Below are 110943 nucleotides of genomic sequence, written 5' to 3'. Positions count from 1 at the left end.
GACACGCCCGGTGGTGGCCGTGTAGTTCAGCTCGCGGCCCTTGACGGTGATGCTGTGCTGGGTGGTGACCAGATCATCAGCAGGAGACTCGGGCTTCTCTTCGGTCTTCTCCTCGGACATGGGAGCAACACTACGGAACTCGACGAGCGGATAACGTCCTGCCGAGCGTGCCCGCGCCTGGTCGCGTGGCGCGAGTCGGTCGCCTCGGTGAAGCGCGCGGCGTTCCAGGACCAGGAGTACTGGGGCAGACCGGTGCCGGGCTTCGGACCTCTCGACGCCTCGCTGCTGATCGTGGGCCTCGCCCCCGCCGCGCACGGCGGCAACCGGACGGGCCGGATGTTCACCGGCGACCCGTCCGGCGACTTCCTGTACCGCGCCCTGTACGAGGTCGGCCTGGCCTCCCAGCCGTCCGCGTGGTCCCGCGACGACGGCATGGAGCTGTACGGAGTGCGGATGGCCTCACCGGTGCGGTGCGCGCCACCCGAGAACAAGCCCACGGCCGAGGAACGCGACCGGTGCTCGCCGTTCCTGCGCGAGGAGATCTCGCTGATGCCCCGGCTGCGGTCGGTGGTGGTGCTCGGCGGGTTCGGGTGGAAGGCGTTCCTGCCGCTGCTGGGGGTCGCCCGGCCGCCGAAGTTCGGGCACGGGGTGGAGGTCGAGGCGGGTGGGCTGCGGGTGTTCGGGTGCTACCACGTGTCGCCGCACAACACCTACACCGGGCGGTTGACGCAGGAGATGCTGCAGGACGTGCTGAGGAGGGCGAAGGGCTGACGCAGCCACGTTCAGCCCGACGTGTGAATTCGTTTGGCGTCTTGGAGGTGTTCCATGTAATAAGCTGTTCCATGTGTCACGGAACGTCGGGGAACGTGGAACGTCAGAAGGTGAGCTGATCGACTCGTTCGAGCGGTCGGTTCGTTCGCTGCTGCCGTCCACCTGGTCTGTGCGTGTTGCACAGCAGCCACTTCTCCGGGACGTCCCCCGTGGCAGGCGAGCCGATGCCCTGGTCGAGATCAGCGCTCCGGACGGGACGTGTGCACCTGTCCTGCTCGAGTGCAAGAAGTCGGTGGTTCCGCGGGACGTGGCGATGATCGTCCGGCAGCTCGAAGCCTTCGCCGAAGCCCTGTCCGGCAACGGTGGTCCTGTCATGGGCAAGCTGCTGGTGGCGCCGTTCGTGTCCCCGATGACCCGGGCCAAGCTGGAAGAGCACGGCGTCGGTTGGTTCGACTTGACCGGCAACGTGCGCCTGCGGCTCGACCGGCCTGCGGTCTTCCTCGACCGGGTCGGTGCTGAGCGCAGCGAGTTCCGGGATCCCGCCGAACGGCTCCTGAAGTCTCTTCGGGGGCCCGCTGCGGCCAGGGTGGTGCTCGAACTGGCCGACGCCGAACTGCCGCTGCGCGTCCGCGAGCTCGCTGAACGCGCCAAGGTGGGAGCTGCGACGAGCGCGAGGGTCCTCGAGCTGTTGCACCGGGAAGCGGTGGTCGAGCGGGCCGAGGACGGCGCTGTGACCGCTGTGCACAAGCGGTCGCTGGTGGAGCGCTGGGCACAGGACTACAAGGTGATGGCGTCGAATGAAGTGATCACGGCGCTCGACCCGCGAGGGCTGAGCCACGCTTTGAAGGTCTTGCCGGCTCTGGAAACGAAAGTGGCCGTGACCGGCTCGGCGGCGTTGCGCGCGTATCTCCCGGCCGGCATGACGCCTGTGTCGCCACTCGTCACGCTCAGCCTGTACACCGAGGACCCGGTCCGGTTGATGAAGGAACTCGGCCTGAAACGCGCTGACCGCGGTGCCAACGTGCTGGTGATGCGGCCTTATGACGATGTCGTCCAAGAAAAGGCACGGCTCGTGGGAGGTGTCGAGTACGCCCCGCCCGCTCAGGTCGTCGCGGACCTGGTCACAGGGCAGGGGCGCTCGACTGAAGAGGCCGAACAGCTCATGACGGCACTCGAGTCGAGCGGACCGGGTTGGGAACGATGATCGCGCCGGAGTACGTCAAGGCTCGAGCGGTTCTCCTCGATGCCCTGGACGGTCTGGGCCCTCACCGGGACGCCCTCGTTCTCGTCGGTGCGCAGGCGGTCTACCTGCACGCGGGCGACGCGGACTTCGCAACACCGCCGACCACGACGGACGCGGACCTCGCGCTGGTTCCCGGACGGCTGGCGGACGAGCCCACGATCGTCGACGCCATGCAGGCTGCTGGATTCGCTCCCGGCCGGCAGCCGGGGAGTTGGGTGGGGCCGGGTGACATCGCGGTCGACCTCATGACACCCGAGGCGTTGTGCGGTCGAGGAGGGCGGAGGTCCGCTCACCTCAGTCCACCGCACGATGCCACGGCGACCGCGCGCAGGACGCCGGGACTGGAACCGGCCGTGGTGGACCACGAGGTTCGCCGGATCGGTGCGCTCGATCCCCGTGATCAGCGGACGTTCGAGATCAAGGTGGCGGGACCCGCTGCCCTGCTGGTCTCCAAGATCGTCAAGATCGCCGAGCGACGCGAGCAGCCACACCGCCTGAAGCCCAAGGACGGATTGGACGTCCTTCGCCTGCTCCGTGCCATCGACACCGCACCGTTGGCGTCGAGCCTGGCGCGCGTCGCGGAGGACGAGCTGTCGAGCACGGTGGTGGCGGGCGCCGTCGAAGACCTCCGTGGACTCGCGGCAGGGCCTGAGGAGTTGCTTCCGCGGCTTGCCGCCGAGGCGGAGATGGGTTTCAGCGACCCGGATGAGATCAAGATGTCCGTGGTCGTGCTGATCGAGGACCTCTTGCAGGAGTTCGACGGCCTGCGGCGGAAGTGATCGAGCTGGACTCGGGATCCGCACGGTGGAGCCCTGGACCGGCGGCACGGTGGTGAGCGAGCGGCCCGCGTTCCCGACCACCGAGCTCGACCCGGCGCCGGACCTCCCCCGACGGCCTGGTGCCCGAGCCGGGTTCCGACTGACCGACCAAAGGATCATCCGAAGTCCCCGCGGGCGTGCGAGGCTGACCCGCATGAAGTGGTGGCGGGCCGGAGTGGCGGTGGCGGCGTTGCTGATCGTCGTCGCCGCGGCCTCCGGCACGTCCCCGGTCACCCTCGTCAACCGCCTGGACGACCGCCCGCCGCCGCAGGACCGCTCGCCGGACGCCGACCTCGCCGTGCCGGGCGACCTGCCGGTCGTGGTGGCCGCGCCGCTCACGGTGTACCTGCTGGTGCTCGCCGGGCTCGTCCTGGTCGGACTGGCCGGACTGGTCCTCGCGGTCGAGCTGCCCCGCCGGCGCCGCCGCCGTGGCGTGCGCGGCGTCGAGATCGAGGAGTTCGAGCTCGGGGAGCAGGTGCCGGTGGTCCGGCGCGTCGAGAAGGCGTTGCAGGAGTTCACCGGGCATCCCGGCCGGCCGCCGCGCGACGCCGTGATCGCCGCCTGGCTCGCGCTGGAGGCGGCGGAGCCGAGGGCGCCGCACCAGACGCCCACCGAGTTCACGGAGGAACTCGGCGTGGACGCGGCCGTGCTGAAGGACCTCTACCGGCGCGCGCGTTTCGGGCACGAGGACGTGACGGCCGCGCAAGCCGAGCAGGCGCGGCGAGAGTTGAGCCGGATCGTCCGGGAGCTCGCGTGAGGACCGTGCTGGCGTTGGTGGTCGGGGTGGCGATCGGCGTCGTCGTCTGGTGGCTCGGCGCCTCACCGCCGTGGGCGGCGGTGCTGGCGGTGCCGCCGACGGCGTTCGGGGTGCTGGTCACCCGGCTGCCGCGCGCCACGGACATCGTCTGGAGCCCTCCGCCGCCACCGCCGGGCTCGATCAGCTCCGCGCACGCCAGCACGCTCGCGAGCAGGCTGGCGGAGGCGGAGAAGGACCCGAGGCGCTACCGGGAGCGGTTCCGCGCCCGGCTCGCACGACTGGGGATCGAGGCGTCCGAGATGCCCGGTCCGGACGAACTCGCGGACAGGCTCAGGAGGGTCGAGTGACGATCAGCCAGGACTCGGTGGCGCACGACGCCAAGGCGGTCCTCGACGCGATCGGCGGCTTCGTCGTCGGGCGCACGCGGACGCTGCGGCTCGCGCTCGCGGCCGTGCTGGCGGGCGGGCACGTGCTGCTGGAGGACGTGCCGGGCCTCGGCAAGACGCTGATCGCGCGGTCGCTCGCGCAGGCGCTGGGCCTCGGCTTCCGCCGCCTGCAGTGCACGCCCGACCTGCTGCCCGCGGACGTCACCGGCTCGTTCCTCTACGACCCAGGCACCCGCGAGTTCGAGTTCCGCGAAGGCCCCGTCTTCACCGGGCTGCTGCTCGCCGACGAGATCAACCGGACGCCGCCCAAGACGCAGTCGGCGCTGCTGGAGGCCATGCAGGAGCGGCAGGTGACGGTCGAGGGGCGCACGTTCGCGCTGCCCAGGCCGTTCCACGTGCTCGCGACCTCGAACCCCGTCGAGTACGAGGGCACCTACCCGTTGCCCGAGGCGCAGCTCGACCGGTTCCTGGTGCGGCTCGACATCGGCTACCCGCCCGTCGAGGAGGAGGTCGAGGTCCTGCGCCGGCGGATCGCGCGGCAGCGGGAGGAGGCCGAGGTGCCGCGGGTACTCGCGGAGGGGCGGCTCGCCGGGCTGCAGGCCGCCATCGAGCGGTCGACCGTGGACGACGACCTCCTGCGCTACTGCGTCGACCTGGCCGTCGCGACGCGGCGCCACCCGTCCGTCGAGGTCGGCGCGTCGCCGCGAGGTGCGCAGGCGCTCGTGCTCGTCGCCCGCGCACTGGCCACCTTGGACGACCGCGGGTACGTGACGCCCGAGGACGTCAAGGAGTGCGCGGTCGCCGTCCTCGCGCACCGGCTCGTGATGAAGCCCGAGACGTGGACGTCCGGGGTCAGCGGCGTGCAGGTCGTCACCGAGCTGCTCGCCAAGGTTCCGGGCCCGCCCAGCTCATGAGCAGGGCGGACAAGCTCCGGGAGGCGTTCGCCCAGTCGCACGGCGCCCACTGGCACCCCACGGACGCGTACTCGCGCGCCGTCTGGCTCGGTGTCGGGCTCGTCGTGTGCGGGATGTTCCTGCACCAGGTCGAGCTGGTGCTGTTCGGTGTCCCGCTCGTCCTGTCCGTCCTGCTCACGAACAAACCCCGCGGCGTGCCGAAGGTGAGCGTGAAGCCCGTGCCGCGCGGTGCGGGTGCGGGCGTCGTGCACACCGTCGCGCACCTCGACGGCGCGGACGCGGAGATCGCGGTCGTGCGGCTGCCCGGTGGCATGCGGGCGGTTCCCGCGCACTCGCCCGACCTGCCGGTGCGGATCCGGCGCGACGCGTGGGGGCCGGGCGTCGACCTGCGCCTGGACCACCTGTTCGCCGGTCCGGACGGCATGCACGTCTACGGACCGGTCGTCGGCGCCGAGCACGTGCGCACGATCCTGCCGCCGGTCGAGCACCACCCGTCCGGACCGCTGCCGCCCCGTCCCGCGGGCCTGGTCGGCATCCACCGCTCGCCGCGCGCGGGCGACTCCACCGAACTGCGCGACATCAGGGCGTTCCAGCCGGGGGACAGGCTCCGCCGGATCGACTGGCGCGTCACCACCCGCACCGGCACCGTCCACGTGCGCGAGCGGCACGCCGAGGCCGACGCGGAGGTCGTGCTGGCGCTCGACACCCGCAGCGACGTCGGAGCGGACGTGGCGGAGTGGTCGTCACCGCACCACGGCGCCTCGACGCGGCCGGACGGCAGCCTGGACCGGGCGGTGCGGCGGGCGGCGTCGATGGCCGCCGGGTACCTGCGGCAGGGCGACCGGGTGGGACTGGTGGACCTGTCACGTCCCCAGCTCACCGTGCGTTCCGGGGTGGGGCGGCGGCACCTGATGCGCATCCGCACGCAGCTCGTCGTGTGCGTGCAGGCCGCCGGGTGGTCGTCGCGCGTGGCGTTGCGCAAGCTGCCGCACGGATGCGTGGTCGTGCTGCTGTCGCCGTTCCTCGACGACGAGATCGCGGAGCTGGCCGTGCAGACGCGCAAGAACGGGCACGTCGTGCTGGCGGTCAACACGCTGCCGCTGCCGTTGCGGCCCGACGTGGACACGCCGTGGGGCGAGGTCGCGGCCGAGATGATCGCCGCGGAGCACCGGCTGAGGCTGCGCAGGATGGCCGAGCACGGGGTGGCGGTGACCCGCGAATGCTGATGCGACTCGCGATCGTGCTCGCGGCGTTGCCCGTGACGCTGGTCCTGCACCTGGAGTCGGAGTCGATCGCACCGCTGCTGGTCGTCACGGTGCTGACGGTGGTGACGGTGCTGATGCCGGGCAGCGCGGGCGCGGCGTTGCTGATCGGCTACGCGGCCCTGGCGATGGCGTTCGGGGAGGGGCACCCGTTGCGGCTCGGCGTGCTGGTCCTGATTCCGGCACTGCACCTGGTTCACGTGACGTCGGCACTCGCGGCGGTCGTTCCGGTGAAAACGAAAATCGAGCCGGCGGCGTTGAAAGCACCGGCACGCCGGTTCGCCATTGTCCAGGCGATCACATTCGTTGTCGCGGCCTTCGCGGCCGTACTTCCTTCGGGGCCGAACACGGGCCTCGCGGAGGTGCTCGGACTGGGCGCTCTGACGGTCGTCATCGGGGTCGTCGCGCTGAGGATCTGAATCGGTACTCTCAGGGAGAACTCCTCAAAACCCGGTCAAGGCGCAGGTCAGCCGGGAGGGTGTCCGGCATCACCCGGCGACGGTAGTCACAACGGCCCCTCCGGACGCGCGAAAAAGGGGGTCGTGGTGCCACCATGTGTGTATGGCTGCTGTGAAGTCGCAACCCACACGAATCGTCATTGTCGGCGGTGGGTACGTCGGGATGTACACGGCTCTCGGTCTGCAGAAGAAACTGCGTTCCGGTGAGGCCTCCGTGACGGTGATCGACCCGCAGCCGCACATGACCTACCAGCCCTTCCTGCCCGAGGCGGCGGCCGGCTCGATCGAGCCGCGCCACGTCGTCGCTCCTTTGCGCAAGGTGCTCAAGCGCTGCCACGTCGTCACCGGCCGCGTCACCAAGATCGAGCACGCGCGCAAGATCGTGACCGCCGAACTGTCGGACGGCCACGTCGAGGAGATCGAGTACGACGTGCTCGTCTCCGCGCTGGGAGCGATCTCCCGCACGCTCCCGATCCCCGGCCTGGCCGAGGTCGGAATCGGCATGAAGACGATCGGCGAGGCGATCTACGTCCGCAACCACGTGCTCTCGCGCCTGGACCAGGCCGCCAGCACCAACAACGCGGACCTGCGCAAGAGGCTCCTGAGCTTCGTCGTGATCGGTGGTGGCTTCGCGGGCATCGAGACGCTCGCCGAGCTCGAGGACATGACGCGGTATGCGCTCAAGTACTACGAGGGCATCAAGCCCGAAGAGATGAACTGGGTACTGGTCGAGGCCGCCGGCCGGATCATGCCCGAGGTGTCCGCCAAGCTCGGCGCCTGGACCGTCGAGGCGCTCGAGAAGCGCGGCATCAAGATGTACCTCGACACCCGCGTGAAGTCGCTGGAGAACGGCCACGTCGTTCTCGACGACGGCACCGAGTTCGACTCCGACACGATCATCTGGACCGCCGGCATGAAGGCGAACCCGGTGCTGCGCAACACGGACCTCCCGCTCGACGAGCGCGGCCGCGTCCGGTGCACCGCCGCCATGCAGGTCCAGGGCCTCGACGGCGTGTGGGCCGCCGGTGACTGCTCCGCGGTGCCGGACCTCTCGCGCATCGAGGAGGACCCGACGGCGACGTGCGTGCCGAACGCGCAGCATGCCATCCGCCAGTCGAAGCTGCTCGCGAAGAACATCGTCGCGTCGCTGCGCGGCCAGAAGCCGAAGGACTACTTCCACAAGTACCTCGGCTCGGTCGCCGGCCTCGGCCTCTACAAGGGCGTCGCGGACGTGTTCGGCCTGCGCTTCAAGGGCGTGCCGGCGTGGTTCATGCACCGCAGCTACCACGTGATGTTCATGCCCACCGTGAACCGCAAGCTGCGCGTGCTCATGGACTGGACGCAGGCGCTGTTCTACGGCCGCGAGGTCGTGGCGCTCGGCCAGATCAACGACCCGAAGTCGGACTTCGACCGCGCGGTGCAGAGCTGACGAACACGCGCACGCGGGAGCCGTAACCCGCGCCGCCGTTACTCGTTGTGAGTATCGAAGTGCCCCGAACGTAACCTCGTTCGGGGCACTTCGAACATCTAGAGGCGGAACTTGAGCGCCCAATCGGAGTAAGCTCCCGAGGCCGCCTTGACATTGCGTTACGTGTTTCAGAAACTACGGCTGGTGCATCACCTGAATGCGTGATTCGCCATGTGGGGAGAGAGGTGATCCCGATGTCTCTCGAGGAGCTGGCCGCACAGCTTCGTCGTGGCGAGATCGAGGACCCCGCGTTGGCGCGGTACGCCGCAGAGTACGCGCAGGCGGGGCAGGTTTTCCGCAGCAAGAAGGACGATTGACCAGGTCGGCTGACGGGCGGGTGCCGGGTGCCCCGTCCGAAGCTGCCAGACCCCTGCTGCTGCAGGGGCAGGACTACCTCTTCCGCTCGCCGCCCAAGTGCCTCGACTTCCAGGAGCAGGTCCACCGCCTCGGCATGGTCGACGAGGGCGACGGCAACCCGCAACCCTGCGTGCTCGTCCTGGCCCGCGCCGCCGACATGGAGATGAACGAGCTCTCCATCGCCCTGGCCGAGCGCGGCATCCGAATGGCCCGCATCGACGCCGACCGCTGCGTCGACCTCCCGCTCTCCGTCTACACCGACCAGCCGCTGGTCGAGCTGGACCGCTGGCTCCTGCGCCCCCTGCTGGTCTGGCGCCGCCACTTCGAACTGTCCGCCGTCCCGGTCGAACCGGGAACCCTGGCAGGCGCCTACGCCGTCGACCAGTGGGCCTCAGTGGCCAACTGGCTGTCCTCGCGCTCCGACTGGGCCCACGTGAACCCGTCGCGCTTCTCGACGCACCTGGACCGCCTGACGCAGCTCTCCGACGCCGCCGCCTTCGGCCTGCGCGTCCCCCGCACGGCCGTCACGACCCGCCCGGGCCGCACCCGCCCCGGCGGAGGCCACTGCATCGTCAAAACGGCCGGCAGGCACCTGCTGGAGCCCCGACCGGGCGTGCAGCACGGCCTCTTCCCCCGTCCCCTGGAAACGTCCAGGGCCTCCGACACCCCGGAACCCGCCCCGGTGATCGTGCAGGAGTACGTCCCCTCCGACACCGAACTGCGCGTCTTCGTCGTCGGCGAACGCTGCCTGGCGTACCAGGTCGACAAGCTCGACCCGGCACAACTCTGGGTGGATCCCGACGCGGTCCGCGTCACGCCCACCGAGGTCCCGGCGTCCCTCTCGGACAAGCTGCTCGCCCTGGCCCGCCACTGGCGCATCCAGGTGGCGGCGTTCGACCTGCTGGTGACAGGCGGTGACCACGTGTTCCTGGAGATCAACGTCAACTGCGACTGGCGCTGGTTCGAGCACAGGGCCGGCGACAACAGCGTCTCCGCGGCCGTGCACGACTGGGTGGCGCTGCGCTTCAAGGAACTGCTCGGAGCCGGGAGGACCCGCTGATGTTCGGGTCCGTTCGACGCTTACCCGGATGCTCGCTCTAGTCCAATTCACTGGGCCGCTCGGGCGAGAAACGACCATCCGCTCACGCAAGCCGACGATCAAGGCCTAGGCTCACCGCGCCCCCGTAGCCCAATCGGTAGAGGCAGGTCCCTTAAAAGGATCACAGTACGGGTTCGAATCCCGTCGGGGGTACTTCGCTTCACCTCGTACGGTTCAACCCTGACCAGGTCAGACCCGGTCAGGGGGTGATCTTGTGACGCGCGGTGACGCATCGATCCGGGGTGACTCGCGGTGGCCATTGCGTCCGGAGCTCACCGCAAGCCCGACGTCGCCATCCATGTGGCTGTGATCACAGTGCTGTGAAACGTCAGTACGATCGAAACGCCCCGCATCCAGCTGCACCCCTTCAGGTAACGCACGGGTGGGTTGTTTGCGATCTTGTCGTCGCTGATCGTGTCGACGGTCGGCCTCGAACCGTCGTGAGGATGGTGGCTCGTCCCCGTGCGTGAGCTCCTTCGTGAAGTCTTGTCGCTGCAGCCCGCGTGGCACTCCAAGAACACGCCTGACATGGAGAAGCGCGGCCGATTGGTTCGGCATGACGTGGTGGGCTGGCTCAAGGGTCAGTTGCCCGCGATCGAACGGGCGGTGCCGGACGAGATCGACGACTGGGCCGCCGAAGGGAGTGACGGCGCGGGGCTCAAGTCCGAGATCCCGTGGGCTCGCGTGCACTCTGCCAGCCTCTCGCCGTCCGCGACCGTGGGTTGGTACGTCGTCTACCTCTTCGGGGCCAAGGGGGATCGGGTCTACCTGTCGTTGATGCAGGGGGCGACCAGGTGGCGAAACGGTGAGTTCCAGCCGCGACCCCGTCAGGACCTCTGGCAGCGCTCGGAGTGGGCACGGGCCGCGTTGGCGGCGAGTGTGGAGGTGCGCCCCGACTTGGTCGAGAAGATCGAACTCGGGGCGCGCAAGTCGAACCTGGGGCGGGCGTACGAGGACGGGAACGTCGTGGCGTTCGAGTACTCGGTGGAGGACCTGCCTTCCGACGACGTTCTCGCTGCCGATCTGCTCTTCCTCTGTTCCGTCCTCAGCGAGTTGTACGAGCTGGCGGTCGTGGACCTCCCGCCCGGCGAGACGGCTCCCGAGATCGCCGACGCGGAGGCCGAGGCCGAGAACACCGCGGGAAAGGCGCGACGGGGGCAGGGGCTTCGGCTCGACGCCGCTGAACGGATCGCCATCGAGCGGCGTGCGGTCGATCTCGCGGTGCAGCACTTGAAGGCGCAGGGCTACTCGGTCAAGGACGTCGGTGCGACCAAGTCCTACGACCTGGACGCCCGTCGGGGCGAGGAGAGGTTGTTCGTCGAGGTCAAGGGGACCACGACGAAGTGGACCGCCGCCTCCGAGATCATGCTGACGAGGAACGAGGTCGAACTGCACCAGCGCGTGCATCCGCACAACATGCTGGTGATCGTCAGTCGCATCGTGCTCGACCACTCGGTCTCGCCGCCGACCGCCTCGGGTGGCGAGTTGCGGGTGGTGCACCCGTGGGAGATCGCTGCGCCCAACCTGACCCCGGTGTCCTACCGGTATCTCGTTGGCGAGTGATGGCAGGTCGGGCAGCCTCAGCCCGCCGCGCCTCACCAGGTCGGGCGGGCCGTCACGCCCCCGTCCACCACCAGGTCGTGCCCGGTGATCCACCGCGCCAGGTCCGAAGCCAGGAACACGCAGGCGTCCCCGACGTCCGCAGGCGTCCCGAGCCGGCCCAGCGGTGCCGCGGCCTGCCACCGCGCCACGCCCTCCGGCCACTGCGACTCGATGCCCGGCCGTGCGATCAGCCCGGGCGACACCGTGTTCACGCGGATGCCGAGCCGCGGGCCGTACTCCAGTGCGGCGGCGCGGGCGTGCATGACCAGGCCCGCTTTCGAGGCCGCGTAGTGGGCGTGGCCGGGGGCGGGGTGCCTGCCTTCGATCGACGCGATGTGCGTGACCGAGCCGCCTGCCGGCAGGTGCGCCACGGCGGCCTGGGTGACGGCGAACGGTGCCGTCAGGTTCGTGTCCATCACGGACTGCCATTGCTCGGATGTCATGCCGGGCAACGGTTCCACGGGTTGGATGCCCGCGTTGTTGACCACGGCGTCCAGGCGGCCGTGGCGCGCGAAGGCGTCGTCGACGACGCGGCGGGCCGAGGTGCGCAGGTCGCCGTCGTCCGAGCCGTTGTGGCTCACGACGCGTGCGCCCGCGTCGGTGAAGCGGCGGACGATGCCGCCGCCGATGGTGCCGCCGGCTCCGGTGACCAGCACGACCTTGCCGCTGAGATCGATCACGAGACGATGCCTTCCACGCGTGGGGCCAACCAGTCGACGATCTCACCCCGGCCGGCGACGAAGGCGTTCGCGCTGATCTCGCGGAACTGGCCGCCGGCCGCGCGGACCAGTACGGCGCCGGCGGCCACGTCCCACGGGTGCGTGCCGATGTTGGCCGCGGCGTCCGCCCGGCCCGCGGCGACCCAGGCGAGCGACAGGGCCGTCGAGTACACGCGGCGCACGTCGGCGACGGTCAGGAGCGAGCTCAGGAGGTCCATCTCGCCGCTGTACGGGCTGCCGGGCAACGGGATGTCGGTCAGCACCAGCGGGCGCGGGCTGACCCCCGGCGTGATCACCAGGCCGGACGACCGCACGGCGAAAGGCACGTCCACGGCCGCGGTGAAGAGCTCGTCGCGGAACGGGTCCAGCACGCAGCCCGCGACCAGCGTGCCGTCGACCGCCGCGGCGACCGAGATGCACGACAGCGGGATGCCGCGCACGAAGTTCCGGGTGCCGTCGATCGGGTCGACGAACCAGGTGACGGGGGCCGACGAGCTGCCGAGCTCCTCGCCGACGACGGCCGAGCCGGGGGCGCCGTCGGTCAGCGAACGCCGCAGGAACGCCTCCACCTCCAGGTCGGCGTTGCTGACCTGGTCGAAGGCGCCCTTCACCGCCACGTCGACGGTCAGGCCGTGCAGGAGCTTGGCGGCGTCCACGCAGGACTGCACCGCCAGCGAGAGGAGAACGCCGGGAGTCACGGGTGCCATTGTGATCGGTCACGAACCCGGCCGGACGACTCCGGGCGACGTCCCACCCGCGCCGGTGACCTGTGCCACCACGATGAGCTCACGCACCCGAGTCGAGCGCGGCGGCGGATGTCGCCGGGCACGCGTTCCACCAGCGCCGCGACCACCTGCCGCACGAACGGCGGCATCTCCGCGACGAGCCGCGCGGCCAGCGGACGGCCCCCGATCACGTAGGACATCCGCCGATTCTCACCTAGAGCTCGATCACCGTGCCGTCCTCGGGCACTTCGATGCCGGCCTCGCGCACGGAAGCCGCTTCCGGGGACGACGGGTCGAGCACCGGGTTGGTGTTGTTGAGGTGCGTGTACATCCGCCGCACGGAGGGGAACCGCCGCAGCTCGGGCAGGCTCGCGGTGATCGGCAGGTGGCCCATCGCGGCCTGGCCGGACGAGCTGCCGGTCGCCGACCCCATCTCGGAGGCGGCGTAGAAGGTGCCGTCGAGCAGCACGCAGTCGGCCGAGGCCACCACCTCGTCGAAACCGCCGGGCCACGACGCGAGACAGGGCGCGTAGACCAGCACACCACCGGAAACGACGTCCTCGAAGCGGTACGCGACCACCCAGGGTCCGTCCACAGTGGAGGAACGCGCGTACTTCGGGCGCTTGTCGCTGATCGGGACGGCCGTCACGCGAAGGCCGTCCACCGCGAAGGAACCGGCCTCGTGCCACGACAGCGGTGAGTACCCGTCGATCATCGCGCGCAGGTCGAACTGGTCCTTCACCGCGTGCAGGACCGCGGAAGGTGCCCAGACCGTCAACCCCGCCCCGCCGCGCAAGGTGAGCAGGCCGAGCGTGTGGTCGAGTTCCGCGTCGGTGAACAACGCACCGCGCAACGGGGTCTCACGCGCACCGGGACCGGGCTCCAGCAACGCACACGACGTGATCTGCGTGCGGATGTCCGGAGAAGCGTTGACGAGCCACCAGTCGGTGCCGTTGCCGGTGATCGCCAGGCAGTCCTGCGACCGGGAGGGCAACGCGCCGGACCGGGCGCGCACGCACAACGAGCAGGCGCAGTTCCACTGCGGGAACCCGCCACCGGCCGCCGTGCCGAGCAGAACCGCCTTCACCGCATCTTCCTCATCGCCATCGCGGGAACGTCGGCCGGCGCCATCTCGGCCGCCAGGATCATGTCCACAATGGACCGCGACGGCGACAGTGAGCAGACGGGATCGGTCGCCGCGGCGTCACCGGTCAGCTGGAAGGCCTGGCAGCGGCACCCGCCGAAGTCGATCTCCTTGCGCGGGCACGACCGGCACGGGTCCCGCATCCAGTCGAAACCGTGGAACGCGGTGAACGACGGCGAGGAGTGCCAGATGTCGTGCAACGACGACTCGCGCACGTTCTCGATCCGCAGCGACGAGATCACCGTGGCGGCGGGGCAGGGGAGCACGTCGCCGTTGGGCGCCACCGTCAGCTGCCGCGCACCCCACCCGTACATGCAGGGCTTCGGGTGGGCCTCGTGGTAGTCCGCGATCACGTAGACGATCTCCATCCGCCCGCGCAGGCGTTCCTGCGCCGCGGCGACGACCGGGTCGGCGGCGGCGAGCTGGTCCCGGGTGGGCAGCAGTGCCGCGCGGTTGCGCAGCGCCCAGCCGTAGTACTGCGTGTTCGCGAGCTCCAGGCGCTCGGCGCCCATCTCCTCGGCCATCGCGATGATGCCGGCGACGTGGTCGAGGTTCTGCCGGTGCAGCACGGTGTTCACCGTCAGCGGCAAGCCCTCCTCGCGGACGAAGGCCGCGGCCTCCACCTTCCGGTCGAACGCCTTGACGCCCGCGATCCGGTCGTTGCCCGCACGGGTCGCGTCCTGCAACGACAGCTGCACGTGGTCGACGCCCAGGGAAGCCAGCGAGCGCAACCGGTCGCGCGAGAGACCGACCCCGGACGTGACGAGGTTGACGTAGCAGCCGAGGCTGCTCGCGTGCGAGACCAGCTCGGGGAGGTCCCGGCGCAGCAGCGGTTCCCCGCCGGACAGGTGGATCTGCAGGCAGCCCAGTGAGCGGGCCTGGTCGAAGACGCGCCGCCAGTCCTCGGTCGGCAGCTCGGCGTCGCGGCGCACCAGCTCCAGCGGGTTCGAGCAGTACCCGCACTGCAGCGGGCACCGGTGCGTCAGCTCGGCCAGCAGGCCGAAGGGCGCCTCAGCCATCGACGTCCACCACCCTCCGCTCGACGAGGCGGGCCACCAGCGAGGCCACGTCCTCGGGTTCCACGCCGGCGTACTCGTCGCCCAGTGCGAGGGCGATGTCGCCGACGGAACGAACGCCGTCGCACAGCGCCACGACGGAGGCGGCGGTCTCGTTGAGCACCAGCACCCCCTCGGGGAACAGCACGACGTGCGCGGACCGGATCTGGTCGTAGGTCCGCTTCACGCCGCGCCGGATCCGCGGCACGGCGTCCAGTGCGACCACGGACGTCACGGCTTGCCCTTGCCCGAGTAGTAGTCGACCGCGTCCAGCACGGCGCGCAGGACGTCGCACTTGAACGACAACGCGGCCACGGCGGCCAGTTGCTGCTCGCGGGTCAGCGAGTGCGCGACCACGATGTCCACGGTGGCCTTCCCCTCACCCGCCACCGCTTCGATGCGGTGGGTGAAGTAGGCGAAGCCCTCCTCGGCGATCCACGGGTACTGCTCCCGCAACGCCGCCAAGCGCTTGCGCATCAGGGCGCCCGAGAACATCTCGGTGAGCCCGGACGCGATGGCCTCGACCCACGGCTTCGTGCGCGCGAAGTTCACGTAGGCGTCCACGGCGAACCGCGTGCCGGGCAGGACGTGCCGCTCGTCGAGCACCTCCTCCCGCGTCAGGCCCACGGCCTCCGCGAGGCGGATCCAGTTCTCCGCGCCACCTTCACCCGGCTGCGTGCCGTCGTGCCAGACGATCCGCTCACGCCACTGACGGCGGATCTCGGGCACCGGGCAGTTGGACAGGATCGCGGCGTCCTTCTGCGCGATGCAGCGCTGGTAGTACCAGCGGTTCGCGGCCCACGACTGCAACTCGTGCTTGCTCAGCTGACCGGCGTGCATGCGCAGGTGGAACGGGTGGCTGTCCCAGTACCGGGGTGCGAGGGCGCGCAGTTCGGCGACGAACTGCTCGGGGGGAACGGCAGTCATGGGGACTCCTCGGTCGACCAGGGGCAGGACGCGCGGAGAGGCCGGGGCTCCACCGGGAACCCCGGCCCGTCACCTGACGTCAGCTGCGAGCCGCGTAGGCGGTGACCTCCATCGGCGTCTCGAAGTCGCGGAAGTCGGGCTTGACCCACTCGCGCCTGACCTCGGGGAGCTCGGTCCCGGTGGTGGTGACGGCTTCGTTCATGCGCAACTCCTCGGTCTCCTGCTCGCGGTCCCCGGAGGGCCTGCAAGCGCTTTCCGTGAGGGCGCGGCGGTGGTTCCCACGGTAGGTGGTCTACGCCGCCACGGTCTAGACCGTACAGAAGGTGCCCGGAAGTCATCGGATGGATGATGGCCAGTTTCCGTCGTCCGGAAGCGGGGAACACCGGGACCTCCGACGACTGTTGCGGGGGCATGCGATCTGTGATTGCGTAAGCACGCCCTGCAACACCGCCGCCGCAGCCAAAACTCCGAGCGGACCCGAAGGAGAGCACAGATGCGTGCTCGTCGAATCGCAGCGGCGGCAGCCTGCACTGCCCTGGCCGCGTCCCTGTGCGTGATCCCCGCTTCAGCGCAGGACGACCCCTCCGTCCTGGCCGAGCGCACGCTCGCCACCAGGCTCGACATCCCCTGGGACATCGAGTTCCTGCCGGACGGCAGCGGCATCTTCACCGAGCGGGACACCCGCAAGATCAAGAAGCTGTCTGGCACGACCGTGACCGAGCTGGACACGGTGGAACAGGCCCAGACGACGGGCGGTGAGGGCGGACTGCTCGGCCTCGCCGTCTCGAAGAGCTTCGCGACCGACAACTCCGTCTTCATCTACTACTCGACGGCGACCGACAACCGCGTCGCCAAGTTGCAGCTCGGCGGCACGCCCCAGCCGATCGTCACCGGCATCCCCAAGAACCGCTACCACAACGGCGGCGGCCTCGAGTGGGGTCCGGACGGCTTCCTGTGGGCCACCACGGGCGACGGCCAGAACACCGGCACCGCGCAGAACTGGAACTCGCTGGGCGGCAAGGTCCTCCGCTTCGACACCGCGGGCAGGCCCGCCACCGGCAACCCCCGCGCCGGCAGCGTCGTCTACTCCATCGGCCACCGCAACGTCCAGGGCATCACCTGGGTCGGGAACACCGCGTACGCCACGGAGTTCGGCAACAACACCACCGACGAGGTCAACCGCATCGAGGCCGGCAGGAACTACGGCTGGCCCACGTGCGAGGGCACCTGCTCGGTCGCGGGCATGACCAACCCGGTCAAGACGTGGCCCAACAGCCAGGCCGGTCCGTCCGGCATCGCGTACTACAAGAACGCCCTGTACGTCGGCGCCGTCACCGGCCGCCGGGTCTGGAAGGTCCCGGTCAGCGGCACCACGCTCGGCACGCCGCAGCCGGTGTTCACGAGCTACGGCCGCGTGCGCTCGGTGGCTCCCGCGCCGGACGGCACGCTGTGGATCGGAACGTCCAACCAGGACGCGAACGGCCAGCCCGGCGCGAACGACGACCGGATCATCTCGACCGACGGGTAGCCCTCACTGCCAGTTGCGGGCTGCGGGCATCCGGCGGAGCTGGTCCAGCACCGCCGGGTCCTGCAGCTGCATCCACTGGATCACCTCGGTGTAGGTGGCGCACACCGTCTCCGGCTTGTCGCACACGTACTCGAGGAACTGCTCCATCGCGTTCGAGAAGGCCGAGCCGTTCCACTCGTTGAAGTGGTTGCCGACGACGATCGGCGCGCGGTTGCCGTTCAACGCGGCCTGGTGCACGGACCGGTAGGTGTCGAACACGATCCGGGTGAACTCGGGCGCGCGGTGCGGTTCGTCCTTGGCCTTGTTCAGCGCGTACCAGAGGTTGAAGTCCATCATGACGACCTGCTTGCCCAGCGCGGGAACCCGCACCTCGGGCATCGGGAACTCGTACAGTCCGTTCTGGACGGTCGGCCACTGCACGCCCAGCGCGACCTTGCTGGTGTCGTAGACGAGGCCGTTCGCGGCCATCGCCGGGAAGGCCTGGTCCCAGTTGCCCTCCAGGCACGGCGTCCGTCCACCCCGGACGGCGTCGGCGGGGAGGGTGAGCCCCGCGGCGCGCGACCTGTCGACGATCTGCCTGAACTGCTGCAGCTCGGCGTTCCAGGCCGCGTTGTCCCACTTGTCGACCGACGGCTGGGTGCCGCCCGAGCAGAAGTGGCCGTTGTAGTGCGTGCCGATCTCGTGGCCGTCGGCGATCACCTGGTTCAGGTAGCCGATGCGGGCCGCGATGTCCTGCCGACTGCCGCCGAACTGGATGTCGGAGACACCGCGCTTGAGCCCGGCCGGGGGCTGGTACTGGTTCCTGTCCTGGTCGGCCAGCATGTAGACGCCGGACAACAGGCCCGTGACGTGCGCGTTCTTGGCCTTGGCGATCGGCAGGACCTTGTCCCAGTGCTGCTTCGACACCGCGCCGTCGAAGGAGAAGAGCACGAACTGCGGTGGCTTCTCACCGGGAGCGAGCTTGTGCATCCACGGCTGCTTGTCGAGCTGCTCGCGGGTGGGGGCGGGCACCGTCGGCGTCGGACCGGAGTCCTTCGGGGCCGGCAGTCTCGGCGCCATCGGCAGGGGGCCGGGGTCAGCCGCGGTGACCGGGTCCTTCTGCGACCCGAGGGTCAGCACCACCGCCAGAACCAGCGCCAGAGCCACGCCCGTGGTCAACCATCCCCACCGTTTCACACCTTAGGAGACGACTGGTCACCCGAACGGGTTGCTTCGCTACTGAACGGGTTCGGCGATCACGACCCGGTTCGCCTCGTACCCCTGCTGCCCGCCGATCCAGGTCCCGCCGCACGTGACCAGCACCAGCCGGTGCGGGCCGCGCGGTCCGAAGAACTCGACGGCGCGAGCCGGCAGCTCCTCCTTGCGCACGGTCTCGATCTGCTTGATGCGGAACCGGAACTCCTTGCCCGCGCTGTCGGCGATCACGACCTCGCGGCCGTTCTGCGCCTGCCACAGCTCCGCGAACGGGCCCTTCGCGCCCTTCCAGTCGACGTGCCCGGCGAGCACCGTGGCGCCCTCGGGGGCCGCGAGCTCGGTGCCCCACCACGTCGCCTCGCCGATGCCGTCCGGGACGGGCAGCACGCCGTCCTCGACCTCCTTGCGCACCAACGTCGCCGAGCCGCCCGAGGGCAGCCGCACGGAGCCCGGACCGGCCTTGGGCGGCGCGGGCTGCTGTTGCTGCGGGGGAGCGGGGTCGGCGGGCTTGGCGTTGGCCGTGTTCGCCCCGCCGACGAGGCCGGTGAGGTCGGCCCCGCGGCCGGTGCTGAGGCTGTCGGCCACCGGTCCCGGTCCGACGACCGGGATCTCGGCCGCGATCGCGCGTCCGGGGAGGACCTCGGTTTCCGGCGCGCCGACCAGCGCGCCGGCAGCGGCGACACCCGCTACCAGCGCACCGGTCAGGAACGCCTTGGGACTCACTGCCTGCGCCACACCAGGAAGCCTGCCAGCGCCGCACCGAGCAGCACCAGTCCACCCACCCCGAGCAGCACGCCGGAGCGCAGCTGCGTGTCGAACGACGCCGTGGCGACGGGCGTCTTGCCGTCCGCGCCGGCCGGGATCGTGCTCGGCACGACGGGCTTGTTCGGCTTGTTCACCAGCTCGAGCGCCAGCGTCTGGCCGGCCGCGAGCGTGCCGCAGGCCGCCGGCGGTGCCTTCGGGTCGAAGAACTCCTCGTAGCCCTTGGGGGCGGCCACCTCGACGAGGCAGATCTCCTGCGGGGTGCGCAGGTCCGGCACCTCGACCGTGCCGTCGGGGCCGGTCTGCAGCACGAGCGGCTTGCCGTCCGTGCCGACGAGGTCCGTGTCGTCCTGCTTCTTCGCCGCGGACGCCTGGTCCTTGGCCGTGACGCGCAGCGCGACGCCCGCGATCGCCCTCTTGGTCTCCGAGTCGATCTTCGTGATCTTCACGGCGCCCGGCGCGGTCTTGGCCTGGCCACCGGCGGCGGCCTTCAGTTTCTTCTCGCCACCGGTCGTGACCATGCGCTGCATGTTCTCGGTCTGGATCGGGAAGTGCACGACCGGGCGGTCGGCCGGGGAGTCCGCGACGGCCGCGATCGACGGCTTGGGGCCGGTCGCCACGAGCTTGATCGTGGCGGGGCTGCCGTCCGGGCCCGTGGTGGCCTTGCCGCTCGTGCTGCCGTCGGCCAGCTTCGCGTCGGTCAGGGTGAAGTCGATCGGGGCGTTCGTGACGCCCTTCTTGTCCGCCTTGAGCAGCGACACGGTCCAGGTGGACTCGGTGCCGATGATCAGCGGCTCCTTCGGCGCGGTGGCGCTGAGCGCCCACGGGCCGCGGTTGGCCTCGGCGTCGGCCTTCAGGCGCGCGACGGTGTCCAGGACCGGCTGCGGCAGCCGCGCGGCGTAGAAGGCCGCGTCGTAGGCGAGGAACTTCGGGTCGGTCGTGTCGAGGCGCACGGCGCCGTCGGGTGCCGACGTCCAGCTGTGCAGGAGGTGCGCGAGGGCGGCGGCCTCCTCCGCGGACTTCGTCGTGGAGTAGCGCAGCAGCAGGTAGGAGATGTTCGCCGCGATGTCCGGCTGGAGATCCTTGCCCGCCTTGGTGCGCAGCGCGTCGCCTTCCTTGTAGCCCACGTTGCTGTCCGGAGCCGGCAGCGCGTACTGCACGCACCACACGTGCTTGTCCTGCCAGATGTATGAGCCGTGCCACTCGCTGCCCGGTGTGGCGTTGGGCTGGAGCCCGGACGCGTTGTGGCCGATGCCCTTGACGCCGACAGCTGTCGCCGTCGCGGGGGCGGTCAGGAGCGCGAGCCCCGAAACCACCGCCACGGCGGCCAGACGTTTCCAGCCCATGGTGAATCTTGATCCCCTCTGACCTGTGTACTTCCCGCGTGCGAGCTTGTCGGTCCCCCACATCGGGGACAAGCCCCCACGAGGGGGAAGTCTGGCGCTGCGAGGACGTGTGAACGTGATTGGAATGTGACGCGCCTTACTCGGTTCCGCGAGGACACGCTGCGACACGCCGTAGGGTCACTACGCTCCGGAGTTGGCGCAGTATTTGCGCACGTGTGATCGTCGTCGGGGGTAAAGTCGCCTTTACCGACGGGGAACATGGCACCGAGCGTGCTCGTTGTACCCCGTGACGGCGTAAAGCAACGCCCCAGGAGGACCAGGTGCGCTCGAGCAGCAACCCGGCTTTCCGTAACCTGCCGACCGGCGGCGGGTACGGAGGCTACGCAGGCTTCGGCCAGCCAGAGGCTGGCTACCAGCAGGCCCCGCCGCCGCTGACCAGCGAGCGGCCGATGACGATCGACGACGTCGTCACCAAGACCGCCATCACCCTCGGTGTGGTGGCCGCAGGCGCCGTCACCACGTTCGTGACGGGTCTGTACTTCCTCGCGTTCCCCGCGGCGATCATCGGCCTCGTGCTCGCGCTGATCATCATGTTCAAGCGCAACCCGAGCCCGCCGCTCGTGATCGCGTACGCGGTCGCGGAGGGCATCTTCCTCGGCGGCATCAGCTACATCATCGGCCGCGCGCTCGACAACGTGGTGCCGGGCAACGGCATCGCGGTGATCGGCCAGGCCGTGATCGGCACGCTCGGCGTGTTCCTCGGCATGCTCGTGGTCTACAAGACCGGCGCGATCCGGGTGACGCCGAAGTTCACCAAGTGGATCACCGGCGCCATCATCGGCGTCGGCGTGCTGATGCTGTTCAACTTCGTGCTGAGCTTCTTCAACGGTGGCGGCGGCATCGGCATCCGCTCCGGCGGCACGATCGCCATCATCTTCAGCCTCGTCTGCATCGGTCTCGCGGCGTTCAGCTTCCTGATCGACTTCGACGCCGCCGACCAGGCGATCCGCGCCGGCGTGCCGGCCAAGTTCGCGTGGCAGATCGCGTTCGGTCTCACCGTCACCCTCGTGTGGCTCTACACCGAGATCCTGCGCCTGCTGTCGTACTTCAACTCGGACTGACGTTCCGGGAAGTGCTGTGAAGGGGCGTTCCGCTGCGGCGGGGCGCCCCTTCGGCGTTGCGGGGGAGAGGGATGACGAAGAGGTTCGACGAGGCCATGCGGCTCATGCGCCGCCGCAACGGCCAGGACCGGGAGAACGGATTCGCACTGCTGCGGCCGCACGCGGCGGAGCACCTCGACGAGCTGATCGCGGCGTTCCGCGCCGAGGAGGACGACCGGGGCCTGAAGGCGTGGCTGCTCGAACTCATCGGTGACGCCCGGTCACCGGAGCGTTGCCGGTCCTGGTCGAGCACCTGGACCACGAGAACGAGTCGCTGGCGTTCTGGACCGTCAGCGGACTCCGGGAACTCGACACCGAAGAAGCACGGACCGCCCTTTACCGCCATTGGGCGAACAACGCGCACAAGTGAGGGGAATGCGTGGAATCCGCATATCGGCTCGTCGTGGCACCACCGGAAGTCGACGACTACCTGCGCCTGCGCAGGGAATCGGGACTGAGCGAACGCACTCGCGCGCAAGCCGAGATCGGCGTCAAAGGCGCGTGGGTGAGCACGCACGTCGTTCACGTGGAATCAGGCGACACCGTCGGAATGGGGCGGGTGATCGGTGACGGCGGCACGTACTTCGTCATCATCGACATGGCGGTGTTGCCGGACCACCAGCGCAAGGGCATCGGTGACGCGATCATGACCGCGTTGCTGGAGAAGATCCGCGAGGCCGCGCCCGCGGCTCAGGTGAGCCTGCTCGCCGATCCGCCGGGCCGTCGTCTCTACGCCCGTCACGGGTTCGTGGAGAGCGCGCCGGACTCGATCGGGATGTGGCGCCGCTAGACCCGCCAGCGGACGTCGGGCAGCTCGGTGCCCACCTTGATCAGGCAGGGGGTGCAGAGCGCGCCGGCCTGCGCCCGCGAGACCCGTTCGCCGGGGACCGAGTGCTCGCAGACGGCCTCGTAGAAGGGGCGCCGTCCGTTGGCCTGGTCGAGGGAGAAAGCGTGGCATTGCAGGTCGTATTCGCTTTGCCACCACACATAGGGCATGTCCGGCCCTCCTAACTCATCGGTAGGGACGGACTTCCCCTCGCCTGATGACGTCACTGAGCGACGATTCATCTCATCGGCAGAAAGGGTGCCTGCGAGTAGCTCCGTTCGGGTGAAGCGGAGCTACTTGCAGACGTCAATTTGCAGATCTTGAAGGGGAACTCAGCTCAGGCGCTCGATCACCATCGCCATGCCCTGGCCGCCGCCGACGCACATGGTCTCGAGTCCGAACTGCTTGTCGTGGAACTGCAGCGAGTTGATCAGCGTCGTGGTGATGCGCGCGCCGGTCATGCCGAACGGGTGGCCGACGGCGATGGCGCCACCGTTGACGTTCAGGCGGTCCAGGTCGATGCCCAGCTCCTGGTAGGACGGGATGACCTGGGCGGCGAACGCCTCGTTGATCTCCACGAGGTCGATGTCGGAGACCGACAGGCCCGCGAGCGCCAGTGCGCGCTTCGAGGCCTCGACCGGGCCGAGGCCCATGATCTCCGGGGACAGGCCGGAGACGCCGGTCGACACGATGCGCGCGAGCGGGGTGATGCCGAGCTCGCGCGCCTTGGTGTCGGACATGACCACGAGGGCCGCGGCGCCGTCGTTGAGCGGGCAGCAGTTGCCCGCGTTGATCCGGCCGTCGGGGCGGAAGACCGGCTTGAGCTGCGACACGGCCTCGTAGGTGACGCCGGCGCGCGGGCCGTCGTCGGTGGAGACCACGGTGCCGTCCGGCAGCGTCACGGGCGTGATCTCGCGGGCCCAGAAGCCGTCGGCGATGGCCTTCTCGGCGAGGTTCTGCGAGCGGACGCCGAACTCGTCCATCTCCTGGCGCGAGACGCCCTTGAGCAGAGCCAGGTTCTCGGCGGTCTCGCCCATGGGGATGTAGACGTCCGGCACGACGTCGAGCGTGCGCGGGTCGACCCACTCCTGAGCGCCGGCGGCCTTGGTGGCGGCGGTGCGGGCCTCGGCGTCGGCGAAGACCGGGTTGTGCGTGTCGGGCCACGAGTCGGAGCTGCCCTTGGCGAACCGCGACACCGTCTCGACGCCGGCGCTGATGAACACGTCGCCCTCGCCCGCCTTGATGGCGTGCAGGGCCATGCGGGTCGTCTGCAGCGACGAGGCGCAGTACCGCGTGACGGTGGTGCCGGGCAGGTTGTCGTAGCCGAGCAGCACCGAGACGACGCGCGCCATGTTGAAGCCCTGCTCGCCGCCGGGGAGGCCGCAGCCGAGCATCAGGTCGTCGATCTGCGCGGGGTCGAGCTGCGGCACCTTGTCGAGTGCCGCGCGCACCATCCGCGCGGCGAGGTCGTCGGGCCGAACGTCCTTCAGCGAACCCTTGCCCGCGCGGCCGATGGGGGAGCGGGCGGCGGAGACGATCACGGCCTCAGGCATCACGAAACTCCTCGTTGAGAGTCAAGGTTGCCGTCGAGCGTAGTTAACGCCCGCTCACCCCGGCCAGCGCGAGTGACGAGGATTTCCGAAACTCACGCGTGCCGCTTCTGCAGCCACGCCGGCCACCTCGACGGCCCCACCGCGAGGGCCGCCGCCGACCGCAGCGGCACCACCGGTGCGACCCAGCCCGCCCGCAGCCCCGCCACCTGGCACAACGGCGCCAGCAGCACGCCGGCGGCCGCCTCGTAGCCGACGGCGCTGGGGTGGAAGCGGTCCGAGCTGAACATGTCGGCGTGCCGCGCCAGGAACTCCGGCGCCAGCAGGTTCGCGAGGGACACCGGGATGCCACCCGCTCTGCGCACCGCGGCGGTCTGGGCGGCCGCGAGACGCAGGCTGTACCGGTGCCCGACCGTCCGCAGCGGCTGCGGGATCGGCCGCACGATGCCCAGGTCGGGACAGGTGCCGACGACCACGCCGCACCCGGTGGCGCGCAGCCTGCCGACCTGCTCGGCCAGCAGCCGGGCCGACTCGCCGGTGCCCATCCGCGACGTCACGTCGTTCGCGCCGATGATGATCAGCGCGACCCGCGGCTCGTCCCGCACGGCCGCGTCGACCTGCGGGACCAGGTCGCGCGTGGTGGAACCGCTGACGGCGTAGGTGGACAGCCGCACCGGCCGTCCCGCCTCCTCCGCCAGCGCCAGGGCCAGCAGCACGCCCGGCATCTGCGAGGGATGCGTCACACCGACACCCACGGCCATCGAGTCGCCGAGCACCGCCAGCCGCAGCGGGTCGCCGCCGTCGTCGGCGTACACGCCGTCCGGTGCGGGCCAGAGGTGTTCCAGCACGCCGATGGCCGCGCGGGCACGTCTGCCCTGCTCGGTGAGCAGGCCCGCCAGCGCGCCGGAGAGGCCGCCGAGCGTCGCCGCCGTCATGGCCGCCGCCCGCAGCGTCCGCAGTCCGATCATCCGCGCCACCCCCTTCCCCCGGAATCGTCGGCGCCGCCGTTCGAGTCAGGATCCGCAGCCACTAGAGCTAGGCTTCGTCCCGCTATCTCGGAGTGTGGGAGCAGGGGAGTGGATACCGGTGGAGTACGTCGAGCACGTCGTCGATCTGGTCGGCAACACGCCGCTGGTGAAGCTGAACTCGCTGACCTCGGGCATCAAGGCCACGGTGCTGGCCAAGGTCGAGTACCTGAACCCCGGTGGCAGCGTGAAGGACCGCATCGCGCTGCGCATGGTGGAGGCCGCCGAGCGTTCCGGTGAGCTGCGGCCCGGCGGCACGATCGTCGAGCCCACGTCCGGCAACACCGGCGTCGGTCTCGCCTTGGTCGCCCAGCGCAAGGGCTACAAGTGCGTCTTCGTGTGCCCGGACAAGGTGAGCGAGGACAAGCGCAACGTCCTCAAGGCCTACGGCGCCGAGGTCGTGGTGTGCCCGACGGCCGTCGCGCCCGAGCACCCGGACTCCTACTACAACGTCTCCGACCGGCTGGTCCGCGAGATCCCCGGCGCCTGGAAGCCGAACCAGTACGCCAACCGGGAGAACCCGGCGAGCCACTACCACCAGACCGGCCCCGAGATCTGGCGCCAGACCGAGGGCAGGATCACGCACTTCGTCGCGGGTGTCGGCACCGGCGGCACGATCTCCGGCACCGGCCGCTACCTCAAGGAGGCCTCGAACGGGGCCGTGCAGGTCATCGGCGCGGACCCGGAGGGCTCGGTCTACTCCGGCGGCACCGGCCGCCCGTACCTCGTCGAGGGCGTCGGCGAGGACTTCTGGCCCGAGGCCTACGACAAGACCATCGCCGACCAGATCGTCGAGGTCTCCGACGCCGACTCGTTCGACGTCACCCGCCGCCTCGCCCGCGAGGAGGGCCTGCTCGTCGGCGGCTCCTGCGGCATGGCGGCCGCCGCCGCGCTGCGCGTCGCGAAGGACCTGCCCGAGGACGCCGTCGTCGTCGTGCTGCTCCCGGACGGCGGCCGCGGCTACCTGTCCAAGGTCTTCAACGACCGCTGGATGGCGTCCTACGGCTTCCTCCCGCCGGACTCGACCGGCGCGACCGTCGGCGACGTGCTGCGCCGCAAGGGCGGCATGCTCCCGGACCTGGTGCACGCTCACCCGAACGAGACCGTGGGTGACGCCGTCGCGATCCTGCGCGAGTTCGGCGTCTCGCAGATGCCCGTCGTCAACGCCGAGCCGCCGGTCATGGCCGCCGAGGTCGCGGGCGCGGTGAACGAGCGCGACCTGCTCGACGCGTTGTTCACCGGCAAGGCGCAGCTCTCCGACCGCCTGGACAAGCACATGTCGCCGCCGCTGCCCACGCTCGGCGCGGGCGAGCCGGTCGGCATCGCGATGAACGCCCTCTCGAACGCCGACGCCGCCCTCGTCCTGGAGGACGGCAAGCCCGCCGGTGTCGTCACCCGGCAGGACATTCTGGGGTTCTTGGCTGGTCGCTGAGCGTGGAACGACGTGCGTCCGATAGCGTGACGCCCCAGATCATCAGTCTTACTCGCACGGCCCAGCCAAGGGGGTTGGAAACCGGATGAACGCTCCGCAGCCGCCACACCAGTTCGGCGGTCAGCCGCAGGAGCCCAACGCGGACGCGACGCAGGTCGTCCCGGGAGGTGGGCAGCCGGCAGCGGCGAACCCGAACCCGGACGCGACGCAGGTCGTCTCGCCTGGTCAGGCTCCTGCCGCACCGCAGCAGAACGCGGACGCCACCCAGGTCGTCAGCCCCGGCCAGGTGCCGTCGGCCCCCGGTTCGGGCGGCTTCCCGGCGCAGGGTCCCGGCTCGGGCGGCTTCCCCGCCCAGCAGCCGCCCGCGTACGGCGCCCCGCAGCAGCAGCCCTACGGTGCTCCGCAGCAGCACCAGCAGGGCTACGGCGCACCGCAGTCCAACCCGTACGGCCAGCCGGCCGCGGGTGCCTACGGTCAGCCGCAGCAGCACTACGGTGCACCGCAGTCGAACCCGTACGGCCAGCCCGCCGCCGCGGGTGCCTACGGGCAGCCCGGCTACGGCGCGCCCGGCTACGGCGCCCCCGGCATGGCCCCGCCGCCTCCCACCGGCTACGCCGAGTGGGGTTCGCGCGCGGTCGCCGGCCTGATCGACTACGTCGCCCCCGGCGTCGTGGCCGGCATCATCATCGCCGTGCTCGGCGGGATCGGCGCGACCACGGCCGACCCGTCCTCCGCGGGGATCCTGGTGCTGGTCGCCTACCTCGTCGGCTACGGCGGTCTGTTCGGCTTCTTCATCTGGAACACGGTCCTCAAGGGCGGTTCCACGGGGCAGTCGATCGGCAAGAAGGTCGCGAAGATCAAGGTCGTCAAGGAGGACACGCAGCAGCCGCCCGGCGGTGGCGTGGCCTTCCTGCGCCTGCTGCTGAACTACGCGTTCGGCCTGCTCTGCGGCATCGGCTCGCTGATCAACTACCTGTCGCCGCTGTGGAACAAGCCGAAGAACGAGACCTACTCCGACAAGATCTGCGGCACCGTCGTGATCAACTGGCCGGAGACGGGTGGCTACCCCGGCACGGGCGGCTACGCCCAGCCGCAGTCCGGCGGCTTCCAGCAGCCGGGCACCGGCGGGTACCCGCAGCAGCAGCCCGGTGGCTACGGCCAGCCGCCCCAGCAGGGGTACGGCGGCCAGCAGCAGGGCTGGTAAAGCCCTCCAGCAGGTTCTCCAGCCCCCGGTCACCTCGCGTGACCGGGGGCTGTTGCCGTTCGCGCCCACTGCCTGGACTATCGCGCCGCACGGCCGTACGGGTGAGTACCCTTCGGACATGAGCACCCCATACGGCTTCGCCACCAGGGCGATCCACGCCGGTCAGGACCCGGACCCGACCACGGGTGCGGTGAACGTGCCCATCTACGCGACCTCCACCTACGCCCAGGACGGCGTCGGCGGCCTGCGTGAGGGCTTCGAGTACTCCCGCACCGGCAACCCGACCCGCCGCGCGCTGGAGACCTGCCTCGCGTCCCTCGAACGCGGCCGCTACGGCCGTGCGTTCTCCTCCGGCATGGGTGCGACCGACGCGGCGCTGCGCACGTTCCTCAAGCCCGGCGACCACGTCGTCATCCCGAACGACGCCTACGGCGGCACGTTCCGGCTCATCGACAAGGTCTTCTCGAAGTGGGGCGTCACCCACTCCCCGGCGCCGGTGTCGGACGTCGACGCGATCCGCGCGGCCGTGCGCCCCGAGACCAAGCTGATCTGGATCGAGACGCCCACCAACCCGCTGCTCAACATCGGCGACATCGCCGCGATCGCCTCGGTCGCCCACGACGCCGGCGCGAAGCTGGTCGTCGACAACACCTTCGCCTCGCCCGCCCTGCAGACGCCGCTGGAGCTGGGCGCGGACGTGGTGCTGCACTCGACCACCAAGTACATCGGCGGTCACTCCGACGTCGTGGGTGGTGCGCTCATCACCTCGGACGAGGAGATCGACGCCGCCTTCGGCTTCCTGCAGAACGGCGCCGGGGCTGTTCCCGGGCCCTTCGACGCCTACCTGACGTTGCGCGGGATCAAGACGCTCGAGCTGCGGATGGAGAAGCACTCCGACAACGCGGAGCTCGTGGCCGAGGCGCTGGTCCGGCACCCCCGGGTCCGGAAGGTCATCTACCCCGGTCTGGAGTCGCACCCCGGGCACGTCGTCGCCGCCAAGCAGATGCGGCGGTTCGGCGGCATGGTGTCGTTCCTCGTCGAGGGCGGGGAAGCGGCCGCCCTCGAGGTGTGCGCCCGGACGAAGCTGTTCACGCTGGCCGAGTCCTTGGGCGGTGTGGAGTCGTTGATCGAGCACCCCGGGAAGATGACCCACGCTTCCACGGCCGGGTCGATGCTGGAGGTGCCGGCCGACCTGGTGCGGGTCTCCGTGGGGATCGAGTCCGGGGACGACCTGGTGGCCGACTTGCTGGCCGCGCTGGGCTGATCCACGCATGCGAAAGGCCCCTCCCCTGGTGGGGAGGGGCCTTTCCGCGTCTCAGCGCCCTAGGGCTTCTTCGAGCCGCCGAACCGGTCGACGTTCTCGACCTCGGCCGTGGGCGCCGCCGGAAGGTCGGCGCCGTTCACACAGCCTCCGACGAACTGGATCGACTCGCCCGTGCGGACGAAGCGGCCGGCCTCGTCGCAGCCGGCGTGGGCCACGGTCAGAAATGCCGCGCCGGTCAGTGCCGCAGCCGTGGTCACGGCTCCGACCAGCGGGATGACCGCGGCCACGCGTCGTACGAGTGCCATGCCACCTCCCCACGATGTGTTGCCCCCGTGAAGCCACCTTACCGGGGGAACGCCATCAGAGGTTGCCGCGTCGCTCCTGCTCGCGCTCGATCGCCTCGAAGAGGGCCTTGAAGTTGCCCTTGCCGAAGCCGAGGGAGCCGTGGCGTTCGATCAGCTCGTAGAAGACGGTCGGGCGGTCGCCGATCGGCTTCGTGAAGATCTGCAGCAGGTAGCCGTCCTCGTCGCGGTCGACGAGGATGCGGTGCTCCTTGAGGACCTCGATCGGGACGCGGACCTCGCCGATGCGGGCGCGCAGCTCCGGGTCGTCGTAGTAGGAGTCCGGGGTCTCGAGGAACTCGACGCCCGCGTCGCGCATGGCGGTGACGGTCTTGATGATGTCGTTGGTGGCCAGCGCGATGTGCTGGACGCCGGCGCCCTCGTAGAACTCGAGGTACTCGTCGATCTGCGACTTCTTCTTCGCGATCGCCGGCTCGTTCAGCGGGAACTTGACGCGGTGGTTGCCGTTGGAGACGACCTTCGACATCAGCGCCGAGTAGTCCGTGGCGATGTCGTCGCCGATGAACTCCGCCATGTTCACGAAGCCCATGACGCGGTTGTACCAGTCGACCCAGTAGTCCATCTTGCCGAGCTCGACGTTGCCGACGCAGTGGTCGACGGCCTGGAACAGGCGCTTCGGGGCGCCTTCCGGGCGCTTGACCGTCGACGACCTGGCGACGTAGCCGGGCAGGTAGACGCCGTTGTACTTCGAGCGGTCGACGAGCGTGTGGCGGGTTTCGCCGTAGGTCGCGATCGCCGCGAGGCGCACGGTGCCGTGCTCGTCGGAGACGTCGTGCGGCTCCTCGAGGACGGTCGCGCCCTGCTTGCGGGCGTGCTCGATGCACTGGTCGACGTCGCCGACCTCCAGCGCGAGGTCCACGACGCCGTCGCCGTGGCGGCGGTGGTGGTCGAGGAGTTCGGAGTCGGGCGTGACGCCGCCGTTGATCACGAAGCGGGCCGAGCCCGACTTCAGCACGAACGACTTGTGGGTGCGCTGGCCGGTCTCGGGACCCGCGTAGGCCACGAGCTCCATGCCGAACGCCACCTGGTAGAGCCACGCGGTCTGCGTGGCGTTGCCCGCGACGAACACCACGGCGTCCATGGCGCGCACGGGGAAGGGGTCCTTGGTCGCGTCGTAGTCGACCAACCCCACGAGCTGCCGGAGCTGGTCGTAGCTCACGTCGTCAAGCTGCTGAGTCATGTCGAACAGCATGAGTCGACCCAACAGGGTGAGCAATAGTCAGCGATTTAGCTGTGCAATTTGTATAGTGATCTATGCCTTCGGATCAACAGGGTGAGCACTCTGACCAGCTCGTGGACGAACTGGACGCCAGGCTGCTCCTGCTCTTGACGGACGAGCCGCGCCTGGGCGTCCTCGAATGCTCCCGCCGGCTCGGCGTCGCGCGCGGAACCGTGCAGGCCAGGCTGGACCGGCTGACCGACCGGGGCGTGCTCGGCGGGTTCCCGCCCGCGCTCGACCTCGGCGCGATGGGGTACGGGCTGACGGCGTTCGCGGTCGTCGAGATCGCGCAGGGACGCCGGGCCGAGGTGTGCGAGGGGCTGGCCGCCATCCCCGAGGTGTGCGAGGTGCACGCGACGACGGGTCAGGGAGATCTCTTCGTGAGAATGGTCGCCCGGTCGAACGCGGACCTGCAGCGCGTGGTCGACCACGTCGTGGACGTGCCCCACGTGAGGCGGCTCTCGACGTCGATCGCCCTGTCGACGCCGGTGCCCCCGCGCGTGCGACCGCTCCTGGAACGCGTGAAGGGCCGGCCACCGAGGTGACCGGCCCTTCGCACGTCATGTGGCGTGACTACGCCTGGTAAGGAACCGCGGAGATCAGCGTGACCTTCTGGAGCTTGCCGTTGGGCAGCTCGTACTCGACGGTCTCGCCGTCCTTCGCGCCGTTCAGAGCCTTGCCGAGCGGCGAAACCGGGGAGTAGACCTCCATCTCGCCGTGCGCGCCCTCTTCGCGCGTGGCGAGCAGGAAGGTCTCGGTCTCGTCGTCACCCTCGTAGCGGATCGTGAGCACCGTGCCCGGCGCTGCGACACCCTTCGTGGTGGGGGCCTCGCCGACCTTCGCGGCCTGGAGCAGCTCGTGCAGCTGGCGGATGCGCGCCTCCTGCTTGCCCTGCTCCTCGCGAGCCGCGTGGTAGCCGCCGTTCTCGCGCAGGTCGCCCTCTTCGCGACGGGCGTTGATCTCGGCAGCCATGACCGGGCGGTACGCGATCAGTTCGTCCAGCTCAGCCTTGAGCCGGTCGTAGGCCTCCTGGGTCAGCCAGGTCACCTGGGTGTCGCTCACGGTCACCAACTCCTCGTCTTGCTCTGACGCACGCGTGTACACCAGAAGTTCCCGGGCCGTTGGCCCGGAACGGAAAAACACGGCCCGCGCCGGGGCCGTGCTTGAGCTGCAATAGTAACACGAAGACAACGTTCAGCGACGGCGATTTGTTCCCCGTCTCGCCGTTTAAACCGCAGATCACCCGCTTGGCCGCTAGGTCGTGGACAAGTAGGCGGGAACCTGGTAGGAGCACCCGAAGACCTCACCGGTGACCGGCGGTTTGGAGGTGCGGAGAACAGTTGTCTCGACGACGAGCGCATTTCCCGGAGGCACCAGAACTTCGCGCCGGCCTGCTTCGTCCCCGTCCTTGGACCGGGCCCGAATGATGCAGACGGCGGCACGCTCCGGCTGATCGCGGGAAACCTCGAAACTGACCTGCACGCGGTCGTCGCCGAGGATGGTGAACGCGGTCTGCTTCGCCTCGATCGGTTTTGTGCCGAGATTTCGGTAACCGACGAAGGCGACCAGGGCACCGGCCGCGACGGCTACGGCGAGTAACGCCCAGCGGGCCCACTTCGCCCCCGGCTTGCGGCTCTGCCTGCTGTAGCGCCCCTCGGGGAGCACGCGTTGTGCCACTTGTCCGCGCCCTCCTCGCCTCTGGGGAACAATGGTGCCCGGCATTCGGTTGTTGAGTGTCGCAGGACCGTTCACACAGGAGGACCACGGGGGTCATGGCCGACAAGCTGCGCCTTATGGCAGTGCACGCACATCCCGACGACGAGTCGAGCAAGGGCGCGGCCACGATGGCCCGCTACGTCGCGGAAGGGCACGACGTGATGGTCGTGACCTGTACGGACGGTGGCGCGGGCAGCATTCTGAACCCGGCGATGGACAAGCCGGACGTGCTCGAGAACATCATCGAGGTCCGCCGCGAGGAGATGGCCCGCGCAGCCAAGATCCTCGGCATCCAGCACCGCTGGCTGGGCTTCAAGGACTCCGGCCTGCCCGAGGGCGACCCGCTCCCGCCGCTGCCCGAGGGCTGCTTCGCCCTGGTGCCGCTGGAGGAGTCGGTGCCGTCGCTGGTCGAGGCCATCAGGGACTTCCGCCCGCACGTCGTCGTGACCTACGACGAGAACGGCGGCTACCCGCACCCGGACCACATCCGCACGCACGAGATCTCGATGGCCGCCCTGGACGCCGCCGCCGACCCGGCCTACGAGCCGGACCTGGGCGACGCCTGGGAGGTGCCGAAGGTCTACTACGGCCACGGCTTCTCGCGCGCCAAGATCCTGGCGTTCCACGAGGCCATGGAAGCCCGCGGCATGGAGTCGCCGTACACCGAGTGGCTCGCGAACTGGAGCACCGACCGCCCCGACGTCATGGAGCGCGTCACCACGCAGGTCGAGTGCGCGGACTACTTCGACGTCCGCGACGAGGCGCTGAAGGCCCACGCCACCCAGATCGACCCGACCAGCCGCTGGTTCGCGATCCCGATGGACCTGCAGCGCGAGATCTGGCCGACCGAGGAGTACGAGCTCGTGCGCTCCCAGGTCGACTCGACGCTGCCGGAGAACGACCTGTTCGCCGGAGTTAAGGTCTAGGGGTGCTCTCCCCAGACTTCTCCCTCGGCAGCACGGTGGCGCTGGTCGCCGTGCAGCCGTCGAACCCGAACGAGAACGACAAGGGCGGCCAGGGCGAGGACTTCGGCAAGTCCTCCCCGGTCGGCCTCGTCCTGCTCATCGTCTTCTTCATCGCGGTCTTCTTCCTCGTCAAGTCGATGAACAAGCACATCAAGGGCTTGCCGGCGTCGTTCGACGAGCCGGCCGAGGGCTCCAAGGAGACCCCGGCCGGGCAGACCGCCCCGAAGAAGGACTAGCCGGGTGACGTGATCGGTGCGCAGCGGCCTCACCGGTGCGCACCGCTCGGCGGCGCGCGGAGAAGTGGCTCACAACGTCCTCCTGCGCACCGACACCAGCCAGTCCTCCACCCGCTCCCGGTCCGGCTCCTCCGGCAACGGCCCCCGAGCCGCGGCGATCTCGTCGCCGAGCCGGTGCGCCCAGGCCAGCGCCTCGTCCCACGCCATCTCCCCGGAGCGGATCGCCAGCAGCGACCGGTCCGCCGCGATGTCGTACCGCCCGGTGCGCAGCAGCTCCAGCCCCACCAGCCGCAGCCGCACCACGTGCATGAGCTGCTTGGGCTTGAGGTTGCGGCCCGCGCGCGCCAGCTGCATCTCCGTCGCTCGCGTGAACGACCGCACCGCGTGCCGGGAGAGGAACGCGGGCAGCAGTCCCCGCAACTCCTCCCCGATCGGCGTGCTGACCTCGACCAGCGGGCTCACCAGCGTCTCGAGCACCGTCGGGTTCGACCTGAGGCCGAGCCGGCAGAAGTGCTCGACCTCCCAGCTGAGCTGCTCCGGGTCCGGCCCCTCGACCGACGTCGGGGGCTTGTCCAGGCGCCAGAACGCCTCCGCGGGCGCGGCGAACACCCCGCGTCTGTCCACGTCGGAGTCGGGGCCCGCCAGCCCGTAGGCGTGCGAGCCGACCACCACCTCGAGGATCACAGTCTCGGGTCCACCGGTTCCGACTCGAGCGCGAGCACGCCGAAGACGCACTCGTGCACCCTCCACAGCGGTTCGCCGCGTGCGACGCGTTCCAGCGCCTCGATGCCGAGGGCGTACTCGCGCAGCGCGAGTCCGCGCTTGCGCCCGAGGGAACGCTTGCGCAGCCGCCGGAGGTTCTCCGGCGACGTGTAGTCCGGGCCGTAGATGATCCGCAGGTACTCGCGCCCGCGCACTTTCACGCCCGGCTGGACGCGTCCGCCGAGGTTCGCGAGCGGCTTCACGACCATGCCCTCACCGCCGTCCGCGGTCAGCTCCTCCCACCACCGCACGCCGGCGGCGACCTGCTCGGGGTCCTCGACGTCGACCACGAGGTGCCGGGTCCGCTGGAACAACGGCCCCTCCAGCCCGCCCAGCGTCTCCAGGTGCCACAGGTGCGAGCGGTCGTGGAACGTCCTGCCCTCGGAGGCGAGCAGCTGGAACGGCGCGATCCGCACGCCCTCCAGGCCGTCCACCGGCCAGCAGTACCGCTCGTACGCCGCGCTGTAGGCCGCGGCGTTCGCGGCACGCGTCGACGTGCGCTCCAGCAGGTCCGCGACGTCGACACCGCGTGCCGCGGCCGCCCGCAGGGCGTCGACCGCCACCGGCAGCACGCCGTTCGCCGCCGCGCCGACCGCCGCGTACTGCTCGCGGATCAGCCCGGCCGCCTTGGCGTTCCACGGCATCAGCTCGGCGTCGATGAGCAGCCAGTCCGTGGCGAACTCGTCGAACAGCCCGGAACAGGCCGAACGCACGCGGTCGAGCAGCTCCTCGCCCGGCGCGCCGTCGAAGAACGCGCGTCCCGTGCGCGTGTAGATCGCGCCGCCCTCCTTGCGCACCAACAGCACCGCGCGCGAGCCCATGTGCTTCTCCTGGCAGATCACCTGCCCGACGCGGGCCGCCCGGTACTCCGCGAACGCGTCCTCCGGGTGCTCCAGCACGTCGTCGCGCTGCGAGGTCGCCGTCGGCGCCATCGTCGGCGGCAGGTACAGCAGGTCGTGCGGGTCGATCGCGAACCGGCTCATGACCTCCAGGGCCGAGGCCGACTGCTCCGCGCGGATCGTCACGGCGCCCATCACCGACGTGTCGATGCGACGCAGACCCGTGACGTCCCCGAGCGCCAGCACGTCCGGCGCGCGTTCGGCGGCCTTCACCGGGAACGGGGCGTCGTGCTCGTACCAGACCTGGTGCGCCTTGACGGAGACGAGCTCCTTCTCCGGGTAGCGCAGCGCGGTGAGCTTCCCGCCGAACACCACACCCGTCTCCAGGCACAGGGTGTTGTTGACCCACTCGGCCTCGGCCGTCAGGACGTGCCCGTACAGCACCATCGCCGAGCCGCGGTAGTCGTTCGCCCACGGCAGGCGCACCGGCATCCCGTACGCGTCGGTTCCTCCGGTCGTGTCGCCGTACAGGGCGAAGCTGCGCACCTTCGCGGACGCGCGGCCGTGGTAGCGCTCGGGCAGGCCGGCGTGCGCGACGACGAGGTTGCCGCCGTCCAGGACGTGGTGCGCGACGAGGCCGTCGCAGAACTTCGCGGCGGCGAGGCGGAACTCCTCCGGCTCGTGGGCGAGCTGCTCCAGCGACTTCTCCAAGCCGTGCCGGACCGTCACCTTGTGGCCGCGCAGGGCTCGGACGAGCTTCTCCTCGTGGTTCCCGCGCACGCTGAAGGCGTGGCCGTTGCCGACCATGCCCATGACGAGGCGCAGCACGCCGGGGGTGTCCGGCCCGCGGTCCACCAGGTCGCCGACGAACACCGCCTTGCGGTCGCCGGGAGGAACCGCGTCGACCGCGCGGCCCTCGTCGTCGCGCTGGATCTCGTAGCCCAGCTCGGTGAGCAGCTCCTCCAGCTCCGCGCGGCAGCCGTGCACGTCGCCGAACACGTCGAACGGCCCGGTCTCGTGCCTGAGGTCGTTGAGGAGTCGTTCGTACACGATCGTCGCGTTGTCCACATCGGACTCGGAGCGCAGCACGTGGACGCGCTTGAAGCCCTCCTTGCCGAGGTGCTTCAGCGAGCGCCTCAGCGCGGCCCGGTGCCGCTTGACGACGTGTGCGCCGAAGTCGCGGTCGGGGCGTTCCGCGTTGCGCCTCAGGCACACGTCGGTCGGGGTGTCGAGCACGATCGCGACGGGCAGGACGTTCGCCCTGCGCGCGACCTCGACCAGCTTCGCGCGGTCCTGGGGCTGGACGTTCGTCGCGTCGACCACGGTGACGCGCCCCGCCTCCAGCCGCTTCGACGCCACGAAGTGCAGCACGTCGAACGCCGCCGCGGACGCCGACTGGTCGTTCTCGTCGTCGGCCACGAGCCCGCGGAAGTAGTCGCTCGACAGCACCTGCGTGGGCAGGAAGTGCCTGCGCGCGAACGTCGACTTGCCCGAACCCGAGGCGCCGACCAGCACCACCAGGCACAGGTCGGGGATCTTCAGCTCCATCAGTTCTCGTCCCCCAGCGTGAACACGGCCATCTGCGTCGGTGCGCCGCGCTCGGCGTCCTCCGGCCCGATCGGCACGTACGTGACGGTGTAGCCGCGGCGTTCCGCGACACCGCCCGCCCAGTGCGCGAACTCCGCCCGGGTCCATTCGAAACGGTGGTCGGGGTGGCGCATCTGCCCTGCGGGCAACGTCTCGAACAGCGCGTTGTACTCGACGTTCGGCGTGGTCACCAGCACGGTCACAGGGCGTGCCACGGTGAACACCGAGTGCTCCAGCGCGGGCAGGCGCGATGGGTCGATGTGCTCGACGACCTCCATCAGCACCGCCGCGTCGTACCCCGCCAGCTCGGCGTCGGCGTAGGTCAAAGCCGACTGCCGCAACGTGATCCGCTCGCGCTGCCGCTCGCCCATGCGGTCGAGGTGCAGCTTGCGCGCGGCCTCCTGCAACGCCTTCGCGGACACGTCGACACCGTGGACCTCGGTGAACGCGGGCTCGTCGACGAGAGCGCGCAGCAGAGCGCCACCACCGCAGCCGAGGTCGAGCACGCGCTGGGCCCGCGCGGCCTTCAACGCCTCGACCACGGCCTCCTTGCGCTGTGCGGCAAGGGAGATCTTCGGCTCGGCCAGGGCGTTGTCGAGCTCCTCCGGCTCGACCTCGTCGACGTCGGCGAGGCGTTCCAGGGCGGAGGTGATCAACGGGCGCCTGCGGGCCAGGTAGCGGGTGGTGATCAGCTCCTTGTCCGGGTGCGCGGACAGCCAGCCGTCACCGGCCTTGAGCAGCTTGTCCACCTCGTCGGCCGCGAACCGGTAGTGCTTGCCGCCGTCGAGGACGGGCAGCAGCACGTAGAGGTGCTTCAACGCGTCGCTGAGCTTCACGGTGCCGGTCAGCGTCACGTCGCCGTAGCGCGAGTCGCCGTGCCCGGTGACCTCGACGGTCCAGCCGAGCGGCGGGAACAGCCGTTCCGCGAGGCGGTGCGGCAGCGCGGGGATGCGGACGACCAGCGGGATCGGCGTCCTCGCGAGCTCGGGGTGGCTCTCGCTGCGGCCGTTCATGGCGGTGCGGAACACGCTGCCGAGCGCGACCGTGAGCAACGACCCGGCCGCGTACGGCCTGTCGTTGACGTACTGGGTGAGCGTGCTGCCGGGACCTCGGACGAGCGCGACGGGGTCGACCTCCAGCAGGAGGGCGACCGTGCACTCCTCGTTCGTCGCCGTCGGGTAGAAGACGTGCGCGACGCCCGAGCTCGTCGTGAAGGACTGAGCCCGGTCGGGGTGCTTGTGCAGCAGGTGGCCGAGGTCGGTCGCCGGCCGGTGCGTCGTGGTCAGGGTGAGCAACACGGGCCTGAGTCTGATCGAGATTCGGCCTCTGCGCTGCTCATTTAGTGTGATCGCATGGCGAACCGACTCGCGGACGCGACCAGCCCCTACCTGCAGCAGCACGCGGACAACCCGGTCGACTGGTGGCCGTGGTGCGAGGAGGCGTTCGAGGAGGCCCGGCGGCGCGACGTGCCGGTGCTGCTGTCCGTCGGGTACGCGGCCTGCCACTGGTGCCACGTGATGGCGCACGAGTCCTTCGAGGACGCCGACGTCGCGGCGTTCCTGAACGAGCACTTCGTGGCGGTGAAGGTCGACCGCGAGGAACGGCCGGACGTCGACGCCGTGTACATGGAGGTCACGCAGGCCATGACCGGCCACGGCGGGTGGCCGATGACGGTGTTCCTGACGCCGGACGCGCGACCGTTCCACGCCGGCACCTACTACCCGCCGTCGCCGCGGCCGGGCATGCCGTCGTTCCCGCAGCTCATCGAGGCCGTCGCGGCCACGTGGAGCTCGCAGCGGGAGGAGGTCCTGCAGTCCGCCTCCGCCGTCGTGCGGGAGATCACCCGGCAGGCCGCGCCGCTGCCGCCGTCCACTGTGGACGCCGATGTGCTGGCCGGTGCCGTGGTGTCGTTGCTGGGGGAGTTCGACCGGCGCCACGGCGGGTTCGGCGGGGCGCCGAAGTTCCCGCCGTCGATGGTGGTGGAGTTCCTGCTGCGCCACCACGAGCGCACCGGGTCGGTCGAGGCGATCTCCATGGCGACCTCGACGGCCGGCGCGATGGCCGACGGCGGCATGTACGACCAGCTCGGCGGCGGGTTCGCGCGCTACAGCGTCGACGCCGCGTGGGTCGTGCCGCACTTCGAGAAGATGTTGTACGACAACGCTTTGCTGCTCCGCTTCTACACGCACCTCACGCGCGTGACCGCCTCGGAGCGTTACGAGCGGGTCGCGCGGGACACGGCCGCGTTCCTCTTGCGGGACCTGCGGACGGCGTCCGGCGGGTTCGCGGCGTCGTTGGACGCGGACACCGATGGCGTCGAAGGCTTGACCTACGTGTGGTCGTTCGAGGAACTGGGTGCGGCGGCGGCGTTCGGCGTGACGCCCGAGCCGAACTTCGAGGACGGCAAGTCCACCCTGGGGTTCGTGTCGGAGCCGGGGGAGGAGGTGCGGGCCTCGCTGCTGGCGGTGCGCGCCGCGCGGCCGCAGCCCGGACGGGACGACAAGGTGGTGGCGGCCTGGAACGGCCTGGCGATCGCCGCGCTGGCCGAGGCGGGCGCCTTCTTCGGTGAGCCGGCGTGGATCTCGGCCGCGTCCGGCGCGGCGTCGCTGCTGGCGTCCGTGCACCTCGTCGAGGGCAGGCTGCTGCGGACCTCGCGCGACGGCGTCGCCGGTCCGTCGTTCGGGGTGCTGGAGGACTACGGCTGCGTCGCGGACGGGCTGCTGGCGCTGCACCAGGTGACGGGCTCGATCCGGTGGCTCGACCTGGCGTGCGGCCTGCTGGACACCGCGCTCGCCCGTTTCGCCGTGCCGGACTCTCCCGGCGCTTACTACGACACGGCCGATGACGCCGAGACTCTCGTGCGCCGTCCAGCCGACTCGACCGACAACGCGTCCCCGAGCGGTGCTTCCTCGCTGGCCTCGGCCCTGCTGACCGCGTCGCTGCTGTCCGGCGCCGATCGTTCCGCGCGGTACTTCGACGCCGCGTCCGCCGCCGTGACGCGCGCCGGCCTGCTCGCCGCCCGTGCGCCCCGGTTCGCGGGCCACTGGCTGACCGTCGCCGAGGCTCTGGTGTCCGGTCCGTTGCAGGTCGCCGTAGTAGGTGCCGACGACTCACGCCGTGCGTCGCTGTGGGCGGCGGCGATCGCCCATGTGCCCGGAGGCGGCGTCGTCGTGGCCGGTGAGCCCTCGTCCGTGCCGTTGCTGGAAGACCGTCCGTTGGTCGACGAGGGCCCGGCGGCCTACGTGTGCCGCGGCTACGTGTGCGACCGCCCTGTCGTCACCGCGGATGCCCTGATCACTTCGCTGACGGCGAACGCCACTTCCTGATTGCAGGCGTAACGTCAGTAATGACGTAATCATGTAATCAGAGGTGGTTGAAATGGGACGTGGATGGAGAGGACGAGGCGGCTGGCAGCAGGCTGACCTGCCCCCGGCCGACGACGCGGCGGCGTGGTTCGCGGGCAGGCTCCCCGACGCGTGGTTCACCGGCGCGCCCGAGGTGGTCGTGGACCGCGAGGAGATCACCGTCGTGGGCACGCTCGCGCCGCTGGAGGGCGAGTTCGACGACGCCTCGCGCGCCGCGGCCGAATCGGGCCGAATCGCCCGCTGGCGCGAGGAGACCCGCGACGAACGCATCGAGATCGCGCGCCAGGCCGAGCACCGCTACGGCCGCAAGGTGGCGTGGGGAGCCGTGCAGGGCGGCACCCGCGAGCTGTTCACGCACCTCGCCGTGCCGGTGATGACGCGCCTGCGCCAGCCGGAACGCCAGGTGCTCGACACGCTAGTGGCTGCCGGCGTGGCCCGCTCACGAGCCGATGCTCTCGCATGGGCCGTGCGTCTCGTTGGCGAGCACGCCGACGCGTGGCTGGGCGAGCTGCGTGACGCCATGTCGCGAGTGGACGACCTCCGGTCGCAGGGACCGGACCTCACCTGAGCGAGTCGTGCTCGGCACTTGAGACTGCTTGGATGTGGCGGTGACCGCGTACGACGTCGCCCGTCTGCTGCCCGCCATCCCGGAGTTGCGCGCGCTGTGCCGTGCGCTGGCCGTGCTGGACGTCGTCCTGGATCCCGGCGGCGACGACCGGTACCACCGCTTCGACGCCGAGTGGGCGCCCGGCGAGGAGATGGCGTCCATGTACGACGGTGCGGGCAACGAGTACTCCATCGTGTTCAAGGCCGCGGGTGCGTACGTGCGCGGCTTCGACCACGAGTCGCTGATGAGTCCCTATGTCACCGACGACGGGCAGCCGTGGCCTGGCGTTGTCGACTCCGTGCCTGAGGTGTTCCGCGAGTGTGTGGAGGAGCCCGCGTTCTCCGACGAGGGCACGCCGTCCATCACCGTCTGCCTGTGGCGCGAGAACGGTGACGATGCCTGGCGGCACGGTGACATCGCCTTCCCCGAAGGGGAGGACGGGGCGGACTGGATGTTCGCGCTGCTGACCGAGGGCACCCCGGAGGCGTACCAGGACTGGGCGCAGGACTACTACGAGACGCCGGTCGACCTCGACGCGGTGCGGCACGTGTACGCGGGCAAACCGTTGACCGCGGCGGTCGTGACGGCTCTCAACCCCGCCACGTCGCCGGCGGACGTCGCCGACGACGTGGCCGCGACCGGGTACCCGGTCCACTAGGCCGCCGGGCCGACCTCGCCGTGGCCGGCCCGGCGGCCTCACGGCAGGCCGTTTTAGTTACGGCACAACAACTTGCGCCGGACTGTCAGACCCGGTCGCTAGTGTTGATTTTGGGGGAACCCGGCCCGAGTCGTGTGTGTGGTGCGTTGCTCTCCGGAGCCCGATGACGCACCCGAGTGCGACCGTGGTGACCCCGATGACGGACACGAGAGTGAGCTCCTGCACGCCCAGAAGCACCGAAGTCGCGAGACCGGCCACCGGCATCAGGCCGATGAGGACGCCGGCGCGGTCGGAGCCCAGCCGGTTCACGGCGAAGTACCACAGCCCGAAGGCCACCGCGGTCACCGCCACGGCCAGCAGCACGAGCGCGAAGGTCTGCCGGGTGTCCGGCACCCGCCAGCCGCCGACGAACGTCCCCAGCACCGCGCCGATCACCGTCGCGATGATGCAGGTCCACGTCGCCACGCCCAGCACGCCGAGCCGCCGCACCACCCCGACCGCGAAGAGCGTGAAGCACACCTCGCCGACCATGGTGAGCAACGCGAGAACGAGCCCGGGACCGTGCCACGAGCCGCCGCCGGACAACAGCACGATGCCCGCCGCCACCACCACGGCACCCACAAGGGCCGATGCGGTGCGTTGGCGTGAGAGCAGCGCCAGCACGACGGGGGAGCCGCCCATGACAGCGGCGACGAAGCCCGGCTCTGCGTACTGCTGGGCGGCGATGAGCAGGGCGTTGAAGCCGAGCATGCCCGAGACGACGACGCCCAGCAGCGGCGGCACGTCGCGCCACGAAGGCATCGGCAGACGGCGCGCCACCAGCAACAACACCGCCGCGGCCAGTGCGTAGCGCATGGCCTGGCCGGTCAGGACCGGGTAGCCCTCCAGCATTCCCGTGACCGGCACCGACGCGCCGACGATCGATGCCGCTGCCGCTCCCGCGGCCACCCCGAGTTTCATGTCCGTCACCCTTGCGCGGAACTGGTCCAGCTTTAAGCTCCACTTCGATGACCGAGAACTGGACCACTTTGCGCGAGCTCCTGTTGCCGGGGCACCAGAGGCGTCGCGGGGTCGAGGTCGAGCTGCGCCGGGCGATCAGGGACGGGCGGCTCGCACCGGGCACGCGGCTGCCGTCGAGCCGCGACCTGGCGGCGCAGCTCGAGGTGGCGCGCGGAACCGTCACCTCGGCCTACACGCAGCTCGTCGCGGAGGGCTACCTGACCACCAGACGCGGCTCGGGGACGACGGTCGCGAGCCTCGGGCCCGCCGGCGCGTGCGGCGTGCCGGAACCGCCGAAGCGGTGGCGCTACAACCTGCGGCCCGGCCTGCCCGCGCTGGGCGCGTTCCCCCGAGCCGAATGGGTGGCGGCCCACCGGGCGGCGCTCGCCGACCTCCCCGACGACGACCTCGCCTACCCCGATCCCGCCGGATTCGTGGGGCTGCGCAAGGAGATCGTCGACTACCTCGCGAGGGTGCGGGCGGTGGTCACCAAGGACGCGGTGATCACCAACGGCGCGGCGGACGGGTTGCAGCTCACCGCGCGCATGCTGGACGGCAGCATCGCGATCGAGGAACCCAGCCACATCGGCGGCGAAGACCTGCTGCGCTCCCACGGCCTCAAGACCGTGCCGGTTCCGGTGGACGACAAGGGACTCCGCGTCGACCTGCTGTCCAAAACGGACTGCAAGGCGGTGCTGGTCACCGCGGCGCACCAGTTCCCGCTCGGCGTGGTGCTGCACCCGGAACGGCGGCGCGCGCTCGTCGAGTGGGCGCGCGAGCGCGATGCGTTGATCATCGAGGACGACTACGACGCCGAACACCGCTACGACCGGCCGGCGCTGAGCGCGTTGCAGGCGCTCGCCCCCGAGCACGTGGTGTACCAGGGGACGACGAGCAAGGTGCTGGCGCCCGCGCTGCGCCTCGGGTGGCTCGTGGTGCCGGAACGGTTGCGCGAGGACATCGTGAACCGCAAGCGGTACAACGACATGGGCACCGCGACGATCCCGCAGGCCGCGTTCGCGCACCTGTTGCGGACGGGTGGTTATGACAGGCATCTGCGCCGTACGCGCGCGCTCTACCGGAAGAGGCGTGATGCGTTGCTGGAGGCCGTTGCCGAGCATCTGCCCGCATGGCAGCCCATCGGTGTCGCGGCAGGGTTGCACGTCGTGCTGCGCATGCCCGACGGCACGGACGACCTCGCGCTGAAGAGCAGGCTTGAGGAGCGAGGCGTGCACGTCTGGGCGTTGGCGCAGTACACGCGCACGCCGATGTGGCCGGGCTTGGTGCTGGGGTACGCGTCGCTCACCCCCGACCGCCTGCGGGAAGCGGTCAGGGAGATCGCGGCGGTCGCCGAGGCCTAGCGCAGGTACCGCGACGGCTGCGGTGAACTCCCAGGTAGAACGGCTGGCCGCGCCGGCCTGGCCCGCGCCTCGAGAAATTGTCGGTGCTCGGGTGCACCATGGATCCGTGCTCCTCTCCGAAGTGGTCGACACGTCAGCCGCGGTGGCGGCGACCCGGTCGCGCCTGGCCAAGGTCAAGGCGCTGTCCGCGTTGCTGCGCGCGGCGACGGCGGACGTGGTGGTGGCGGTGGTGTCCTTCCTGATAGGCACGCCGCGGCAGGGCAGGATCGGCACCGGCTGGCGCACGGTCCTCGACCTGTCCGTGCCTCCCGCCGAGCGCGCCGAGCTCACGATCGCCGAGGTCGACGCCGCGCTCGCCGAGGTGGCCGGGACGTCCGGCAAGGGCTCGGCGCAACGCCGCGTCGACCTGCTGACGTCGTTGTTCGCGCGTTCCACCGAAGCGGAGCAGGACTTCTTGCGCAGGTTGCTCACCGGCGAGCTGCGCCAGGGCGCCCTGGAGGGCGTGATGCTGGACGCCATCGCCTCCGCGGCGGACGTGCCGGGCGAGACGGTGCGACGCGCGTTCATGCTGTCCGGCCGCCTGCCGGAGACCGCGGTGGCCGCGCTGGAGGGCGGCCCGACGGCGCTGGAGGCGTTCCGGCTGGAGGTGGGCCGCCCGCTGCGCCCCATGCTGGCGTCACCCGCCGAGTCCCTGGACGAGGCGCTGACCGAGCTGGGCAGCTGCGTGGTGGAGCACAAGCTGGACGGCGCGCGCATCCAGGTGCACCGCTCCGGCGACGAGGTCCACGTCTACACGCGCACGCTGCGCGAGATCACGAAGACGGTGCCCGAACTGGTCGAGCTCGTCCGCGGCCTGCCCTGCACGTCGGTGGTGCTCGACGGCGAGACGCTCGCGCTGACCGACGAGGGGCGCCCGCGCCCGTTCCAGGAGACGATGAGCCGCTTCGGCGCGCAGGACGAACGGGAGCTGCTGCTGCACCCGTACTTCTTCGACTGCCTGCACCTCGACGGCAAGGACCTCCTCGACGAACCGCTCCGCGACCGCCTCGCCGCCCTGCGGCAGGTGGCGGGCGAGCACGTCATCCCCGGCGTGCTGGACCCGTCCCCGCAGGAGGCGGAAGGCGTCGTCACGGCGGCGCTGTCCGCGGGCCACGAGGGCGTGATGGTGAAGTCGCTGGCCTCGCCCTACGCGGCCGGCAGGCGAGGCAGGGCCTGGCAGAAGGTGAAGCCGGTCCACACCCTCGACCTGGTCGTGCTCGGCGTCGAGTGGGGCAGCGGCCGCCGCCGGGGCTGGCTGTCGAACCTGCACCTGGGCGCCCGCGACCCGGACGGCGGCCCACCCGTGATGGTCGGCAAGACCTTCAAGGGCCTCACCGACGAACTGCTCAAGTGGCAGACCAAGGCCCTGCAGGAGATCGCCACCGACCAGAACGACTGGGTGGTCGTGGTCCGCCCCGAACTCGTGATCGAGATCGAACTGGACGGCGTGCAGGTCTCCCCGCGCTACCCCGGCGGCGTCGCCCTGCGCTTCGCGCGAGTGGTGCGCTACCGCCCGGACAAGGACCCGTCGGAGGCGACGACGATCGAGGAGGTGAGGGCACTCCTGCCCGCCGCCCAGCAGACCCCTCCGCAAACCTGACGCCGCCCGGCGCAGGTACCCGGGACGCGCGAATTCGCGTGCGTCCCGGCGCCACCTCGCAATAGCGTCCAGCCGGTGACCGACGCCTCCGCGCTGCTCAGCGCCTTCGACACCCAAGCCCGCCCAGCCGAGTGGACGGTGCTCGACCCCGGCGCCGAGGTCCACCGCGACGGCCCGGTGTTCCGCGTGAGCTGGCCCCGCCGAAGCGGCTTCGTGGGTGGCCCACCTCACCTGGGCGTGGACGGCCCAGCGCTCGACGCCCTGATCGCCCGCCAACGCGACCACTTCGCCGCACGCAACCAGGCCGTCGAGTGGAAGACCTGGAGCCACGACACCCCAGCGGACCTGCCCGAACGCCTGACTGCAGCCGGCTTCGAGCCGGACGGCCGGGAAACCGTGCTGATCGGCCTGGCCGAACAGATGACCACACCGGTCCACCTCGACGGTGTAACCCTGCGCGAGGTGGAGGACGAGCAGGACGTCCACCGCCTGGCCGCCACCGCCACCGAGGTCTTCGGCCGCCCGCACGACTGGCTGGTCGACCGCCTGATCGAGAAGCGCGGCGACCCGAACATGATCGCGGTGCTGGCGGAGGCCGACGGCAAGGTCGTCTCCTCGTCGCGGATCGAGATCGTCCCGGGCACGGAGTTCGCAGGACTGTGGGGCGGCGGCACCCTCGCCGAGTGGCGCGGCAAGGGCATCTACCGCGCACTGGTCGCCCACCGAGCGCGCTTGGCGGTCTCGCGGGGCATCAGGTACCTGCAGGTGGACGCGACCGAGGACAGCCGACCGATCCTCGAACGACTCGGCTTCGTCGCGGTCACGACGACCACCGGCTACATCTGGCAGCCGCCGGGCTGAGCAGTCCACCAAGATCTTGAGTTGTCCACAGGCTGGGTGGGTTTTGAGCTGCGGAAACGTTCGCTTGGATAGGCTGTGGACAACGGGGAACCGAACCTGGATTTCACACGTTCCGCAAGGTGAGGAAGCGCGGGGGCGGGGCGGACGGGGACGGGCACGAGAGGTGCCGGGGCCGCTCTCGGGAGTACGGCACGGGATGGTCGACGAGCTGGTCTAACGTCGACGAGGTTGGTTCAACCTCGACGAAGTCGGTCTAGCGTCGGCGAGGTCGGTCTAGCGTCGATGAGGTCGGTTCAGGATCGACAGCCAGCCATCCGCGGCCCCTCGCCCGCTCGCGACCGGCCAGAACCCGGGAGCCGGCCAGAACCCGGAAGCCCACCCCAAGCCTGGAGTCAGCGAAAGCCCGCGACCAGCCAGCGCCCGCAACACCCGAAGCCCGGCCAGCCAAGGCCACCCACAACCGGCGCCCCAGAGGTGAGATGTGGCGTACTCCCTGGTGAGCTGCCCAACTGAGACGCGGCGGGTATCGTGGAAGCACGTGCGGTTCATCGAAGGGCATCGACCCTCTTACGACCTGACCTACGACGACGTGTTCCTCGTTCCCGGCCGGAGTGCCGTGGAGTCGCGGTTCGGCGTCGACCTCTCCACTTCGGACGGCACCGGGGCCACGATCCCGATCGTCGTCGCGAACATGACGGCCGTGGCCGGGCGGCGGATGGCGGAGACCATCGCGCGGCGTGGCGGGCTCGTCGTCATCCCGCAGGACGTGCCCACCGAGGCGGTTGCGGAGATCATCGCCTGGGTGAAGGAGCGGCATCCTGTCTGGGACACGCCGTTGACGCTCACCACGGGTGATGCCGTGGCGGATGCGCTCAACCTGTTGCACAAGCGGGCGCACGGGGCGGTTGTCGTCGTCGACGACGGTGGGCGGCCCATCGGTGTTGTGGACGAGGCGGCGCTCACGGGTGTTGACCGGTTTGCGCGCATTGGCGACGTGATGAACACGGACGTGCTGTTGCTGCCGCTCGGCACGAAGCCGCAGGACGTGTTCGACCGGCTCCACCACAGCACGCACCGGATCGCGCTCGGGGTGGACTCCGAGCAGCGGCTGAGCGGGGTGCTGACGGAGCTCGCCGCGTTGCGGGCCGAGGTGTACCGGCCTGCTGCCGACGGCGACGGGAAGTTGCGGGTCGCGGCCGCTGTCGGGGTCAACGGGGACGTGCGGGCCAAGGCGGAGGCGTTGGTCAAGGCCGGGGTGGACGTTCTGGTCGTCGACACCGCGCACGGGCACCAGGAGAAGATGATCGCGGCGCTCAGGGCCGTGAAGGAGGCGAACCCCGGGGTGCCGGTCGCGGCGGGCAACGTCGTCACCGCGGAGGGGGTTCGGGACCTGGTCGAGGCCGGCGCGGACATCGTCAAGGTCGGTGTCGGGCCGGGCGCCATGTGCACCACCCGCATGATGACCGGGGTGGGGCGGCCCCAGTTCAGCGCTGTCGCGGAGTGCGCGGCCGAGGCGCGCAGGCTCGGCAAGCACGTGTGGGCCGACGGTGGGGTCCGGCATCCCCGCGACGTGGCCCTCGCGCTCGCGGCCGGGGCCAGTAGCGTGATGGTCGGCAGCTGGTTCGCCGGCACCTACGAGTCGCCCGGCGACCTGCAGCGCGACGAGCGCGGAAACCTCTACAAAGAATCCTTCGGAATGGCGTCCAAGCGGGCCGTCACGGCGCGGACGCGCAGTGACAACGCGTTCGACCGGGCCAAGAAGGGGTTGTTCGAAGAGGGCATCTCCACGTCGAAGATGCGGTTGGACCCGGTGCGTCCGAGCGTCGAGGACCTGCTCGATGCGATAACGTCCGGCGTTCGCTCGGCCTGCACGTATGCCGGTGCGACCTCGCTGGAGGAATTCCACGACAAGGCTGTGCTCGGCATTCAGTCCGCCGCTGGCTTCGCGGAAGGAAGGCCGTTGCCGGGGGGATGGTGAGGAAGTGGACGAAGCGGTCTCGGTCAGAGATCTCCGCAAAGTCTATAAAACAGGACAAAAGCCCGCGGTGGACGGGTTGAGCTTCGACGTCCGCCGCGGCGAGGTCTTCGGACTGCTCGGGCCGAACGGCGCGGGCAAGACGACCACGGTCGGTGTCCTCACCACGCGCGTCCGCCCCACCTCGGGGCAGGCGCTCGTGGAGGGCGTCGACGTGGTGGCCGACTCCAAGCGGGCGCGGCAGCTGCTCGCGGTCGTGCCGCAGCGCAACAACCTCGACCGGTCGCTCAACGCGCGGCAGAACCTGTTGTTCCACGCGGCCTACCACGGCATCGGCCCGAAGGAACGCCAGAGGCTCGCCGACGACATCATCGAGCGGATGGGTCTCAAGGACCATCAGAACGCGCTCGTCGACACGCTGTCCGGCGGGCAGGCGCAACGGCTGATGATCGCCCGCGCGCTCATGCACCGGCCGAAGGTGCTGTTCCTCGACGAACCGAGCACCGGGCTCGACCCGCAGGCCCGGCTCTTCGTGCACGAACGCGTCGCCGCACTGCACGCCGAAGGCGTCACGGTCGTGCTCACCACGCACGACATGGACGAGGCCACCAAGCTGTGCGACCGCGTCGGCATCGTCGACCACGGCAAGCTGCTCACGCTCGACACGCCGGGCGAGCTCACGAAGAACCTGCCCGGCAGCAACACGGTCAGCGTCACGGTCAGCCCGAACGGCCACGAGCGCGCGAAGATCACCCGCGAACTGTCCGAATTGGACGGTGTGCAGCGCGTGGAGGAGCTGAACGACATGTTCCGCGTCTACACCGACAGCGACACCGCGATCACGCTGCCCGCCGTGCTGAACGTGTTGCGCGACCTCGACGTCACGGTCAGCGACGTCGCGATCGGCAAGCCCAGCCTGGAGGACGTCTTCATCCACCTGACCGGCAGGGAGCTCCGGTGAGCCAACTCAGGACCTTCCAGGCGATCCTGTGGCGGGACGTCTTCGTCACGGGGCGCGAGCTGCCGAGCTTCCTCGCGCAGGTGATCATCCAGCCGTTCTTCATCCTCTTCATCTTCGCGAAGGTGCTGGGGGACATCGGGTACGTCCAGGACGACTTCGCGCAGGTGCTGCTGCCGGGCATCATCGCGATGAACGGGTTCCTGGGCGCGCTGCAGAACACGACCCTGCCGCTGGTGCTCGACTTCTCGTGGACGCGGGAGATCGAGGACCGGCTGCTCGCCCCGATCTCCATTCCGCTCGTCGCGGTCGAGAAGATCGTGTTCGGCGCGATCCGCGGGTTCTTCGCGGCCGTGCTGATGGTGCCGGTCGGGTTCGTGATGCTCGACGTCTCCTGGGCGTGGTCGGGGATTCCCGGCGCGCTGCTCGTGATCGTGCTCGGCTGCCTCGCCGGCGGCTCGGTCGGGCTGGTGATCGGCACGTCGGTGCCCGCGCGGCGCGTCAACGTCATGTTCGCGGTGATCCTGACGCCGATCCTGTTCACGGGCTCCGCGCAGTTCCCGTGGCGGTCGCTGAGCGACGACCTGCTGTGGTTCAAGGTGGTCTGCGCGCTCAACCCGCTGACGTACGTGAGCGAGGGAATGCGCGCGGAACTGGTGCCGGACGTGCCGCACATCCCGCTGCCCGTCGTCCTCGCCGTGCTCGTGATCGCGATCGCGGGCTTCGGCGGCCTCGGCCTGCGGGGCTTCATGAAGCGCGCGCTCGACTAGGAAGAGCACGAGGAACGGCCCCGCGCAACGGAAAGCGCGGGGCCGTTCTCCGTTCAGGACGCTAGGAGGCGTAGTCCTCCAGCATCTCCGTGACGAGCGCCGCGATCGGCGAACGCTCCGAGCGCGTCAGGGTGATGTGGGCGAAGAGCGGGTGGCCCTTCAGCTTCTCGATCACCGCCGCCACGCCGTCGTGCCGGCCGACCCGCAGGTTGTCGCGCTGCGCCACGTCGTGCGTCAGCACCACCCGCGAGTTGCTGCCCAGCCGCGACAGCACGGTCAGCAACACGTTGCGCTCCAACGACTGCGCCTCGTCGACGATCACGAAGGAGTCGTGCAGCGAGCGGCCGCGGATGTGGGTGAGCGGCAGGACCTCGAGCATCCCGCGGTCCAGCACCTCCTCCAGCACCGCCTGGCTCACCAGCGCGCCGAGGGTGTCGAACACCGCCTGCGCCCACGGCCCCATCTTCTCGTTCTCGGAACCCGGCAGGTACCCGAGCTCCTGGCCACCGACCGCGTAGAGCGGCCGGAACACCACGACCTTGCGGTGCTGCCTGCGTTCCATCACCGCTTCGAGACCGGCGCACAGCGCCAGTGCCGACTTGCCGGTGCCCGCACGTCCGCCCAGCGAGACGATGCCGACATCGGCGTCGAGCAGCAGGTCCAGCGCGATCCGCTGCTCAGCGGACCGTCCGTGCAGTCCGAACGCCTCCCGATCTCCGCGCACCAGCCTGATCTGCTTGTCCGCGGTCACCCGGCCCAGAGCGCTCGACGTGCCCGCCAGCAACCTGAGTCCGGTGTGGCAGGGCAGTTCGGCGATGTGCTCCAGGTCCTCGTACCGGGTCGGGTCGACGACGTTCTCCTTGAACAGGTCGTCCACGAGGGACTGGGGAACGTCCAGATCGGACATTCCCGTCCAGCCTGACAGGGTGACGTCGTGCGCCCGGTACTCCTCCGCCGGGAGCCCGACCGATCCGGCCTTGACCCGCAGCGGCATGTCCTTGGTCACCAGGGTGACGTTGCGCCCCTCAGCGGCGAGGTTGAGGGAGCAGGCGAGGATCCGGGCGTCGTTGGAGTCCGTTCGGAAACCTGATGGCAACACCTCCGGGTCGGAGTGGTTGAGCTCGACGTGCAAGGTGCCCCCCAGATCCCCGATGGGGATCGGCGAATCGAGGCGACCATGCCGCAAGCGCAGGTCGTCGAGCAGTCGCAGGGCTTCCCTCGCGAACCAGCCCAGTTCGGGGTGGTGGCGCTTGCCCTCCAGCTCGCTGATCACCACGAGCGGGAGCACGACCTCGTGCTCCGCGAAACGGGTGGGGGCGAGAGGATCGGACAGCAGGACCGACGTGTCCAGCACATAGGTCGTGATGGCCGGTGCGGCGGACTTGCGCCGGGAGGAAGAACTGCGCGATGAGCCTGAGGAACGGCTCGCGGGACGTCGTGCGTTCACGGCAACTCCCTCACGAACGCGGCACCCGCGTCCGCTCCTCGCTGGGCCAGGCACCACCCTGATCGGTCGTCTCGCCTCACGCCGGTGGGCGTCAGGCAGGTCGACCACGAGGGCCGGGTGCCGGCCCCCTCGCGACGTCGTCTGCCACGATCAGAGCCTCCCTGCGCGGTCCGCAGTGGTCGCGTCCCGCCGGTTTCGAAGTTACCTGTGGAAGTGCCCCATCGGCACGAAGCCACACAGGTGAATCCGAACTTGTCATCTTCCGGACAACGTCCCGAAACGTGACCGCACCCGTGTCAGGCCTGGTCAGGTGGTGTTCTCGTGGGTGTTGCGGGCGAGCCAGGACAGGCCGTCGCGGACCTGGGTCTCGAGTGATCTCGGCACCAGGGGCTCGTCGAGGAGCCTCAGGTAGCGCGAGTCGAGCGATTCCCCCGGTGCGCGGACGTCGAGCCACGCCCTCACCAGGCGCACCCCTTCGACGTAGGTCGTGGTGTACGCGCGCCACAGCGGGTCGGCCAGGAAACGGACCATCTGCCGCGCGCGGCGCTCCGGAACCAGCAGCCACCTGCGCAGGTACGCGACCACGTCGTCCTGGTCCGCACCCCGGTCGTGCAGCAGCAGCGCGGCGTCCTGCCGCACCGTGAGCAGGCCCGACGCCGCCGCTTCGACCTCTTCGGACAGTGCGCCGTCCATTCGCAACCCCAGGTCGCGGAAGATCTGCTCGGTCCACAGGCCCCAGCCCGGCCCGACCACGGCGTGCAGGCCCAGGTCGGCCATGCCCTCGGCCATCAGGCACTGCGGCGTGTTGATCAGGAAGATCGACTGCTCGGCGTGGCCGCGTTTCGCGACCAGGCCCGCCTCCTTGCGGCAGTGCTCGGTGTGGTGGCCCGGGTACGACTCGTGCGCCACGAGGTGGGGCAGGTTCGCCATGCGGTGGCCCAGGTCGGCGTTGATGGAGACCCTGCTGCGGTAGTCGCCGAGGTAGTGGTTGAAGCCGCTCCACGGCTTGTTGGTGACGATCCGGTACTCCACGATCTCCTGCTCGGGCAGGGCGTACCTCTCACGCACCCTGTCCCTCAGCGCGCTGGAAAGGGCGTGCACGGCGCCCTGGAGCCTGCGCGCGGGCACCTCGTCGGCCGCGCGGAAGGCCGTCAGGCGGTCGGCGAGCGTGCCGGGGCCTTCGAGGACGGCGTCGAGGTGGCGGTGGGCGAGCGCGTAGGCGTCCTGGTCGCCGGGCTTGACGCGCACCTGGAAGTACCGCTCGACCTCGTCGACGAACGTCATGCGCTCGCCGTCGAGCTTGCGCGCGGTGCACTCGAGCGCGAGCAGGTGGGCGTCGAGGAACTGCTTGCGCTGGTCGTCGAGGTCGCTGCCGGGCAGTTCCCCGCGCAGCTGCCTCGCGTGGTGCCCGAGGGCCCTCGGGTGCAGGCGCGGCTCGTTGTCGACGGAGCGGCTCAGCGCGGGATCGCCGGTGAACGAGTCGACGAACCCGGACACCAGGCGCCCGAGCCGCAGCCCCAGCACCAGATATCCGCGCACCAGCGCGTTGGCGTCCATGAGTCGGAGAGCGTAGAGCCTCTACCACAGCGGCTTGCTCGCGGCCGAATCGAAAATCGAACGTCACCTGAACGGGGACCATTGTTGATCTTGCAGTCACACAATAGGAGTAATGGAGACATGAAGACAGATGCTCGCGGGTAAATTTTTTACGAGGACCCCACCGTCCGGAGATCCCCGAAGACTCCGGAAATGACGGGGATGACCCGACATGAAGGAGAATGACGTGAAGAAGACCTTCACAGTGGTTGCCGCCGCTGCTGCTCTGTCGCTCGCGTTCGCCCCTGCGGCCATGGCGGGAGAGGGCGACAACGGTCACGGGCACGGTCACCACCACGGGCACGGCCACAGCCAGGGCCACCACGAGCACCACCACTACCACGGCTTCCACCAGACCAACGGCTCGCTGCTCAGCGTGCTGAACGGCAACAACGTCAACGCCGTCATCGGCGTCTGCGGCAACAACGTCGGCGTGCTGGGCGCCGCGGTGCCGATCAACTCGCCGAGCATCACCGGGACCTGTGCCGCGGGCGGCATCGTGGACGGCGACGACGTCAACGTCGACGGCTGATTCCGCTCTCGGCTGTTTAGTGATCCGGAGACGCCATTTCATGGCGTCTCCGGACTGTTCTGTCAGTAGTACCGTCCACGAGGAGAAAAAATGCTGAAGAAGGCGTGTGCCGCTGCGGTCGCGGCGGCTGGTTTCATGATGTTCGGCGCCACCGGTATGGCGTCCGCGGCGCCTGACAGCTTCCACCAGACCAACGGTTCGCTGCTGAGCGTGCTGAACGGCAACAACGTCAACGCCGTCGTCGGCGCTTGCGGCAACAATATCGGCGTGCTGGGCGCCGCGGTGCCGATCAACTCGCCGAGCATCACCGAGACCTGCGCCGCGGGTGGCGTCGTGGATGGCGACGACGTCAACGTCGAGGGCTGACGTTCTCGCGTTGCACAGGGGCGCCCACCTCGCGGTGGGCGCCCTTTCGGCGTCTCAGCTGCCGTAACGGCGGTGGCGCTTGGCGTACTCGCGCATGGCCCGCAGGAAGTCGGTGCGGCGGAAGCCGGGCCAGTACGCCTCGCAGAACCAGAACTCCGAGTGCGCCGACTGCCAGAGCATGAAACCGGAGAGCCGCTGCTCACCGGACGTGCGGATGATCAGGTCCGGATCGGGCTGGCCGGACGTGTAGAGGTGCTCCGCGATGTGGTCGACGTCGAGCACCTCGGCGAGCTCCTCGATGGTGCCGCCGCGCTCCGCGTGCGCCTGCAGGAGCTTGCGGACGGCGTCCGCGATCTCCTGCCGCCCGCCGTACGCGACGGCGACGTTGACCTGGATCCCGGTGCGGTTCTTCGTCTTGCTGGCCGCGTTGGTGAGCCGCTCGGCGTGCTCCGCCGGCAGCATGTCGATGGCGCCGACGTGCCGCACGCGCCACGGCTTGTCGTCGCCGGCCAACTCGTCGGTGATGTCGGCGATGATGTCGAGCAACGGCGCCAGCTCGGCGTTGTCGCGGTTCAGGTTGTCGGTGCTCAGCATCCAGAGCGTCACGACCTCGACCTGGGCGTCACCGCACCAGTCGAGCAGCTCCAGGATCTTGCGCGCACCGGCCCTGTGGCCGTCCGCGACGTCGGTGAACCCGGCCTCCCGGGCCCAGCGGCGGTTGCCGTCCAACACCACGCCCACGTGCTTGGGCCCCTGCGTCGTCCCGCTCAGCTCACGCCGGAGAATCCACTCGTAGAAGTGGATAGCGACGTCTTTCACACGAGTGCGGAGTGCCACGTCCGAACAGCGTACGCCGTGCAAGGTTCATCACTGAGCCATGGTCCGAAACCTACGGTGGCGTAACCTACGAACCTGTGACCACAGCGCCCATTCCTCCACAGCCCGGACTGCGGCCGCGCCTTCGTGGGTGGCTGCACCTCTGGTCGTTCGTAGCCTCCGTGGCGACAGGCGCGACGCTGATCGCCCTCGCGGCGTCCACGGTGTCCGCGCGAGCCGCCCTCGCCACCTCCGTCTACGGCGCGACCGTCCTCGGCCTCTTCGGCGTCTCGGCGCTGTACCACCGCGTGACGTGGAAGTCCGACCGCGTCCGCACGTGGATGAAGCGGCTGGACCACTCGATGATCTTCGTGTTCATCGCCGGCACCTACACCCCGTTCGCGTTGCTGGCGATGAACCCGGACACGGGGCGCGTCGTGCTGACCGTGGTGTGGATCGGGGCGCTGGCCGGCGTGACCCTGAAGCTCGCCTGGCCGCACTCGCCGCGCTGGCTCGGGGTGCCGATCTACATCGCCCTCGGGTGGGTGGCGGTGTTCGTGCTGCCCGAGTTGCTGCACCACGCCGGGGTCGCGGCTCTCGTGCTGCTGCTGGTGGGTGGGCTGCTCTACACCGCCGGCGCCGTCTTCTACGCGACCCGGTGGCCCAATCCGTGGCCGCAGGTGTTCGGGTACCACGAGTTCTTCCACGCCGCGACCGTGGTGGCGGCGATCTGCCACTACATCGCGATCTGGCTCGCGATGTACTCCTGAACCGGCTTTCGCGACCGGTCGAAGAGGAGTGGTCCAGGGCCGCGGTCGGCACCCGCTGCCCTGGACCGAAGCGGCTTCAGCGGCCGCCGCGCGCCATGTGCAGCACGTCCAGGGCCGCGTCCAGCTGCTCCTCGGTGAGCTTCGAAGGCACGTGCCCGCGTTCCAGCACCACCTCGCGGATGGTCTTGCGCTCCTTGAGCGACTGCTTGGCGATCGACGCCGCCTCCTCGTAGCCGATGTAGCGGTTCAGCGGCGTCACGATCGACGGTGACGACTCCGCGTACTCGCGCATCCGGTCCGCGGCGGGTTCGGTGCCCACGAGGACCTTGTCGGCGAGCAGGCGGGCCACGGCCGCCAGCAGGCGGGACGACTCCAGGACGTTGCGGGCGATGACCGGCAGCATCACGTTCAGCTGGAAGTTGCCCTGCGAGCCCGCGAAGGCGACGGTGGCGTCGTTGCCGATCACCTGGGCCACGACCATCATCGTCGCCTCCGAGATCACCGGGTTGACCTTGCCCGGCATGATCGAGCTGCCCGGCTGGAGGTCGGGGAGCGCCAGTTCGCCGAGGCCGGTGCGGGGGCCGGAGCCCAGCCAGCGCAGGTCGTTGGCGATCTTGAACAGCGCCACGGCCGAGGCGCGGAGCTGGCCCGAGATCTCGACCACGCCGTCCTGGGTCGCCTGGGCCTCGAAGTGGTCGCGGGCCTCGGTCAGGGGCAGGCCGGTGGCGGTGGCGAGCTCGGCGGCGACGGCGGTGCCGAAGCCCTCCGGGGCGTTCAGGCCCGAGCCGACCGCGGTGCCGCCGATCGGGAGCTCCGCCAGGCGCGGGACCGACGCCCGCAGGCGTTCGACGGAGTAGCGGACCTGGGACGCCCAGGCGCCCGCCTCCTGGCCCAGCGTGATCGGGACGGCGTCCATGAGGTGCGTGCGGCCGGACTTGACCAGGTCGGCCCACTCCGCCGCACGGGACTCAAGCACGCCCAGCAGGTGTTCCAGGGCGGGGACCACGTCGGTCACCACGGCCTCGGTGGCGGCGACGCGCAGGGTCGTGGGGAACGTGTCGTTGGACGACTGCGAGGCGTTGACGTGGTCGTTCGGGTGCACGTCGCTGCCGAGGGCGCGGGTCGCCAGGGTGGCGATGACCTCGTTGGCGTTCATGTTCGACGACGTGCCGGAGCCCGTCTGGAAGACGTCGACCGGGAAGTGCTCGTCCCACCGGCCGGCGGCGACCTCGTCGGCCGCGGCGGCGATGGCGGAGGCGAGGTCCGCGTCCAGAACGCCCAGCCGCGCGTTCACGCGGGCCGCCGCCGCCTTGAGCAGGCCCAGTGCTCGGATCTGGGCGCGTTCCAGGCCTCGACCGGAAATCGGGAAGTTCTCGACCGCGCGTTGGGTTTGGGCGCGCCACAATGCGTCGACCGGCACGCGGACCTCACCCATCGTGTCGTGCTCGACGCGGTACTCCTGTTCAGACATACCTCCGAGTCTCTATGGTCGATCTCAGCACTGCCACCCACCACTGGCAGAAGGGCACCACTCATGGAGCGTGACGTCGACCTCCTCATCGTGGGAGCTGGTCCCACGGGGTTGTTCGCCGCTTACTACGCAGGCTTCCGGGAGATGAACGTCGCGGTCGTGGACGCCCTGCCGGAACCGGGCGGCCAGGTGACGGCGATGTATCCGGAGAAGATGATTTTCGACGTGGCCGGGTTTCCCGCCGTGCGCGGACGCGACCTCGTCAACGGACTGGTGGAGCAGGCAGCGCAGTTCAAGCCCACCTACCTCCTCGGACGCCAGGCGCGCACCTGTGAGTCCACTGAGGACGGTCTGCGGATCGGCCTCGCGGACGGCTCCGCGATCAACGCCAGGGCCGTGCTGATCACGGCGGGCATGGGCGAGTTCAACCCGCGCCCGCTGCCCGCGGGTGACGGCTGGCTGGGGCGCGGCATGGTGCACTTCGTGCCGGTGCTGGCCGAGCACGCCGGGCAGCACGTGGTGATCGTGGGCGGTGGCGACTCGGCCTTCGACTGGGCGCTGGCGCTGCACCCGATCGCCGCGAGCGTCAAGATCGTGCACCGCAGGGCCAGTTTCCGCGCCCACGCCGCCACCGTGCGGCAGGTGCGGGAGCTCGGCGTCGAGATCATCACCGACGCGGAGGTGCTGGCGCTGCGCGGCGAACCTCTGTCCGAAGTGGACTTGAAGGTCAAGGGCGGTGACGCGCGCACGTTGCCCGCCCAGACGGTCGTGGCCGCGCTCGGCTTCACCGCCGACCTCGGGCCGATCGAGTCGTGGGGGCTCGAGCTCGACCACCGCGCGGTGCTCGTCGACAGCACCATGAAGACCAAGCTCGACCGGATCTACGCGGCGGGCGACGTCGCGCAGTACCCCGGCAAGGTCAAGCTGATCGCCACCGGGTTCGGGGAGGCGGCGACCGCGGTCAACAACATCGCGGTGGCGCTCAACCCCTCGGCGCACCTGTTCCCGGGGCACTCCAGCGACGGCACGTGACGCGCGGGCCGGGAGCCGTCAGGTTTCCGGCAGCGGTGCCGGGTCGTGCTTCGCCAGGTGCTGGAAGATGATCGACGTGCGGAAGCCGACGATCTCCTTGCGCTGGCTCAGCCTGTCCACCAGGAACGCGTGCAGGTGCTCGTTGTCCTGCGCGCCCACGTGGATCACGAAGTCGTCGTTGCCCGCCATCACGAACACCGCCGTCACCTCGGGCAGGCCGTGCGCGAACGCCTTGAAGGCATCGATCACGGCCCGGCTGAGCGGGCGGACCTGCACCGACACCAGCGCCTGCACGCCGCGGTTCAGCGCGGCCGGGGCGATGTCGGCGTGGTAGCCGCGGATCACGCCGCGTTCGCGCAGCAGGCGGGTGCGTTCGAGGCACGTCGAGGGCGCGACGCCGACCTTGCGGGCGATGTCGCGGTTCGACTGCCGTGCATCGCGCTGCAGTTCCCGCACGATCGCCGAATCAAGTTCATCCACGACGTCTCCCGAGACGCTCTGCCGAACAACGTTCGGTGACAGCTCATCGACCTTGGCGTTCACCCTAACTTCGCGGTTGATACATGGCTGAAGTTCGGGAGGAACGCAGGATGTGGGAACACGAACAGCTCGTCGTCCGCACCGGGAGGCGGTCGGGGCTCACCACCATGGTCGCCGTGCACTCGACGGAAGCCGGACCGGCGGTCGGCGGGTGCCGGATGAAGGCGTACGGGCACATCACCGACGCGGTCACCGACGTGCTGCGGCTGTCGAGGGCCATGACGCTGAAGTGCGCGGCGGCGGGGATCCCGCACGGTGGGGCCAAGAGCGTCATCGTGGCCGGCCGCGAGCTCGCGCCGGACCTCCGCCGCGCGGTGCTGCTCGACCACGCCGACCTGATCGACGAGTTCGGCGGTGCCTACCGGGCGGGGCCCGACGTGGGGACCGGGCCCGACGACATGGCGGTGTTCCGGGAGCTCACGCCCTACGCCTACTGCCTGCCGGAGGCGCAGGGCGGCACGGGGTCGTCGAGCGGGCCCACGGCGCGGGGCGTCCTGGCGGCGCTGCGGGCGGCCTCGCGGCACGCCTTCGGCACGGACGACCTGACCGGCAGGAAGGTCGTGATCAGCGGGTTCGGGTCGGTGGGGGAGCTGATCGCCAAGGGGATCGAGGGCGCGGACATCACCGTGTCGGACGTGGACGAGAGCAGGCGGACGGACGAATACGGCTGGGTTCGTCCCGACGAGGCGTACGAGGTCGAGGCCGACGTCCTCGTGCCGGCGGCGGTGGGCGGGGTGCTGAGCCCCGAGACGGTGCGGCGGCTCGGCGTGAAGCTCGTCGTGGGCCCCGCGAACAACCAGCTCACCGACGACGGCGTGGCGGACCTGCTCGCCGAGCGCGGCATCGTCTGGGTGCCGGACCACGTCGCGAGCGCCGGCGGGGTCATCTACACGCTCGCCAGGGAGGACGACGGGGCCGATCACGAGACCGCGCTGAAGCGGGTCGACGGCATCGAGAAGACCGTCGAACGACTGCTGGGCGTGAAAGCCTGACCGCCTCCGGCCATGCCTCCACGCCCACCGGGTCAGGGCAGGACCTGCACCTGCTCGCCGACCATCAGGTTGTCGTAGAAAACGAGCGACGCATCCCAGGACAGCCGGATGCAGCCGTGCGACTGGACGTTCGTGTCACCCTGGTGGAACGCGATGCCGTCCGTGGTGAAGTACACCGCGTTCGGCATGGGGCCGTCGTAGGGGACGCTCCAGTCGTTCTTCACCTTGCGCAGCACCGAGAACGTGCCCACCGGGGTCTCGTACCCCGGTTTCCCGTGGCTGATCGGCACCGGGCCGTAGCTCGTCTTGCCGTTGAAAACCAGCCACGCCTGGTTCTTGGACTTCTCCAGGCACGCTCCGTTGTGGACGGTGCATCCCGCCTGGGCTTGCGCGGGAACGGCGAAACCGAGGATCAGGAGCACCGTCGCGATCAGGACTCGCATCTCACATCACCCCTCGGTAGTGGGATAACCACTCGGGGGTGATCTCAATCACCTGATTATGGATGTGTCTGGACGCTCCTTTGTGGAGCGTGCGAGCGGATCGCGCGCATGATCACGAGACCACCTGCACGGTCTCGCCGATCGAGAGGTTCGTGAAGTAGTACTGCGCGGCCTTCGGGTCGAGGTGGATGCAGCCGTGCGACGGGTCGGTCAGCGAGCCCTCGTGGAAGGCGATGCCGCTCTCGGTGAAGTACGTCGACCACGGCATCGGCGCGTTGTACGGCCGGCTCCACTCGTTCTTCACCTTGCGCAGCACGGGGAAGTTGCCGAGCGGGGTCTCGTAGCCCTTGCGGCCGTGCGTGATCGGCACCGGGCCGTAGACGACCTTGTCGCCGCGCAGGACCCAGGACTGGTTCGTGGAGAGCTGGATGCACGCGCCGTCGCTGATGGTGCACGGCGTCGGCTTCACGACGGGCGGGGGAGGAGGCGGCGGCGGGGGAGGCGTCTGCGAGGTGGTCGAGGGCGGAGCGGACGGCGGTGCCGCCGAAGACGAAGATGGTGGCGCCGCGGAGGTTTCCGCGTGCACGGACCCCTGCGCGCACCCCGCCACCGACACCAACGCGACCGCCACGAGCAGCATCCGCACCGCGCACCCCCTGGTCGTTCCCACCCCTTGCCGAGGTAGACGGCGGGAGGACCCCTGGGGTTGCACGGCGGAGGCCCGCCTTCCACGGTGGGGAGACGGGCCTCGGAACGTGCTTGCCGACTCAGACGGTGCCGGCGTACTGGCTGATCCACGAGCGGAAGTACGGGACGTCCACGTAGATCGACGGAGCGGTCGCGCAGGTCGCGCCACCACCGGAGCGGCTGGTCGCGCCGATGAGCTCCCAGCGGCCGTTCACGGACTTCACCTGCGGGCCACCCGAGTCGCCGTAGCAGGCGCCCTTGTTGCCACCGGTGTTGTTGGTGCAGATCTCCGAAGCACCGCTGATGCCGGCGCAACGGCTGTCCGTCACGATCGACGTGTTGAGCTCCTGCAGCGTGATCGGAGCGCCACCGCAGCCGCGGGTCGGGCAGGTCTGGCCCCAGCCGATGATGCGGGTGGCGGTGCCGACCGCGCCGGACGAGGCCGCCACCGGGGCGGGCGCCTGGCTGACCGAGGTGTTGAGCTGCACCAGCGCCAGGTCGGCCGACGGGTGGTTGATGATCCGCGACGCACCGGTCGTGGTGCCGCCGCTGGTGCGGTTGGTCGTGCCGATCCGGGTGCGGATCGACGCCGCCGTCGAGCCCTGGACGCAGTGCTTCGCCGTCACGACCCAGTTCGCCTTGATCAGCGTGCCGCCGCAGAAGTGGCTGCCGGAGGTGCTCTGCAGGGAGACCATCCAGGAGTAGACCTGCGTGGCGTTGGTGCCGCCGACGATCATCGGCGAGACCTCGCCGTCAGCGGTGGGAGCCGGAGCCGCGGTGGCCGCGGTGACCGAGGCGAGCAGGGCGCCCGCGGCCACGACGACTGCGGAGAACAACGAACGTGCCCTCATCGTTGAGTGTCCTTTCCTGAACCCGGCGCAGGGTTGCCGGGGTCAGAACGGAAACTAGGGACGAAGGTCACGCCGTCACTAGGGTCACTCGGAGGGTGACGGTCCGTTGACGATTCACATTTTCACAGCCGTTCAGGGCAGCGGCTGCTGCACGTCCTCGGGCAGGTCGAAGTCCACCGAGGCGTATTCCCGCAGCTTGTGCAGGCTGTGGAAGCCGTCGATCATGCGCACGGTGCCGGACTTGGAGCGCATGACGATCGACTGGGTCGTGCAGCCGCCAGCCCGGTAGTGCACGCCGCGCAGGAGGTCTCCGTCCGTCACGCCGGTGGCGCAGAAGAAGACGTTGTCACCGCTCACGAGATCGTTCGTGGTGAGCACGCGGGACAGGTCGTGGCCCGCGCCGATCGCCTTCTCGCGCTCCTCGTCGTCCTTCGGCCACAGCCGGCCCTGGATGGCCCCGCCCACGCACTTGAGGGCCGCCGCGGCGATGATGCCCTCGGGCGTGCCGCCGATGCCCACGAGCATGTCCACGCCCGACGTGGGGCGTGCCGCGGAGATCGCGCCCGCCACGTCGCCGTCGGAGATGAAGTGGATGCGCGCGCCGGCCTGGCGGACCTCCTGCACGATCTTCTCGTGCCGCGGCCGGTCGAGGATGCACACGTTCACGTCCGAGACGTCGCTGTGCTTGGCCTTCGCGACGCGGCGGATGTTCTCCGCGAGCGGCGCGGTGATGTCGATGACGTCGGCCGCCTCCGGGCCCACCGCGAGCTTCTCCATGTAGAACACGGCGGACGGGTCGAACATCGCGCCGCGCTCGGCCACCGCCAGCACCGCCAGGGCGTTGGGCATGCCCTTGGACATCAGCGTGGTGCCGTCGATCGGGTCGACCGCGACGTCGCACTCCGGGCCCTCGCCGTTGCCGACCTCTTCACCGTTGAACAGCATGGGCGCCTCGTCCTTCTCGCCCTCGCCGATCACCACGACGCCCCTCATCGAGACGGTGTGGATGAGCTTGCGCATCGCGTCGACCGCGGCGCCGTCTCCGCCGTTCTTGTCGCCTCGTCCCACCCACCGGCCCGCGGCCATCGCCGCCGCCTCGGTGACGCGCACGAGCTCCAATGCCAGGTTCCGGTCGGGGGCTTCGCGACGTCGTTCCGCGGGGGTGTTCACCATTGCGCGCCTCCATGCGACTACTCAGCGTGCCGGATTTTGTGATCGGCAACTGAATCCTTGCACGGGATCACGCGTCGGAAACGTCCTCCTCGACCACGGCGAGAGCTGCATCGATTCGCTCGCGCGCACCGGCGAGATGCTGCTCACACGTCTTGGCGAGCGCCTCGCCGCGTTCCCACAGCGCGAGCGAGTCCTCCAGCGACAGGCCACCGGCCTCCAACTTGCGGACCACCTCGACCAACTCGTCGCGGGCGGCTTCGTAACCCAGGGTCTCCGAACTCACGCGGACTGGCTCCTCAAACGGCTCAGCACGGTCGCGACGGCCAGGTCGTAGCCGACCAGCGCCTCCGCGAACTCCTCGCCGTCACCCTCTCGCACCGCCTCGTCGATCAGCGCCTCGGCCTCCGCGACACGCCGGTACTGCACGGTGCCGGCCGTCGCCTCGCTCAGGTCGTGCAGCGTGAGGATCAGCGTGCGGCGGCTCTTGGTGTCGCAGTCGCCCACCATGTCCGTCCAGCACTCCGCCGCGGCGCGGTTCGCCGCCTCCGCCTTCGTCCGCAGGCCGGAGCCGCAGGAACCGGCCGCCTCCATGGTGAGGGGCAGGAACACGGCATCACGCATCATCGGTACCTCCCCCTTCCGAGTCGGCTTCCGAGCGGGAGACCACCGCCCGCACTGCCCCGTCAACGACGCGCACCCGCAGTTGTGTTCCGCTCGGCGCGTCCGTCACAGACCTCAGCACGCCGTCGGGCCCGTCGGGTGTGACCAGTTGCACAACGGCATATCCGCGGGCCAGCGTGGCGGCTGGTCCGAGGGTCGTCAAGCGGGCTTTGGTCCCCGAGAGGTGGACGTCCTCCCGGTCGAGCCGTTGCGTCACCGCGCGGCGGCCCTGGTCGCGAAAGCGCTTCACCTCCTCGGACCGGCGCTCCAGCGGACCGTACGGGTCCGAAAGCACTGGTCGCGAGCGCAACGAGTCGAGCAGCCCGCGCTCCCGGTCGACCCACCCGTGCAGCGCGCGCCGGCCGCGATCGCGCATCTGGCGGACGCGTTCACCCTCTTCGGCGACATCCGGAACCACCCGTTTGCCCGCGTCGGTCGGCGTCGAACAGCGCACGTCGGCGACGTGGTCGAGCAGCGGCGTGTCCGGCTCGTGCCCGATCGCGGACAGCACCGGCGTGCGGCACTGGGAGACAGCGCGGCACAGCGCCTCGTCGGAGAACGGCAGCAGGTCCTCCACGCTGCCGCCGCCGCGGGCGATGATGATCACGTCGCACTCGGGGTCGCGTTCCAAAGTGGACAGCGCCGTCATCACCTGCGTGACGGCGGTCGGCCCCTGCACGGCCACGTTGATGACGCGGAAGTGCGCGCCGGGCCACCGGTTCCGCGCGTTCGTGAGCACGTCCCGCTCGGCCGCGGACGCCCGCCCGGTGATGAGACCGATCTTGGCCGGCAGGAACGGCGGCCGGCGCTTGCGGCGCGGGTCGAACAGGCCCTCGGCGTGCAGCAGCTTGCGCAGGCGCTCGATGCGCGCCAGCAGCTCGCCGACGCCGACCGCGCGGATGTCGTCCGCCCGCAACGACAGCGTCCCCCGGTTCGGGTAGAAGCTGATCTTGCCGTGGACGATCACGCGGCTGCCCTCGGTGAGCTGCAGCTCGCGGATCATCCCGGCGTTGCAGGTGATCGACATGGACATGTCCACGCTCGGGTCGCGCAGCGTCAGGAACGCCGTGGAGCTGCGCGCGTTGAGCTGCGTGACCTGCCCCTCGACCCAGACGTCGCCGAGCCGGTTGATCCAGTCGAGCAGCTTGCGGGCCACCGTCCGCACCGGCCACGGGTTCTCCGGCGTGGATTTCGCGTCGGTCACGATTGCGCTTTGACCGTCGCGATCCGGCGGTTGAGCATGCCGATGAACTCAGGCCGGGCCTCGTGGGCCTTCTCGTAGCGCAGCAGCTCCTCGAGCTGCGCCGCACCCAGGTTGCGCAGGCGGGCGCGCAGCTGGGCGATCGACAGGTCGTCGTAGGCCGGCAGGAACCGCGGCACCTCGGCGATCGCGCGCTCTTCCTCCTCCCACGGGTCGTCCGCGAGAGGTTCCTGAGAAGTCGTGACGGGCGTCTCGTCCTCGTCGAAGGTCGCCCACTCCGGCTCTTCCTCGGCGGGCCTGAGTCCGGAGAGGACGTCGTCGCCCTTGATGGCGAGTTCGGTCACATGCTGCTGCACGCGCATCGACAGCTGCATCGCCTCGCTGACCACCGTCAACGGGAGTCCGGCGAGCTGCTGGGGCAGCTTGCGGGCCTGTTCGAGGGCGGTCGCGGCGAGGCCGGCGGCGACGCGGACACCCAGCGGCAGTGGCTTCATGCGTCTAGCCTGCCGCAACCTCGTCTGAAATGCCTAGGCATCGTCCCGCGGGCCACGTTCGCGACAGCCGCTCGCACGTGACTCTCGTCGAACAGGCTCGCAGGACGGTGCCCGGGCCCGGCCTGGGTACCCTGGTGGCATGCCCAAGCGAGTCCTGTTGGCGAAGCCGCGTGGTTACTGCGCGGGCGTTGATCGTGCCGTCGAGACGGTCGAGCTCGCCCTCGAGAAGTACGGCGCACCTGTCTACGTGCGCAAGGAGATCGTCCACAACAAGTACGTCGTGGAGACGCTGTCCGACCGCGGTGCCATCTTCGTCAACGAGACGGACGAGGTTCCCGAGGGCGCACTCGTGGTGTTCTCGGCTCACGGCGTGTCGCCCGCCGTGCACGAGGAAGCGGCGCAGCGGTCGTTGCGCACGATCGACGCGACGTGCCCGCTCGTGACGAAGGTCCACAAGGAAGCGGTGCGGTTCGCCAAGGAGGACTACGACATCCTCCTGATCGGCCACGAGGGCCACGAGGAGGTCGAGGGCACCGCCGGTGAGGCGCCGGACCACGTCCAGCTCGTCGACACCGCCGAGGACGCCGCGAACGTCCAGGTGCGCGACCCGAACAAGGTGATCTGGCTGTCGCAGACGACGCTCTCGGTCGACGAGACCATGGTGCGCGTCCGCCAGCTCAAGGACCGCTTCCCCGAGCTGCAGGACCCGCCCTCGGACGACATCTGCTACGCCACCTCGAACCGCCAGACCGCGGTGAAGACGATGGCGCCGTCGTGCGACCTGGTGCTCGTCGTGGGCTCCAAGAACTCGTCCAACTCCGTCCGGCTGGTCGAGGTCGCGCTGCAGCACGGTGCCAAGGCCTCGTACCTCATCGACTACGCCAAGGAGGTCGACCCGGCGTGGCTCGAGGGCGTCGAGACCGTCGGCGTCACGTCCGGCGCGTCGGTGCCCGACCTGCTGGTGATGGAACTGCTGAAGTACCTGGAGTCGCAGGGCTACGGCGAGGTGGAGGAGATCACGACGGCGAACGAGAAGATCGCCTTCTCGCTGCCGCGCGAGCTCCGCAAGGACTTGGTCCGCTAGAGCTGACGCGAAAGGGTCGCCACCGGTGCCGGTGGCGACCCTTTCGGTGTTCCGGGCTTCTCAGCGGTCGTCGCGCGGCGGGCGGGGCCTGCGCTGGCCTGCCGGGCGCTCGCCGCGGGCGCCGTCCGGACGCGGGCGGCGGGCGGGTGCGCCCTCGGGACGCGGACGGCGTGCAGGGGTCCCCTCGGCTCGTTCGGCGCGATCCGCGGACTGGCGGGGGCGGCGCGGGCGGTCCTCGTCGGCTTCCTCGCGCGGCTTGCGGGCGGGCTTGGACCTGTCCTTGATCTCCGCCTTGGCCTCGCGCACCTCGTCCTTCGTCGGCCGGTTCGGGTTCTTCTGCAGGATGATCCGCAGGATGCCCAGGCCGACGGTGACGGCGGTGGTGATCGCCATGACCGGGAAGCTGTCGATGAGCGGCCGGCCGAGGCCGAGCGCCATCGCGGACAGACCGCCCTTGGCCACGCCGCCGGTGAGCAGCACGAGCGTGGGCACGGTGGCGGCGAGGACCAGCGGTGGCTGCACCATCGGCCCGAACAGGCTGCGGCGCTGCACCAGCACGATCCCGGCGAGGGCGCCGGCGAAGAACACGACGATGAACGTCCAGCCGACCGTCTTGCTGGAGCTGATGTCGATGAACGCGCCGATGAACGCCGGGACGAGGGCGCACAGGATGGCCGCCCACCACGGGATTCCCCTGAACTCGCCGAAGAGGGCACGGTAGTTCCACGGAACCGCGTCGTGGTCTTCGACGTCGTCATCGAAGGCCGATGACCGCTCGCGCAACTCACTCACGACGCACACGGTAGCCGTTCGGCCATTCGGTGTTCGTCAGTCCGCAGCTTTCTCACTCAGAAGCAACCCGCGGGCACACCGCGTGCGTTTCAAGCGGACTGCTCGTCCGCCCTCCGGACGAGGGGGAGGGGCGTCGGAGTGGCGGAGGCGTCCGTCAGCGGCTCCACGCTCGCCCGGAAACCCTCCAGGGCGTCGAGCTCCCTGCGCCTCGCCGAGAGGAACCGCTGCAGGTGGGTGGTGGAGAGGTTGACGGCCTCGATGGCGGTGTCGGCGGCGCGGTTCGCCCGGCCCGCCTGCAGCCTGACCTGCTCGACGTCGTCGGCGAGGGCGCGTTCGGTGACCGCGAACATCGCCGAGGACGCGATCACGGCGAACCCGGTCGGGCCGCACAGGAAGACGCGGCGGTCGAGCAGCCAGCGCAGCAGTTCCGGATCGGTGTCCAGCGCGGCGACGACGGCGCCGTCGTTGGGGACGAACATGATCGTGCCGTAGATGGCGTCGGCCCAGCGCTGGTAGCCCTTGCCGGCCAGTTCGGCGGCACGCGAACGGATGTTGCGGACGTGCACGCGCAGCGCGTCCTGGCGTTCCTGCGGGTCGTCCGTCTCGACCGCTTCCGCCCAGGTGGCCATGGACATCTTCGAGTCGACCGGGACCTGACGGCCGCCGCCGACGTTCAGGACCATGTCCGGACGGACCGCTCCACCGCCTGCCACGTCCGTCTGCAGCGTGTAGTGGAGGTTTTCCCTCAGCCCCAGTGCGCGCGCTGTCTCGACGAGCACCTGCTCGCCCAGTTCGCCGCGTCCCGAAACGCTGGAGAACGCCACCTCGTAGCGCTGGAGGGCCACTTGCTGGGCGTCGTAGCGCGCGCGTTCGGCCGCGATGGCCTGGAGCGCCTCGTCGGCGCGCCGGACGCTGTCCTGGTACAGGCGGTGGACGAACACCAGTGCCCCGGCGCAGACGAGCGCCAGGACGAGGGAGGCGGTGATGATCACGGCGGTCACGGCACCGATGATGCTCCCCCACGGACGCTGAACTCGATCGGGTGACACGCCGGGAACCCTCCCGGAGTTTTGTCGGACCCCGTCTCTACGGTTGGGGCCATGCGGATCCTGCACACCTCCGACTGGCACGTGGGGCGGACCTTCCACGGCCGCGACCTGCTCGTCGAGCAGGAGTCGGTGCTGAGCGGCCTCGCTGACCTGGTGTCCTCCGAGAAGGTCGACGTCGTGGTCATCTCCGGCGACCTGTACGACCGGGCGGTGCCGTCGGCGGACGCGGTGGCGTTGTGCGCGCGGGTGCTCATGCGGATCAGGGCGGCCGGGGCGCGGATCGTGATCACGCCGGGCAACCACGACTCGGCGGCGCGGATCGGGGTGTTCGGGGAGTTCGCCGCGGCGGGAGGGCTGCACCTGCGCACGCAGATCTCGTTGCTGGACAAGCCCGTCGAGCTGGCGGACGAGCACGGGCCGGTCGCCGTGTACGGCATCCCGTTCCTGGAGCCGGAACCGGCGCGGCACGCGCTCGGCGTGGCGGACAAGGGCCACGCGCCCGTGCTGGCGGAGGCGATGCGGCGGATCCGCGCCGACCTGGCATCGCGCGGGGCGCGGTCCGTCGTGCTGGCCCACGCCTTCGTGACGGGCGGGGCGCCGTCGGAGTCGGAGCGCACCATCGCGGTGGGGGGTGTGCAGGACGTGTCGATGCAGGTGTTCTCCGGCGTCGACTACGTGGCTCTGGGGCACCTGCACGGGCCGCAGACGCTCGCGGACAACCTGCGGTACTCGGGCAGCCCGCTGGCGTACTCGTTCTCCGAGGCGCGGCACCGCAAGTCGGTGTGGCTGGTCGAGCTGGACGAGGGCGGGCTCGTCGGCGTCGAGCGGCGCGACCTGCCGGTGCCGAGGCGACTGGCGACGGTGACCGGTACGTTGGCCGGCGTGCTGGAGGCCCCGGAGCACAAGCCGCTGGAAGACCACTTCCTGTCCGTGGTGCTGACGGACCGGGTGCGGCCGATGGACGCCCTGCGGCAGCTGCAGAAGCGGTTCGAGCACGCGGTGCACGTGGAGTGGCGGCCGGAGCAGGGCCCGCAGCACGACATGACCTACGCGGAGCGGGTGCGCGGCCGTTCCGACGAGGAGGTGGCCTGCTGCTTCGTGTCCGACGCCCGCGGGTCGGAGCCTTCCGCGGCCGAGATGGCGTTGTTGCGCGAGGCGTTCGCGTCGGTGGCGAGGGAGCAGGAGCGATGAGACTGCACCGCCTGGAGCTGACGGCGTTCGGTCCCTACCCGAAACCGGAGGCCGTCGACTTCGACGAGCTGGGTGCGGACGGGTTGTTCCTGCTGCACGGCGACACGGGCGCCGGCAAGACGACGTTGCTCGACGCGGTGGCGTTCGCGCTGTTCGGCAAGGTTCCCGGCGCGCGGGGCGACGTGAAGAAGCTCCGGTGCGAGTACGCCGATCCCGAGGTGCCGACCGAGGTGTCGCTGGAGCTCACCGTGCAGTCGCGGCGGTTCCGGATCGTGCGCTCGCCGGAGTTCGACCGGCCGAAGAAGCGCGGCGGCGGCTTCACCACGCAGCCCGCGAAGTGCTCGCTGACGTGGCTCGCGGGCTGGGACGGCGAGGGCATCACCCGCATCGACGACGTGGCGCGCGCGGTCGAGGACATGCTGGGCATGTCGTACGAGCAGTTCTTCCAGGTCGTGCTGCTGCCGCAGGGGGAGTTCGCGAAGTTCCTCCGGTCGGACACGGCCGAGCGCGAGGTGCTGCTGGAGAAGCTCTTCGGCACCGAGCGGTTCCTGGACGTGGAGAAGTGGTTCCGCGACAGGCGGCTCGCGGCCGGCCGGGTGCTGGAGGAACGTCGTCAGGGCGCTGCCAGGCTGGTGCACCGCGTCGCCGAGGCCGCGTCCGAGGAGCCCTCCGACGAGCCCGGCTGGCTGGAAGCGGTGCTGGACCGGCTCCGCCTCGCGGTGGAGCGGGCGGAGGCGCTGGCGGAGGAGACGGCGGGCGTGGCCGACGGCGCGGACGCGATGCTGGCGCACGCCCGCGTGCAGGCCGACCAGCTGCGCCGGGTGCGGGAGGCCCGCGAGCTGCTCGCCCGTGTCGAGGCGGCCGATTCGGCGTCGTGGTTCGCCGAACGCGATGCCGCCCGGCGTGCGATCCCCGTCGTGCCGGCGCACGCCGAGATCGCGAAGCTCGAGCGGTCCCACGAGTTCGCCGTCCGCGACGAGAGCCGGGCCGCGGAGGCGTTGGCGCGCCTGGGGTACGAGGGTTCGGCGTTGCGGGAGGACGCCGAGCGCTACCGCGAGGAGGCCGGTGGCTTGGGCGAGCTGGCGGCCGAGGCGGAACGCCAGCAGGCGGACGTGCGCAGGCTGTCGGCGTTGAAGAACTCCTCCTACCAGGTGGAACGCCGGCTGCTGGCCCTGAACGCCGAGCTGGAGGTGCTCCCCGAGCGCCTGGCGCAGTGCCGCGCCCAGCTCGACGCCGCGGTCGAGGCGTCGGGGCGGCTCGACTCGCTGAAGGCCCGTGCCGACGCGGCCGAGGCGCTGCCGGGGGCGACGCGGGCGCTGGAGCGCACCAGGAGCGAGCTGCACCAGGCGATCGACGTCCACCAGAAGGCCAAGGACGTCCTGCAGCAGGTCCGCCACCAGCGGCTGGAGAACATGGCCATCGAGCTCGCCGCGGCCCTCAAGCGCGGCAGGCCCTGCGCCGTCTGCGGTTCCCCGAGCCACCCCGCGCCCGCCCAGCCGATGCTGGGCGGCGTCGGCGCGACGGACGAGGAGGTGGCCGCGCGCGAGGAGCAGGCCGCCCTGGAGCGCCGCCACGAGGCCGAACGGGCGGCCCACGCCGCCGAGCTGCGCATCCAGGCCTGCTGGGAGGCCCTGGGCTCCGAGGAGCCGGCCGCCGCGCTGGCCGAGTACCGCGCGGCGCTGGAGCTGGCGCGCACCCGGTCGCAGCGCCAGACGGAGTTCGTCGGCCTCGAGGCCAAGACCCGCGACCTCGGAGCGGAGAAGGGCCAGGTCGAGCAGGACCTGGTCGGCCTGCGCACGGAGCACACGTCGCTCGTCGCGGTCGTCGCGGCACGAGGCGCCCGCCTGGACAAGGCCCGCGGCGAGCACGAGGACGTCCTGACCCGCCGCGACCACCTGCTGCGCCTCGCGAAGGCCCTGGTGGAGCTGGACGAGCGCCGCAACGCCCGTGCCGCCGCCCTGGCCCGCGTGCGGGAGCAGCAGGCGTCGGTCGCCGCGCTGGCCACCGAGGCGGGCTTCGCCGACGTGGACGCCGCCCTGGCCGCCCACCGCCCGGCGGCCGAGCTGCAGGCGCTGGACGAGCGCATCGCGACCTGGGAACGCGCCCGCGCCTCCGCCCTCGCGACGCTGGAGGAGCTCGCCGAGGTCGACCCCGACGAGGAGGTCGACCTGGCCGGGGTGACGGCCCAGGCCTCCTCCGCCCGTGCCGCCGCCTCCTCCGCGGCGACGGGCCTGGCCCGTGCCCGAGCGGCCCTGGAGCGCGTGGGCGAGCTGGCCGCGCGCCTGCGCGCCGAGCGGAAGTCGCTGGAACCGCTGGAGGCCTCGTACGCCGAGCTGGACGCGTTGACGGACGTGATCAACGGCCGCGGCCAGAACTCGAAGAAGATGACCCTGCGGTCGTACGTGCTGGCGGCGCGGCTGGAGGAGGTCGCCGTGGCGGCCTCGGCCCGGCTGCACCGCATGAGCCAGGGCCGCTACAGCTTCGTGCACTCCGACTCGGCCGGAGCGCGCGGCACCCGCGGCGGCCTGAGCCTCGACGTGCTGGACGACTACTCGGGCCGGTCACGTCCCGCCAAGACGCTGTCCGGCGGCGAGTCGTTCCTGGCGTCGTTGTCGCTGGCCCTGGGCCTGGCGGACGTGGTGGCGAACGAGACGGGCGGCGCGCTGCTCGACACGTTGTTCGTCGACGAGGGCTTCGGCACGCTCGACTCCGACACGCTGGACATCGTGATGAACACGCTCGACGAGCTGCGCGCGGGCGGCCGGGTGGTCGGGCTGGTGTCGCACGTGGAGGAGCTGCGGCAGCGCATCCCGACGCGCCTGCGGGTGCGCAAGGCGCGCACCGGATCGACGCTCGAGATGTCGCTGGGCTGACCCGGCTCGGAGCCCGGCCCCGCCGGTCAGCGCTCGTGGGCGAGCAGCCAGCGCTTCACGTCGAGACCCCAGCGGAAGCCGCCGAGGTTGCCGCCGATCCGGATGACGCGGTGGCACGGCACGAACAGCGCCACCGAGTTGCGCGCGCACGCCGAGGCCGCGGCGCGGATGGCGGCGGGACGGCCGGACAGCTCCGCGTACTCGGAGTAGGTGACCGGTTCGCCCGCCTTGACGGTGCGCAGGACGTCCCAGGCGTGCTGCAGGAACGGGCCGGACTTCTGGCGGACCTCGACGGTGTCGATCGCGGTGAGGTCGCCCTCGTGGTAGGCGACGACGGCCTTGGTGACGTCGCCGAGGTCGGGGCGCGGGGTGATCTCGGACGGCATCAGGGTCGCGTGGATCTGAGGCGTCAGCAGGGAGATGTCGGCGGTCCAGCCGCTCGCGAGCACGGCCCCGTCCGGCGTGACGACCGCGGTGAACGGCCCCGTCGGGGTGTCCACAGTGGACGCGTGTGCGACGCTCATGGTGTTGCTGCCTTCCTCGTCAGGTGTGCTCCGGCGTAGGAGCGCCACGGCCGCCACTCGGGGCCGTGGGAAGTCAGGTCGCGCAGGGACTTCGGGAGCACCAGCACGTCCGGTGCGCCGAGCACGCGCATGGCCACCTCGTCGGCGACTTCGGCGCCGACCAGTGGTGTCAGTTCTCCGGTCAGGTCCTCCGGCGAGCGGCCCACGTCGACGACGAGTCTGCCGGTCGCGAGCGCCTCGGTGACGGGGTGGTCCCCGGCCGAGTACAGGTGGGTCAGCGCGCCGTCCGGGACGCGCAACGGCACGCCCTCGAACGGCGCGACGAGCCGCAGCAGCGTCTCGGCGCCGTCGACGCTGCCCGCGACCCGGATGCCCGGCGTCTCGCGGACCAGCGGGCCGATGACCGGGTCGGAGCCGAGGAACGTGTCCACGGCGACCGGGTCGGCGTCGAGGTCCAGCAGGCGGCGCACGCGGGCCACCGCCGTGCCCAGGTCGCGCACGTCGGCGAGGCGCAGTGAGCACAGGACGTGGCCGGTGGGGAACGTCAGGCGGACCGTCGCCTCGCCGTGGGGCAGCGAGAGCGTCCGCGCGTAGGAGTCGGCGGTCACCTCCTCCACACCGGGCAGCGCGTGCGCCCGGAAGTGGGCGAGGAGGCCGGCGGCGTCGAACGGCGGCCGGTACGGCAGGCGCAGCACGATCCGGCCGGGGGTGCCGGCCGGGGCCTTGCCGCGGCCGCGCATCTCCGACGGGGTCGAGGCGAACACCATGCGGATCGTGTCGTTGAACTGGCGCACCGACGCGAAGCCCGCCGCGAACGCGATGTCGGCGAACGAGAGTTCGGTCGTCTCGATCAGCAACCGCGCCGCGTGGGCGCGGTGGGCCCTGGCCAGCGCCAGCGGACCGGCCCCCAGTTCGGCTGTCAGCACGCGGGTGAGGTGGCGTTCCGAGTAGCCGAGCTTCGCCGCGAGCCCGGAGACGCCGTCGCGTTCGACGATGCCGTCGCTGATCAGGCGCATCGCCCGGCCCGCGAGGTCCGCCCGCAGGTTCCACTCCGGCGAGCCGGGGGTGGCGTCCGGCAGGCACCGCCGGCAGGCGCGGAAGCCCGCCGACTGCGCGGCCGCCGCCGTCAGGAAGAACCGGCTGTTGCGGCGCTTCGGGGTCACCGCGGGGCACGAGGGCCGGCAGTAGATGCCGGTCGTGCGCACCGCGTGGATGAAGCACCCGTCGAAACGGGCGTCACGTGCGGAGCACACCCGGTACGCGTGTTCTTCGTCGATGACCATGCCACCGATCCTGCCAGCGGGAACGGGCAACGGCTCGCGGGAATCGGACACGACCGTCGCCTGCCGTAGACTCGTCGCTCGTGAGTTTGACCCTCGGTATCGTCGGCCTGCCCAACGTCGGCAAGTCCACCCTGTTCAATGCGCTGACGCGCAACGACGTGCTCGCCGCGAACTACCCGTTCGCGACCATCGAGCCGAACGTGGGCGTCGTGCCGCTGCCGGACGCGCGCCTGACCAAGCTCGCGGAGATCTTCGGCTCCGAGCGCGAGGTGCCCGCCGTCGTGTCGTTCGTCGACATCGCGGGCATCGTGAAGGGCGCGTCGGAGGGCGAGGGCCTCGGCAACAAGTTCCTCGCGAACATCCGCGAAGCGAACGCCATCTGCCAGGTGATCCGCGTCTTCGACGACCCGGACGTCGTGCACGTCGACGGCCGCGTCGACCCGTCGAGCGACATCGAGACGATCAACACCGAGCTGATCCTCGCCGACCTCCAGACCCTCGAGAAGGCCATCCCGAGGATCGAGAAGGAGGCGCGGATGCAGAAGGACCGCCGCGCCGCCCTGGAGAACGCGAAGAAGGCCAAGGACATCCTCGACTCGGGCCGCACGCTGTTCTCCGCCCAGTCCGAAGTGGACGGCGAACTGCTGCGCGAGCTCTCCCTGCTCACCACCAAGCCGTTCCTCTACGTCTTCAACGCCGACGAGGGCGTCCTGACCGACGAGGCCCGTCGGAAGGAGCTGCGCGAGCTCGTCGCCCCGGCCGACGCGGTGTTCCTCGACGCCAAGGTCGAGTCGGAGCTGCTGGAGCTCGACGAGTCGGAAGCCCTGGAGCTGCTGGAGTCGATCGGCCAGTCCGAGCCGGGCCTGCACGCCCTCGCCCGCGCCGGCTTCCACACCCTCGGCCTGCAGACCTACCTCACCGCGGGCCCGAAGGAGGCACGCGCCTGGACGATCCCGCAGGGCGCCACCGCCCCGCAGGCCGCCGGCGTGATCCACACGGACTTCGAGAAGGGCTTCATCAAGGCCGAGGTCGTGTCGTTCGACGACCTGGTCGCCTCGGGCTCGAAGGCCGAGGCGAAGGCGGCGGGCAAGGTCCGCATGGAGGGCAAGGACTACGTCATGGCCGACGGCGACGTGGTCGAGTTCCGCTTCAACGTCTGACGGACGCTCGCGAAAGGCACCTTCCGCGCGGAAGGTGCCTTTCGCGCATCCGCGCCGTTCTCAACGCTTGGCGGGGAACAGGCCGTCCAGGTCGATGGTGATCGGGAACGGCACCGTCACCGTGAGCTTCCCGCGGCAGAGGCCTGTCGGGACGTAAGCCCTGGTCGGCTCGTCCAACTCGTACACGTGCGCGACGGTCTGACCGGCCTCGTCCTCGACGAGCCAGTAGTGCCGAACGCCCGCCTCCGCGTACTTGCGCAGCTTGACCGTGGTGTCCCGGTGCTCGGACTCCGGTGAGACCACCTCCACCACGAGTGTGACGTCCTCAGGGGCGAACCATGTGCGGTCGCGCTCCAACGACGCCGTGGTCACCAGGAGATCCGGCTCCGGACGGTTGCGCCGGTCGAGCTTGATGGTCATTTCGCACTCGACCTCGTAGCCGTCCGGAGCCTGGTTCATCAGCTCCAGGGTGAGCCCGGTGACGACACGACCGTGCCATGACCGCTGCGGTGAGACCGTGAAAACGAGAGCTCCGTCGATCAGCTCGGTGTGCCGGGGCGCTTCCGGCAGCCGGTCCAGGTCCTCCGCGAACCACCCTTCCGCGCGGGGAGGGCGCATCCAGTCAGGCAGAGCGGTCATGGCTCAAAATAGCGGCTGGTCAGCACACCCGGCCAGGTGAGCCCGCCGCGTGCGCCCACAACGATCAACGCTCCTGAACTCCTACCGCGTGAGCGAGGGCTACCGGAACTTCGGCGTCCTCGAGCCGGCGGCTCGACACCTCACCCAGGCCGAAGCGCTGCGACTGGAGCCTGCCACGCATCACCTCAACCACCAGCGCCACCTGGAATCAGTCGCTCCAAGTGCACGCGTGAATGCGGTGAGCGACAATCGGTTGTGAAGGCGCAGCTGACGTCGAAGCCTTCACCGCCGAAGCTTTCCGGGACGGCAGTTGAAGGAGTGCGCGCCCGGTTTGTATCGGCGACGAATTTTTGATGGAAGGTTTGTACCGACCTCCGTGGGGTAGCCAGAGTTCAGGTTTCCCCACCTGGAGGTTGCAATGATCGTCCTCGGTCTGATTCTGCTCGTCGTCGGATGGCTGGCCGGTATCAGCATCCTGACGACGCTGGGCGTGGTGCTGCTGGTCATCGGCGCGATCCTGGCCGTCCTCGGCGCGGTCGGCAAGCCGATCGGTGGGCGCGCGCACTACTTCTAAAAGCCGCTCCACCCCTCGGAAGCGGTGAACGAAGAAGGGGGATCCTCCACTGTGGAGGATCCCCCTTCTTCACGTCTCACAACGTTCACGCGTCATGCCCCACAACGTTCACACGTTGTTCTTGGTTCGTGCGGCGGCGGCGAACACGCCGAACGCGACCCCCAGCATGGCCAGAGCGGCGACAGCGGCAACTACAAGATCAACTGACATGGTCGGAAAAACTCCCTTTTGCGATCTCTCCCGTGCCTTATGACGCCGGGGTACCCCAGAACGTTGCCTCGGGTAACGTTTTCGGCGTGAAACTCCGTGCTGTGGAAGCGCGTGTGCTCTCCGTAGCACCGTGGCTGCTCGCGTTGTCCGTCGCCGGGCACCTGTTCATGGTCGCTTTCCAGGCGAAGATGACCATGATCGACCTGCTCGTCTACCGCAACGGGTCGCCGCACCTGTTCTCCGGCGACCTCTACGAGTGGCGGCTCGACCAGTACGCGGACGTGTTCCCGCTGCCGTTCACCTACCCGCCGTTCGCGGCCGCGATCTTCACGCCTATGAGCTGGGTGCCGTGGGAGGCGTCGCGCTGGCTCTGGCAGCTGATCTGCCTGGGGTGCCTGTACTTCATCGTGCGCACCAGCCTGAAGCTGCTCCGGCTGCCGGACCCGCGCCGCGCCATGATGTGGACCGCGCTGACGCTGTGGATCGAGCCGGTCCGCACCACGCTCAACTACGGCCAGATCAACCTGGTGCTGGTCGCGATCCTGATCGGCACGCTCGCCAGCGCGCGGAACTGGGTCGGCGGCGCCGGCGTCGGGTTCGCCGCGGGCATCAAGCTCACGCCCGCGATCTCCGGGCTGTACTTCCTCGTCCAGCGCCGGTGGATGGCCGCTGTGTGGTCGTTCGTCGCTTTTGTGGTGGTGTACGGGATCGGGTGGGCCATCTCACCGTCCCAGTCGGACAAGTTCTGGTTCCAGCTGCTCGGTGACGCGAGCCGGGTCGGCCCGGTCGGCAGCGCGATCAACCAGTCGCTGCGCGGAGCGCTCAGCCGCACGGTCGGCTACGACGTCAAGACGGGACCGATCTACATCGTCGCCGTGCTCGTCGCGGCCGCTCTGACGTGGTTCGCGGTCAGCAGGACCAGGGACGCGCTGGCGTTGATCGTGAGCGTGCAGATGCTCGGCCTGCTCGTCTCGCCGATCTCGTGGAGCCACCACTGGGTGTGGATGGTGCCCGCCCTGCTGTGGCTGATCCACGAGGGCGGGCACGTGCTGTGCAAGATCACCGCCGGCCTGTGGGTGCTGCTGACCGGCGGTTACCTGATCTCGTTCCTGCTGCTGGCCCAGCCGAACATCTGGGACTTCCCGCGGCCGTGGATCTTCGTGGCGCTCGGCTGGGGCTATCCGGCCGCGGGCGTGCTCACGCTGGTCGCGATCGGGCTGGCGGCGCGGCGCGAGCGCGGCGAGCCGCGTCCCGGTGGCGAGGAAGCCGCCGACGGCGAACCCAGCAGGGTCGCCGGCTGACGCCTCCCGGCCGGGTCAGCCCAGGGCGTCCAGGACCCCGTCGATCTCCTCGGCGAGGGACACGTCCAGTGCGGTGATTCCTCCCTTGTAGTGCGTGCTCAGGCGGAATGTCAGCGCCTTGTACCGGATGTCGATGTCCGGGTGGTGGTTGTCGTTCTCGGCGATCTCCGCGACCCGGTTCACGACCATGATCGCCTGGGAGAAGCTCGGCAGCTCCACGGTCTTCACCAGTGCCGCGTCCTGGGGGCACCAGCCGGGGAGTTTGGGGAGCAGGTCGTCCAACTGATCGTCGCTCAACAGCTCGGCCATGTCCTGATCGTCCCACCACGTCACGTAAGCTGCGCGTTTACCACGGGAGTCCGGTGAAGCGCCGGGCTGAGAGGAGGGCTCGCAAGCCCTCGACCGTCCACCTGATCCGGGTCATACCGGCGTAGGGAGAGGTTTGACGTGAGAAGGATTTTTGCTGTTTGCGCTGCTCTGGTGCTGGCCGGGTGCTCGGCCGGTACCTCGACCGCACCGCAGTCGCGCGAGGTCACGCTGGTGACCCACGACTCGTTCGCGGTCAAGCAGGAGGTCCTGGACGAGTTCCAGAGGTCCTCGGGCATCACCGTGAAGCAGCTCGCGAGCGGCGACGCGGGCGAGCTGACGAACAAGCTGGTGCTCACCAAGGCGAACCCGATCGGCGACGTGGCGTTCGGCGTCGACTCGACCTTCGCCTCGCGCGCTCTGAGCGAGGGCGTCTTCGCCGAGTACGCCTCGCCGGAGGCCGCGAAGGGCGCCCAGCGGTACAAGGCCGACGACTCGAACCGCCTGCAGGCCGTCGACGTCGGTGACGTGTGCCTCAACATCGACCCGGCCGGGCTCGGCGGGGTCGAGCCGAAGTCGTACGAGGACCTGGTCGACCCGAAGTTCAAGGACAAGCTGGTCGTCGAGAACCCGGCCACGTCCTCGCCCGGTCTCGCCTTCCTGCTCGGCACGATCGCGAAGTTCGGCGAGAACGGCTGGCAGGAGTACTGGACCAAGCTCAAGGCCAACGGCGTCAAGGTCGTGAGCGGCTGGGAAGAGGCCTACAACCAGGAGTTCTCCGCCACCAAGGGCGACCGGCCGATCGTCGTGTCGTACGCGTCGTCGCCGTCGGCCGAGGGCGGCAAGACCAAGGCCGTGCTCGACACCTGCTACCGCCAGGTCGAGTACGCCGGCGTGCTGTCCGGCGCCAAGAACCCCGAGGACGCGAAGAAGGTCCTCGACTTCCTGCTGGGTGAGCAGTTCCAGGCCCAGGTGGCCGAGCAGATGTACGTCTACCCCTCGCGCGAGGGCGTCGCGCTGCCCGAGTCGTGGGCCAAGGACGCCCCGCTGCCGTCTTCGTCGCAGTCGTTGCCCGCCGAGAAGGTCAAGGACAACCGCGAAGCGTGGGTCGAGCAGTGGCGCAAGCTCGTGCAGGGCTGAGCTCGCGCACGGGGTGGTCGGCGGCGGCGCTGCTGCCGCTGGCCTTCCTGGGACTGTTCTTCGCGTGGCCCGTGCTGGCGATCGTGTCGCTCGGGCTGCGTGAGGGCGGTGTCCTGGAGGCGGTCTTCGAGGGCGGCACCTGGGAGCTCGTCGGCTTCACCCTCGGGCAGGCCCTGGCGTCGACGGTCGTGGCGGTCGTCGCCGGGATGCCGCTCGCGTTCGTGCTGGCCCGGTGCCGGATCCGCGGGCTCGGGCTGGTGCGTGCCGCCGTGATGGTGCCGTTCGTGCTGCCGACCGTGGTGGTGGGCCTGGCCTTCCGGACGTTCTGGCCGGACGGCGGCGTGCTGCCGATCGTGCTGGCGAACGCCTTCTTCAACGTCGCCGTGGTCGCGCGGACCGTCGGCGGGCTGTGGGCGCACACCGATCGGCGGGCCGAGGACGCGGCACGGGCGCTGGGGGCGTCACGCCCGCGGGCGTTCCTGTCGGTGGTGCTGCCGGCGCTCGCGCCCGCGATCGGCTCGGCCGCGGCGGTCGTGTTCCTGTTCTGCGCCACGAGTTTCGGCGTCGTGCTGGTGCTCGGCGGCTCGCGGTACCGGACGCTGGAGACCGAGATCTACCTGCGGACGGTGGAGCTGTTCGACCTGTCCGGGGCGGCCGCCCTGTCGCTGCTGCAGTTCGCCGCCGTGCTGGCGGTGCTCGTGCTGGGCGCGCTCGCCCGGCGCCGGCGGGAGACCGCTCTGGCGTTGCGCGGCAGGGAGGAGCTGGCCCGGCGGCCCGCCGGCGGTGAGTGGTACGTCGTCGGCGCCGCGTTCGCCGTGGTGGTCGCGCTGCTGACGCCGGTCGTCGGCCTGGTGACCCGGTCGCTGTCCACCCGGGACGGCTGGAGCCTCGCCGGGTACGTGGCGCTGAACACCCGCGGCGACCGGGGCACGCTGGCGGTGACCGGAGTCGACGCCGCGGTGAACTCGCTGCGGACGGCCTTCGACGCCACGCTCGTGGCACTGGTCGTCGGGGTGTTCTCGGCCGTGGTGCTGGTCGGGCTGCGGCGGTCCGGTGCGCGTTCCGCCGAGGTGCTCGACACGGCGCTGATGCTGCCGCTCGGGGTGTCCGCGGTGACGGTCGGCTTCGGCTACCTGATCACCATGGACGCGCTGCCCGGCGACTTCCGCACCTCGCCGATGCTGGTGCCGCTGGCACAGGCGCTGGTGGTGACGCCGCTGGTCGTGCGAATGGTGCTGCCGGTGCTGCGGGCCGTCGACGAACGGCTGCGGCAGGCGGCGGCGACGCTGGGGGCCTCGCCCGCCGGGGTGTGGCGCGAGGTCGACCTGCCGCTGGTCGGCCGGTCCCTGGTGGCGGCGGCCGGGTTCGGGTACGTGGTGGCGCTGGGGGAGTTCGGGGCGACGAGCTTCCTGGCCCGGCCGGACGCGCCGACGTTGCCGGTGGTGATCGCACGGCTGATGTCGCGGCCGGGGGAGTTGAACAGCCAGATGGCCTACGCGGCGTGCGCGCTGCTGATGGTCGTGACGGTCGGGTGCGTGCTGCTGATCGAGCGGCTGCGCGTGCCGAGCAGCGGGGAGTTCTGATGGCGCTGGAGCTGGACTCGATCACCGTCCGGTACGGACCGACGACGGCGGTGTCGGACGTGTCGCTCTCCGTGCGGGACGGCGAGGTCGTGGCGCTGCTCGGGCCGTCGGGGTGCGGGAAGTCGACGCTGCTGCGCACGGTCGCGGGGCTGGAGAAGCCCTCGTCCGGTGCCGTGCGGTGGGACGGCGCGGACCTGGCCGGCGTCCCGGTGCACCGGCGCGAGTTCGGGCTGGTGTTCCAGGACGGGCAGCTGTTCCCGCACCGCACGGTCGCCGGGAACGTGGCGTTCGGCCTGCGGATGAGGAAGGTCGAGCGCGAGGCGCGGGACAAGCGCGTGCTGTCGCTGCTCGAGCTCGTCGGCCTCGAGGGCTACGCCGATCGCCGGGTCACGCAGCTGTCCGGCGGGGAGCAGCAACGGGTGGCGCTGGCACGCGCGCTGGCGCCGTCACCGCGGTTGCTGCTGCTGGACGAGCCGCTGTCGGCGCTGGACCGGGCGTTGCGCGAGCAGCTCGCGGTCGACCTGGCGCGGCTGCTGCGGGAGGCGGCCACGACGGCGCTGGTCGTGACGCACGACCACGACGAGGCGTTCACGCTGGCCGACCGGGTGGCGATCATGTCGCGCGGCCGGATCGTCCAGGTCGGCCCGCCCGCCGAGGTGTGGTCGTCGCCGGTGGACGTCGAGACCGCGAAGTTCCTGGGCTGCAGCAGGTTCGTGCCCGGTTCGTTCGTCGGCCTGGACGTCGAACGGGTCGGGTTGCGCGCCACGGCGCTGCGGGTCGACTCCGACGGTCTGCTGGAGGGCACGGTGCTGGAGCGGGTGCACCGGCGCGACCACGTGCGGTTGCTCGTGGAGATCGGCGGCGAGGAGTACGAGGCCGTGGGACCGGTGTCGGTCGGGGACCGCGTGCGGCTCGCAATCGACTTGGACGGCGTCGCGCGCGTCGGGTAGGCATGCAGTCCTATGGGACTTCTCGAGGGACGAGTAGCGCTGGTCACCGGCGTGAGCAGGCGGCAGGGCATCGGCTACGCGATCGCGTCCCGGCTGCGCGGACTGGGCGCCGAGGTGTTCGTGCAGCACCACGTCCCGCACGACGCGGCGCAGCCGTGGGGCGCGGACTCCGTGGACGAGGTGCTGGCCGGCATCGGCGCTCAGGGGCTGGGCGTGGACCTGGCCGACCCCGCGGGGCCGGAACGGCTGGTGGCCGCGGCCGTCGAGGCGTTCGGCGCGTCGACGTGCTGGTGTGCAACCACGCGCGGTCCGGCGGCGACGGGTCGCTGGCCGAGGTGGACGCCGAGATGCTCGACGGGCACCACGCGGTGAACACGCGCTCGTCGATCCTGCTGGCGCAAGCGTTTGCCCGCAGGTGGGAGGGGCGTGAGGGCGGCCGGGTCGTGTTCCTGACGTCCGGGCAGAACCTCGGGCCGATGCCCGGCGAGGTCGCCTACGCGGCGTCGAAGGGCGCCCTCGCGGCGATCGTGGCGACGCTGTCGCACGAACTGGCGGACCGCGGCATCACCGTCAACGCCGTGAACCCCGGCCCGACCGACACCGGGTGGGCCGGACCGGAGCTCACGGACTTCGTGAACGAGCGGATGCCCTTGAAGCGCTGGGGTCAGCCGGACGACGCCGCCCGGCTGATCTCCTGGCTCTGCACCGCCGACGCCGCCTGGATCACCGGTCAGGTGATCAACAGCGAGGGCGGGTTCCGGCGCTAGTTGTCCTTCGTGATGAGGCGCATGGCGGCCAGGCCCGTGCCGATCAGCAGGTAGCAGCCCGCGAGCAGGGTGCTGTCCCGGATCTGGTCGAGCGGGACCGGGTCGCGCATCACGTCGATCAGGCCGGGGAAGCCCGTCGTGATCAGGAACGGGTGCAGCCAGTCCAGCGACGAGAACTGCCCCAGCACCTGGAACACGATGATCGTCGTCATGGTCGCCGCCTGCACCACCAGCGGGTGCTCGGTGGTGGCCGAGACGGCGAGGGCGACGGCGCCGATCGACACCATCTGGAACGTCACGAGGACGACGAACAACGCGATGCGCAGCAGGCCCTCGCCGGTGTCCAGCGTGGTGCCCGACAGCGTCATCATGCCGTCCGTGCCGAGGAACGCCGTGCCCGCGATGATGCCGACGACGGCCATCAGCGTGACGGCGAACAACGACATCGCGGCGAGCCCGAACAGCTTCACGAACAGCAGCCGCACGCGGGACACCGGCGCGACCAGCAGGCCGCGCAACGTGCCGTGTTGTGCCTCGCCCGCCAGGCCGTCCGCCGCCCAGATCGACGCCACCAGCGGCAGCAGCAGGTTGAGCGACAGGAACAACGTGAAGATCGGCACGACCATGCCGTTGCCCTGCAGGATGGCGCCGAGCCCGGGAGGCCCGCCGCCGCCCTCGTCCTCGCCGGCGGTCCAGATGCCGAAGCTGATGATGATCGGCACCAGCACCAGGCCGAACAGGCCGATGAGCGTGCGGGGCCTGCGCAGCATCCAGCGCACCTCGGAACCGAACTGACGCGTGATCATCGCGAGCCCCCGTCCAGCGTGTCCACGGCGGACATCCCGCGCTCGGCCTCCTCGGCCTCGGTGAGCCGCGCGAACAGCTCTTCGAGACCGGTCTTCCAGCGCGTGGCCTCGAAGACCCTGGCACCGCCCTGGACGAGCGTCTCGATCACCTGCGGCGCGCTCGTGCCGGCGAGCTCGACCCGCAGCCCGTCGCCCAGCGGCCGCGCGGAGATCTTGGCCTGGCGCAACGCGCTCAGCGCCTTCTCGACGTCCGGTGTGATCACCTGCAGGGCGGATCCCCCCGCCTGCAGCAGCTCGGTCAGCTCGCCCTGCGCCACCACGGTGCCGCGGTGCAGCACGGCGACGTGCGTGCAGGTGGCCTCGACCTCGCTCAGCAGGTGGCTGGAGACGAGGACGGTGCTGCCCGCCGCGTGGAGCTCCGCGATGATCTTGCGGATCTCCCGCGTGCCGGCCGGGTCGAGGCCGTTGGTCGGCTCGTCGAGCACGACGAGCTTGCGCGGCACGAGCAGCGCCCCGGCCAGGCCGAGACGCTGCTTCATGCCGAGCGAGTACCCCCGGTACCTGCGGTGGGCCGCCTGGGCGAGCCCGACGCGGTCGAGCGCTTCCTCCACCGCCTGCTTGATCTGCTTCTTGGGCAGCAGCGGCTCGAACGCGGCACACCTGACGAGGTTCTCCCGCCCGCTGAGGAACGGGTGGAACCCCGGACCCTCGACCAGCGCGCCGACGTGCGGCAGCACCTGCTCGGCGCCGTCGGGAAGACGCCGGCCGAGCAGTTCGATCTCCCCCTGCGTGGGGCGGACCAACCCGAGCAGCATCCGGATCGTGGTCGTCTTGCCGGACCCGTTGGGTCCGAGCATGCCGAGCACGGCTCCCTGCGGCAGCTCGAGGTCGACGCGGTCCACGGCGACCGTGCTCCCGTACTCCTTGCGCAGACCCCTGGTCCGCGCGGCGACAGCGGTGGTGGACGGCGCTGTCACCGGCGCGCTGGTCGAGGTGGTCACTTCACCTGTCCGATCGTGTCGAACAGCACCTGCTCGGGAACGGCACCCGCGGCAACGCGGCCGTCGTCCGCGATCAGGATCGTGGCGACCTTCGTGGTGAAGACCTTGCCGCTGCCCCAGGACCCGCTCACCTTCTTGGTGAACCGGTCGACGAGGCCCTGCGCCTCCGCCGGGACCTGCGCCATGGCCTCGGCCGGGATCCTCGCCCCGACCACCGTGTCCCAGCCCGTGCCGAAGACCTGCGGGTTCTCACCCTGCAGCGCCTGCTCGAGGCCGAGCTCCGGCGAGCGGTCCCGGTCGCGCTCCTTGGCCTCCGGCGTCGTGACCTCCGCCTGCGCCGGCGGCGTGAACTCGAACAGCTTCGGGTCCTGCGGGCCGACGTTGATCTCGCTGAAGCCGATCATGCCGGCGGGCTCGCTCGTGCCGTTGGTCAGCACGGCGACGCGCAGCGGCATCTTGAGCTCGGAGTCGACGGCGATCCGCACCTCGCGGATCAGCGTCTTCTCGCTGGCCTTGGGGGTCAGCACGAGCTCGTAGGCGGCACGGTTCGCGACCCGCGCGGTGCCGTCGACGCTGATGTCGCTGAACTCCTTGGTCAGGCCGACGACCTGCTTGGCCGCCTCGGCCGGGTTGGCCGCGTCGGCCTTCGCGTCCGGCTTGCGCTCGTCCGCCCCGCGCTCGGCCTTCGTGACCTCGTTGTCGGCGGAGTTCCAAGACCAGGTGGTCTTGCCGTCGTGGACGACGGTCTGCTCGGACTGGCCGTTCGGCAGTGCGGCGCGGAACCTGCCGTTGCCGTCGGTCCAGATCCGCGCGCTGTGCTTGCCGTCGGCGAGCTGCGGGATCTCCGCGATCGACGGCAGGCCGAGCTTGTTGTCGACCTGCACGGTGCCGCCGAACGCGCCGGGCTCGCTCGTCAGCACCTGCTCGACGAGCGACTCCGCGGACACGTCCGGGAGCGTGGGTGGCTGGCCTGCGCCTGCGGGCATGGCGAGCAGGCCGAGGCCTGCCGCACCGGCGACCACTCCGGCCGCTGCCGCGGCCAGGGTCACCTTTCGGTTGTTCATCTGGTCCCCTCCTCCAAGGGCTTGTGACCACAGCTTGGCGGTGGGTTGCTGAGATGGTGCTGAGATCCGTTCTACCTGGTCTTTTGGGTGATCGCAGCACGGCTTTCTGAGAGTCGGCTGAGATCTTTAGGGCGGGTGGGGGCGGCGGGCGGCATGCTGTGCGGTGTGAAGCCTCGAGTGCTGGTCGTGGACGACGAAGTCGGCGTGCGCCGGGCGTTGGAACGGGGTCTGTCGGCGGAGGGCATGGAGGTCGTCACCGCGGCCGACGGGCCCACCGCGCTGCGCGTGGCGCTCACGGGGGCGTTCGACGTCGTCCTGCTCGACATCATGCTGCCGGGGCTGTCCGGGTACCGGGTGCTGCAGCGCATGCGGGCCGACGGCGTGCGCACGCCCGTGCTGATGGTGTCGGCCAAGGACGGGGAGGTCGACCAGGCCGACGGGCTCGACCTCGGCGCCGACGGGTACCTCGTCAAGCCGTTCAGCTTCGTGGTGCTGGTCGCGCAGGTCCGCGCCCTGCTGCGCCGCGGAGGGGGCGCGCGGCGCAAGCTCACGCTGGGCAACCTCGTGATCGACCGGGGGCTGCGCGAGGTCAGCTGGGCCGGGCAGGACGTCTCGCTGTCGCCGCGGGAGTACGCGGTGCTCGACGTGCTGGCGTCCAGGGCGGGGTCCGTGGTGACCAAGGACGAGCTGCTGCGGACCGTCTGGGGCGACGAGCAGGCCGCGACCCGCAACGCCGTCGAGGTCTACGTCGGCTACCTGCGGCGCAAGCTGGAGGCCGTGGGGGCGGGGGAGGTCGTGCGGACGATCCGGGGGCACGGGTACATCGCGTCCACCCCGGACCTCGACAACGCCCTGGGGAACAGGTGATCCCTCGCCGCTGGTGGTTGCGGCGCACGCTGCGCTTCCGCATCACCGTGGTGGCGACCGGGGTGGCGCTGCTGTGCCTGCTCGCGTTCACCGGTTTCGCGCCCGCGCTGATCGGCCTGATCCAAATCACCGCGGTGGACCAGGAGCTGGCGAAGTCGCCGCCCCGCGTGCTGGACGTGGCCGGGGTGCCCGTGGACGGCGGGCCGCCGCTGCCGCTCACGGCGCGGGACATCCGGGAGCTCAAGTCCGGGGAACCGGTGCTGCGGCTGGAGGGCGAGACCGCACTGCGGTTCCGCGGGCAGGTCGTGTTCGCCGGGGACGGGACGCCCAGGCTGGAGGTCTACGCGAGCACGTTGCTCGGCTACGGCAAGGCGAACACGCTCGGCACGCGCTGGCTGGCCGTCGCGGCGGTGCTCGTGGCCGTGCTCGTGGGCATCGCGACCTGGCTGGCGGTGCGGTCGTCGCTGCGGCCGGTGGAACGGATGCGCGTCGCGGCGGGGGAGCTGCCGCACGGCGAACGGTTGCCGGTGCCGCCGTCGCGGGACGAGCTGCAGGCGCTGGCCGAGGCGCTGAACGCGCTGCTGGCCCGGCGTGACGAGGCCTCCGACCGGTTGCGGCGCTTCACCGGGGACGCGGCGCACGAGCTCCGTTCGCCGGTGGCCTCCGTGCGCGCCCAGGCGGAGGTCGCCGTGGCGCACCCCGATCCGGACTTCTCGCTGGAGGTCCTGGAGTCGGTGGTCGAGGAGTCGATCCGGCTGAGCGCGCTGGTGGAATCGCTGCTGATCCTCGCCCGCGCCGACACGGGGGCGCCGCCGCGCGCCGAGGCCGTGGACCTGGTGCTGGAGGCCGAGGCGGCGATCTCCCGGCTGGACACCGAGCTGCTGGTGCGGCTGACCGCGCCGCCGTCGGCGTGCCTGGTGTCGGCCACGCGGTCCGAGGTCGAGCTGGTGCTGGACAACCTGCTGCGCAACGCCGCCCGGTACGCGTACTCGACGATCACGCTGACGCTGGTGCCGGTGGGGCGGGACGTGCGCCTGCTCGTGGACGACGACGGGCACGGCATTCCCGCCGAGCACCGGACGAAGGTGTTCGACCGGTTCTACCGGGTGGAGGAGGACCGCGGGCGCGGCTCCGGCGGCTTCGGCCTCGGGCTCGCGCTGGTGGCGCACCTCGTGCAGCGCCGCGGTGGCTCGGTGCACGCCGCCGAGTCGCCCGCGGGCGGTGCGCGTTTGGAGATCCGCTGGCCGTCCTGGTAGCAAGCTCGGGTGCCAGAGTTGCGAGCGTCGGCACTGGTCGACGCGCCTGTTTCGGTCGTCGCGGGTGCCCTGCTGGACACGTCGCTGATCACCGGGTTCGGTGTCCGCGTCCCGGGACCCCTGCTGTGCGCGGGGGACGAGCTCACCGGGCCGTTCGGGGTCCGGCTGACGGTGACGCGCGCCGACCTGTCCGGGGTGTCGGCCGCGGGTGACTTCCTGGAGCTGCACACGGACCTCGTGGTCACCGGCGCGGGGACGATGGTGGTCGACCGGGTCGGCTGGACCTCCGTGCGCGGTGTCGTCGGGCGGTTCGCGGACATGACGGTCGGGCGCGGGACGGCGTTGCGGGTACTGGAGAAGCGCTCGGCGTTGCTGGCGCGGCGGTGCGCGGAGCTGCGTTCCGCCCGTGTCGTCGTCGGCGCCGCGATCGTCCGGGGTGGACGGTTGCTCGCGCAGCAGCGGTCGTTCCCGGAAACCCATGCGGGACAGTGGGAACTGCCCGGCGGACGGGTCGAGCCCGGTGAGAAGCCTGTGGACGCGCTGGTGCGGGAGTGCGTGGAGGAGCTGGGGGTTCCGGTCGTCGTGGGCGAGCGGGTCGGGCCGGACGTGCCGTTGAAGCGCGACCTGGTGCTGCGGATCTTCTCGGCCGAGCTCGCCGGCGGTGAGCCGGAAGCGTTGGAGCACAACGCCGTCCGGTGGGTCACCGCCGGCGAGCTGCCCGGTCTTCCCTGGTTGCCCGCAGACAGGGTGCTGGTGCCGGCCCTTCAGCAGCTCCTCAACTGAGCCCGGACAGGCGCAGGGCCGCGTTCAGCCGGTGCTGGGCGCGCTCCCGCGCCCGGCCGGCGCCCGCCGCCCGGATCCGGTCCAGCTCGGCGGGGTCGGCGAGGAGCTCGAGGGTGCGGGCGCGCACCGGCCGCAGTTCCTCGATCACCGCCTCCGCCACCACGTCCTTGAGCTCGGAGAACCTGCTCGTGAAGTCCTCGGGCTCCTTGCCGGTGCAGGAGGCGAGGACCTCGACGAGGTTCGCGATGCCCTCGGCCGACGAGACGGCCCTGCGGACCTTGCGCTGCACGAGGTCCGGCTCGTCGAGCACGAAGACGACGCCCGTGGAGCTCCGGGCCGACTTGTCCATCTTGCGAGTCGGGTCCGAGAGGTCCTTGATGCGCGCCCCGACCTTCGGCACCACCGCCGTCGGCACGATGAACGCGTCGCCGTAGGCGTGGTTGAACCGCCGGGCGAGCGCACGGGCCAGTTCGACGTGCTGGAGCTGGTCCTCGCCGACCGGCACCTCCGCTGTGCCCTGCAGCAGGATGTCCGCCGCCATCAGCACCGGGTAGGTGAGCAGGCTCAGCCGCACCGACTCGCGGCCGAGCGACTTCTCCTTGAACTGGATCATCCGCGCGGCCTCGCCGTAGGTGCAGGTGCACTCCAGGACCCAGTTGAGCGCCCCCAGCTCGCGGATGAGGTCGCTCTGCACGCACACGCTGGCCGGGTCGATGCCGGACGCGACGAGCACCGCGAGCTGCTCGCGCGTCATGGATCGCAGGCGTTGCGGGTTGTGCGACGACGTCATCGCGTGCAGGTCGCTGATGAAGTACACGTCCTCCTCGGTGCCCTCCCGCGCCCACGTCCGCAGCGCGCCGAGGTAGTTGCCCAGGTGGACCTGGCCGGAGGGGGTGATGGCCGAGAGCCGGATCATGATCGGTCCTTCCGTCGAAGGACCGCCCGTCGGGAACGAAACGAAAAAGCCGCCCCTCGGGGCGGCCCGTGTGTCGCGTCAGTGGTTTCTGCGCGCTGCTACTCCGGCCGCCTGGAAGCGGCCCGCCAGAAGGCGTTGAGGATGCGCACGATCCCGAGTATAGGTCTACCGTCAACGCATGTTCATCGTGCTGCTGAAGTACGCCGCGCCACTGGAACAGATCGACTACGCCCTCCCCGACCACCGCGAGTGGGTCGAGAAGCAGTACGAGCGGGGCCTCTTCCTCGCTTCGGGGCGTCAGGTGCCGAGGACGGGCGGCGTGATCATCACGCGCCCCATGCCCCGGGGCAAGCTCGAGGCCCTGCTCGCCACGGACCCGTGGGCCGAGCAGAAGCTCGTGAACTACGAGATCTGCGAGTTCGAGGCGACCAGGACGGCGCCCGAGCTCTCGAAGCTGAACGAAGCCGTGCTGCAGGGCTAACGCCGCTTCGGGGAAGCCACTCGATTGCCGCCGTGAGCGTCCTCGACGACCACGTGCGGGGTGATCGGGTCGTTGCCGCACGTCCGGTCCGGCGAGCTCCCGCGGCGCTTTTCGGTCCGGTGGTGTGCGGGTGCCGGGTGCGGCGATGACGCCCCGGACCGCCTCGCCGGGGTCGCCGGTGGCGTGAGCTTGGGCACGTCGTGCGGGCCGATCGGCCTTCGCGTTCCCGGTCGAGTGGCGCCGGAGGAGGCCGAACGCCCTACCGGCGTGCCTCGGGTCTCAAGCGGCTTTCTTCAGCGCCTTCTTGGCGGCCTTCTCGGCCTTCTTCGCCGCCTTCTTCCTGGCCTTGTCGCGTTCCTCGAGCAGGAAGGGAACCGGGCAGCGCTTGCACCGGGGCTTCGACCGGCAGCACTTCTTCTTGAGCTTTTTACCCACTGGTTGAACTCCACTCCGCCGCGTATCGCTAGAGTAGGTGAGGCTCACTTCACTGGCACTCTTGTGTGGTAATGGCGACGCAGCCGGTAGTATCAAAACCGGCCCTGCGCATCGAAGTGTCCGGCGCGAGCCCCTCCAACGCCTTCGAAGCTCTAGGAGTTCTGCGTGCCCACGGCCACCGCGTCTGCCCTTCAGACGCGCACTGACCTGCGAAATGTCGCGATCGTCGCGCACGTCGACCACGGCAAGACCACCCTGGTCGACGCCATGCTGCGCCAGTCCGGCGCCTTCTCCGCGCGTGCCGAGCTCGTCGACCGGGTCATGGACTCGGGCGAGCTCGAGCGCGAGAAGGGCATCACGATCCTCGCCAAGAACACGGCTGTGCGCAGGCACACGCCGGACGGCGACGTGATCATCAACGTCGTCGACACCCCCGGCCACGCCGACTTCGGCGGCGAGGTCGAGCGCGCGCTGTCCATGGTCGACGGCGTCGTCCTGCTCGTCGACGCGTCCGAGGGCCCGCTGCCCCAGACGCGCTTCGTGCTCCGCAAGACCCTGGCCGCCGGCCTGCCGGTGATCCTGCTGGTCAACAAGGTCGACCGCCCCGACGCCCGGATCTCCGAGGTCGTCGAGGAGGCCCACGACCTGCTGCTCGACCTCGCGACCGAGGTCGGCGCCGACGAGTCCGTGCTGGACCTGCCGGTCGTCTACGCCTCCGCGCGCGCCGGTCGCGCGTCGCTCACCCAGCCCGAGGACGGCGGCCTGCCGGACGAGGAGAACCTCGACACCCTGTTCCAGGTGCTGCTCGAGCACATCCCCGCCCCCCGCGTCGAGATCGACGGCCCGCTCCAGGCGCTGGTCACGAACCTCGACGCCTCGACGTTCCTCGGCCGCATCGCGCTGTGCCGCATCCACCGGGGCACGCTGCGCAAGGGCGAGACCGTGGCGTGGTGCCGCGAGGACGGCGAGCCCGTCAAGGTCCGCATCACCGAGCTGCTGATCACCGAGGCGCTCGACCGCCAGCCGGCCGAGCTCGCCCGCGCCGGTGACCTGGTCGCCATCGCCGGCATCCCGGACATCACCATCGGCGACACGCTCGCCGACGCCGAGAACCCGGTCGCGCTGCCCCGCATCACGGTCGACGAGCCCGCGATCTCGATGACCGTCGGTGTGAACACCTCGCCGCTGGCCGGCCGCAACGGCGGCACCAAGCTCACCGCCCGCATGCTCAAGGCGCGCCTCGACTCGGAGCTCATCGGCAACGTGTCCGTGCGCGTCCTCCCGACCGAGCGCCCGGACACCTGGGAGGTGCAGGGCCGCGGTGAGCTGGCGCTGGCCATCCTGGTCGAGCAGATGCGCCGCGAGGGCTTCGAGCTGACCGTCGGCAAGCCCCAGGTCGTCACCCGCACCGTCGACGGCAAGATCCACGAGCCGTTCGAGCGCCTGTCCGTCGACTGCCCCGAGGAGCACCTCGGCGCCGTCACCCAGCTCCTCGCGAACCGCAAGGGCCGCATGGAGAACATGTCGGGTCACGGCACCGGCCGCATCAAGCTCGACTACGTGGTCCCGTCGCGTGGCCTCATCGGCTTCCGCACGGAGTTCCTCACCGAGACCCGCGGCACCGGCATCGCGAACGCCGTCTCCGAGGGCTACGGCCCGTGGGCGGGCGAGATCCGCACCCGCCACAACGGCTCCCTGGTGGCCGACCGCGCCGGCTCCATCACCGCCTACGCGATGATCCAGCTGGCCGACCGCGGCACCTTCTTCGTCGAGCCGGGCGCCGACGCCTACGAGGGCATGGTCGTGGGCGAGAACCCGCGCGCCGAGGACCTCGACGTCAACGTCTGCCGCGAGAAGAAGCTCACGAACATGCGCTCCTCCACCGCGGACGTGATGGAGACCCTGGCCCGCCCCCGCAAGCTCTCGCTGGAGGAGGCGCTGGAGTTCTGCGCCTCCGACGAGTGCGTGGAGGTGGCCCCGGAGGTCGTCCGCGTCCGCAAGGTCACCCTGGACGCGAACCTGCGAGGCCGCGAGCGCTCGCGCCTGAAGCAGCGCGGCTGACCGCTTGCGGTCGACCTGACGCAGTGCCGCGAAGGGCGGCCGGGCCACGAGCCCGGCCGCCCTTCGCCGTGTCCGGGGCCGGTTCGGAGGGTGGCGGCTCGGGTGGCGGGGTCACCGAGCTGAGGCGGGCCGCCGCCCCACCGCGACGGCAAAAGCCGAGCAGCCGGACCACACGGCTCTGAGCAGCGGCGATGACCCGGACCCGCGCGACACGGGACCCAAGGCGACCACTCCGCTGGAACAGGCGCCAGCCCCGCGCACAACCGAACCACCCGCCAGGGTGAGCCGTACTACCCACCGTGCGAGCAACCCCCCGACCACCCGTCACGTCCACCAAGTGGCGCGGGTGACAAAAGCCGGGTTGCCCGAACGCCACCACCATCCTTCTGGCAGTGTGAGGACCATGAGGCGTCTCGGGGGAGTGCTGGTCGCGGCCGTCCTGTGCGGCACCGCGGCGGCGTGCACGAACGCGCCGCCTCCGCCCCTGGTCCCGAAGACCGAGGCACCTGTGATCACCACGACGGGGCCGAAGGTCACGGAGATCGTGGTCGGCGTGGACGACGTGGCGGGCGGTTACAACCCGCACTCGCTCGCCGCGCAGAGCCCCATCACCACGGCGCTCAGCTCCCTGCTGCTCCCGAGCCCTTTCCGGCCGGGCAACGACGGTGCGCCGCAGCTCGACCGGAACCTCATGGTCAGCGCGAAGGTCACCAAGGCCGAGCCGTTCACCGTCACCTACACGATCCGCAAGGACGCCAGCTGGTCCGACAGCGCGCCCATCGCCGCCGAGGACTTCTACTACCTGTGGCAGCGCATGCGCGCCGAGCCCGGAGTCGTGGATCCGGCGGGCTACCGGCTCATCGACAACATCAGCGCGCGTGAGGGCGGCAAGGTCGTCGAGGTCGCCTTCGGCAAGCCGTTCCCGGGGTGGCGGAGCCTGTTCTCGAACCTGTTGCCGGCGCACCTGCTCAAGGACGCGCCCGGCACGTGGTCGAACGTGCTCGCGACCGGGTTCCCGGCCACGGCGGGGCCGTTCCAGGTGCGCAGCCTCGACGAGCCGCGCGGGGAGGTCGTGCTCGAGCGCAGCGACCGGTACTGGGAGGTGCCGACGACGCTCGACCGGGTCGTGATCCGCAGGGCCACGCACAGCGCGATGGCCGAGTCGCTGTCCAAAGGCGACAACCAGGCCGTGTTGCTGCGGGCCGACGCCGCCGACGTGAACCTGCTGCAGGGGATCAAGGACCTCACGACGAAGCCGGTGCCGCGCAACGAGGTCGTGCAGGTGCTGCTGCGGCCCGTGAGCGAGCAGCTCGGGGACCTGAACGTGCGCAAGGCGGTCGTGGCGGCGCTCGACCGGGAGGCGCTCATCGCCTTCGGGACGCAGAGCGGGCCCAGCACCCAGTTCCGGGCCGACTCCTACGTGGTGCCGCCGAGCCGCACCGGGTACCGGAAGACCATCACCGCCAACACCCTCGACGCCGCGGCGAGCGAGCAGCTGCTGACCGCAGCCGGGTACTCGAAGACCGGTGGCGGGTGGCAGAAGGCGGGCAAGGCGCTCAAGCTCCGGATCGTCGCGCCGGAGAAGGCCGAGCCGTACGTCTCCATCGCGAACCGGATCAAGGCGCAGCTGCAGGAGCGCGGGATCGACTCCGAGGTCCTCACGCCGACCGCCGAGGACCTCTACAGCAAGCAGCTGGTCGAGTCGAACGTTGACATCGCTGTCGTGCCGAGGGTCGACGCCGGTGACTCGGCGGCAGCGCTGGCGAGCTCGTACGGGTGCACCGGTGACGCTCCGGACGGGGCGACGCCGAACCCGCGCAACCCCGCGGGCTTCTGCGACCCGGCGATCCAGGCCGACCTCGAGGCCGCCCTCAACGGCAAGGTGCTGCTGTCGGACGTGCTCGCGAGGGTCGAGCCGGTGATCGCCGCCCAGGCCGTGTCGGTGCCTCTTTTCCAGGTCGTCGATCTGCTCGGGGTGCTTCCCACGGTTTCGGGAGTCGACGCCGGGGCACCCTTGGCGGGCGTGCTCAGCGGTGCACCCGAATGGCGGCGTCTCGACAGGTAGCGGGCGCCCCGGAAACCCGTTGCGCAAGCCCTTTTCGCGTTGCTACGTTCGGCGGCCGTCGTTGACAGAATTCCGCGTGCCCGGTCAACGAACGCTTCCGCCCGGTAATCGGGCCATTGCGGCCTGCTACAACCTGTTTCCATTGGGTCACGATCACCCTCCCAGGTAGTGACCGCCGCCTCAACGGGTTTCTACCGTGCTGCCCACGATGTGCCGGTTCGGGGCGCGTATGGCACATCTCGGTTATGGGCGTGCAGGCCGACCAGGCCGCAGCCGCCCAGTGCTAGGAGGGCACGTGTCGATGAGGAGAACCAAAGCACTGCCGGCGATCGCGCTGGTGGCCAGCGCGTCTCTCGTGCTGGGTGCCTGTGGCGGCGGTGGAGGGACCAACGACGCCGATGGCAAGGACGCCACCGTCGCGGAGATGGCGACGGCCCGCGGTGAGTCCGCGGACGGCTACACCGCGCCGGATACGAAGCAGAGCGACCAGGTCGTCGTGTCGACCGACAAGCCGTTCACCTCGTACAACAACGCGACGGAGGACGCCAACCAGTCCTACAACACGTTCGCGCTGACGCTGGTGCAGCCTGGCGCGCACATCCTGAACGGCAACAACAAGGTCATCCTGAACAAGGACGTGATGGAGTCGATCGAGGTCACCTCGAAGTCTCCGCAGGTCGTGACCTGGAAGCTGAAGAAGGGCGTCACCTGGTCCGACGGCGAGGCCTGGGACTGCGACGACTTCTACCTGGCGTGGTTCGCGCAGAGCAACTCGTCCAAGAAGGCCGACGGCGGCAAGTTCTTCAAGCCGGCCAGCACCACCGGGTACGACCTGTCGACCGGCGAGTGCAAGGACGACCAGACGTTCGTCGGCACGTTCTCCTCCCCGTACCCGGACTACGAGGACATGTTCAACACCGACGTCCTCCCGGCGCACGTCCTCGAGAAGAACGCCGGCATCGCCGACGTCACCAAGCTCACCAAGGACACCCCGGCCGCGGACCTGCAGAAGGCCGCGGACTTCTGGAACGAGAAGTGGAACGGCTTCACCAAGGACCTGATGCCCGGCGCGGGTTCCTACATGCTGACCGGCTTCGAGCCGAACCAGTCGGTGACGCTGGAGCGCAACCCGAAGTGGATCGGCAAGCCCGGTGGTCCCGCCAAGATCGTCCTGAAGGCGATCCCGGACCCCGTCGCGCAGGCGCAGGCGCTGGAGAACGGTGAGCTCGCCGTCAACTCCTTCGCGCAGCCGGACGCGAACGCGGCCACCAAGCTCAAGGGCCTCAACGCCCAGGGCGTCACGTTCGGCTCGGGCCCCGGCCTGTCGTTCGAGCACCTCGACATCCAGATGAAGCACCCGGTGCTGTCGAAGGAGGAGATCCGCAAGGCCTTCTTCATGTGCATCAAGCGCCAGGACATCATCGACAAGCTGATCAGCGAGGTCCAGGCCGACGCGAAGCCGATGGGCAGCCTGGTCTTCTTCCCGACCGACGAGGGCTACAAGGACGTCTACGGCGACAAGGCCAAGGGCGACCCGGCCGAGGCCAAGAAGATCCTGACCGAGGCGGGCTGGACGCAGGGTGCCGACGGCGTGTTCGCGAAGGACGGCGTGCGCGCCTCCTTCCGGATCAGCCACACCGACATCCCGCGCCGCAAGCAGACCGTCGAGCTGATCCAGGGCCAGTGCAAGGAAGCCGGCATCGAGGTCAAGGACGACACCGACCCGAACTTCCTCGACGAGCGCGTCTCCGCCGGTGACTACGACGTCGCCCTGTTCGCGTGGTCCAGCTCGCCGTTCAAGGGCGGCAAGAAGTCGATCTACGAGACCGGCGGTGGCCAGAACTGGCAGAACCTGACCGTGCCGAAGGCCGACGAGGCCATGAAGCAGGCGGTCTCGCAGACGTCGATCTCCGACTCGCTCAAGTACTGGGCGGAGGCCGACGCGGCGCTGGCCGGCGCGTACGGTTCGCTGCCGCTGTTCCAGATGCCGAACATGTGGGCCTTCAAGGGGCTCGACCGGGTGTACTTCCAGAGCTACTTCGGCGCGCTGTGGAACGCCAACGAGTGGCAGACCAAGTAATCGCCATAGCTGAAGTGCGCAACGCCTGACCGGGCGGGGCCGGACCACGAGTCCGGCCCCGCCCGAGCGGGTGCCCCCTAGGGAGCTCGTCGTGATCCGCTACATCATCCGGCGCCTGCTGATCTCGGTACCCATCCTGCTGATCGGCAGCTTCGCCTGTTACGTCCTCGTCGCCACCGCCGGAAACCCCTTGGCGGAGATGCGGTTCCGGCCCGGTGTCACCGAAGCCGACCTCAAGGCCGCCGAGGCGGCACTCGGCCTGGACCAGCCCGTCGTCGTCCGCTACTGGAACTGGCTCACCGACTTCGTGTCCGGTGACTGGGGCCAGAGCATCGCTCTCGGCCAGGCCAAGACGGCTGTCTACCCCGCCGTCACGGACGCGCTGTGGACCACCGGCCGGCTCGTCATCGGTGCCGAACTCCTCGCCCTCACCCTGGGCGTCGCGGTCGGCGTGCTCGCCGCCGTGCGCCAGTACTCGATCTTCGACTACCTCGCCACCAGCACCGCGTTCCTCATGTTCTCGATGCCGATCTTCTGCGTCGCGGTCATCGTGAAGAACTACGGCATCCAGTTCAACAACGTCCTGGAGTCGATGGGGCTGGACCGCTGGCTCACCACCGCGGGTCCCCGGCCGGGCGGCTTCAGCGGCAGCTTCGGCGAGGTGATCTTCAAGTACACCGGCACGTTCCTGCTGCCGACCGTCGCGCTGATGCTGATCAGCTTCGCCGCCTACAGCCGGTTCGAACGGGCCTCCATGCTGGAGATCCTGCACTCGGACTTCGTGCGCACCGCGCGGGCGAAGGGCATCTCGCAGAGCCGGGTGATCTTCCGCCACGCCTTCCGCAACGCGCTGATCCCCGTCGCCACCCTGTTCTCGCTGAACTTCGGTGCCGTGCTGTCCGGCGCGATCATCACCGAGACCGTGTTCGGCTGGGCCGGCATGGGCACGCTGCTCGTGAACTCCGTGCGGCAGTTCGACCCGCCGATGCTGATGGGCTGGCTCGCCGTCACGGCGACCCTCATCGTGCTGTTCAACCTGATCGCCGACGTCGTGTACGGCATCCTCGACCCCAGGATTCGCCTTGGCTAACATCAACTTGGCGTCCGAGGGCGGCGTGGTGAACAGCGCTCCCGAGGCCGACTCCCACGAGTTCGACGCCACCAAGACCCGCACCCAGGGCCAGCTCGTCCTGCGGCGCTTCCTCCGCCACCGGCTCGCCATGGTGAGCCTCGGCGTCTTCGTCTTCCTCGTGCTGTTCGCGTTCGTCGGTCCGTTCATCTGGACCTACGACTACGAGGACGTGACCAGCAAGTCCTACCAGCCGATGAGCGGCGCCCACCCGCTCGGCACCACCCAGGTCGGCAAGGACATGCTCGCGCTGCTCATGCGCGGCACCGGGTACTCGCTGCAGATCGCGTTGATCGTGGCCGCGCTGGCGACCGCGATCGGTGTGACCTTCGGTGCCCTGGCCGGGTACCTGCGCGGCTTCGTCGACACGGCGCTGATGCGCCTGGTCGACCTGCTGCTGATCATCCCGCAGATCGCGGTCGCCGCGATCGTCGTGAAGGGCTTCTCCGGCAGCTGGTACGTCGTCGCGCTGGTGCTCGCCGCCTTCGCCTGGATGCAGATCGCCCGCATCACGCGCGGCGAGACGCTTTCCCTGGCGCAGCGGGAGTTCGTCGAGGCCGCACGGGCCTGCGGCGCCAGCACCCCGCGCATCATCTTCAAGCACCTCGTGCCGAACATGATCGGCAGCATCACGGTGAACGCCACGCTGGCGATCGCCGCCGCGGTCCTCACCGAGGCCGCGCTGTCGTTCCTGGGCCTGGGCGTCCAGCCGCCGGACACGTCGCTCGGCGTGATCGTGCTGGAGAACTACGGCCAGTTCCTGAACCGGCCGTGGCTGTTCTGGGGTCCGTTCATCGTGCTCGTGTCGCTCTCCCTCGCCGTCAACTTCATCGGTGACGGCCTGCGCGACGCGTTCGACCCGAGGCAGACGAAGGTGCGTGCCTGATGTCCACTGTTCCCGCACTCTCGGAGGACTTCCTGCCCTCCGGCACCACCGCACCGCTGCTCTCGGTCAGGGACCTCTCGGTGACGTTCCCGACCGACGACGGCGACGTCCGCGCCGTGCGCAACGTCTCGTTCGACCTCAACTCCGGCGACGTGCTCGGCATCGTGGGCGAGTCGGGCTCCGGCAAGTCCGTGTCCTCCATGGCGATCATGGGCCTGCTGCCCAAGAACGCCCGCATCGAGGGTTCCATCCGCTACCGCGGTGAGGAGCTGAACGGCCGCACCTACAAGCAGATGCAGCCGTTCCGCAGCAAGCACATCTCGATGATCTTCCAGGACCCGATGACGTCGCTGAACCCGGTCTACAGCGTGGGGTGGCAGCTCGCCGAGACCTACCGCGCGCACCACGACGTCTCCAAGAAGGCGGCGTGGGCCAAGGCGGTCGAGGCGCTCGAGCTGGTCGGCATCCCGCAGCCGGACAAGCGCGCGGCGCAGTACCCGCACGAGTTCTCCGGCGGCATGCGCCAGCGCGTCGTCATCGCGATGGCGATCATCAACGACCCCAGCGTGATCATCGCCGACGAGCCGACCACCGCGCTCGACGTGACGGTGCAGGCGCAGATCCTCGACACCATGCTGCGCATCCAGTCCGAGACCGACGCGGCGATCATCATGATCACGCACGACCTCGGCGTGGTCGCGGGCATGGTCAACCGCGTGCAGGTGATGTACGGCGGCACCGTGGTCGAGTCCGGCCCGGTCGACGACGTCTTCGAACGGCCGCGGATGCCCTACACCGTGGGACTTCTCGGCTCCGTGCCGAACCCGTCCACGCTGGGCAAGCGGCTCACCCCGATCAAGGGCGCGCCGCCCTCGCTCGTGAACCTGCCGACCGGCTGCTCGTTCTCCCCGCGCTGCCCCCTCGTCGCCGACGTGTGCCACGAGTGGGAGCCGGAACTCGAGGAGGCCGGCGCGCCGAACCACCGGACGCGGTGCCACCGCTGGGAGCACCTGGCGTCGATCGAGCAGCCGCAGAGGCTGTTCCTGCACGACGAGATCGGCACGGTGGAGAACCCGGCGGCGTTCGCCGCCGCCAACCCCGACGAGTCCCTCGAGGTGACCGCCGTGCACGGGTCCTCGGTGACCGATGAGGAGGCGAAGTGACCGCGCCGTTGCTGGAGGTCACCGACCTCGTCAAGGAGTTCCCGGTGCGCGGCAAGGGGATCATCCCGCGCAACACCGGCACGGTGCAGGCCGTGTCCGGTGTGTCGTTCACGCTGCACCCCGGTGAGACGCTCGGCCTCGTCGGCGAGTCCGGCTGCGGCAAGTCCACGACCGGGCGCGCGATCCTGCAGCTGCACAAGCCGACCTCGGGCTCGGTGAGGTTCGACGGGCGCGAGCTCACGACGATGAGCAACAAGCAGCTGCGGCCGTTGCGCAAGGACATCCAGATCGTCTTCCAGGACCCGTACGCGTCGCTGAACCCCAAGTGGCAGGTCAACGACATCATCGCGGAGCCGCTGCAGATCCACGGCGTCGAAGGCGGCGTGCAACGGCGGGTCAACGAGCTGATGGAGCTCGTGGGCCTCAACCCCGAGCACCGCGCCCGCTACCCGCACGAGTTCTCCGGCGGTCAGCGCCAGCGCATCGGCATCGCCCGCGCGCTCGCGCTGAACCCGCGGTTCCTGGTGCTGGACGAGCCGGTGTCCGCATTGGACGTCTCGGTGCAGGCCGGTGTCGTGAACCTGCTGGAGGAGCTGCAGGAACGGCTCGGGCTCGCGTACCTGTTCGTCGCGCACGACCTCTCGGTGGTGCGGCACATCTCGGACCGCGTCGCGGTGATGTACCTCGGCAAGATCATCGAGATGGGCGACCGCGAGGCCATCTACACCAGGCCGATGCACCCGTACACGCAGGCGTTGCTCTCGGCCGTGCCGATGCCCGACCCCAAGGCGGAGCGGCAGCGCCAGCGGATCGTGCTGACCGGTGACGTGCCGTCGCCCGTCAACCCGCCGTCGGGGTGCCGCTTCCGCACGCGGTGCTGGAAGGCGCAGGACATCTGCGCCACCGTGGAACCGAAGCTGGAAAGGCGTGGTGGACCGGACGGAACGTTGTCCGCGTGCCACTTCGCGGAGGAACGTGCGGTCGTGTAACGGCTTCGCTGACCAACGAGAGCCCCGGCCGGCCCGCACACCGGGCCGGCCGGGGCTCTCCGCGGTCTGACGCGGGACCGCGTCGGTCGTCCGGTTCGGCCGGATGACCGGCCTCCCGGCGATCTCGCCGCCCCTGCGGAGCAGGGGCCATGAACACCGCTTTACTCTTTTCCGGTGACGCTGACTGCCCCACCACGGTTGCTCTTCGTGCACGCCCACCCCGATGACGAGAGTCTCTGGACCGGCGGCACCATCGCGCGCTACGCCTCGGCCGGCGCGCACGTCACAGTGGTCACCTGCACGCTGGGGGAAGAGGGCGAGATCATCCCGCCCGCGCTGGCGCACCTGGCCGCCGACGCCGCCGACCAGCTGGGCGGCTACCGAGTGGGTGAGCTGAGGTCGGCCTGCGCCGCACTCGGCGTGACGGACCACCGGTTCCTCGGCGGCATCGGGCGCTGGCGCGACTCCGGCATGGTCGACGTGCCGTCCAACGCGAAGGCGCGCGCGTTCGTCCAAGGAGCGCTGGAGGAGCAGACCGCGCAGCTGGTCGAGATCCTGCGCGAGGTCAAACCCCAGGTCGTCGTGAGCTACGACGCGTTCGGCGGCTACGGCCACCCGGACCACATCCGCGCGCACGAGATCACGGTCGCCGCGTGTGCCCAGGTCTCCGACGTCGAACGGGTCTTCTACGCCGTCACGTCCCGCGACGCCACGAACGCCGGTGTGGCCGCCCTGGAGAACGTCCCCGAGGCGTTCCGGCTGCCCGAGCCCGGCGAGCTGCCGGTCACGCCGGATGAAGAGATCACAACGGTTGTGGACGTGTCCGAGCACCTGACGGCCAAGCGCCGCGCTTTGCGTGCACACTCGACGCAGGTCAGCGTGTGGGACGACGGGTACGCGCTGTCGAACAACATCGCGCAGCCGCTGGTCGGGGCCGAGTACTACGTGCTCGCCAAGGGATCGGCGGCGGGCGCGGAGGCGGATCTGTTCGGAGGACTGGGTGACCGGTAGCTGGCGAGTCGTGTTCCTGCTGCTCCTGTGCGTCGAGGCAGCAGTGCTCGCCGTGCTGGAGACGTTCTTCCTCCCGCTCAGGCTCGACGGCCTGGTCCTGCCCCGGCTGGGCGACCTGCCGTTCCCGGTCACGGTCGTGGTGGCCGTCGTCACCACCCCGCTGCTCGTGCAGTGGGCGTCGGGTCTGTCCACGCGGGTCGCGGCCGCCGCCGCGCCTCTCCTCGTGTGGTTCTTCACGATCTTCGGGCTCGGGTTCCTCGAGCCCGGCGGCCAGGGCCAGTTCCTGCTCGGCGACTGGCGCACGCTGCTGCTGATCGCGGGCGGCGCCATGCCGGGCGCGGTGGCCGTGGGCGCCGTGATGGCGCGCAACGCGGCCAACAGGCCCGGCCTCTACGAGACCGCCGGGATCCAGTAGCGGTAGCGGTGGTGCTCGGTGCAGCCGAGCTCCTCGTACAGCCTGATCGCCGGCTCGTTGTGCTCGGCGACCTGGAGCACGCACGTCGAGGCGCCGCGCTCGAGTCCCCAGCCCGCCAGCTCTCCCATCAGGCGCCGCGCGAGGCCCCGGCGGCGGTGTGACGGCCGGACGGCGAGCCGTGCGACGTGGAGCAGGTCGTCGACGACCGCACCCCGCACGGCGGCGACCACGGTGCCGTCCTCGGTGGTGCTCGCGAAGCAGACGGCGCCGGTGCCGAGCACGTGCCGCTGGGCGGCGGAGACCTCGGATCCGGCCGTCAGTTCCCACCATCCGGGAAGATCGCGACTCTCGGCCACACCGTCGGCGAACTTCGCGAGAGCACCGGTCATGACCAGCGACTCCGCGCCGCCCGGATGATCGAGGTCGACGCGCCACCCGGCCCGTTCGACAGCGGGCTCGTGCGCGGAACCCCGGACGACGTGAGCCGTGGGTTTGATGCCGTGCTCCCGTGCGAACCCCTGGGCGACCCCCAACGCGTCAGGAATCGGAATGCCGGGATCACCGCAGGTCAGAGTGCTGTTGGCGCGGCCGGTGAACCCGTTCGCCGCGCGCATCAACCAATCTCCTAGCGGGACTTCTGCCACAGCGGGCCATGCTCGCGCGCAGAGCAGTTCCAGATGATCGACCGTGTGCACCCGCCCATCCTGTCCCACCAGGTGTTGTGACGTGGAACACCGTGCAGCTAAGGCAAGCCTGACCGGGTGATACTCGAACGTGCCGCGTACTCTCCGGCTTGCGCGGTGTGACCAGATGAAGTTGGAGAGCGCAGTGACTTATGTGATCGCCCAGCCGTGCGTGGATCTGCTCGACAAGGCGTGCATCGAAGAGTGCCCGGTCGACTGCATCTACGAAGGCGACCGGATGCTCTACATCCACCCCGACGAGTGTGTGGACTGCGGCGCGTGCGAGCCGGTGTGCCCGGTGGAAGCCATCTACTACGAGGACGACGTCCCCGACGAGTGGAAGGACTACACCAAGGCCAACGTCGACTTCTTCAACGAGCTCGGATCGCCCGGTGGCGCCTCCAAGGTCGGCAAGGTCAGCGCCGACCCGGAGTTCGTCAAGGCCCTCGCACCGCAGGCTGCCGAGGGGCATTGATCCTCCATCGCAGGGGCCCGGCGCTGCCGGACTTCCCGTGGGACTCGCTGGCAGGCCACGCCGCCAAGGCGCGCAAGCACCCCGGTGGCGTGGTCGACCTGTCGGTCGGCACACCCGTCGACCCGGTTCCCGCGGTGGTCCAGGCGGCTCTGTCGTCGGTCGCCGACGTCCCCGGCTACCCGACCACCCACGGCACCCCCGAGCTGCGCGCGGCCTTCGTCGCCGCGGTGGGGCGCCGGTACGGGGTCACGGGGTTGTCCGAGGCCGCGGTGCTGCCCACGATCGGCTCCAAGGAACTCGTGGCGTGGCTGCCCACCCTGCTCGGTGTGGGCCCCGGTGACGTCGTCGCCGTGCCGTCCGTGGCGTACCCGACCTACGAGGTGGGGGCACTGCTGGCGGGAGCGGAGGTCGTCCGCCTGGCCGACGGGGAGCAACCGCCCGCCGGCACGAAGCTGGTGTGGCTGAACTCGCCGTCGAACCCGACCGGCCGGGTGCTGTCGGCGGGACAGCTGCGGGACGCCGTCGTCGCCGCTCGTGCCGTCGGCGCCGTGGTGGCCTCGGACGAGTGCTACCTGGCGCTGCCGTGGGACGACGCGCGGCCGGTGTCGGTGCTGCACCCGTCCGTAGTGGACTCCTTCGACGGCGTGCTCGCCGTGCACTCGCTGTCGAAGTCGTCGTCGCTCGCGGGCTACCGGGCCGGGTTCATCACCGGTGACCCGGAACTGGTGGCGGGCCTGCTGGAACTGCGCAAGCACGCGGGCATGATCGTGCCGCGGCCGGTGCAGGAGGCCATGCGGGCGGCGCTGGAGGACGACGAGCACGTCGCCGAGCAGCGTGCGCGCTACCGCGCCCGGCGCGAGGTGCTCAAGCCCGCGCTGGAGGCGGCGGGGTTCACCGTGTCGCACTCCGAGGCGGGCCTCTACCTGTGGTCGTCGCGCGGTGAGGACGCCTGGGAGACCATTTCCTGGCTGGCCGACCGCGGCATCCTGGCCGCTCCCGGCACGTTCTACGGGCCGGAGGGCGCCCAGCACGTGCGGATCGCCCTCACGGCCACCGACGAACGGGTCGCGGCGGCCGTGGAACGCCTCGGCACCTGAACCTCAGGGCTTGAGAGCGGACCAGACCCTGCGGGTGAACTGGTTCGGCGGCACCGCGTCCGTCGTGAGGCGGACGCTGGTGCTGATCTCCTCGCCGCTCAGGCCCAGGCCGAGCACGAGGTGCCAGTGCAGGTCCCACAGGTCCTGGAACGCGTCCAGTTCCACGTCGGCGTCCGCGCTGACGTGGAGCACGGCCGGCTCGGCGACGCGCACGACTCTCTCGACAGCGCGCACGTCCCGTGTGTTCGTGCGGAAGCTGAACGCCAGGTCGACCGTCTCGCTGTCGAGCCCGTACGTCGCGTACGAGTGGCATCTGTGGTGCGGCAACGACAACGGCTGGTTCGTCTCCAGGTAGAGGTCGCCCTCGAACCGCAGCGTCGGCGAGTGCTGGCTGAGCGTGGCGCGGGCGCTGACGAACTCCCAGCCGGGCATGTCCAGCTTGGGCACCAGCAGTTCCAGCACCTCACCGCGCCGCGCCGACCGCGTGCGCTCACCCGAGCGCCACGGGATCTCCCTGCTGTACGGCTCCTTCTTCGTGACGAAGACGTACGGCGCGTTGTCGGTCTGCAGGCTGAGGACGACGACCGTGCGGTTCCTGGCCCAGTCGAACGCGACCGTGGTGAGGCCCGGTGCGACGCCGTCGAAGTGGCTCTCCACCCTGGGCCACCAGCTCGACAGCTCCTCGGCGGGCGCTCCCTTGACGTAGCGGCCCTTCTCGTCGACGCCGACGATCCACATGGCCTCGGACCCGCGGGCGGCGTTGCACAACGCGGCGATCTGCCGTGCGGCCTTGCCGTGGTCGACCGGCCACTGCGTCTTGAACTCCACGAAGGAGTCCTCGGACTGCGCCCCCTGCAGGGCACGCTCGATGGCGGCGCGAGCGTTCAACTCGAGTCGCTGTTTCAGCACGTGCACCTCCCTGGGACGGTCCTGAAAGCGGCTGCGGCCCAGTCTGCCTGCGCAGACCGGGCCCCAGACACCGAGTTTCCCCCGAAGCTCAGTCGTTCGCGTGCAGCGCCGCGTTGAGCTCGACGCCGGTGCCCTTGCGCGGCTTCACCAGCACGGTGCCGGTGACGGAGTCCCGGATGAACAGCAGGTTCGACTGCCCGCTCAGGGACAGGGCCTTGACGACCTCGCCGTCCGGGAGCGTGACCTTCGTGCCGGCGGTGATGTAGAGGCCCGCCTCGACCACGCAGTCGTCGCCGAGCGAGATGCCCAGACCGGCGTTGGCGCCGAGCAGGCAGCGCTCGCCGAGGCTGATGACCTGCTTGCCGCCGCCCGACAGCGTGCCCATGATCGACGCGCCGCCGCCGACGTCCGAGCCGTCGCCGACCACGACACCGCCGGAGATGCGGCCCTCGACCATCGAGCCGCCGAGGGTGCCCGCGTTGAAGTTGACGAAGCCCTCGTGCATGACCGTGGTGCCGGACGCGAGGTGCGCGCCGAGGCGGACCCGGTCCGCGTCGCCGATCCGCACGCCGGACGGGACGACGTAGTCGACCATGCGCGGGAACTTGTCGACGCTGTAGACCGTTACCGGGCCGCGGACGCGCAGGCGGGTGCGGGTCTGCTCGAAGCCCTCGACCGCGCACGGGCCGTGGTTCGTCCACACGACGTTGGTGAGCAGGCCGAAGAGGCCGTCGAGGTTCGCGCCGTGCGGCTTCACCAGGCGGTGGCTGAGCAGGTGCAGGCGCAGCCAGACGTCGTAGGTGTCGCGCGGGGCGGCCTCCAGGTCGATCGCGACCCGGACGCCGACGACCTCGACGCCGCGCTCGGGGTCCTCGCCGAGGAGCTTGGCGGCGGACTCGCCGAGGGCCTCCGCGATCTCGGCGGACGACACGCGGACGGTGTCGAGCTCCGGCGCCTCGCCGAGGGCGGGGGACGGGTACCAGGTGTCGAGGACGGTGCCGTCCGGGGTCACAGTGGCCAAGCCGATGCCGTATGCGGTGCTCACGGGTACCGAGCTTAGTCCGCCGGCCACTCCCGCCGGCCGCGGTGAGGTGCCGGACGAGCCGCAGGCGGCGCCGGTCAGTCGGGAACCCCGGCGCTGAAGTAGAGCGAGCCCAGGTCGCCGCGGGTGGCGATCAGGGCCTCGTTGCACTTCGACTGGCGCGTGTCGGTGCTCGAGACGTTGTCGACGCGCACCTCGCCGCAGCGGTGCGCCTCGAACTCGCCCACCGACGTCATCAGGCGCGGCAGGACCTCGGCCACGGCCGGCTGCACGCGCTTGCCCCGCAACGAGCTGTCGAGCCTGCGGGTCATCGAGCTGACGGAGCCGACCCACGCGGCGCACTCGGCGGGTGTGCTGCTGTGCTGGGAGCCGCACGGTGCCGTGAACAGGTCGTGGATCTCGCCGCACTGCCGGGCGCACGTCGCCGGGGCTTCGCCGCACCCGGTGGCCGTGAGCAGCAGCGCGATGACCAGGAGTGTGCGTTCGACCACGCTCCGCACGGTATCGGCTGAACGGCCCAGCGCCCAAGTGGGCTGAGTAGGGTGAACGCCGTGTCCGACACCCTTGACCTCCTCGCCGACCCGATCGACCTGACGACCGCGCTCGTGGATGTGCGCAGCGTGTCCGGGGAGGAGGCGGAGATCGCGGACCTCGTGGAGCGGTCGCTGGCGCTCCACGCGCCCCACCTGGAGATCACTCGATCGGGGAACTCGGTGCTGGCCCGCACGAACGCGGGCAGACAGCGCCGCGTCGTGCTCGCCGGGCACCTGGACACCGTGCCGATCAACGACAACTTCCCAAGTCGCCGCGAGGGCGACGTCCTGCACGGCTGCGGCACCGTCGACATGAAGGGCGGCGACGCGGTCATGCTCGCGATCGCGGCCCTCAGCGCTGATGCGCGCCACGACCTCACGTTCGTCTTCTACGACTGCGAGGAGATCGAGGCCGAGCGCAACGGCCTGACGCGCATCGAGCGCGACCTGCCGCACTGGCTGCTGGGCGACCTGGCGATCGTGTGCGAACCGTCGAACGGCACGGTCGAGGCGGGGTGCCAGGGCACGATGCGCATCGAGGTCAGGACGTCGGGGAAGCGCGCCCACACCGCCAGGGCGTGGATGGGCCGCAACGCCATCCACGGCATGGGCGAGGCGCTGCGCAGGCTCGAGCGGTACGTGCCGCGCCGGCCCGAGATCGACGGTTGCCGGTACCACGAGGGCCTGCAGGCCGTGAAGATCAGCGGCGGCGTCGCGGGCAACGTCGTGCCGGACGCCGCGGTGCTCACGGTCAACCACCGCTTCGCCCCCGACCGCACGGTCGAGCAGGCGGAACAGCACCTCCGCGAAGTCTTCGAGGGCTTCGACGTCACCGTCACCGACTTCGCCGCCGGTGCCCTGCCCGGCCTCGGCGCCCCGGCGGCGCAGGAGCTCGTCACGGCCGCGGGGGGCACCCCGGTCGCCAAGCTCGGCTGGACGGACGTGGCGCGGTTCGCGGCGCTCGGCATGCCCGCGGTCAACTTCGGGCCGGGCGACCCGACGCTCGCGCACACGCGGGAGGAGAACGTGCCCGTCCATCAGATCACCGGGTGTTTCGACGTGCTTAAGCGATTTCTGCTGGACTGATCACTAGCATCTCGGTGATGACGGAAGAGAAGAACGGTGCCGTGGACGAGCACCCGAAGGAGAAGCAGCGCGGCCCGGTCGTGCTGCGCCGCGAACGCAGGGACGAGCTCACCACGACCGACCAGCGCCTGCTGGACTCGCGCGGCCCGACGGACTGGGTGCACACCGACCCGTGGCGCGTGCTGAGGATCCAGGCCGAGTTCGTCGAGGGCTTCGGCGCGCTCGCCGAGGTGCCGAGCGCGGTGACCGTGTTCGGGTCGGCCCGGACCGGGCGCGACCACCCGGAGTACCAGATCGGGCGCGACCTCGGCGCGGCGCTGGCCCAGGCGGGTTTCGCCACCATCACCGGTGGCGGGCCCGGTGCGATGGAGGCCGTGAACCGCGGGTGTTCGGAGGCCGGCGGGTTCTCGGTCGGCCTCGGGATCGAGCTGCCGTTCGAGCAGGGGCTGAACCCCTGGGTCGACCTCGGCGTGAACTTCCGGTACTTCTTCGTCCGCAAGACGATGTTCATCAAGTACTCGCAGGCCTTCATCTGCCTGCCCGGTGGGTTCGGGACGCTCGACGAGCTGTTCGAGGCCCTGACGCTGGTGCAGACGAAGAAGGTCACCAAGTTCCCGGTGGTGCTGTTCGGAACGCACTACTGGCAGGGGCTCTACGACTGGATCAAGAGCTCGGTGCTGGAAGGGGGCAAGGTGGGGGAGAAGGACCTCGCCCTGCTGCACCTGACCGACGACATCGAGGACGCGGTCCGCGTGGTCAAGGAAGCGCATCAGGCTTGGGCTGACGCGCACTGAGTCCGGCGCGCGTCGGGACGAAGCGCCGGGGCTCGGCCTCGAGCTCGTGGCGGGATGCCGGGACGGCCAGAGAAGGCCTGTGGGTGAAGCATCCCGCCCATTGGGCCCAAGCCTCGACCGCCTGCGTCGGCGCCGGCTCCGTGGCGGCGGATGTCGTGCGACAGTGGGGCTCTGGTCGCATTCCTTCGAGTAGTGAAAGTGGTACCTCGGACCGATGTACGTCGCTGTGTATTGCGGAAGCCTCGCCACCGTTCCCCAGAGCTACGTCGACCTCGCCGCCGAGGTCGGGCGGCAGATCGCCGCGCGGGGCTGGCACCTCGTGTGGGGTGGTGGGCAGACGTCGATGATGGGTGCCGTGGCGCGGGAGGCACGTGCCGGTGGCGCGCACACCTACGGCGTGATTCCCCGGGGGCTCGCGACCCGGGAGATCGCCGACCGCGAGTCGACGGAGCTGCACGTCGTCGAGACGATGCGCGAGCGCAAGAAGATGATGGACGACAAGGCGGACGCGTTCCTGACGTTGCCGGGTGGCATCGGGACCGCCGAGGAGTTCTTCGAGGTGTGGACGGCCGGGGTGCTCGGCATGCACGACAAGCCCGTGGTGCTGCTCGACGTCGACAACCACTACAAGGGGCTCGTCGAGTGGCTGACCGGGTTGCGGGACAAGGGTTTCGTCTCGCACGCCGCGCTGAAGTCGCTGGTCGTCACGGACGACGTGTCAGTCGCCCTTGACGCTTGCGTCGTCCAGACCCTTGGCGCGGGCGAGGAGTTCGGTCTCCGGTAGGAGGTCCGGCAGCGGGCGGTACGGGGTGGCGGTCACCTCGAAGCGCTTGCCGGAGACGACCCTGCCCTGCCAGGAGCCCGCTATCTCGCCGTCCACGAGGATCGCGCCCCGGCGACCGAGGACGCGGAAGACGTCCTTCTGCGCCGCCTTGTCCGGGAGCAGCAGGTCCCGGTCGCGTGCCTGCAGGTACGGGTCGGTCGGGGGGAGCAGGCGGACGGGGGGCGGGTCGGCGTCGGCGATCTCCAGGCCCTCCGGCAGCCACGCCGGGTGGCCCTCCACGGTCACCTCGACGAGGCCTTCGCCCGGCCAGCGCTTCTTCACCTCACGGGTGGTCGTGCCGAAGTAACCGGCCACTTCGGACGGTCCGGCCGGGCCGTGCAGCGTGAGGTAGCGGTGGATCAGCTCGTCGAAGCCCGCGGTCTTGCGGGGCACGCCCGGCCAGCCGTGGATGCGCTCGAACGTCACGGTCTTCTCTTCGGGGATGATCCTCAGGCCCGCGGGGAGCGCGCCCAGGCGGAAGATCGGGTCGCTGACGTGCTCGGTGCCGCAGCCCCGGCAGGCCTCGATCGTCTGCTTGGGGGCCAACGGGGTCAGGGCCGCGCTCACGTCGCCCTTGGTCATCGGCTTGGTGACGATCGACCGCATCGCGGTGGCGATGTGCCGCAGCGCGTCCAGCAGGTCGTCGACCTTCGGGCGGGCCGCGCGGGCGCGGGCGTCGGCGTCGCTCCAGGGCCACAGGGCTCGGGCGAACGCCTTCAGCTCTCCCGGGCGGTGCAGGTGTGGTGCGCCGCGCACGGACCAGGTCAGCGTGAAGTCCTCGGCCGAGGGTTCGTGCAGCCTGGCGGCGAGGCTCGCCAGGGCCGAGCCGGAGGTGTTGTCCTGGATGCCCAGTGACAGCACCGCCAGCTCGGTCGCGCCGGAGGTCCGCCGGTCCAGCTCGTGCTGGTGGATCCGGTGGAAGAGCACCTGTTGCCGGGTGAGGTCCACCCCGACATTCTTACGCCTTCGGCACCGTGAGGCTCGACGGTCCGAAGGTGACGGTTGAGCCACGTGTCGACTCCGTCAGGTAACGCGGGTCGACCGTGTCGATCACCAGTGCGATCCGGTTGCCCGCGCCGACGTTCCACACCGTCGGCTCCAGCTCCACGTCGAGCGTCCGGGTGAGGCCCGCGCCGGTCACCTTCACCGGCTTGTGGGTGATCAGCGCGCCCAGGCCGAGCGGGCCGACCTCGTACAGGTACGCGAACAACGTCGTCGTCTCCGCGCTCGGCGTCACGGTCAGCTCGAGCTTCGGCGTTCCGGCGAGCGTCGCGCCGTTGCGGTACTGCGGTCCGCTCCACACGCCGGCGACGGTGCGGTCGACGAACGGCAGCGACACCCCGGTCGGGATGTTCAGGAACCCTTGCAGCGCACCGGAGAGCAGGATCGTGCCGCTGTCGGCGACGGTGCCCCAGCCGGCGTGGATCGTCCTGCCGTCGAGCTGCACCGTGTCGGCGTTGGCGTTCGGCCAGCTGCTGAACGTCCGCCACGCGCCGCCGTTGTTCGGCTTGAGGCGGACGGGCTGCTCGGCGTCGATGCCGTTGGCCGTGCCCTTGACGTAGCGGTCGAACCAGCGGCCGACCGACTCCCAGATCTCGTTGGGCAACCCGGCCGCGCCGAACAGCTCGGCGGTGGCGTGGTCGCCCGGCGAGAGCATGAGCCGCTTCGGGCCGGTCAGCCTGCCGTAGAAGTCCGCGATCTGGCCCGGCGCGAACATGCCG

The 110943-nt window shown here is 70.3% G+C and carries 118 protein-coding genes, 1 tRNA gene and 1 riboswitch (2 of these 120 cut by a window edge); of the genes, 66 read left to right on the top strand and 53 right to left on the bottom strand.

The features are described 5' to 3' along the window. On the bottom strand, positions 1 to 120 hold the start of the coding sequence (locus L6E10_RS16615) for a S10 family peptidase (RefSeq protein ID WP_236220421.1). 1338 nt of this gene lie to the left of the window's left edge; only the first 120 of its 1458 coding nucleotides appear in the window; the start codon lies at positions 118 to 120; its stop codon lies off the left edge, out of view. 30 nt (positions 121 to 150) lie between these two features. On the opposite strand from L6E10_RS16615, the gene L6E10_RS16610 reads away from it, so the two are divergent. From L6E10_RS16610 to L6E10_RS16555, 13 genes are all read left to right on the top strand, one after another. Beyond that, entirely contained in the window at positions 151 to 771 is a 621-nt protein-coding gene (locus tag L6E10_RS16610; protein WP_236221094.1) for a uracil-DNA glycosylase, read from the top strand. 313 nt (positions 772 to 1084) lie between these two features. Beyond that, a complete protein-coding gene (locus L6E10_RS16605; RefSeq protein ID WP_236221093.1) occupies positions 1085 to 1975 on the top strand; it encodes a type IV toxin-antitoxin system AbiEi family antitoxin in 891 nt (296 codons plus the stop codon). Beyond that, a complete protein-coding gene (locus tag L6E10_RS16600; RefSeq protein WP_236220420.1) occupies positions 1972 to 2793 on the top strand; it encodes a GSU2403 family nucleotidyltransferase fold protein in 822 nt (273 codons plus the stop codon). Before L6E10_RS16605 ends, L6E10_RS16600 begins: the two co-directional genes overlap by 4 nt. 193 nt (positions 2794 to 2986) lie before the next feature. Next, the gene (locus L6E10_RS16595) at positions 2987 to 3589 is read left to right on the top strand and encodes a DUF4129 domain-containing protein (protein WP_236220419.1); all 603 of its coding nucleotides are present in this window, start codon (positions 2987 to 2989) and stop codon (positions 3587 to 3589) included. After that, positions 3586 to 3936, top strand: a complete 351-nt coding sequence (locus tag L6E10_RS16590; protein ID WP_236220418.1) for a hypothetical protein — start codon at positions 3586 to 3588, stop codon at positions 3934 to 3936. The genes L6E10_RS16595 and L6E10_RS16590 overlap by 4 nt, the downstream gene beginning before the upstream one ends. Then, positions 3933 to 4889: a MoxR family ATPase gene (locus L6E10_RS16585; protein WP_236220417.1), complete on the top strand. Its 957-nt coding sequence runs from the start codon at positions 3933 to 3935 to the stop codon at positions 4887 to 4889. Before L6E10_RS16590 ends, L6E10_RS16585 begins: the two co-directional genes overlap by 4 nt. Continuing rightward, entirely contained in the window at positions 4886 to 6115 is a 1230-nt protein-coding gene (locus tag L6E10_RS16580; protein WP_236220416.1) for a DUF58 domain-containing protein, read from the top strand. Before L6E10_RS16585 ends, L6E10_RS16580 begins: the two co-directional genes overlap by 4 nt. Further along, the gene (locus L6E10_RS16575) at positions 6109 to 6570 is read left to right on the top strand and encodes a hypothetical protein (protein WP_236220415.1); all 462 of its coding nucleotides are present in this window, start codon (positions 6109 to 6111) and stop codon (positions 6568 to 6570) included. The genes L6E10_RS16580 and L6E10_RS16575 overlap by 7 nt, the downstream gene beginning before the upstream one ends. 142 nt (positions 6571 to 6712) lie before the next feature. Beyond that, a complete protein-coding gene (locus L6E10_RS16570; RefSeq protein WP_236220414.1) occupies positions 6713 to 8038 on the top strand; it encodes an NAD(P)/FAD-dependent oxidoreductase in 1326 nt (441 codons plus the stop codon). 233 nt (positions 8039 to 8271) lie between these two features. Further along, on the top strand, positions 8272 to 8394 hold the full coding sequence (locus tag L6E10_RS40345; protein WP_275676620.1) for a hypothetical protein: 123 nt from the start codon (positions 8272 to 8274) through the stop codon (positions 8392 to 8394). Further along, positions 8391 to 9494 (top strand): RimK family alpha-L-glutamate ligase, encoded by a 1104-nt coding sequence (locus tag L6E10_RS16565; protein WP_236220413.1) that lies wholly within the window; start codon positions 8391 to 8393, stop codon positions 9492 to 9494. Before L6E10_RS40345 ends, L6E10_RS16565 begins: the two co-directional genes overlap by 4 nt. A 118-nt stretch (positions 9495 to 9612) precedes the next feature. Then, positions 9613 to 9686: transfer RNA gene (locus tag L6E10_RS16560), tRNA-Leu, on the top strand. Between the two features lie 309 nt (positions 9687 to 9995). Beyond that, the gene (locus L6E10_RS16555) at positions 9996 to 11096 is read left to right on the top strand and encodes an MrcB family domain-containing protein (protein ID WP_236220412.1); all 1101 of its coding nucleotides are present in this window, start codon (positions 9996 to 9998) and stop codon (positions 11094 to 11096) included. Positions 11097 to 11128: 32 nt separating this feature from the next. On the opposite strand, the gene L6E10_RS16550 is transcribed toward L6E10_RS16555, so the two are convergent. The 8 genes from L6E10_RS16550 to pqqA form a co-directional block, all read right to left on the bottom strand. Further along, positions 11129 to 11815: an SDR family NAD(P)-dependent oxidoreductase gene (locus L6E10_RS16550; RefSeq protein ID WP_236220411.1), complete on the bottom strand. Its 687-nt coding sequence runs from the start codon at positions 11813 to 11815 to the stop codon at positions 11129 to 11131. Beyond that, positions 11812 to 12552 carry an inositol monophosphatase family protein gene (locus L6E10_RS16545; RefSeq protein ID WP_236220410.1) on the bottom strand — a complete coding sequence of 247 codons (741 nt, stop codon included), beginning with the start codon at positions 12550 to 12552 and terminating at the stop codon, positions 11812 to 11814. The genes L6E10_RS16550 and L6E10_RS16545 overlap by 4 nt, the downstream gene beginning before the upstream one ends. After that, complete coding sequence (locus tag L6E10_RS16540; RefSeq protein WP_236220409.1) at positions 12549 to 12779, bottom strand: hypothetical protein; 231 nt, start codon at positions 12777 to 12779, stop codon at positions 12549 to 12551. The genes L6E10_RS16545 and L6E10_RS16540 overlap by 4 nt, the downstream gene beginning before the upstream one ends. 14 nt (positions 12780 to 12793) lie before the next feature. Continuing rightward, positions 12794 to 13666 (bottom strand): pyrroloquinoline quinone biosynthesis protein PqqB, encoded by an 873-nt coding sequence (gene pqqB, locus L6E10_RS16535; RefSeq protein WP_236220408.1) that lies wholly within the window; start codon positions 13664 to 13666, stop codon positions 12794 to 12796. Continuing rightward, positions 13663 to 14742 carry a pyrroloquinoline quinone biosynthesis protein PqqE gene (pqqE, locus tag L6E10_RS16530; protein WP_236220407.1) on the bottom strand — a complete coding sequence of 360 codons (1080 nt, stop codon included), beginning with the start codon at positions 14740 to 14742 and terminating at the stop codon, positions 13663 to 13665. The genes pqqB and pqqE overlap by 4 nt, the downstream gene beginning before the upstream one ends. After that, positions 14735 to 15013 carry a pyrroloquinoline quinone biosynthesis peptide chaperone PqqD gene (pqqD, locus tag L6E10_RS16525; protein WP_374236776.1) on the bottom strand — a complete coding sequence of 93 codons (279 nt, stop codon included), beginning with the start codon at positions 15011 to 15013 and terminating at the stop codon, positions 14735 to 14737. The genes pqqE and pqqD overlap by 8 nt, the downstream gene beginning before the upstream one ends. After that, positions 15010 to 15705 carry a pyrroloquinoline-quinone synthase PqqC gene (gene pqqC, locus L6E10_RS16520; RefSeq protein ID WP_236220406.1) on the bottom strand — a complete coding sequence of 232 codons (696 nt, stop codon included), beginning with the start codon at positions 15703 to 15705 and terminating at the stop codon, positions 15010 to 15012. Before pqqC ends, pqqD begins: the two co-directional genes overlap by 4 nt. A gap of 79 nt (positions 15706 to 15784) precedes the next feature. Then, complete coding sequence (gene pqqA / locus L6E10_RS16515; RefSeq protein ID WP_236220405.1) at positions 15785 to 15907, bottom strand: pyrroloquinoline quinone precursor peptide PqqA; 123 nt, start codon at positions 15905 to 15907, stop codon at positions 15785 to 15787. Between the two features lie 291 nt (positions 15908 to 16198). On the opposite strand from pqqA, the gene L6E10_RS16510 reads away from it, so the two are divergent. Next, positions 16199 to 17233 (top strand): sorbosone dehydrogenase family protein, encoded by a 1035-nt coding sequence (locus L6E10_RS16510; RefSeq protein ID WP_236220404.1) that lies wholly within the window; start codon positions 16199 to 16201, stop codon positions 17231 to 17233. A 3-nt stretch (positions 17234 to 17236) separates the two neighbouring features. Here the strand turns inward: L6E10_RS16510 and L6E10_RS16505 are convergent, their stop codons facing one another. The 3 genes from L6E10_RS16505 to L6E10_RS16495 form a co-directional block, all read right to left on the bottom strand. Next, the gene (locus L6E10_RS16505) at positions 17237 to 18379 is read right to left on the bottom strand and encodes a polysaccharide deacetylase (RefSeq protein WP_236220403.1); all 1143 of its coding nucleotides are present in this window, start codon (positions 18377 to 18379) and stop codon (positions 17237 to 17239) included. Between the two features lie 69 nt (positions 18380 to 18448). Further along, positions 18449 to 19162 (bottom strand): class F sortase, encoded by a 714-nt coding sequence (locus L6E10_RS16500; protein ID WP_236220402.1) that lies wholly within the window; start codon positions 19160 to 19162, stop codon positions 18449 to 18451. Continuing rightward, a complete protein-coding gene (locus L6E10_RS16495) occupies positions 19147 to 20535 on the bottom strand; it encodes a SpaA isopeptide-forming pilin-related protein (protein WP_236220401.1) in 1389 nt (462 codons plus the stop codon). The genes L6E10_RS16500 and L6E10_RS16495 overlap by 16 nt, the downstream gene beginning before the upstream one ends. A gap of 320 nt (positions 20536 to 20855) precedes the next feature. Here L6E10_RS16495 and L6E10_RS16490 point away from each other — a divergent pair, with 320 nt between their 5' ends. The 3 genes from L6E10_RS16490 (at position 20856) to L6E10_RS16480 (ending at position 22485) form a co-directional block, all read left to right on the top strand. After that, positions 20856 to 21656: a Bax inhibitor-1/YccA family protein gene (locus L6E10_RS16490; protein ID WP_090099892.1), complete on the top strand. Its 801-nt coding sequence runs from the start codon at positions 20856 to 20858 to the stop codon at positions 21654 to 21656. Between the two features lie 271 nt (positions 21657 to 21927). Then, complete coding sequence (locus tag L6E10_RS16485; protein ID WP_236220400.1) at positions 21928 to 22065, top strand: hypothetical protein; 138 nt, start codon at positions 21928 to 21930, stop codon at positions 22063 to 22065. A 9-nt stretch (positions 22066 to 22074) separates the two neighbouring features. Continuing rightward, complete coding sequence (locus L6E10_RS16480) at positions 22075 to 22485, top strand: GNAT family N-acetyltransferase (protein WP_236220399.1); 411 nt, start codon at positions 22075 to 22077, stop codon at positions 22483 to 22485. Here the strand turns inward: L6E10_RS16480 and L6E10_RS16475 are convergent. The 3 genes from L6E10_RS16475 to L6E10_RS16465 all read right to left on the bottom strand — a co-directional run bounded on the left by L6E10_RS16475 (position 22482) and on the right by L6E10_RS16465 (position 25039). Further along, the gene (locus L6E10_RS16475; RefSeq protein WP_236220398.1) at positions 22482 to 22691 is read right to left on the bottom strand and encodes a hypothetical protein; all 210 of its coding nucleotides are present in this window, start codon (positions 22689 to 22691) and stop codon (positions 22482 to 22484) included. The genes L6E10_RS16480 and L6E10_RS16475 overlap by 4 nt on opposite strands. Before the next feature lie 162 nt (positions 22692 to 22853). Next, positions 22854 to 24074 (bottom strand): acetyl-CoA C-acetyltransferase, encoded by a 1221-nt coding sequence (locus L6E10_RS16470; protein ID WP_236220397.1) that lies wholly within the window; start codon positions 24072 to 24074, stop codon positions 22854 to 22856. A gap of 92 nt (positions 24075 to 24166) precedes the next feature. Continuing rightward, positions 24167 to 25039 carry an SGNH/GDSL hydrolase family protein gene (locus tag L6E10_RS16465; protein ID WP_236220396.1) on the bottom strand — a complete coding sequence of 291 codons (873 nt, stop codon included), beginning with the start codon at positions 25037 to 25039 and terminating at the stop codon, positions 24167 to 24169. Between the two features lie 118 nt (positions 25040 to 25157). Here L6E10_RS16465 and L6E10_RS16460 point away from each other — a divergent pair, with 118 nt between their 5' ends. From L6E10_RS16460 to L6E10_RS16450, 3 genes are all read left to right on the top strand, one after another. Further along, positions 25158 to 26528, top strand: a complete 1371-nt coding sequence (locus L6E10_RS16460; protein WP_236220395.1) for a cystathionine beta-synthase — start codon at positions 25158 to 25160, stop codon at positions 26526 to 26528. Between the two features lie 85 nt (positions 26529 to 26613). Then, entirely contained in the window at positions 26614 to 27732 is a 1119-nt protein-coding gene (locus L6E10_RS16455; RefSeq protein ID WP_236220394.1) for an RDD family protein, read from the top strand. A 118-nt stretch (positions 27733 to 27850) separates the two neighbouring features. Continuing rightward, positions 27851 to 28996 (top strand): cystathionine gamma-synthase, encoded by a 1146-nt coding sequence (locus L6E10_RS16450; RefSeq protein WP_236220393.1) that lies wholly within the window; start codon positions 27851 to 27853, stop codon positions 28994 to 28996. A 59-nt stretch (positions 28997 to 29055) separates the two neighbouring features. Here the strand turns inward: L6E10_RS16450 and L6E10_RS16445 are convergent, their stop codons facing one another. Continuing rightward, the gene (locus L6E10_RS16445) at positions 29056 to 29301 is read right to left on the bottom strand and encodes a hypothetical protein (protein ID WP_236220392.1); all 246 of its coding nucleotides are present in this window, start codon (positions 29299 to 29301) and stop codon (positions 29056 to 29058) included. 55 nt (positions 29302 to 29356) lie between these two features. Beyond that, positions 29357 to 30538: a 4-hydroxyphenylpyruvate dioxygenase gene (hppD, locus tag L6E10_RS16440; RefSeq protein WP_236220391.1), complete on the bottom strand. Its 1182-nt coding sequence runs from the start codon at positions 30536 to 30538 to the stop codon at positions 29357 to 29359. Positions 30539 to 30612: 74 nt separating this feature from the next. Between hppD and L6E10_RS16435 the strand changes: the two genes are divergently transcribed. Continuing rightward, the gene (locus L6E10_RS16435) at positions 30613 to 31122 is read left to right on the top strand and encodes an Lrp/AsnC family transcriptional regulator (RefSeq protein ID WP_236220390.1); all 510 of its coding nucleotides are present in this window, start codon (positions 30613 to 30615) and stop codon (positions 31120 to 31122) included. 28 nt (positions 31123 to 31150) lie between these two features. Here the strand turns inward: L6E10_RS16435 and greA are convergent, their stop codons facing one another. Together greA and L6E10_RS16425 are read right to left on the bottom strand one after the other, a co-directional pair. Further along, positions 31151 to 31645, bottom strand: a complete 495-nt coding sequence (gene greA, locus L6E10_RS16430; RefSeq protein WP_176959919.1) for a transcription elongation factor GreA — start codon at positions 31643 to 31645, stop codon at positions 31151 to 31153. A 186-nt stretch (positions 31646 to 31831) separates the two neighbouring features. After that, positions 31832 to 32254 (bottom strand): DUF4307 domain-containing protein, encoded by a 423-nt coding sequence (locus L6E10_RS16425; protein ID WP_236220389.1) that lies wholly within the window; start codon positions 32252 to 32254, stop codon positions 31832 to 31834. A gap of 95 nt (positions 32255 to 32349) precedes the next feature. On the opposite strand from L6E10_RS16425, the gene mca reads away from it, so the two are divergent. Together mca and L6E10_RS16415 are read left to right on the top strand one after the other, a co-directional pair. Continuing rightward, the gene (gene mca, locus L6E10_RS16420) at positions 32350 to 33219 is read left to right on the top strand and encodes a mycothiol conjugate amidase Mca (RefSeq protein WP_236220388.1); all 870 of its coding nucleotides are present in this window, start codon (positions 32350 to 32352) and stop codon (positions 33217 to 33219) included. Positions 33220 to 33254: 35 nt separating this feature from the next. Beyond that, positions 33255 to 33494: a hypothetical protein gene (locus L6E10_RS16415; RefSeq protein WP_236221091.1), complete on the top strand. Its 240-nt coding sequence runs from the start codon at positions 33255 to 33257 to the stop codon at positions 33492 to 33494. 69 nt (positions 33495 to 33563) lie between these two features. Here the strand turns inward: L6E10_RS16415 and L6E10_RS16410 are convergent, their stop codons facing one another. From L6E10_RS16410 to L6E10_RS16400, 3 genes are read right to left on the bottom strand one after another with little or no spacing between them, the layout of a single operon-like run. Beyond that, positions 33564 to 34178, bottom strand: coding sequence for a DNA polymerase beta superfamily protein (locus L6E10_RS16410; RefSeq protein ID WP_236220387.1), 615 nt, complete (start codon positions 34176 to 34178; stop codon positions 33564 to 33566). After that, complete coding sequence (locus tag L6E10_RS16405; RefSeq protein ID WP_236220386.1) at positions 34175 to 36643, bottom strand: polynucleotide kinase-phosphatase; 2469 nt, start codon at positions 36641 to 36643, stop codon at positions 34175 to 34177. The genes L6E10_RS16410 and L6E10_RS16405 overlap by 4 nt, the downstream gene beginning before the upstream one ends. Next, positions 36643 to 37980, bottom strand: a complete 1338-nt coding sequence (locus L6E10_RS16400) for a 3' terminal RNA ribose 2'-O-methyltransferase Hen1 (protein WP_236220385.1) — start codon at positions 37978 to 37980, stop codon at positions 36643 to 36645. The genes L6E10_RS16405 and L6E10_RS16400 overlap by 1 nt, the downstream gene beginning before the upstream one ends. A 54-nt stretch (positions 37981 to 38034) precedes the next feature. Between L6E10_RS16400 and L6E10_RS16395 the strand changes: the two genes are divergently transcribed. The 3 genes from L6E10_RS16395 to L6E10_RS16385 are packed head-to-tail and all read left to right on the top strand — an operon-like array spanning position 38035 to position 41312. After that, positions 38035 to 40008, top strand: coding sequence for a thioredoxin domain-containing protein (locus L6E10_RS16395; RefSeq protein ID WP_236220384.1), 1974 nt, complete (start codon positions 38035 to 38037; stop codon positions 40006 to 40008). 52 nt (positions 40009 to 40060) lie between these two features. After that, positions 40061 to 40615 carry a hypothetical protein gene (locus L6E10_RS16390; protein WP_236220383.1) on the top strand — a complete coding sequence of 185 codons (555 nt, stop codon included), beginning with the start codon at positions 40061 to 40063 and terminating at the stop codon, positions 40613 to 40615. Positions 40616 to 40655: 40 nt separating this feature from the next. Beyond that, a complete protein-coding gene (locus L6E10_RS16385) occupies positions 40656 to 41312 on the top strand; it encodes a hypothetical protein (protein WP_236220382.1) in 657 nt (218 codons plus the stop codon). Positions 41313 to 41369: 57 nt separating this feature from the next. Here L6E10_RS16385 and L6E10_RS16380 read toward each other — a convergent pair whose 3' ends face one another. Beyond that, complete coding sequence (locus L6E10_RS16380) at positions 41370 to 42272, bottom strand: DMT family transporter (protein WP_236220381.1); 903 nt, start codon at positions 42270 to 42272, stop codon at positions 41370 to 41372. A 47-nt stretch (positions 42273 to 42319) separates the two neighbouring features. Here L6E10_RS16380 and L6E10_RS16375 point away from each other — a divergent pair, with 47 nt between their 5' ends. The 6 genes from L6E10_RS16375 (at position 42320) to L6E10_RS16350 (ending at position 49875) form a co-directional block, all read left to right on the top strand. Then, on the top strand, positions 42320 to 43672 hold the full coding sequence (locus L6E10_RS16375; protein ID WP_236220380.1) for a PLP-dependent aminotransferase family protein: 1353 nt from the start codon (positions 42320 to 42322) through the stop codon (positions 43670 to 43672). 106 nt (positions 43673 to 43778) lie between these two features. Further along, positions 43779 to 45311 (top strand): ATP-dependent DNA ligase, encoded by a 1533-nt coding sequence (locus L6E10_RS16370; RefSeq protein WP_236220379.1) that lies wholly within the window; start codon positions 43779 to 43781, stop codon positions 45309 to 45311. 75 nt (positions 45312 to 45386) lie between these two features. Next, a complete protein-coding gene (locus tag L6E10_RS16365; RefSeq protein ID WP_236220378.1) occupies positions 45387 to 46172 on the top strand; it encodes a GNAT family N-acetyltransferase in 786 nt (261 codons plus the stop codon). 538 nt (positions 46173 to 46710) lie between these two features. Next, positions 46711 to 48150: a GuaB1 family IMP dehydrogenase-related protein gene (locus tag L6E10_RS16360; protein WP_236220377.1), complete on the top strand. Its 1440-nt coding sequence runs from the start codon at positions 46711 to 46713 to the stop codon at positions 48148 to 48150. Between the two features lie 4 nt (positions 48151 to 48154). Then, positions 48155 to 49108 (top strand): ATP-binding cassette domain-containing protein, encoded by a 954-nt coding sequence (locus L6E10_RS16355; protein ID WP_236220376.1) that lies wholly within the window; start codon positions 48155 to 48157, stop codon positions 49106 to 49108. After that, positions 49105 to 49875: an ABC transporter permease gene (locus L6E10_RS16350; protein ID WP_090099850.1), complete on the top strand. Its 771-nt coding sequence runs from the start codon at positions 49105 to 49107 to the stop codon at positions 49873 to 49875. The genes L6E10_RS16355 and L6E10_RS16350 overlap by 4 nt, the downstream gene beginning before the upstream one ends. Positions 49876 to 49936: 61 nt before the next feature. On the opposite strand, the gene L6E10_RS16345 is transcribed toward L6E10_RS16350, so the two are convergent. Further along, positions 49937 to 51241, bottom strand: a complete 1305-nt coding sequence (locus tag L6E10_RS16345) for a PhoH family protein (protein WP_374237079.1) — start codon at positions 51239 to 51241, stop codon at positions 49937 to 49939. Positions 51242 to 51628: 387 nt separating this feature from the next. Further along, positions 51629 to 52879, bottom strand: a complete 1251-nt coding sequence (locus tag L6E10_RS16340) for a DUF885 domain-containing protein (RefSeq protein WP_236220374.1) — start codon at positions 52877 to 52879, stop codon at positions 51629 to 51631. Positions 52880 to 53105: 226 nt separating this feature from the next. On the opposite strand from L6E10_RS16340, the gene L6E10_RS16335 reads away from it, so the two are divergent. Next, positions 53106 to 53450 (top strand): hypothetical protein, encoded by a 345-nt coding sequence (locus L6E10_RS16335; RefSeq protein ID WP_236220373.1) that lies wholly within the window; start codon positions 53106 to 53108, stop codon positions 53448 to 53450. Between the two features lie 90 nt (positions 53451 to 53540). Next, positions 53541 to 53816: a hypothetical protein gene (locus tag L6E10_RS16330; protein ID WP_236220372.1), complete on the top strand. Its 276-nt coding sequence runs from the start codon at positions 53541 to 53543 to the stop codon at positions 53814 to 53816. Between the two features lie 54 nt (positions 53817 to 53870). On the opposite strand, the gene L6E10_RS16325 is transcribed toward L6E10_RS16330, so the two are convergent. Next, entirely contained in the window at positions 53871 to 54653 is a 783-nt protein-coding gene (locus L6E10_RS16325) for an isoprenyl transferase (RefSeq protein WP_236220371.1), read from the bottom strand. Positions 54654 to 54730: 77 nt separating this feature from the next. Between L6E10_RS16325 and L6E10_RS16320 the strand changes: the two genes are divergently transcribed. Beyond that, positions 54731 to 55402, top strand: a complete 672-nt coding sequence (locus L6E10_RS16320) for a hemolysin III family protein (protein WP_236220370.1) — start codon at positions 54731 to 54733, stop codon at positions 55400 to 55402. A gap of 76 nt (positions 55403 to 55478) precedes the next feature. Here the strand turns inward: L6E10_RS16320 and L6E10_RS16315 are convergent, their stop codons facing one another. After that, positions 55479 to 56873, bottom strand: coding sequence for a class II fumarate hydratase (locus L6E10_RS16315; RefSeq protein ID WP_236220369.1), 1395 nt, complete (start codon positions 56871 to 56873; stop codon positions 55479 to 55481). Between the two features lie 63 nt (positions 56874 to 56936). Here L6E10_RS16315 and L6E10_RS16310 point away from each other — a divergent pair, with 63 nt between their 5' ends. Next, on the top strand, positions 56937 to 57905 hold the full coding sequence (locus L6E10_RS16310) for an NAD(P)/FAD-dependent oxidoreductase (protein ID WP_236220368.1): 969 nt from the start codon (positions 56937 to 56939) through the stop codon (positions 57903 to 57905). A gap of 18 nt (positions 57906 to 57923) precedes the next feature. On the opposite strand, the gene L6E10_RS16305 is transcribed toward L6E10_RS16310, so the two are convergent. Next, positions 57924 to 58385, bottom strand: a complete 462-nt coding sequence (locus tag L6E10_RS16305; RefSeq protein WP_236220367.1) for an Lrp/AsnC family transcriptional regulator — start codon at positions 58383 to 58385, stop codon at positions 57924 to 57926. An 83-nt stretch (positions 58386 to 58468) separates the two neighbouring features. On the opposite strand from L6E10_RS16305, the gene L6E10_RS16300 reads away from it, so the two are divergent. Further along, positions 58469 to 59437 carry a Glu/Leu/Phe/Val dehydrogenase dimerization domain-containing protein gene (locus L6E10_RS16300; protein WP_236220366.1) on the top strand — a complete coding sequence of 323 codons (969 nt, stop codon included), beginning with the start codon at positions 58469 to 58471 and terminating at the stop codon, positions 59435 to 59437. 32 nt (positions 59438 to 59469) lie between these two features. Here L6E10_RS16300 and L6E10_RS16295 read toward each other — a convergent pair whose 3' ends face one another. The 8 genes from L6E10_RS16295 to L6E10_RS16260 all read right to left on the bottom strand — a co-directional run bounded on the left by L6E10_RS16295 (position 59470) and on the right by L6E10_RS16260 (position 64946). Next, positions 59470 to 59880 carry a L,D-transpeptidase gene (locus L6E10_RS16295; RefSeq protein WP_236220365.1) on the bottom strand — a complete coding sequence of 137 codons (411 nt, stop codon included), beginning with the start codon at positions 59878 to 59880 and terminating at the stop codon, positions 59470 to 59472. A gap of 112 nt (positions 59881 to 59992) precedes the next feature. Further along, positions 59993 to 60550: a L,D-transpeptidase gene (locus L6E10_RS16290; RefSeq protein ID WP_236220364.1), complete on the bottom strand. Its 558-nt coding sequence runs from the start codon at positions 60548 to 60550 to the stop codon at positions 59993 to 59995. 97 nt (positions 60551 to 60647) lie between these two features. Beyond that, positions 60648 to 61418, bottom strand: a complete 771-nt coding sequence (locus L6E10_RS16285) for a trypsin-like serine protease (protein ID WP_090099828.1) — start codon at positions 61416 to 61418, stop codon at positions 60648 to 60650. A gap of 132 nt (positions 61419 to 61550) precedes the next feature. Next, positions 61551 to 62591, bottom strand: coding sequence for a class II fructose-bisphosphatase (gene glpX, locus L6E10_RS16280; RefSeq protein WP_090099826.1), 1041 nt, complete (start codon positions 62589 to 62591; stop codon positions 61551 to 61553). Positions 62592 to 62658: 67 nt separating this feature from the next. After that, complete coding sequence (locus tag L6E10_RS16275; protein ID WP_090099824.1) at positions 62659 to 62874, bottom strand: exodeoxyribonuclease VII small subunit; 216 nt, start codon at positions 62872 to 62874, stop codon at positions 62659 to 62661. Continuing rightward, positions 62871 to 63212 (bottom strand): sugar ABC transporter substrate-binding protein, encoded by a 342-nt coding sequence (locus tag L6E10_RS16270; RefSeq protein WP_236220363.1) that lies wholly within the window; start codon positions 63210 to 63212, stop codon positions 62871 to 62873. The genes L6E10_RS16275 and L6E10_RS16270 overlap by 4 nt, the downstream gene beginning before the upstream one ends. Beyond that, on the bottom strand, positions 63205 to 64458 hold the full coding sequence (gene xseA / locus L6E10_RS16265; protein ID WP_374237077.1) for an exodeoxyribonuclease VII large subunit: 1254 nt from the start codon (positions 64456 to 64458) through the stop codon (positions 63205 to 63207). Before xseA ends, L6E10_RS16270 begins: the two co-directional genes overlap by 8 nt. Then, entirely contained in the window at positions 64452 to 64946 is a 495-nt protein-coding gene (locus L6E10_RS16260; RefSeq protein ID WP_236220361.1) for a lipid droplet-associated protein, read from the bottom strand. Before L6E10_RS16260 ends, xseA begins: the two co-directional genes overlap by 7 nt. Positions 64947 to 65085: 139 nt before the next feature. Between L6E10_RS16260 and L6E10_RS16255 the strand changes: the two genes are divergently transcribed. Next, positions 65086 to 66030 carry a 4-hydroxy-3-methylbut-2-enyl diphosphate reductase gene (locus tag L6E10_RS16255; RefSeq protein WP_236220360.1) on the top strand — a complete coding sequence of 315 codons (945 nt, stop codon included), beginning with the start codon at positions 65086 to 65088 and terminating at the stop codon, positions 66028 to 66030. 60 nt (positions 66031 to 66090) lie between these two features. Here the strand turns inward: L6E10_RS16255 and L6E10_RS16250 are convergent, their stop codons facing one another. Continuing rightward, complete coding sequence (locus L6E10_RS16250) at positions 66091 to 66822, bottom strand: DUF6542 domain-containing protein (protein ID WP_236220359.1); 732 nt, start codon at positions 66820 to 66822, stop codon at positions 66091 to 66093. 89 nt (positions 66823 to 66911) lie between these two features. Further along, entirely contained in the window at positions 66912 to 67823 is a 912-nt protein-coding gene (locus tag L6E10_RS16245) for a DNA recombination protein RmuC (RefSeq protein WP_236220358.1), read from the bottom strand. Positions 67824 to 67922: 99 nt separating this feature from the next. Between L6E10_RS16245 and L6E10_RS16240 the strand changes: the two genes are divergently transcribed. Next, positions 67923 to 69062 (top strand): exonuclease SbcCD subunit D, encoded by a 1140-nt coding sequence (locus L6E10_RS16240; protein WP_236220357.1) that lies wholly within the window; start codon positions 67923 to 67925, stop codon positions 69060 to 69062. Further along, positions 69059 to 71935 carry an AAA family ATPase gene (locus L6E10_RS16235; RefSeq protein WP_236220356.1) on the top strand — a complete coding sequence of 959 codons (2877 nt, stop codon included), beginning with the start codon at positions 69059 to 69061 and terminating at the stop codon, positions 71933 to 71935. Before L6E10_RS16240 ends, L6E10_RS16235 begins: the two co-directional genes overlap by 4 nt. Positions 71936 to 71961: 26 nt before the next feature. Here L6E10_RS16235 and L6E10_RS16230 read toward each other — a convergent pair whose 3' ends face one another. Further along, positions 71962 to 72459, bottom strand: coding sequence for a methylated-DNA--[protein]-cysteine S-methyltransferase (locus L6E10_RS16230; protein ID WP_236220355.1), 498 nt, complete (start codon positions 72457 to 72459; stop codon positions 71962 to 71964). Beyond that, entirely contained in the window at positions 72456 to 73742 is a 1287-nt protein-coding gene (locus L6E10_RS16225; protein WP_236220354.1) for a bifunctional transcriptional activator/DNA repair enzyme AdaA, read from the bottom strand. The genes L6E10_RS16230 and L6E10_RS16225 overlap by 4 nt, the downstream gene beginning before the upstream one ends. An 80-nt stretch (positions 73743 to 73822) precedes the next feature. Between L6E10_RS16225 and ychF the strand changes: the two genes are divergently transcribed. Continuing rightward, positions 73823 to 74902 carry a redox-regulated ATPase YchF gene (gene ychF / locus L6E10_RS16220; RefSeq protein WP_236220353.1) on the top strand — a complete coding sequence of 360 codons (1080 nt, stop codon included), beginning with the start codon at positions 73823 to 73825 and terminating at the stop codon, positions 74900 to 74902. 60 nt (positions 74903 to 74962) lie between these two features. Here ychF and L6E10_RS16215 read toward each other — a convergent pair whose 3' ends face one another. Continuing rightward, positions 74963 to 75541, bottom strand: coding sequence for a Uma2 family endonuclease (locus L6E10_RS16215; RefSeq protein WP_236220352.1), 579 nt, complete (start codon positions 75539 to 75541; stop codon positions 74963 to 74965). 418 nt (positions 75542 to 75959) lie between these two features. On the opposite strand from L6E10_RS16215, the gene L6E10_RS16210 reads away from it, so the two are divergent. Next, entirely contained in the window at positions 75960 to 76115 is a 156-nt protein-coding gene (locus L6E10_RS16210) for a DUF6131 family protein (protein WP_090007203.1), read from the top strand. A 296-nt stretch (positions 76116 to 76411) separates the two neighbouring features. Then, positions 76412 to 77626 carry a mannosyltransferase gene (locus tag L6E10_RS16205; protein WP_236220351.1) on the top strand — a complete coding sequence of 405 codons (1215 nt, stop codon included), beginning with the start codon at positions 76412 to 76414 and terminating at the stop codon, positions 77624 to 77626. Positions 77627 to 77641: 15 nt separating this feature from the next. Here L6E10_RS16205 and L6E10_RS16200 read toward each other — a convergent pair whose 3' ends face one another. Then, positions 77642 to 77935 carry a 4a-hydroxytetrahydrobiopterin dehydratase gene (locus L6E10_RS16200; RefSeq protein WP_236220350.1) on the bottom strand — a complete coding sequence of 98 codons (294 nt, stop codon included), beginning with the start codon at positions 77933 to 77935 and terminating at the stop codon, positions 77642 to 77644. Positions 77936 to 77969: 34 nt separating this feature from the next. After that, positions 77970 to 78080, top strand: a riboswitch (TPP riboswitch). Here L6E10_RS16200 and L6E10_RS16195 point away from each other — a divergent pair. From L6E10_RS16195 to L6E10_RS40815, 5 genes are all read left to right on the top strand, one after another. Further along, positions 78074 to 79072: a thiamine ABC transporter substrate binding subunit gene (locus tag L6E10_RS16195; protein ID WP_236220349.1), complete on the top strand. Its 999-nt coding sequence runs from the start codon at positions 78074 to 78076 to the stop codon at positions 79070 to 79072. (Overlaps the previous riboswitch by 7 nt.) Then, positions 79048 to 80655 (top strand): iron ABC transporter permease, encoded by a 1608-nt coding sequence (locus L6E10_RS16190; protein ID WP_236220348.1) that lies wholly within the window; start codon positions 79048 to 79050, stop codon positions 80653 to 80655. The genes L6E10_RS16195 and L6E10_RS16190 overlap by 25 nt, the downstream gene beginning before the upstream one ends. Next, on the top strand, positions 80655 to 81605 hold the full coding sequence (locus L6E10_RS16185; protein WP_236220347.1) for an ABC transporter ATP-binding protein: 951 nt from the start codon (positions 80655 to 80657) through the stop codon (positions 81603 to 81605). The genes L6E10_RS16190 and L6E10_RS16185 overlap by 1 nt, the downstream gene beginning before the upstream one ends. A 12-nt stretch (positions 81606 to 81617) precedes the next feature. After that, the gene (locus L6E10_RS40820) at positions 81618 to 81977 is read left to right on the top strand and encodes a hypothetical protein (protein WP_308102801.1); all 360 of its coding nucleotides are present in this window, start codon (positions 81618 to 81620) and stop codon (positions 81975 to 81977) included. Continuing rightward, positions 81896 to 82372, top strand: coding sequence for an SDR family oxidoreductase (locus L6E10_RS40815; protein WP_308102800.1), 477 nt, complete (start codon positions 81896 to 81898; stop codon positions 82370 to 82372). The genes L6E10_RS40820 and L6E10_RS40815 overlap by 82 nt, the downstream gene beginning before the upstream one ends. Here L6E10_RS40815 and L6E10_RS16175 read toward each other — a convergent pair. The 3 genes from L6E10_RS16175 to L6E10_RS16165 are packed head-to-tail and all read right to left on the bottom strand — an operon-like array spanning position 82369 to position 85243. After that, on the bottom strand, positions 82369 to 83178 hold the full coding sequence (locus L6E10_RS16175; protein WP_236220346.1) for an ABC transporter permease: 810 nt from the start codon (positions 83176 to 83178) through the stop codon (positions 82369 to 82371). The two genes, L6E10_RS40815 and L6E10_RS16175, sit on opposite strands and share 4 nt — an antisense overlap. Beyond that, positions 83175 to 84179, bottom strand: coding sequence for an ABC transporter ATP-binding protein (locus tag L6E10_RS16170; RefSeq protein ID WP_236220345.1), 1005 nt, complete (start codon positions 84177 to 84179; stop codon positions 83175 to 83177). The genes L6E10_RS16175 and L6E10_RS16170 overlap by 4 nt, the downstream gene beginning before the upstream one ends. After that, positions 84176 to 85243, bottom strand: coding sequence for a hypothetical protein (locus L6E10_RS16165; RefSeq protein ID WP_236220344.1), 1068 nt, complete (start codon positions 85241 to 85243; stop codon positions 84176 to 84178). The genes L6E10_RS16170 and L6E10_RS16165 overlap by 4 nt, the downstream gene beginning before the upstream one ends. Positions 85244 to 85396: 153 nt before the next feature. Here L6E10_RS16165 and L6E10_RS16160 point away from each other — a divergent pair, with 153 nt between their 5' ends. From L6E10_RS16160 to L6E10_RS16150, 3 genes are read left to right on the top strand one after another with little or no spacing between them, the layout of a single operon-like run. Next, complete coding sequence (locus L6E10_RS16160) at positions 85397 to 86110, top strand: response regulator transcription factor (protein ID WP_236221090.1); 714 nt, start codon at positions 85397 to 85399, stop codon at positions 86108 to 86110. Next, positions 86107 to 87366, top strand: a complete 1260-nt coding sequence (locus L6E10_RS16155; protein WP_236220343.1) for a cell wall metabolism sensor histidine kinase WalK — start codon at positions 86107 to 86109, stop codon at positions 87364 to 87366. The genes L6E10_RS16160 and L6E10_RS16155 overlap by 4 nt, the downstream gene beginning before the upstream one ends. Positions 87367 to 87375: 9 nt before the next feature. Beyond that, positions 87376 to 88149 (top strand): (deoxy)nucleoside triphosphate pyrophosphohydrolase, encoded by a 774-nt coding sequence (locus L6E10_RS16150; RefSeq protein WP_236220342.1) that lies wholly within the window; start codon positions 87376 to 87378, stop codon positions 88147 to 88149. On the opposite strand, the gene trpS is transcribed toward L6E10_RS16150, so the two are convergent. Next, positions 88142 to 89065 carry a tryptophan--tRNA ligase gene (gene trpS, locus L6E10_RS16145; RefSeq protein ID WP_236220341.1) on the bottom strand — a complete coding sequence of 308 codons (924 nt, stop codon included), beginning with the start codon at positions 89063 to 89065 and terminating at the stop codon, positions 88142 to 88144. The two genes, L6E10_RS16150 and trpS, sit on opposite strands and share 8 nt — an antisense overlap. A 178-nt stretch (positions 89066 to 89243) precedes the next feature. Here trpS and L6E10_RS16140 point away from each other — a divergent pair, with 178 nt between their 5' ends. Next, positions 89244 to 89546 (top strand): YciI family protein, encoded by a 303-nt coding sequence (locus L6E10_RS16140; RefSeq protein ID WP_236220340.1) that lies wholly within the window; start codon positions 89244 to 89246, stop codon positions 89544 to 89546. Between the two features lie 279 nt (positions 89547 to 89825). On the opposite strand, the gene L6E10_RS16135 is transcribed toward L6E10_RS16140, so the two are convergent. Continuing rightward, positions 89826 to 89981 carry a hypothetical protein gene (locus L6E10_RS16135; RefSeq protein ID WP_176959914.1) on the bottom strand — a complete coding sequence of 52 codons (156 nt, stop codon included), beginning with the start codon at positions 89979 to 89981 and terminating at the stop codon, positions 89826 to 89828. A 165-nt stretch (positions 89982 to 90146) separates the two neighbouring features. Between L6E10_RS16135 and typA the strand changes: the two genes are divergently transcribed. The 9 genes from typA (at position 90147) to L6E10_RS16090 (ending at position 101780) form a co-directional block, all read left to right on the top strand. Beyond that, a complete protein-coding gene (gene typA / locus L6E10_RS16130; RefSeq protein ID WP_236220339.1) occupies positions 90147 to 92042 on the top strand; it encodes a translational GTPase TypA in 1896 nt (631 codons plus the stop codon). A gap of 403 nt (positions 92043 to 92445) precedes the next feature. Continuing rightward, positions 92446 to 94107 (top strand): ABC transporter family substrate-binding protein, encoded by a 1662-nt coding sequence (locus tag L6E10_RS16125; RefSeq protein WP_236220338.1) that lies wholly within the window; start codon positions 92446 to 92448, stop codon positions 94105 to 94107. Between the two features lie 301 nt (positions 94108 to 94408). After that, positions 94409 to 96187 (top strand): ABC transporter family substrate-binding protein, encoded by a 1779-nt coding sequence (locus L6E10_RS16120; protein ID WP_236220337.1) that lies wholly within the window; start codon positions 94409 to 94411, stop codon positions 96185 to 96187. Between the two features lie 91 nt (positions 96188 to 96278). Then, the gene (locus L6E10_RS16115; protein WP_236220336.1) at positions 96279 to 97277 is read left to right on the top strand and encodes an ABC transporter permease; all 999 of its coding nucleotides are present in this window, start codon (positions 96279 to 96281) and stop codon (positions 97275 to 97277) included. Beyond that, positions 97270 to 98202 carry an ABC transporter permease gene (locus L6E10_RS16110; protein ID WP_240010735.1) on the top strand — a complete coding sequence of 311 codons (933 nt, stop codon included), beginning with the start codon at positions 97270 to 97272 and terminating at the stop codon, positions 98200 to 98202. Before L6E10_RS16115 ends, L6E10_RS16110 begins: the two co-directional genes overlap by 8 nt. Next, complete coding sequence (locus tag L6E10_RS16105; RefSeq protein WP_236220335.1) at positions 98202 to 99365, top strand: ABC transporter ATP-binding protein; 1164 nt, start codon at positions 98202 to 98204, stop codon at positions 99363 to 99365. Before L6E10_RS16110 ends, L6E10_RS16105 begins: the two co-directional genes overlap by 1 nt. Continuing rightward, the gene (locus L6E10_RS16100; RefSeq protein WP_236220334.1) at positions 99362 to 100354 is read left to right on the top strand and encodes an ABC transporter ATP-binding protein; all 993 of its coding nucleotides are present in this window, start codon (positions 99362 to 99364) and stop codon (positions 100352 to 100354) included. The genes L6E10_RS16105 and L6E10_RS16100 overlap by 4 nt, the downstream gene beginning before the upstream one ends. 174 nt (positions 100355 to 100528) lie before the next feature. Further along, positions 100529 to 101365 (top strand): N-acetyl-1-D-myo-inositol-2-amino-2-deoxy-alpha-D-glucopyranoside deacetylase, encoded by an 837-nt coding sequence (gene mshB / locus L6E10_RS16095; protein WP_236220333.1) that lies wholly within the window; start codon positions 100529 to 100531, stop codon positions 101363 to 101365. After that, positions 101355 to 101780: a hypothetical protein gene (locus L6E10_RS16090; RefSeq protein ID WP_090099763.1), complete on the top strand. Its 426-nt coding sequence runs from the start codon at positions 101355 to 101357 to the stop codon at positions 101778 to 101780. The genes mshB and L6E10_RS16090 overlap by 11 nt, the downstream gene beginning before the upstream one ends. Here the strand turns inward: L6E10_RS16090 and L6E10_RS16085 are convergent. Then, positions 101756 to 102394 carry an N-acetyltransferase gene (locus L6E10_RS16085; protein WP_240010734.1) on the bottom strand — a complete coding sequence of 213 codons (639 nt, stop codon included), beginning with the start codon at positions 102392 to 102394 and terminating at the stop codon, positions 101756 to 101758. The genes L6E10_RS16090 and L6E10_RS16085 overlap by 25 nt on opposite strands. A gap of 214 nt (positions 102395 to 102608) precedes the next feature. Here L6E10_RS16085 and fdxA point away from each other — a divergent pair, with 214 nt between their 5' ends. Both fdxA and dapC read left to right on the top strand, forming a co-directional pair. Then, on the top strand, positions 102609 to 102938 hold the full coding sequence (gene fdxA / locus L6E10_RS16080; protein WP_218130387.1) for a ferredoxin: 330 nt from the start codon (positions 102609 to 102611) through the stop codon (positions 102936 to 102938). Further along, positions 102935 to 104035, top strand: coding sequence for a succinyldiaminopimelate transaminase (gene dapC, locus L6E10_RS16075; protein WP_236220331.1), 1101 nt, complete (start codon positions 102935 to 102937; stop codon positions 104033 to 104035). Before fdxA ends, dapC begins: the two co-directional genes overlap by 4 nt. 3 nt (positions 104036 to 104038) lie before the next feature. Here dapC and L6E10_RS16070 read toward each other — a convergent pair whose 3' ends face one another. The 3 genes from L6E10_RS16070 to L6E10_RS16060 form a co-directional block, all read right to left on the bottom strand. Further along, the gene (locus L6E10_RS16070) at positions 104039 to 104944 is read right to left on the bottom strand and encodes a hypothetical protein (RefSeq protein WP_143022778.1); all 906 of its coding nucleotides are present in this window, start codon (positions 104942 to 104944) and stop codon (positions 104039 to 104041) included. Positions 104945 to 105032: 88 nt separating this feature from the next. Continuing rightward, a complete protein-coding gene (gene dapD / locus L6E10_RS16065) occupies positions 105033 to 105989 on the bottom strand; it encodes a 2,3,4,5-tetrahydropyridine-2,6-dicarboxylate N-succinyltransferase (RefSeq protein ID WP_236220330.1) in 957 nt (318 codons plus the stop codon). 74 nt (positions 105990 to 106063) lie between these two features. After that, positions 106064 to 106477 carry a hypothetical protein gene (locus L6E10_RS16060; protein WP_236220329.1) on the bottom strand — a complete coding sequence of 138 codons (414 nt, stop codon included), beginning with the start codon at positions 106475 to 106477 and terminating at the stop codon, positions 106064 to 106066. Positions 106478 to 106537: 60 nt separating this feature from the next. Here L6E10_RS16060 and dapE point away from each other — a divergent pair, with 60 nt between their 5' ends. The 3 genes from dapE (at position 106538) to L6E10_RS16045 (ending at position 109183) form a co-directional block, all read left to right on the top strand. Beyond that, entirely contained in the window at positions 106538 to 107605 is a 1068-nt protein-coding gene (gene dapE / locus L6E10_RS16055) for a succinyl-diaminopimelate desuccinylase (RefSeq protein ID WP_236220328.1), read from the top strand. Between the two features lie 17 nt (positions 107606 to 107622). Continuing rightward, positions 107623 to 108399, top strand: coding sequence for a TIGR00730 family Rossman fold protein (locus L6E10_RS16050; protein ID WP_236220327.1), 777 nt, complete (start codon positions 107623 to 107625; stop codon positions 108397 to 108399). Between the two features lie 214 nt (positions 108400 to 108613). Continuing rightward, a complete protein-coding gene (locus tag L6E10_RS16045; RefSeq protein ID WP_236220326.1) occupies positions 108614 to 109183 on the top strand; it encodes a TIGR00730 family Rossman fold protein in 570 nt (189 codons plus the stop codon). On the opposite strand, the gene L6E10_RS16040 is transcribed toward L6E10_RS16045, so the two are convergent. Next, positions 109118 to 110170 carry a winged helix DNA-binding domain-containing protein gene (locus L6E10_RS16040; RefSeq protein WP_236220325.1) on the bottom strand — a complete coding sequence of 351 codons (1053 nt, stop codon included), beginning with the start codon at positions 110168 to 110170 and terminating at the stop codon, positions 109118 to 109120. The genes L6E10_RS16045 and L6E10_RS16040 overlap by 66 nt on opposite strands. 10 nt (positions 110171 to 110180) lie before the next feature. Continuing rightward, positions 110181 to 110943, bottom strand: the 3' portion of a protein-coding gene (locus L6E10_RS16035; protein ID WP_236220324.1) for a CocE/NonD family hydrolase. It continues 740 nt past the right edge of the window; only the last 763 of its 1503 coding nucleotides appear in the window; its start codon lies off the right edge, out of view; the stop codon is at positions 110181 to 110183.

The sequence above is a fragment of the Lentzea sp. CC55 genome, assembly GCF_021056325.1.
GTDB classification, from domain to species: domain Bacteria; phylum Actinomycetota; class Actinomycetes; order Mycobacteriales; family Pseudonocardiaceae; genus Lentzea; species Lentzea jiangxiensis.
This window is presented reverse-complemented; position numbering and strand designations above follow the sequence as displayed.

Bases quoted from the DNA above. Each gene is read 5' to 3' on its own strand.
- L6E10_RS16605 (WP_236221093.1), top strand. From the start codon at position 1,085: ATGATCGTCCGGCAGCTCGAAGCCTTCGCCGAAGCCCTGTCCGGCAAC.
- L6E10_RS16600 (WP_236220420.1), top strand. From the start codon at position 1,972: ATGATCGCGCCGGAGTACGTCAAGGCTCGAGCGGTTCTCCTCGATGCC.
- L6E10_RS16595 (WP_236220419.1), top strand. From the start codon at position 2,987: ATGAAGTGGTGGCGGGCCGGAGTGGCGGTGGCGGCGTTGCTGATCGTC.
- L6E10_RS16580 (WP_236220416.1), top strand. From the start codon at position 4,886: ATGAGCAGGGCGGACAAGCTCCGGGAGGCGTTCGCCCAGTCGCACGGC.
- L6E10_RS16575 (WP_236220415.1), top strand. From the start codon at position 6,109: ATGCTGATGCGACTCGCGATCGTGCTCGCGGCGTTGCCCGTGACGCTG.
- L6E10_RS16570 (WP_236220414.1), top strand. From the start codon at position 6,713: ATGGCTGCTGTGAAGTCGCAACCCACACGAATCGTCATTGTCGGCGGT.
- L6E10_RS40345 (WP_275676620.1), top strand. From the start codon at position 8,272: ATGTCTCTCGAGGAGCTGGCCGCACAGCTTCGTCGTGGCGAGATCGAG.
- L6E10_RS16540 (WP_236220409.1), bottom strand. From the start codon at position 12,779: ATGTCCTACGTGATCGGGGGCCGTCCGCTGGCCGCGCGGCTCGTCGCG.
- pqqE (WP_236220407.1), bottom strand. From the start codon at position 14,742: ATGGCTGAGGCGCCCTTCGGCCTGCTGGCCGAGCTGACGCACCGGTGC.
- pqqC (WP_236220406.1), bottom strand. From the start codon at position 15,705: ATGACTGCCGTTCCCCCCGAGCAGTTCGTCGCCGAACTGCGCGCCCTC.
- pqqA (WP_236220405.1), bottom strand. From the start codon at position 15,907: ATGAACGAAGCCGTCACCACCACCGGGACCGAGCTCCCCGAGGTCAGG.
- L6E10_RS16510 (WP_236220404.1), top strand. From the start codon at position 16,199: ATGCGTGCTCGTCGAATCGCAGCGGCGGCAGCCTGCACTGCCCTGGCC.
- L6E10_RS16495 (WP_236220401.1), bottom strand. From the start codon at position 20,535: ATGGGCTGGAAACGTCTGGCCGCCGTGGCGGTGGTTTCGGGGCTCGCG.
- L6E10_RS16475 (WP_236220398.1), bottom strand. From the start codon at position 22,691: ATGCCCTATGTGTGGTGGCAAAGCGAATACGACCTGCAATGCCACGCT.
- L6E10_RS16470 (WP_236220397.1), bottom strand. From the start codon at position 24,074: ATGCCTGAGGCCGTGATCGTCTCCGCCGCCCGCTCCCCCATCGGCCGC.
- L6E10_RS16465 (WP_236220396.1), bottom strand. From the start codon at position 25,039: ATGATCGGACTGCGGACGCTGCGGGCGGCGGCCATGACGGCGGCGACG.
- L6E10_RS16455 (WP_236220394.1), top strand. From the start codon at position 26,614: ATGAACGCTCCGCAGCCGCCACACCAGTTCGGCGGTCAGCCGCAGGAG.
- L6E10_RS16450 (WP_236220393.1), top strand. From the start codon at position 27,851: ATGAGCACCCCATACGGCTTCGCCACCAGGGCGATCCACGCCGGTCAG.
- L6E10_RS16445 (WP_236220392.1), bottom strand. From the start codon at position 29,301: ATGGCACTCGTACGACGCGTGGCCGCGGTCATCCCGCTGGTCGGAGCC.
- hppD (WP_236220391.1), bottom strand. From the start codon at position 30,538: ATGACTCAGCAGCTTGACGACGTGAGCTACGACCAGCTCCGGCAGCTC.
- L6E10_RS16435 (WP_236220390.1), top strand. From the start codon at position 30,613: ATGCCTTCGGATCAACAGGGTGAGCACTCTGACCAGCTCGTGGACGAA.
- mca (WP_236220388.1), top strand. From the start codon at position 32,350: ATGGCCGACAAGCTGCGCCTTATGGCAGTGCACGCACATCCCGACGAC.
- L6E10_RS16405 (WP_236220386.1), bottom strand. From the start codon at position 36,643: ATGGAGCTGAAGATCCCCGACCTGTGCCTGGTGGTGCTGGTCGGCGCC.
- L6E10_RS16395 (WP_236220384.1), top strand. From the start codon at position 38,035: ATGGCGAACCGACTCGCGGACGCGACCAGCCCCTACCTGCAGCAGCAC.
- L6E10_RS16390 (WP_236220383.1), top strand. From the start codon at position 40,061: ATGGGACGTGGATGGAGAGGACGAGGCGGCTGGCAGCAGGCTGACCTG.
- L6E10_RS16380 (WP_236220381.1), bottom strand. From the start codon at position 42,272: ATGAAACTCGGGGTGGCCGCGGGAGCGGCAGCGGCATCGATCGTCGGC.
- L6E10_RS16375 (WP_236220380.1), top strand. From the start codon at position 42,320: ATGACCGAGAACTGGACCACTTTGCGCGAGCTCCTGTTGCCGGGGCAC.
- L6E10_RS16340 (WP_236220374.1), bottom strand. From the start codon at position 52,879: ATGGACGCCAACGCGCTGGTGCGCGGATATCTGGTGCTGGGGCTGCGG.
- L6E10_RS16330 (WP_236220372.1), top strand. From the start codon at position 53,541: ATGCTGAAGAAGGCGTGTGCCGCTGCGGTCGCGGCGGCTGGTTTCATG.
- L6E10_RS16315 (WP_236220369.1), bottom strand. From the start codon at position 56,873: ATGTCTGAACAGGAGTACCGCGTCGAGCACGACACGATGGGTGAGGTC.
- L6E10_RS16310 (WP_236220368.1), top strand. From the start codon at position 56,937: ATGGAGCGTGACGTCGACCTCCTCATCGTGGGAGCTGGTCCCACGGGG.
- L6E10_RS16300 (WP_236220366.1), top strand. From the start codon at position 58,469: ATGGCTGAAGTTCGGGAGGAACGCAGGATGTGGGAACACGAACAGCTC.
- L6E10_RS16295 (WP_236220365.1), bottom strand. From the start codon at position 59,880: ATGCGAGTCCTGATCGCGACGGTGCTCCTGATCCTCGGTTTCGCCGTT.
- L6E10_RS16285 (WP_090099828.1), bottom strand. From the start codon at position 61,418: ATGAGGGCACGTTCGTTGTTCTCCGCAGTCGTCGTGGCCGCGGGCGCC.
- glpX (WP_090099826.1), bottom strand. From the start codon at position 62,591: ATGGTGAACACCCCCGCGGAACGACGTCGCGAAGCCCCCGACCGGAAC.
- L6E10_RS16270 (WP_236220363.1), bottom strand. From the start codon at position 63,212: ATGCGTGATGCCGTGTTCCTGCCCCTCACCATGGAGGCGGCCGGTTCC.
- L6E10_RS16260 (WP_236220361.1), bottom strand. From the start codon at position 64,946: ATGAAGCCACTGCCGCTGGGTGTCCGCGTCGCCGCCGGCCTCGCCGCG.
- L6E10_RS16255 (WP_236220360.1), top strand. From the start codon at position 65,086: ATGCCCAAGCGAGTCCTGTTGGCGAAGCCGCGTGGTTACTGCGCGGGC.
- L6E10_RS16240 (WP_236220357.1), top strand. From the start codon at position 67,923: ATGCGGATCCTGCACACCTCCGACTGGCACGTGGGGCGGACCTTCCAC.
- L6E10_RS16235 (WP_236220356.1), top strand. From the start codon at position 69,059: ATGAGACTGCACCGCCTGGAGCTGACGGCGTTCGGTCCCTACCCGAAA.
- L6E10_RS16230 (WP_236220355.1), bottom strand. From the start codon at position 72,459: ATGAGCGTCGCACACGCGTCCACTGTGGACACCCCGACGGGGCCGTTC.
- L6E10_RS16225 (WP_236220354.1), bottom strand. From the start codon at position 73,742: ATGGTCATCGACGAAGAACACGCGTACCGGGTGTGCTCCGCACGTGAC.
- L6E10_RS16215 (WP_236220352.1), bottom strand. From the start codon at position 75,541: ATGACCGCTCTGCCTGACTGGATGCGCCCTCCCCGCGCGGAAGGGTGG.
- L6E10_RS16210 (WP_090007203.1), top strand. From the start codon at position 75,960: ATGATCGTCCTCGGTCTGATTCTGCTCGTCGTCGGATGGCTGGCCGGT.
- L6E10_RS16200 (WP_236220350.1), bottom strand. From the start codon at position 77,935: ATGGCCGAGCTGTTGAGCGACGATCAGTTGGACGACCTGCTCCCCAAA.
- L6E10_RS16185 (WP_236220347.1), top strand. From the start codon at position 80,655: ATGGCGCTGGAGCTGGACTCGATCACCGTCCGGTACGGACCGACGACG.
- L6E10_RS40820 (WP_308102801.1), top strand. From the start codon at position 81,618: ATGGGACTTCTCGAGGGACGAGTAGCGCTGGTCACCGGCGTGAGCAGG.
- L6E10_RS16175 (WP_236220346.1), bottom strand. From the start codon at position 83,178: ATGATCACGCGTCAGTTCGGTTCCGAGGTGCGCTGGATGCTGCGCAGG.
- L6E10_RS16165 (WP_236220344.1), bottom strand. From the start codon at position 85,243: ATGAACAACCGAAAGGTGACCCTGGCCGCGGCAGCGGCCGGAGTGGTC.
- L6E10_RS16160 (WP_236221090.1), top strand. From the start codon at position 85,397: ATGCTGTGCGGTGTGAAGCCTCGAGTGCTGGTCGTGGACGACGAAGTC.
- trpS (WP_236220341.1), bottom strand. From the start codon at position 89,065: ATGATCCGGCTCTCGGCCATCACCCCCTCCGGCCAGGTCCACCTGGGC.
- L6E10_RS16140 (WP_236220340.1), top strand. From the start codon at position 89,244: ATGTTCATCGTGCTGCTGAAGTACGCCGCGCCACTGGAACAGATCGAC.
- L6E10_RS16125 (WP_236220338.1), top strand. From the start codon at position 92,446: ATGAGGCGTCTCGGGGGAGTGCTGGTCGCGGCCGTCCTGTGCGGCACC.
- L6E10_RS16120 (WP_236220337.1), top strand. From the start codon at position 94,409: ATGAGGAGAACCAAAGCACTGCCGGCGATCGCGCTGGTGGCCAGCGCG.
- L6E10_RS16105 (WP_236220335.1), top strand. From the start codon at position 98,202: ATGTCCACTGTTCCCGCACTCTCGGAGGACTTCCTGCCCTCCGGCACC.
- L6E10_RS16085 (WP_240010734.1), bottom strand. From the start codon at position 102,394: ATGCGCGCGGCGAACGGGTTCACCGGCCGCGCCAACAGCACTCTGACC.
- L6E10_RS16050 (WP_236220327.1), top strand. From the start codon at position 107,623: ATGACGGAAGAGAAGAACGGTGCCGTGGACGAGCACCCGAAGGAGAAG.
- L6E10_RS16045 (WP_236220326.1), top strand. From the start codon at position 108,614: ATGTACGTCGCTGTGTATTGCGGAAGCCTCGCCACCGTTCCCCAGAGC.